This is a genomic window from Myxococcales bacterium (genome assembly GCA_022184915.1).
Lineage (GTDB): Bacteria > Myxococcota_A > Polyangia > Fen-1088 > Fen-1088 > JAGTJU01.
This window is the reverse complement of the sequence record JAGTJU010000009.1, coordinates 1-115,343: the sequence shown is the minus strand read 5'-3', so window position 1 is coordinate 115,343 and position 115,343 is coordinate 1. Positions and strand designations below refer to the sequence as shown.

Here is a 115,343-nt window from a genome sequence, read left to right as displayed (position 1 = left end):
CTGGGCAGGTGTTTCGCCGATGAGACCGTCAGGGACGGGCGGAGTCGGCATCCGGAACGATCACGCGCCGAACGGCGCGTCGATCCAGCTTGAGGTTACGCGTCAGCATGCCGTTATCCATGCTGAACGGCTGGGCGAGGACGACGTGATCCGCGATCCTGGAATCAAGTCTTCTGATGTACTCATCGGAGCCGTAGGGACTGCCGCGGTCGGAGTGATGGATAAGCCCCGGCCGCGGCTTTCGGAGCAGAATGGCGCGGTCGAGGGCTGCCAATGCCAGTGCAGCGTCGCTACTGTCGCTCATCGCCCAGGCGACAATCCGGCGTGAGTTCCGCCTTCCCCGAGGCCACGGGGGCTATCGGACATTCGCCCCGATGGGTTGGGCACAGATACATTGTCTCCTCCGCACCTCAGCCCTCTGGCGGCGCGGGTCCAAACTGGTCGCGGGCGCGGGCAAGGCACCGGTTTCCGATTTCAGATTCTTGGCCTGAAGGGCGAAGTCACGCCAGCAGTGCCAGCAGGGTTTCGACGTCCAGCTTTGCGGGTGCGCCGGCTTCGCTCAGCAGATCCTCCGCCAGCGCACGCTTGCGCGCGTGCAGGGCCAGCACCTTCTCCTCGATGCTGCCTTTGCTCACCAGACGGTAGATGGTAACCGGGCGGGTTTGGCCGATGCGATGGGCGCGATCGCTCGCCTGATCCTCCACCGCCGGATTCGGTGCACGACGTAGTCGGCGGCGGTGAGGTTCAGGCCGAAGCCCCCCGCCTTGAGGCTGATCAGGAACACCTCGCCGTGCCCTGGCCGGCGGCCGCGGCGGTGCAAGCGTGCCACCAGGCTTTCGAGGGGGCCGAGCAGCTTGGCCTTGAGGCGCGACAGGGTCTCCGGCGCGGGGTCACCTGGGCCGAGTAGGGCCGCCACCGGTTGCGCGAGCCAGCGTCGGTCGTAAGCAACCACGACGGCGGCGCACGCAAGCGCAACAAGACGACTTGGCTTGCGGGCTGGTTTGAGGGTAGCTTCGGACTGCAGCGGCACGGCCTTCTTCGAGCGGTTGTGTTGGGCCTGAACAACGCAACATTACCGCCGACGATGCCGTGCCGTCTGCGTTTACCAACGGCGCAGGGGCTAGCGCTTCAACGTGCCGAGCTCGACCCGACCGCCGAATACGCGCAGCTCGACCTTGTCGCCCACCATCACCAGCCGCAGCACCTCGATGGGCGCGTCCGCGGTCTCTTGCACGGGGGCACCGGTCGGTTCATTCGCGGCGGTCGCCTTGGCCCTGTCCCGCGCGCGGGCGGCCAGCTCGGCGCTCACGGCCTCCGCCCGCCCATGGTACCGGTCGGCGGGGCACAGCCCGTCGATGCCCATGTGCGCGCGGCGCTCGTTGTAGTGCGTGACCCACGCGGCAAGCTCCCGGCGTGCGTGTTCCAGCGACTCGAAGTGCCGCACCTGCCACAGCTCGCGTTGCAACGTACCGATGAGCGCCTCGACCTTGCCCCGCCCTTGCGGTTTGGAGGGGCGCGACACCGAGTGGTCGATGAGTTCGCGTTCCAGGTATCGCTGAAATCCCGACTGCTCACGCCAAGCCAGAAACGCCCCGCCCCGGTCTGTGTACACCGCTTCGCACTTTCCATGCTGAGCAATGGCACGCTCGAGCGTGCCTACCGCCACCTCCGAGCTCGGCTCCTCGCCGAGCGCGTGCCCGACGATGAAGCGGCTGTAGTCGTCGACGATCAGCAACACATGCGCGCGTTCGGGGCCCACGCGCAGGTCGGCGAAGTCGATCTGCCAAATGGCGTTGCGCCGCGGAACCTCGAAGCGTTTGAAGTCTTCCTGACCCTCCGGCCGGCTCTTGGTGTGCACCATCCTGTACCCCGCCTTTTCCAGCACCCGCTGGACCGCCTTGATCGAGATCCGCCAGCCGCGAAACCGCTTGAGCTGCGCCCTGATCTGCGCTGGCCCCATCGAGGGGTGCTCCTTCTTGGTTTGCAGGATGGCCTCGACCTCGATGGGCGCGAGGCCACCTGGGCTCAACACCGGCGCCGCGTCTGGCGCTGGCGCTTCTGCTGCGGCCGTCGCCGTCTGTGCCTTGCCCGGACCTGACCGGCGAGCCCCTGTCTTCGCCGATTTCACCGCGGCGCTCTTGCGCCACACCCGCAGCGATTCGATCGTGGTCCCGATCCTCCTGGCCACCTCTGTCCGTTTGAGCCCCGTCCGGATCAGGTCCATGGCCTCCTGCTTCTGCGCCGTGGTGAACCGTCGTCCGCGCAGGCTCTTTCCCGCCCGTGCGCGCGGGCCCTTCGTCCTCTTGCTTCGTGTCATCGTGAGCGTCCTCTCGCGAGGCGCCCACCCCCTGCTACCCGTGGTGCTCTTGACGATTTTCAGGCCCCAAAAGCGGCAAGCTTTGGGGGATCACAACACATAGGTTTCAGCCGAATCCCGAACGCGAGATGCGACGGCAGCCCTTCTGGATTTGCCGTTGTCTTTGGAGACCACGGGCGAGAGTGACCGCCCCGAGGCGATGACCTTCGATTTTGCCAATTTAGGGGAGAGGGGCACCGGCAGACCGCCGGCCCGGCCTAGGTTAGACGAGGAAGCCCTGCGCGCGGCGCTCACCGTACGCGTCCGCCGCCGGCTTCCGGCACGAAGCCGAAGATCAAGCCCCAAAAAGACGCAGAGGCTCGCCCAGGTGTTCTCTTTGGCTGACTGGCACGCGGAGAACGAGAAGCACCCCAAGAACTGATGTTCCCGGCCCGCGGGCCGGTGCGCTACCTTGTCCGCACTCCCATGGGCCCTCCTGCGGCGCTCGACGCCGTCATCGAACGAATGCTCGAGGCGCTGCGGCTCGAGCGCGGCGAGCTGCGGGCGCGGCTCGGCCCGCTGGGGGACAAGCGCCGCGTTCGCGTGGTCGAGGGCGTCCGCCTGCGCGAAGATCCCGGGGCGTACGCCTACCGTTTTGCGTGTACGCTGGACGTGCCCGTTCCGGAGGGAACCTCCGTGCGCCTCTTGGCCGAAGGCGAAAGCGCCAGCGGCGAGGTGCTTCGTCACGAACGCGACGAGGACGCGATCGTGCTGGCCCTGCGTAGCGATCTCGGCCCCTTCGTGCCCGAAGGCTGGCTGGACTTCGACCCCACCCTCTTGCTCGAGCTGTTGGCCAGCCGGCTGCGCACGATCCTCGAGGCCGAGGCGCAGGGGCAGGCGTCGCCCTGGCCACCGTTTTCACCGGCGCTCGCGCTGGGTCTGCTCGCGGGAGAAGGCGCCGCCGCGCGTGCCCCCCTGCACGACTTCGAGGCGGACGGCCCCGTGCAGCGGGCCGCCCTCGAGCGGGTTCTGGCCGAGCGGGTGGCCTACGTCTGGGGGCCCCCCGGCACGGGGAAAACGCGGCTGCTGGCGCGCCTGGCCAACGCCCTTGCGGGCCGTGGTGAGCAGGTGCTGCTGACGGCGCACACCAACGTCGCCACCGACGCGGCGCTGGCGCGGGCGCTGGACCTTTCGCCCCTGCCCCCGGGGGCCGCGCTGCGGCTGGGCCCCTGCGGTGACGCCCTGGCCGGCCGCGCGGTCGATCTGGACGCGGCGGTGGACCGCGCCCTGCGGGACCGCGCCCCCGCCCTGGTGGGCGAGATGGTCCGCGTCTGTGCCGCGGCGGCCGCTCAGACCCCCCGCCGTGCCGGCACGCTTCTCGGCGAAGCGGTGCCCCTGCCTCGCCGGCTGCGGCTCGCGGCCAGCTTGCTCGAGGAAGGCGACGGCGGCGACCCGCACGACCTCGCAGGCGCCGTGGCGGCCCTCACCACGGAGCTGCAGCGGCTCGAGCTGGCGGTGGTGGCCGAGGCCAAGCTGCTGGCCACCACGCTCACCCGCGCCGCCACGAGCACGCTGTCGCGCAGCCTGCGGCCCCACACGGTCATCATCGACGAGGCCAGCATGGCGCCGCTGGCGGCCGCCTTCGCCGCGGCCGCGCTCGCACGGGAAAGGGTGGTCGCCGTGGGGGACTTCCTGCAGCTGGCGCCCATCGCCCACGCGGCCGCACCGCTCGTGCGCCGCTGGCTCGGCACGCACGTGTTTTCGTCCGCCGGCTGCGACCGCATCGACGCCGACCACCCGCTGCGTGTGATGCTGGACGAGCAGTGGCGCATGCACCCGCAGATCGCCGCGGTCGTGAGCCGAACCTTTTACGGAGGCCGCCTGCGCAACGCCCCGGGCGTGGCTTCCCGCAAGGCCACGGGCCCCGTCATCGCGCTGGCCGACACGGCCCGCACGGACGCGGCGTCTTTGCCGTCATCCTCTGGCTCGAAGATCAACCCCTTTCACGCCGAGCTGGTGGCCGAGCTCGCCATCCTGGCCAGCGCCCAGCGCGACGTGGCGGTGATCGCGCCTTACCGGGAGCACGTGCGCCGCATTCGCAACCTGGTGCGGGCGCGGGCCCCCGAGCGGCTCGCGCAGGGGCGCATCGAGGTGTTCTCCGTGCACCGTTTCCAGGGCCGGGAACGCAGCCTGGTGATCTTCGATACCGTGGAGGCACCGGGCACGCCCCCCCGCTTTCTCGACGAGCTCCGCAACGCCGAGGCGCCGCTTTTGCTCAATGTGGCCCTGAGCCGCGCCATCGATCACCTGCTGCTGGTCTTCCACAGCGCGCACCTGCGCAGCCTGGGCCCCACGGCGGCGCTGGCACGGGTGCTGGCGGCCGCACGTGGCGAGGGCGCGGCCGAGTGGCTGGTGGACCTGCCGCAAGACCTCGCGGCGCTGCAGGGCTTTGCCGCGCAAGGGAGCGCGGCGTGAAGATCGTGGCGCCCCGGCGCCTGCTGCAAAACGCCCGGCGCACGCCCGACCTCATCTCCCGCGCCCTGGCCCGTCTCGAAGGCCGTGCGCCCGCGCGGCCCGGCGAGGGCGTGGCCGAGGTGCTGGAAGATCAGCGCGTGCTGGGGGTGCGGGCGCAGCCAGACGCGCTCGAGCTGTGTTTTCTCGCGGCCATCCCGCACACCGCCGCGCTAGGCACCTTGCCCCCGCTGGCCTCCGTCTCGCGGCTCGAGCTCGAGGAGCTGGGCGTGCCCGCCGATCTGCACGCCGCCACCCGCGCCGTGGAACGGCTCGAGGCGCTCGATCGGCTTCCGCTGGTGGCCGAGGTGGCCAGCCGCGTCCGTTTCCGGCTGCTCCAGCTCGCGCCCCACCTGCTGCCGAGCCCGGCGCGCGCAGACCGCCAGGCCACGAGCCGCACGCACCTCGACCGCTACCTGCGTGGCGAGCTCGAAGAGCTGATGCTGCACCTGGATCCCGCGCAAGAGCGCATCGTGGAGCTCGATGGCTCGGGCGCGATCGTGGTCCGCGGGGTGGCCGGCTCGGGCAAAACTGCGGTGGCGCTGCACCGGGTGTTCCGCCTGCTGGCACAACGCTCGCTGCTCGGTGGTCCCAGGCTGCTCTTTGTGACCTTCAACCGCGCGCTGGCCAGCGCGGCCAGGCAGCTCACCCGCGCGCTCGGGCTTGCCACCGACGACCTGGAGATCGCCACGCTGCATGGGTTTTGCCGCGCGCTCGTGCCCGGAGGCCGGCTGCTCGAAGCCGGGGTGCGACGGCTGCGGCTGCGGCAAGCGCGCGCCGAGGTGGAAGCTCAGACGAAAGAAGGCGCCCGCTTGTGGACGCTGCCCGACGCGTTTTGGGAGGACGAGATCGCGCTCATCAAGTCGCGGGTGACGGGCGGGCTCGAGGCCTACCTGGCGTTGCGCCGTCACGGTGCCGCCCGCGCGCTGGAAGGCCGGCACCGCACGTTGGTGTTCCAGGTGATGCAAGCCTACGATCGCCTCTGCGCCGCGCAGGGAGAGCTCGACTTCGACGAAGTGGTCCGGCGCGCGTACGAGCACCTGCTGGCGCAGGGTGAAGCCGGACCTCGCTACGACCACGTGCTGGTGGACGAAGCGCAAGACTTTCCCCCGCTGGGCCTGCGCATCGCCGCGCACCTGGCGCGCGCGCCGGGGCACGTCTTCGTGGCCTACGATCCCGCGCAGAGCCTTTACCGCAAGGGCTTTCGCTGGAAAGACAGTGGCCTTTTGGTGCACGGCGCGCGCAGCATCGATCTGCACCGCAACTTCCGCAACACGCGTGAAATCCTGGAGACGGCCTACCGCGTGTTTCCGGGCAGCGGCGCCTCGCGCGCGGCCGACGAGGGCGACGCCCCCCTTCGGCCCGAGCCGCCCGAGCGCACGGGCCCCCCCGTGGTGCACGTGGTGGGGCCCTCGGGACAGGAGGTCGACGCCTTGCTCGCCGACCTGAAGCGCCGGATCTTGGCGGGGCTCGCACCGGGCCGGGTGGCGATCCTGTCGCGGCGCAACCACGACCTCATCAAGGTCGAACGTGCGCTTGCGGCCATGGGCCTTTCGTCCTGCCGCCACGGGCGCACCTCCGAGCTGCGCCTCGCCGACCCCGGCGTGAAGCTGCTCACCTTCCACTCGGCCAAGGGGCTCGAGTTTCCCGTGGTGTACGTGCTGGCCGATGCCCGATCCCTCACCCTGGCGGCGCCCCACGCGGCGGAGGGCCAGCCCACCGACCCCTCGGACCTTCAGCGCCTGCTCTACGTGGCCATGACCCGCGCCACGAGCGCCCTGGTGGTGGTCACCACGGAGGGCGCGCTGCCGGCGTTCCTGGCGCAGAGCCTGGCACCGAGCAGCGGGCACGCCTGAACGCCCAGGGAGGGCTCCGTCGTCCCCCGCGTAAAGAAGCAAAGCGGAACATCGGTGTTCTCAAAACGGGCCTACTTCGCTTTGCGGTGTACGTAAGCGCAGCACCGGGCCTCGCACCTGCCCGGCAGACGACGCATTTCGCCGCGTTTCGTATAGCGAACCCGTTCGCCACCGAGTCCGCCTTGCAGGTCTGCCTGCGTGAGAAGCTCGGCTTCGTCCCGAGTGGCTACCGGCGAAACGACGGTCCCGGGTCTGCTTGCCGCGTCGCTCATCACAATGGTATGAACTGGGTCATGTCGTTGGCGCCGGAGCCCATACTTCTGGTCACTGTGGGCGATGGCTCGCCTCGAGCAGGAGTTCCCAAGGACCAGGAACGGGTCTTGCTCCCCGGGCGCGCCGAGAGCGGCAGCCAATATGAGGCGACTTCGAGGGCACGCGTGACGTCGTGAGTGCTCGAAGCTTGACACTTCAGCTGCTGGCGGGCGACTTCGAGCTACGTAGGCCGCACTCGCCCGACGAGTCAAGCGCCGTGTCCGTCGACGTTCATGAGTTTGACGTCAGATGGGCCCTACGTGAGGCGGTCAGGTGGAGACACATGGAAGCGTTGGATCTCCTCGAGGGGCTAGGGTTGATTAGCCCTGCTCTCTTCACCGCGCCGGAGATGATGGAAGCCCCCTTGCTTGAAGCTTTGCGATGGGGCAGGCTCGTGCTGGCGCGACCAGGCAGCATGTCACCCAGCGAACCCGGGTGGGACGCTTTCAACGCATTCCAAGCTCGGTTCGGGCGCGAGTTCGTAGTTGGCATGCAGGTGCACCGCTTGGTAAGCCGCTACGCGGTAGCAGAGGTTCGTCGCGAGCGAGAGTACGATGTGGTGCCGGCCGCAGAAGCGGCCCAGATCGTGGTACGCCAGGGCAGGTCTGCAGGCCGGGGCCCTGTGGAGGCCTTCGCGAAAACACTGGCCGAACACATTGTCGACCTTCGCACCCCGTCGGGGCAGATGGGCTTTGTGCTGTTGCGGACGCCGGCCGCGAGACCGACGAGGCTCCTGGTGGCCGAAGAGGTGATGACACCCTCAAAGCTCAAAGAGATCGTAGAGCGCAAGGAGAAGGGATTCATCGAGGTGAAGCTTATCAATCGGGAAGGCGATCCCGTGCCAGGTTGCCAGATCAAGGTGGAAGATGCGGACGGCGCTTCCTATACAGGAACTCTGGATAAAGATGGTTTTGTGCGCTTCGAGGGCCTTTCGCGCAAAGGCCAGGCTACGTTGCAATTCAGTAAACTGCCTACGCAGAAAGAAGGTATGAAGGGCCAAACCAAAGATGCGGCGGAGCCGAGTCAGAAGCGCGATACACAGCAACGTTTGGTTGTGGTGCCGGGCGCCACACACGTCGGCGGTGTGGTCGACCAGATGAACCTTTGCTGTCTGTACCTGCCTATCATGACGGTTGCATTCGTCATGCCTGAAGACTTGAGGGACGCAGATCACCCAGTCTACACGCTGAAGAGCGTCGACGGGCGCTATGAAAAGAGGCTTTCGCCGCGCAACGACCTGGTTCCCGGGGACGCTCTACTGCAGCTCGAGTTTGACGGACTACTGCCCGATGCGATTTACGACCTCGAGCGCGAGGACGCCGACGGCTTGCCGCAGCGACTATTCGAGGGTGAGAACTTTCTAGACATCATCGATCAAGTTCGCGGCGAGCCCTTTGACCGTATTCATCAGGCGGAAGAGAGCCTTGTTGTGCCTCCCGCGGATGTGGACGTTGGCTGGGACGACGATGACGACGGGGAACAGGGAACTCTCGCATGACCAGCCAAAAGGAGGAGAGGACGCCTGTCAAACCCGAATTACCGCCCGTAAAAGCCAACGTGATCGAGGTGCCTGTATCATTCCGGCAGATCGATCGGTTCTACGACCTCGTCTGGACGAACGTATCGAAGCAATACCTGTTTGAGGGCGGAATGGTGGGGACTGTGTTCTCTTGGTTGGGAAGAAACGAAAGCGCGGACGAACGGGGGCAGCCGATCAGTCAATCCCGCCAACTGGCGGGCGGGGTTTATCGAGGCATGCGACTTCAAACGGTGCCAGGCGGAATGGAGCCCTTCTTCATGCGATCGTTCGATCGGCGAGCCAGTACGCCTATCGACAAGAAGCGCGTGTATGTCTTCTTGGCCAAGGATGCGGAGGGTAACGGCCTTGTCCTTCAGCAAGAGCTAGACTTCGACAAGGGGAAGTTCCGTTTATGCAATGCGGAGGGGGAACCGACGGGTCCTGCCAAGGAGGTCCTGCTGCTGCCCGCACTTGCAGCGATGGCATCGAACGTCGTTCTGCTCGACCGCTACTTTGTCATGTTGTCCGCGGAGCCCCTGAATCGGGTTGTCGCGAATGATTTGCGCGCGGGAGGCTCCCCCAAGGATCGAGCGGCAGTAACGAAGCAGGTCGCTGGGAGGGTCGTAAAACTTTGGGATCCCTTCTTCACCGATAGCTCCGACGACAACAACCCTGACTCCTTTGCTCCGCTAAATACTGATTCTCCAATCGCATCACGACGCGTTCTGCGCTTGCACCTCATCGACCCCGTAGATGAGACCGTAATCCGCGCCGCAAAGTACCAGGAGCTATACGCCCAGTGGGTCGCAGAATGCGAGAGGTTGGGTGCGATTCCCATGTACCGCCTTGCTTGCCAGGTGCGTGCTTTGGTCGCTGGCAAGGAGAAGCTCGAAGAGATTGTCGGAAACGGTCGGACCTCTGGCCCACAAAGCTTGTGGGACTACCTCGGAAGAACGGAGGCTAAGTCTCGAAGGCTACGTGTGGCTCTCGAAAACGCAGGCCAAGCGTTGCTGCGTTGGCTGACTATCGAAGAAGGCCCCACCAGGGTGTCGTTCGTCGTACCTGCCGCAAAGGATGGAAAGTTCGTGGGCCTTCGGTCTCCAGAAGCGACCACCTTCATCTTCCACCGGTGCAGCTTTATTGATTTGGCAATGACCCCGGACAAGTACATTTCAGTGCCAAGCGCCCGGCCGCAGACGCGGCCTACGAATCTCTACGTGCGCACGCTCGAAGCGCTGCAAAGCGGCAAGAACAAAGACGAACTCGAACGGTTCAAGAAACTCACGATGCAATGCTTGACCAGCACGAACACGCTGCCGCGGTCTGACGAACTCTTGGCCGCGATCTTGGCCCGCCTCGAGGAAAGAGAAGCGGACAGCCTGCCGGAGATTCTGGGCGAGAAGTTGGGTTCGCTGGGAGATCATGTTGGGAGGCCGGAAGACCTTGCGCTTTGGCTGCAAGTGGCGGCACCAGTCGTTCGCTCGCTTTGGAAGCACGAGTTCGATGATCTGAAGAGGTTATTGTTCAAACGGTACAAAGAGCCAGACTTCGGAGACTTCTACTCGAAGAACAAAGCCATGCTCGGCATCGCGGCCAACATCTTCAACACAGTCGCCAGCATCTCGACTTTCTGGGACGAGCGAGAAGTCAATGAAGGATGGGCTGCGCTCAAGAGTACGATCGACACGTACGATGACTTGACCGGGCTCCTAAAAAGATATGAGCTGCCCGAAATCCCATGGAGCCGTGGCATGTTCAAAGGGATGAAGCTTGCGCCCGTGTCACTTCTTGTGCAAAGCGTCGATTGTGTTCTCAAAGCTCAGGAGATGTTTGCGAAGAGAAACAAGGGCGCTGCTCTTGCGTCAGGAGTAGGAACAGTCGGCGCAATGCTCGGCATTGCTGGGGGCGCCGTGGTCTCCGGTACGCCTCTTGGGCTCGCCCTCCTGTTGGGTAGTTATCTCGTTGAAAAGGCCGCCGGCGAGATCGCAGAGCACTTCGAAGATCTGAAGGTCTTTCTTCGCAACTCCTCGTGGGGAGACGACCCATCGAGCGAAGTCACGCCTTGGTCGTCAGGTAAACCTCTTTCGACGCTCAGAGCTGACGCGAACGCGCAGGAAAAGGCTCTGCTCGAGGTAATGTTCGGAAACTTCAGCCTCGACTTTTCTTTCGAGTCCATCAACGGTGTCCAGCACAACGTGGACCTTTCTGTTCAGTTCCAGGGCGACTACCGCCCTCCTACAGCTATGAAGTGGGATGTCGACCTTTGGCTGAAGCCGCGAACTGGAGGTGGGGGAAGGATGAAACTCGGCCACGACGGATGTGTGCAGTTGGCGACTGAACGAAAAGCGCGGCTCGAAGGACCTTACGCGAGCCCTGGGAAAAACTATTTGTTCGGAACCGTTTCGCTCGATGTATACGGCGACGGGAAGTGCGTAATCGAACGTCGCGTCAAGGAGGAGACTTACGTTGTGTAGACACTTTCCTGTTTGGGTCGCCATCTGTGCCGCGGCGTCCATTGCTTTGTCTTGCAACTTGGAGAAGCACCCTCCGAAGTCGCACGTCGTTTCCAGCTCGGGAAGGGGGGTGAGGGAGGGGTTGCCTGTGGCGGCGGTGAACTTCGGGCGCAAGCTGCAATCGCTTGGAGCGGGCCAGCACATAAGTTGCGGTAGCACTGGTGAGGGCGCGGCCATCCTTTGGGGTGCGGGAGACTTCGTGGAAGGGCCCGCCTACCCCGTTACCTCTATTGCATGTGTGGATGAAGGGCTTGCGGTTGTGGATACCGATGGATCTGTGCGAGTCGCTCATGAGATGTCTCGCAGACAACTAGTGAACGGCGACACCCTTAGTGGGGCTAGCGAGGTGAGCCTTATTCCGGGCAAGGGGTTTGCTGCGCATTGGTTTGTTGGCAAGGACGGCAGAGTAACCAGCAGCCTTACAGACGCCCCCGAGATCGGACGCAAGTTCACTCAGATCGCCGGCGGAGCAGCTGGCGCTTGCGGTATCGAAGTCAATGGCCAGATGTATTGCGAGAACGTTGCACCTCTTGAGGGAAGCTTTTCGCAGGTGAGCGTGGGTGGTGCGCACGTCTGCGCGCTGAGTGAAGAAGGTCAGGCGAAGTGCGGGGGAGCGAACAGCCACGGTCAAAGCCAAAGTCCCACTGGGGAGTTCATGCAGATCAGCGCTGGCGGCTTGCACACGTGTGCGCTGACAATGTCAGGAAAGATCGCGTGCTGGGGAGCGGGCCGACGAAGCGATGGCTGTCATGAGCCGGAGTGGGACTGTGGTCAAAGCAAAGCCCCAGAAGGGCTGTTCACAGCGGTGCGGGCCGGTGGCTATCACACGTGTGCATTGGCACGCGATGGAAGGGTGGCTTGTTGGGGGCGAAACGAGCGGGGACAAGCGCAGGCTCCCCAGGAGGACGAGTACGCGGAGAGCCCGCTGCGCTGTGGTTTGGCGCCCACAAAGACCGAAGGCTTGTTCGGCCTCGTCTGTTGGGAGCAAAAGGGTGATGCGGTCGCAGGTAAGCCGTTTTCACCGAACGTGTCCACAATGGCTGGCCACACAAGACACCTGTGCGTGCTGTTGGACGATGGAAGAGCCGCATGTATGCGCGCGCCAGAGCAGAACACTCTCGTGCCAGCTTTTCGCGTTCCAGACGTTCGCTTTGCGACATTGAGCGTGGCCGACACCTCCGCATGCGGATCGACCAAAGAAGGAAAACCCGTCTGCTTTACGGCTGCCCACTGGGCCTTGCCGCCAGTGATCGACGGCGCGAAGTCTGCGTATCCGGCCCCACTTGCAACATTGTCGCTGATGCCGGACGGTCATGTCGAAGTGCGCGGCCATGCATGGGCGCACGAAGGCCTACCTGCAGGCCGCTATCGGAAACTTTGCGGCGGCGGCCGGATGGGACCAGTCCCCCGCAAAGAGACACCCGGGTTTGAGCGGCGCGTCCACTCCTGCGCGCTGAGCGACAGCGGGCAGATTGCTTGTTGGGGTCACGCACCTGTGGCGCCGAGAGGCACCTTCATCGACATGGTCTGCGGGAACGACTTTGTTTGTGGCTTGTCCCAGGAGCGCCGCACGATTTGCTCCAACCGTGAGGGCAAGAGCGAGGAATCGTGGGAGGGGGAGACCTGGAGCAACCTCGCCACAGACGGAGCCGTCGTCGTCGGCGCCACCCAGCAGGTGGACGAGGCGAAGGACGGCGTAGGGTACGTTTTCAAGGACATTTTTCGAAGCGAACACCGGCCGAAGGGAATCCTCGAGGCTGTCTGGGCGGGAGCAGGCGCCGAATGCGCGAAGCTCCCTGAAGGCCAGACCGTCGTCTGCTGGGGCCTTATCGATGCGGCGCTGCAAGCCCCACCAGACGTTCTGCAGAATTGGAACCCGCCGCAAAAGCCCAAAGGAAATAGTCCCAGGAGGTAGTTCCAGTCGGTTGGACGACCGTCCCTCTTACCTGCTGCTCGACACCACCATCTCAGCAAGCTTACCCCTGGTGTCGATGCAAGCCACCGGTTGCTTTGCAGGCAAGACAGACGCGACCTGTCTCACCCTGCCTTGCCCACATCGTGCGCGGCCCACAAAGTGAAGCTCTGGCAGCGAAAACACCTTCTGTGTTGAAAGATCAATGACTTGATCGTCTGGGAGGCACGCCAAGTCGCCCATGGCGACTGCGGAATCTTTCAAAACGGTTCCGTCGTCGAACGACCGGATCCTTCGAGGCGCGCCATTTTGCGGGCGGCCCTTGCGCCCGCCCGGCCAAGCTTCAACGGGCTCGATAACGAAGGAGCCACAAAGAAGCGGCTTATAGCGAAACCAACTTCCTTCGAAGGACCATTTCGCGGGAAGGCGGCAACGAGCGGCGCGGCTTTCGTTGGGCGGCACAGATTTCTCTACGGCCAAGGAGCTGTACAGGATCCCTCCCGCGAGAACATGCCATTCGCGCGGCTCCCTATTCGCTATGAACGCAAGGTTTCCCCGCGCGTCCAGTTTGGAAAGAGACCTCTCGCCCAGGATCCACAGCTCAGCGCCGTTCCCTGCTGTGGCTACGACGGCTTCCTGCAGGCGCCTCTCAGGGTTGGGTTCAGCATCCTTTGCGCGAAGCCCCTGAAGGAAGCTTGCCGGCTCGCTTTGGTCTGTCCGCGCGATCACCGCGAGGGGCTGTCCTTCAGCACGCGGCCAGATAGCTTCGACATCTCCAACGATTCGCTGCTCTGTGACGCCGTTACAGCCAAGCATATGCCGCGTCTCCACCGCGCCTGCTTTCCAAAGGTGGATGCTGCCGTCAGAGCTTTGCGCTAGCCCAGCGGGATTCTTCAAGGGCTCTTGGGGCCTCGCCTTCGCTGGCAAACACACCGCCACCAGGGCAACGAGACCACGAACACTCAGGGCCGTCCCAGATGCTGGTTGCCTAAAACGCAAGCTGCCCTCCCAGGCAGAGCTGGGCGAGCACCGGACCGAAGCGTGCCACGGTGCGATCCACGAACGCGATGTCGGCTGCGGGCCCTGGCGAGGCCACAGTGCCTGTCGCCACCAGTGACGCCTGGTGGGTCAGGCGCAGCGCCAGGCCCAGCTGGACGGCGCCCCACAGGCGGGTGAGCGGGTCGTGCACGGCGACGAACGGCGGGTTTGCGCGCCCCTCGAGATCCAGCCGGGCCAGACCGACGCCGGCGGCCGCAAAGGGGCGCACGCGGGCGGTGGCGGCGCCGAAGCGGCGCGTGGCGAGAGCGAGGATCCCGAAGAGGCGCGACGTTGCCCGGCCCTCGCTGGCCTCGATGCGGCCTGCGGCCAGGGGGAGGGTTAGCTGAACCCCCAGGGACCAGCGCTCCGTCACGAGGTGCTCGAGCCCAAGCCACGCCCCCGGCTGCAGGGGCAAGTCTGGCGCTCCCCACAGGCTGGCGCCGCCCGTGGCGTTCCAGGCGTTGCCCCGGGGCGCGGGCGCGGGGGGCTTCGGTGGGGGAGCCCGGGGGGCCGCCGCCAGCTCGCGAAAGCTCGCGCGCAAAAGCTCCACCAGACGCTGCGAGGCGATACGCGCCTCCTCCAGCGTCTGGGTGTCACGCCAGGGAAAATCCCACGCGGCGCTCTTGCCGTGCAGGTTGTCTTCGATGCGGAGCCTCTCGCGCCCCTCGTTGGTCACGAAGAAAGTGAGCCGGGCTGCCACGGAAGGCCCCTCGCTCGCCTCGGGGGGCGCCTCGGGCCCCCACGCGACCGCGAAACCCAGCATCGAAAGATCGAGCGCCAGCTGTCCCGCCAGGGGCGCCGCCGTATCGAGGCCGCTCACCAGGGCCAGGGGCCTGGTGGCCCGGCTGGCGTGATCGTCCGCCCTGGCCACGGCCGCCCCCCCAAGGAACAGCACCAGCGTCAGCAGCAGACCTGCCGCCCCCCGCCTAGGGCGTGGCCAGAAGCGACTTCGCGAGGTCCGTATGCGGTCCTCCCGTGAACTCACGCAGGTACCGCGAGGCGTCTTTGCGGGCTGCGGGCAGGTCGCCCAGCAGGTGCCGGCTTTCCATGAGGCGTCCCAGGGCGGCGGCCGCCAGCGGCCCGCGAGGCGCTTCGTCCAGATAGGTGCGGAACCAGGAGGTGGCACGGCCGTTGTCATGATCGAGCTCGAAGGCGATGCGGCCGAGCATGTAGGCTGCGAGTGCGGATTCGTGCCCCCCCGTAAACCGGCGCCGGAGGCAATTGTAGGTGGAGACGGCCGCGGCGTCTCGGGTTGCCGCGCGGGCGGTGTCGGCCAGCCGCAAGAGGGCCCGGGCGTCCAGGTCCTTGCACAGCGTTTCGAGCCCCACGCGATCCACCATCGCCATGGCGCCGCCAAAATCTCCCCGCGCGGCCAAGGCATCCCAAGTCGGCGAAGGCGAAGGCGAAGGCGAAGCTGTTTCCTCGGCCCGCAGCGGGACGGTGGGCTCGGGGCCGGTGCGGCGGCTTTCCCGCCGAAGCGCCGGACGTGGCGGCCGTGGGGCGGTGGCGGGCTCCGTATCGATGGCGATCTCTCCCAGATCGATGGGCGCCAGGGGGTGGTCTTGGAAGGTTGCTAGCCCTCGACCGAGGTCCACGGCCAAGCTTTGCCCCCGGGCCACCCGCCGGGCACCCTCGAGCAGCGGCCCTTCCACCGTGACCCCGCCTTCTTCCAGGCGGATCTGGAACGTGCGCTCACGCGGCGCCCACGACAGTGAAAACGCCGTACCGGTCACCGTGACCTCGAAAGGCCCTGCCTCGAACGTCCACCGGACGCCCCGGCCCGGCGTGATGCGCATTTCGGCACGTCCGCGGTGAAGCCGCGCCCGGACCCGCCGCCCCTGCACCTCGCCGAGCTCGAAGCTGGCTTTCGGCTGGAGCAGCACCATCGAACCTTCGGAGAACCCCAGCGGCAGAGCCTCGAGCGCGGGTGCGCGCACCGGCTGCCCCACCGCCACCCGGTTGCCGTTCGGGAAGCTGGCCTCGAGCGCGGGCCCTTGTCCGTGCAGCCACAGCCCCAGAAGGCCCGCCGCAGCGGCTGCGCCACAAAGCGCCATCAGCCGCGGCAGGCGGCGACGCGCCGGTCGCTCCGTCACAAAGCGCTGCATGAAGCGCTGCGTGGCGCGTTCGGCGCGCTGCGGGCGCCCTTCGGCGAGCAGCTTGTCCTGGACGGCCCCGAGGTCGAGCAGACGCCGTTCGAGCGCTTCGGTGGGGGCGGCGAGCAGGTCACCCTTCGTGGAGTTCGGCCCGTTCATTCGCGCTCCTCCTCGTCCTCGCCCCCGGGCGCGGTGTCGAGCGTGTCAGACCGCGACGCCAGCCAGTCGCGCAGCACCGGGTCGCGGTTGGCGATCCGAAAGAAACGCTCCTGCGCACTTTTGCTTTTTCGCTTCACGGTGGCCGGCGAGATCTCGCAGAGCGAGCAGACCTCCGCCACATCCATGCCCTCGATGGCGCGCAGGCTGAACACCAGGCGCTCGTCGGTGGGCAGCTTGTCGAGTGCCAGGTAGGCCCTGGCGAGGGCCTGGCGCTCTTCGGGCTGGGGCGTGAAGCCAGGAACATCGTCGAGGTTGAAGCCGGGGCGAAAATCGAGCCACTTGAGCGCCTTGCGGCGCCGGATGCAGCCCCGCGCCGTGCGGATGGCGATCTGCCCCAGCCAGCTCGACAGCGCGCCGTGGTCGCCTCGAAAGCTGTCGATGCCCTTGAGCGCGGCGAAGAAAACTTCCTGCACCAGGTCGGGCACCTCGGCGTCGAAGCCCAACACGCGGGTGACGAGGCGCTCGACGTAAGCGTGGTAGCGGCGGAAAAACGCCGCTTGGGCCTGGGGCTTACCGCCGCGCAGCCCCTCGAGCAGGGCCGCTTCGTCGAGCCCGGCGGAGAGCGCCACCACGCGGCCGCCGGAGGCAGCGTCTGTAGGTACGGCGTGAGGGGTTCGTCTTTGGCTCATGCGAAGGGGCGTTACCCGCGGGAGGGGACTCCCGATGGACACGCAACCCACCCTGTTCGGCATCGGCAGGGCCGAGACGGGATTGAACCAAGCGACGCCGGACATGTACGCGCCTTAGTGGCAGCGGCGCGGGCACTGGGCTCAACTATGTGCGCGCCCAGGCGTCATTCGACGCGCACGGAATCGATGAACACATCGCCCTGCCAGGGGCCGGCGACGTCCAGGCGCAGGCCCAGCTCGAGCGGGTTCTGGCCCGCGTAACTTGGGGGAATCGGAATGGAAAGCTGGGTCCAGGCGCCGGCGCCGATCTCGGTGCCGACCCGCCGGTCTTGCTGCCAGGAGTTGGGGGTCACGGTTTGAATGAAGGCCTGCAGAGTTCCAATCTTGTGCCCCTCGGGAACCCAGACCTGGAAGACCACGGTTTGCCCGGGCGGCAAGGGGCCGATTTTGCCGGAGACGACGCCAACGATGCGCTCGGTGAGCCCTGGCCCCACGTCGATGGGGTAGCGCAAGGACCACAGGCCCCCGTAGGAACGGACCATCGAGCGTTCGGGGGGCAAACCAGGCTTTCCGCGGCTTTGCCCGAGATCCTTCCAGTCTTGTGCGGTGGTCTCGAAGTTGAACCGCGCGGTGTCAGGCGGCGGAGGGGGCTCTTCGATGCCGCCTCGGCCGCCGGCGCCACCTGCGCCTGGGGTGCCACCTGTGCCTGGGGTGCCACCTGTGCCTGGGGTGCCGCCTGTGCCTGGGGTGCCGCCTGTGCCTGGGGTGCCGCCCATGCCTTCCACCGGAACGACGGGGCTGCCGCCCATGCCCGGGGTGCCGCCCGCTGCGCCGCCCTGCCCCGAGCCCATGGACCCGCCTGAGGCGCTGTTGACGGGTGGACCCGCGTCAGGCTCCCCCCCTTCGGAGGTCCCACCGTCGGGTACCCCCACGAGCCCGCCGCCTGCCCCGGGGCTGCCGCCTAGCACCGCTGCGTCGCCGCCGTCGAGGGGCGCGTCGGGCTCTGCAGGCACGGTGCACGCCCACACGACCAACCCAATGCCAGCCCAGAATACACGCTTAAGCATAGTCCGCCTGGTGTAGCACGGAGCGTGACCGGGTCCAACAAAGAACATCGTGGGCGTGGCCGGGCAAACGGAACCGGCTACGGTGCCAGAGCCTGTAACGCGCGTCCCACGAGCGCCTCTGCGCTCGCCTCGGCCGGATCGCACTCACTCATGCCGCTCGAAAGACGCAAGGGAGGGGCCCCCTCGACTTTCAGTGCGGCAATGGACTTGAGCAAGCGGCCCATCACCAGTTGCGCCTGCGCACGGGCCGCGTTGTGCAGAACCACGATGAAGGCGTTGCTCGACCAGCGCACCACTTCATCGGTGGCGCGGGTGAGGCGCAGCAGGGTTTGGGCCGCGGTGCGAAGCAGGGCGTCTGCCAACGCGAGGCCCTGAGGCTCGTCCAGGGACGGCAGGTTGTCGATACGAAGGGCACCCACGGAGAGCCCCTCGCCGTGCCGTCGCGCCCGGTCCATCGCCTTGCGAAGGGCTGTCTCGCCCCCCCGGCGGTTGAGCACGCCCGTCACCGCGTCGAGCATCGACGACTTCTCCATGAACTCGTCGTAGAGCACTTCTTTCGAGACGTCCTGACACAGCTCGAGGCGGACGCCTCCCCAGGGCAGGGAGACGCGGGCGCGGGTCACACGCAGCACACGGCGCTGACGCCCGGGCAGGTCCACGTCTTCCTGGCCTGGCTCGCAGTCACAAGGCGGCACCCCGCGAGCATCCCACTGCATGCGCACGCGGTTGCGTTCGCGTCCCAAAAGGTGTTCGGGCGCGGCGCCTCCCACCCGTGCGAGCGCTTCGTTGGCCTGCGCGACGCGGCCGTCAGGCGCCGTGATCAAAACGCCCACGTCCAGGTGGTCCATCAAGGCGCCGAGGTACGCGCGCGTCGACCACAGCGCTTCTTCGGCCTCGGCCAGCCGGAGCCCGAGCGCCAGGCGGGTGGTGAGCTCGTCCACGTTGACGGGTTTGTTGATGACTTCGTTGGCGCCGCTGTCGAGCGCGCCGCGCACGTCGCCCCCGTCTTCGCGCTTGAGCATCATCACCACGAACAGGGGCCGCTCGCCCGCGCGGTGCCGAAGGCGGGCACACAGCGGGGCCCCAAAGCCTGCGGAGGCTTTGCCATCCAGCACGACGGCGGCAAGCTGCGCGTCGGCCACCAGCTGCAGCTCGGCTTCCTCGGCCGAGGCGGCCAGGGTGACCTCGTAGCCTGCCTGCTGAAGCGCTTTGTCCAGCAGGGTTCTCGTGATGAGGTCGGCGTCTGCGATCAGGATCTTCATGAGCCCGCGCGAAAGCCGCGCCCTACGCCTCCTTCGGCGGCTCTCTTCGTGGGCTTGAGCTTCGATGCCGGGAGACCGCCTCAGCCCCGGGGCGCGGGGCGCGCCGTTGTGCCTTTGCGCCGGGGTTTGGCGAGGCTCTGGCGGGGCGTGGCAGCGTTCAAGAAGGCGGCGGTGCGGGACGCCGGGTGGGCGGCGACCTCCTCGGGCGTGCCCCAGGCGACGACCTGGCCGCCGGCGTCACCGCCTTCGGGCCCCATGTCGATGAGGCAGTCCGCCGCCCGAATCACGTCGAGGTTGTGCTCGATCACCACCACGGTGTCGCCCCGATCCACCAGCTTCTGGAGGGCGGCGATCATCTTGGCCACATCAGCCATGTGCAGGCCCGTCGTGGGCTCGTCGAGCACGAAGAGGGAACGGCCCGCGCCGCTCGAGGCCAGCTCGGCCGCCAGCTTGATGCGCTGGGCTTCACCCCCCGACAGCGTGGGACTCGGTTGCCCCAGGCGCAGGTATCCAAGGCCGATGTCCTGCATGAAGCGCAGTGGCTCGGCGATCGGACGAAACGCCGAAAACACGTTTGCGGCGTCTTCGATCGCCATCTCCAACACATCGGCGATGGTCTGGCCTTTCCACGTCACGGCCAGCGTGTCCGTGTTGTAGCGGCGGCCATTGCAGGTGGCGCAAGGGATGTAGACGTCGGGCAGCAAGGCCATGCTGATCTTCAATCGGCCCTGGCCTTCGCAGGTCTCGCAGCGCCCGCCCTTGACGTTGAAGGAAAAGCGGTTGCTCTTCCAGCCCCGGGCGCGAGCGTCGGGTGTCTCCGCGAACAGGTTGCGAATCGGCGTGAGGATGTCGACGTAGGTGGCGGGGACCGAACGCGGTGTGCGCCCAATGGGCGTTTCATCGACTTGCAGCGCGCGGTCGAGAGGGCCGGTGCCCTCGAGCGTCTTGACGAACGAGGGCAGGGGCTTTTTACCCAACTTCGCCTTCACCGCCTGGTAGAGGACTCTTCGTACCAAAGTGGATTTGCCCGAGCCGGACACACCGGTCACGCAGACGAGGCGTCCGAGGGGAAGCTCAACCCTCAGGTTGCGCAGGTTGTGCAAGCGGGCGCCCGTGAGCACCAGTCGAGCGGTTCCTTCGAGCGGGCGACGCGGAGGCGGGGGGGGCGAAGCGTGGCCCCGTAACCACTGCGCCGTGAGTGAGCCCTCTGTTTTCTCCACCTGCGCGGGTGTGCCCTGGGCCACGACGTGGCCTCCGTGCGTGCCGGCCCCGGGGCCAAGGTCGATCATGTGATCGGCACGGCGGATCACGGCTTCGTCGTGCTCCACCACCACCACCGTGTTGCCGCGATCGCGCAGCCCGATGAGCGCGTCGGTGAGCGCGGACGCGTCGCGCGGGTGCAGGCCCACGGTGGGCTCGTCGAGCACGTAGCAAACGCCCCGCAGGTTCGAGGCCAGCTGTGCCACGATGCGGACCCGCTGCGCTTCGCCCGTCGAGAGGGTATGGGCCCCCCGGTCGAGCGTGAGGTAACCCAGGCCCAAGTCGTCGAGGACCGCAAGGCGCCGTTCGATCTCGGGCAACACGGACTCTTCGAGCTCGAGCGGGATCGCGCCCCCGCTCGTGCGCAGCGCCGCGGTGAAGGCCCGTGCGTCACGCACCGTGCGGCTCGCCACCTGGCCGATGTGTTCGCCCCCGAGCTTCACCGCACGTGCCGCCGCCGAGAGCCGCGAGCCGTTGCAGGCTTTGCAGGGTGTGGCGGGAGCCTCGAGCGCCACGCCTTCATCGTCGTCGTCATCGATCGCAGCGAGCGGCTCGGTCCCCAAGCCCTGGCAGGCCGGGCATCCCCCGAATGTCTGGCTGAAGGTGAAGAGACGTGGGTCGGGAACGGGCAGCCCCGTACCGCACGAGGGGCAGGCGCGTAGAGTCGAGTAGTAGCGATCGCCCTCGGCGCTTTGCACCAGCACCTGGCCCCCACCGAGCTCGAGAGCGCGCGCGATCGCCTCGGCGACCGGGGCGGGCGCGGGCGTGCGGCCAAACCGCGCCACCACCGCCTCGACGTCGTGCACCTGGTAGCGATCGAGTTTGGGGGGCTTGGCAGCGGGGTGGTAGGCCCCGTCGATGCGCACCTCGTCGACCCCTCGCTTGGCAGCCGCGGTGATGAGCTCGGTGTGAAGGCCCTTGCGCTTGCGGACGAGGGGCGCCAACACCGTGAAGATTTTCTTTGCGTGGTGAGCGGCCACCCGCGCGGCCAGCGCCTTGGCGTCGGCGCTTTCGCCGGCCAAACCGCACTTGGGACAGTGGGGCGTGCCGAGCCACGCGAACACCAGGCGCAGGTAGTGATAGACCTCGGACGCGGTGCCCACCGTGGACAGCGCCGAGCCATGCGAGAGCTTCTGTTCCAGCGCCACCGTGGGCGGAACACCCTCGACGCGATCCACGTCCGGGCGGGCCAAAGGCCGCACGAACTGTCGCACGTAGGTTGAAAGACAATCGAGGTAGCGACGCTGGCCCTCGGCGTAAAGCACGTCGAAGGCCAGCGTGGATTTGCCCGAGCCCGACGCCCCTGTGACCGCGACGAAGGCGTTGCGGGGGCACCTTGACCGTGACGTCTTTCAGGTTGTGTTCGCGTGCCCCCTGGATGTCGATCGTGGCGCGGGGGGTGTAGGGCGCCTGCGCTTCGGCGGCGCGTGAGGCCTTCGCGGGGCGCTGCGCGCGCGCCAGGGTGTCTCGCAGCGACTGGCCCGTGGGCGTGTCCAGCTTCGCGATCGCGGCGGGCGGGCCTTGTCCCACCACGCGGCCGCCCCGGTCGCCGCCTTCGGGTCCGAGATCGATGATCCAGTCGGCCGCCAGCGCCACTTGCTGGTTGTGCTCGACCACCACCACGCTGTGTCCCGCCGCCGTGAGGGTGTCGATGGCGCCCAGCAGGGATTCCACGTCCGCCGGGTGAAGCCCCGTGGTGGGTTCGTCGAGAATGAAGAGCTGCGGTGCGGCCTCGGCGGCTCCCGCAAGGTGTGCCGCCAACTTCAGGCGCTGCGATTCGCCTCCCGACAACGTGGGCGCGGGCTGTGACAACGTGAGGTAGCCGAGCCCCAGGGAGACGAGCGGCTGTAGCGCGCGCACCACGGGCTTGCTGTGCGCAAAGCGCGCGATGACTTGGGAGGCGGGTAGATCCAGAAGCTCCGCAATGGTGAGCCCTTCGTACGTCACCGCGAGCGACTCGGGGCAGAAGCGCTTGCCGTCACAGGCGGGGCAGCGCACGTGCGCATCGGGCAAAAACTGCAGCTCAATTTTCTCGTAGCCCGCCCCCTGGCACAGCGGGCACGCGCCGACCGAGGAATTGAACGAGAAGGCCGAGGTGGTGAGCTTGGCCGCCTTGGCTTGCGCGGTGCCCGCAAAGGCCTTGCGCAAGGGATCCAGCACGCCGAGGTACGTGGCCGCGTTCACGCGCCCGCTGGCCCCGAGCGGGGTTTGGTCGACGAACACCACATCCGAGAGCTCTTGACCCTTCGGCAGCGTGACCCGCGTGCAAGCGCCTGGCTCGGACTCGGGCTGGCCCAAAAGCCGCCGTAGATTGCGGTAGAGCACCTGATCCACCAACGTGGATTTTCCCGACCCCGACACCCCCGTGACGCAGACGAAGCCGCCGAGCGGCACGGTCACCGTCACGTCGTGCAGGTTGTTCTCCCGTGCGCCCTCGATGCGGATGCCGTGCGCGGGATCGAGCGTGCGCGGCGTTCGGGTGGCGGCCAGCGTCGTTCCGCCCAGAAAGGCGGCCGTCTTCGACGCCTTCACGTCCAGCAAACCGGCCACGGGGCCCGCGTACACCACGTGCCCGCCCGCGGGGCCCGGGCCGGGGCCGAGATCGATCACGTGATCGGCGGCGCGAATCAAGGTGGGATCGTGCTCCACCACGACCACGGCGTTGTCCTTGCGGGCCAGGCGCACGAGCACCTCGGCCAAACGGGCGGCGTCGCGGGCGTGAAGCCCCACCGAGGGCTCGTCGAGGACATAAAGCGTGCTCGACAGGGCACTGCCGAGCGCGGTGGCCAGCCCCACCCGCTGGGCTTCGCCCCCCGACAAGGTGCGGGACTGACGGGCGAGCGTGAGATACCCAAGCCCCACGTCGACCAAGAACCGCAGCCGGCTTTGCAGCTCACCGAGGAGCAACGTGCTGGCGGCATCCGTGGGGCGGCGCTGCCACGCGGAAAAGAACGCATCGACGTGCGTGAGGGTCTCTGCCTCGAGCGCAGGCAAGGTACGCCCCTCCACCGTGTAAAGCAGCGCCTCGGGCTTGAGCCGCGTGCCTCCGCAGGCGGTGCACGGCAGAGTAGTGGCGGTACCGCGAGAGCAGCACCCGCACGTGCATCTTGTAGCTGCGGCCCTCGAGCCACTCGAAAAAGCCGGCCACGCCGTACCACTTGCGCTTCCAGTCCTTACGGCCGTCGGGCTCCCCGTCCCAGATCTGCGCGCGCGTTTTGTCGTCGAGCTCTGCCCAGGGCGTGCCGAGCGGAATGCCCGCGCGCCGGCAGAAGCGCTCGAGGTCGTCCTGGCATTCCTTGTACGAGGGGCTCTGCAAGGGCTTGAGGCAGCCTTGCTTGATCGACAAGCGGGGATCGGGCACCACCAGGTTGGGGTCGATGCCCATCGTGCGGCCAAAGCCACGACAGCTCTCGCACGCGCCCACGGGGTTATTGAACGAGAACATCGCCGCGGAAGGGTCGGGGTAGGTGACGCCGCAGCAGGTGAGGCTTTCGCTCCAGGTGAGGGCTTTTCCTTCGACCTGCACCGTGAGGGAGCCGTGTCCCCAACGCAGAGCGGCCTCGAAGGAATCGATGAGGCGCTGGCGGCTGTGCGCGTCGATGCGCACGCGGTCGAGCACGACACACACGGGGTCCGCGGTGAGCGCGGCGGCGTCGAGCTTGACGGCCTCGCCGTTCTCGAGAACGCGCTGAAAGCCGTTGCGCGCCAAAGACTCACGCAAGAGCGTGGGCGAGAGCTTGCCGCTCGTGAGGGCGAAGGTGACCAGGGCCTGCTGTCCCGGCGCCTCGGACACGAGCCGCTCGAAGATCGCCGAAGGCGTGGCACGCACCACGGGCTTGCCGCATCGTGCGCACGTGAGCTGACTGGCCCGCGCGAACAGGGCCCGGAGGTAATCGGCGATCGAGGTCATCGTGCCCACCGTCGATCGCGACGATCGTACGGGCGCCGTGCGATCGATCGCCACGGCCGGCAGCACGCCCTCGATGCGCTCGGCTTTGGGGCGATCGAGCCGCTCGAGGAACTGCCGCGCATAGGCGCTGAAGGTCTCGACGTAACGGCGGTGACCTTCGGCGTAAAGAATGTCGAAGGCCAACGACGATTTCCCGGCCCCGGCCACCCCGGTGATCGCGGTGACGGCGCCCACGGGTATCTGCACCGAAACGTTCTTCAGGTTGTTGTGGCGGGCGCCTTCGACGGTGATGCTGCGGGACGGGAGGGGAGGCTTCATGAGCGGGGGGAGGCTGAAGGTGGCATGGGCGCGAGGGCCTTGCACGCGCTTGGATGCCGCTCACGGCCGGGCGATGGCCGGGGCGTCGTTTTTCCTTCGCCCCGCCAGGGCCAGGGCGGGTTCTTGGGCCGGGGGGCCGCGCGCGGTTGCACCGTGTGGCATCCTGCGGCTTTGAAAGGCGGATACGACATGGCTGACAAGATTGGTGTGCTGGGTTCCGGGCAAGTGGGTCAGGTGCTTGCCGCAGGGTTCAAAAAACACGGACACGAGGTGATGATCGGGAGCCGCTCGCCCGAGAAGCTGAGCGATTGGCAGGCGGGTGCCGGTCAGGGCGTGTCGCTTGGGACGTTCGCCGAGACCGCCGCGTTCGGGGACGTGATCGTGCTGGCGGTCAAGGGCGGTATCGCGGCCGAGGCGCTCGCAGCCGCCGGCGTGGCCCACCTGCGCGGCAAGGTGATCATGGACGCCACGAACCCGATCGCGGAAGCGCCGCCCGAAGGCGGCGTGCTGAAGTTCTTCACAAACCTCGACGAGTCTCTCATGGAGCGCCTGCAAAAACAGGTGCCTGAAGCGCACTTCGTGAAGGCGTTTTCCTGCGTGGGCAACGCGCTCATGGTCAACCCCGCGTTGCCCGGCGGAAAGCCCACCATGTTCATCGCCGGCAACGATGCGGCCGCCAAGCGAAAGGTGGAGGCCCTGCTCGACGTCTTCGGCTGGGAAAGCGAAGACATGGGGGGCGCCGCGGCAGCGCGAGCCATCGAGCCCCTGTGCATGCTGTGGTGCATTCCAGGCTTCCTGCGCAACCAGTGGGGGCACGCCTTCAAGCTCCTCAAGCCTTGAGGGTTCGCCCTCCCGATGTTTCTCTTCAAAAAGCTCCTCTCGGCGTGCCTTGCGCCCTTGCCGCTGGTGCTGGGATTGTGGGTCGTGGCCGCGGGGCTGTTTTGGTGGCGGCGGCAGAGGCTGGGGCGTGGCTTGGCGTTCGTGGGGCTCGGTGTGCTCGGGCTTTCAACCTGTGACCCGGTGGGCAGCGCGCTCATCGCGCCTCTCGAGCGCCGCTACGCTCCGATGCCGCGGGACGTGAAGCTCACCGATGCGTCACTACGCTACGTGGTGGTGCTGGGCGGGGCTGCCCGCCGGATTGCAGGGGCGGCCCCCGCCGTGCAGCTCAACCCCGCGGCCCTGGGACGGCTCGCGGAGGGCCTTCGCATCTGGCGCGCGCTCCCCGGCGCCCAGCTGGTTGTTTCGGGCGCGGCGACCGGGACCGAAGTGTCCCAGGCCGAGCTTGCCGGCGCAGCGGCCGCAGCGCTGGGCGTTCCGCGCACCGCGATCATCGAAGAGGCGCGTCCCCGCGACACCGAAAGCGAAGCCCGCTTTCTGCGCGAACGGCTCGGGCCTCGGTCGATCGTCCTCGTCACGTCGGCCTGGCACATGCCCCGCGCGGTGGCCCTGTTCCGGGCGCAGGGATTCGACGTGCACCCCGCGCCTTGCGACTACACGACCGGCAACGGGTTCGGGTGGCAGGATCTGCTCCCGGGAAGCCGGGGTCTGGGTAAGGTCGAACGTGCTTGGCACGAATACCTGGGCCTGGCGTGGGCCTGGCTGACGGGTGCGCTCGGTCGCTGAGGGCCTCCGAAAGCGCGGCTCATTGGTTCTGCGCGCGCGCGGCGGCCCCTGCGCTGTCGGCCTCGGCCAGGATCGCACTGGCCGTGGTGGCGTCTGCGTCTCGAGAACGTAGGCGCCGCCGCTGTCCGTGGCCTTCGTGGCCAGGCCGCGTTCGAAGAGCATGGCTTGGGCTTGGGGCCAAACAGCCTGAATGGGCTGGTTGTAGACGAGGGTCTCCGTGCGCATGCGAATGTGCTGGGTACGGGCGCGCTGCCCGCGTAGGGCGGCACAGCCGGAGGTCCCGGCCACGAGGATGGTGAAGGCCAGCAGCGCAAAGGTGGGAAGGCCGAAGCGGCGCGGCTTTGGGAGCATCGAGGGGGTGTGAAGGGAAGTTGTCATCATGCTCCCCCCTGTGACGGTGCCTGCGAGAGTGGGTCAGACGTTTTTGCGAAAGAGGCGTTCAAAAAGGCCCTTCGAAACGGCAAAGGCCGGCGACAGGGCCGGCCTTTGCACGGAAGCGCGTGATTTACAGCCGGTAGGTGCCGAAGACGCCCAGGAAGAGCGTGTCGCCGACGTCCTGACCTTCACCCGTCGTGAGGTTCGCCAAACCCAGGTTGGCGCCCACGTCGAGGTGGCCTTCGAGGGTCGTGAACTGGCCCGTCAGGAACAAAGGCAGCTGGGCGCCGTCATCCCCGCTGAACTTGAACTCGTGGGCCGAAAGGATGCCGGTGTTCACAGCCACCGCTACGTTGGAGGTGGCCTGATACCACAGAGCCAAGGGCACCCAGAGCGCCTGGAACGTCTCCGCGCCCGAGTCACCGAAGGCTCCGTCGAGCTGAAACACGAGGCCGGGATCGGCCGTCACGGCGAGCTGCTCGTTGAAGCGGTGCTTGAAGGCGGCGCCCAGGCGGAAGCCCAACGTCATGCCTTCGAGGTCGAAGAATGTGGGAGCAACCGACGTCACGAGGCCCGCAGGGAGGCCGGCATGGCCGTAACCCACGTCGAGGCGCAACGAGACCATCTCGTGTAGAGCGTAGAGCCCGTTGACCCAGACGCCGCCGAGGGACTCGAGATTCCCGGGCGTGGCCAACGCCAGGGGCAGACGCAGCCCCACCTGGAGCTTGTCGGTGGCCCCGTAGTCGGCGCGCAGGGTGAAGCCAACGAGGTCGCCGAGATCGGGGGCCTTGAACACGTTCAGGTCGCCCCCCACCTCGAGCATGCCGGGTTGCAGGTTGATGGGGCGGGCCACCTCCTCGGCGGGGTAGGCGCCGCCGCCCATCGCGATGTCTGCCGCGGACGGCTGGGTGTTCGCCTGGCCGCCGAAGTCGTCCTGCGCCTCCGCGGTGCCAACCGCAAGAAAGAGCGCCGAGGCGCCCAGCCACATTCCCTTGCTCGATTTCGTCATACTGAATCTCCTTGCGTTGCTGAACCGGGGGCCTGCCTGGCCCTGCGAAAGGTTTCGTTCACGTTTCCGATCCGTGAGCAACCTAGCGAAGGTTTCCGGTAAGTAAAGAAACCGAGCACATCGCCTCGGCCAGGCGGCGGAGGCGATGACGCAGTGAGACTCTCTCGCTCAGCGGCGAGGCGACTACACGTTGAAGAGGAAGTGCAAAATGTCGCCGTCGGCAACCACGTACTCTTTGCCTTCCATGCGCATGCGGCCGGCCTGTTTGATGGCGGCTTCGCTCTTGTACTGCTCGAGATCGGCCAGCGTGTACACCTGCGCGCGAATGAAACCCTTCTCGAAGTCGGTGTGGATCACGCCTGCCGCCTGGGGGGCCGTGGCGCCTTTTTTGATCGTCCACGCACGAACCTCTTTTTCGCCTGCCGTGAAATACGATTGCAGGCCCAGCAAGCGGTAACACTCACGCGCCAAGGTGGCCAACGCTGGCTCCTCGAGACCGTACGCGGAAAGCAGCTCCGCCCGCTCGGATTCTTCGACCTCGGCCAATTCCGATTCGATCTTGCCGCACAACACCACGACGCCGGCGCCCTCCGCCGCTGCCCGTGCGCGCACCTGATCGCTGAACGCATTGCCCTTGGGCAGGTCGTTTTCGCCGACGTTGCAGCAGTAAAGTACGGGCTTCGTGGTCAGAAGGCCGAACGTCTCCACGATCTTGCTTTCGTCCTCCGTCAGCGTGAGCGTGCGGGCCGGTTTGCCGTCTGAAAGATGTGCAAAGATCTTTTCGGCAACGGCCGCCTCGACGAGCGCTTCTTTGTTGCCCGTCTTCGCCGCAGATTGCGCCTTCTTCAGGCGCTTTTCAGCCGATGAGACATCGGCCAAGGCCAACTCGAGCTCGATGATCTCGATGTCGCGAATCGGATCCACGCTGCCGGAGACGTGCACCACGTTTTCGTCTTCGAAGCACCGGACCATCATCAAGATGGCGCTGGTCTCGCGGATGTTCGCCAGGAACTTGTTGCCCAGGCCTTCGCCCTGAGACGCTCCTTTGACCAACCCCGCGATGTCAACGATCTCGACGATGGTGGGAATCACCTTCTGCGGGGGGATGTACTTCGTGATGCGCGCCAGGCGTGGATCGGGCACGGGCACCACGCCCACGTTGGGGTCGATCGTGCAGAAGGGGTAGTTGGCGGCCGCCGCCTTCCCCGAGGTCAGTGCGTTGAATACGGTGCTCTTGCCGACGTTGGGCAAGCCTACGATGCCAACAGAAAGTGCCATGGCCACGCTCGTAGCACGAAGCTGGGGGGGGTGTTTGTCATGACGCGACGCATTTTTTCAGAGCCGAGGCCCACGGCAGCTACGACGCCGTGGGTAGGCTCACGACGACGCTGCCCCTCTTTCTTCCGGAGTCGACCACGCGGTATGCGTCGACCAGGTTCTCGAAGGCGAAGCGCTGGTCGATGACCGGCCGCAGCGCCCCTTGAGCCGCAAGCTCACACACCTCCCGGAGCAGCGCGGGCGTCTCCGCGCAGGGGCCCGCGATCACCCGGTGCCGCAGGGGCCCGCGGACGAACGGCGCCCTCAGCATGGCCGGCAGATCGGCGAGCACGGCCAAGAGGCGCCCCCCCTTTGCGAGAATGGGCTTCACACGGGCGTACCCCGCGTTCCCGACGGTGTCCACGATGATGTCGTACTCCCCGCGGTGCGCGAAGTCCGCGCTTGCGTAATCGATCACGTGATCGGCACCGAGTGCGCTCACGAGGTCAGCGTTGCGCGCGCTGGTGACGGCCGTGACGTGAGCCCCTGCGTGCTTTGCCAGCTGGAGGGCCGCGGTACCGACGTTACCGGAGGCGCCGTTGACGAGCACGCGTTCGCCCGCTTTCAGCTGGCCCCGGCGCAGGAAATCGAGCGCGGTCATCGCGCCGAAAGGCAAGGCGGCCGCTTCCTCGAAGGTGAGCTGGGGAGGCTTGGGGGCCAGGCGCCCCGCGGCCGGCATCACGAGACACTCGGCGTGGGCGCCGAGCGCGCTGCCCGGAAAAGCCACCACGGGCTCACCCACGCGAAAGGCCGTGACCTTGTCGCCCACGGCCGCGATGATCCCCGCGGCGTCGGTGCCGAGGACAGGGTGGCGAGGGCCTTGAAAGCCAAGGGCCACCCCGCGGAGGGCTCCGAACCCCCGTGGCATGATGCCGCTGCGCACCCGCCAGTCACCCGAAGTCACCGCCGTGGCCATCACCCGCACCAGCACCTCACCGCGCCCGGGTGAGGGGGTAGGGACCTCGCGAAACGTGACCACCTCGGGAGGGCCATAACGGGATACGTATGCAACTTTCATCGAGCGCCTTTTCGTCGGTGGAGCTTACAGTGTAAGAGTTTTGCGTGGGTCTCGATCTGGTGCTCGACGCGCTCGAGCGCTTGCGGCAAGGCACATGAGACCGTTGTGGGCGCAGCTCGCCCTGCAAGGATTGCTGCCCAACCCGCCTTGTGCCACCATGCGGCCTTCTTGCGCCCGCCCGGGCGCCCCTTTGTGACCAGGAGCCCTCATGCTGAAAAAAGTCGTCGTCGTTTTCGTGTTGATCGTCGGTGGTTTCCTGGCGTTCGCGGCGACCCAGCCCGGGACCTATCACGTCGAGCGCTCCGCCGACATTGAAGCGCCTGCGGCGATCGTCTTTGCCGAGCTGGACGACTTTCACAACTGGCAAGCCTGGTCCCCTTGGGAAAAGATGGACCCCGCAATGAAGAAGACCTTCGAAGGACCGGCGGGGCAGGTGGGCTCGTCTTACGCCTGGGAAGGCAACAAAGACGTGGGCAAGGGCAGGATGAGCGTGACGGCGGTCGAGGCGCCTCGCAGGATCGAGTACAAGCTCGAGTTCATCGAACCGTTTGCGGCCGTCGCAAGCAACCGCTTTTCACTGGCTGGTGAAACGACCCAGAAGGTGACGTGGTCGATGGACGGGGACAAGTCGTTCCCCGCCAAGGTCATGGGCATCTTCATGGACATGGACGCCGCCATCGGGAAGGATTTCGAGGCGGGGCTTTTGGCCCTGAAGTCCGTGTCAGAGACGAAGGCGAAAGCTGCGGCGGAAGAGGCCGCACGCACGCAGGCCGAAGCGGAAGCCGCCGCACAGGCGGAAGCCGCCGCAGCAGCCGAAGCGGAAGCGGCAGCAAAGATCGCAGCGGAGGCGGAAGCCGCCAAGGGCAAGGGCAAGGGCAAACGCAAGGCGAAGTAGGGCAAGGGGGCCTAAATTTAGGGCCCGCGCCGTTCAGAATGTCCGGTCCCGCGTCAGGCCGACCTCTGCGGCCGCGGAGCCCTGGACGCGCGGTCAGGCCGCGCCTCGCCGCCGGGGGACGGCCGCAGAGGCTCCTCACGATAGGCCCGCCGCCCCTTCGCCGTGCGCCCCGACACGAGGTGTTCGGCAGACCGTGACACGGTTGATTCTTTGTAAGTACGTTCGTCGCCCCGGCGTCATGAGTTGATCACGGCGGTGAACAGTGCCGAAACTTCGGGCGCTTCGTTCGCGCTTTTGTTGCGGTCTTCATGCGCGGGACGAAGGAGGAGCCGGCGTACCCTGCGGTGAGGGACGGAGCGCAGGTTCACCATGGAGCGGCGCAGGCGCCTTTCATCCCACACCGAGGAAAGATCCATGAACACGTTCACCCGTATCAGCACGAGAACGACCTGCCTGATGTCGCTCTTCGCCTTGGCGGCCAACGCCTGTGATGACCCGCATTGGGCGCAGTTGGCCGAAGAGCTCGCGGAAGAGCACCGCAAGGATCCCCACGAAGACGAGGTTCGTCCTGAGAAGCCGCGGAAGCTTCAAAACATTCAGGTCGGGCCCAGGCCCTACTACCTCGTCGAGGATATGGACGATGGCCCTTTGAAGCGAAAGCTCGAGCAATGCTCGGAAGGCCCCTTCAAAAAAACTGACTTCTCAATTGGACATCGCGGTGCCCCCCTTCAGTTCCCGGAGCACACGAAGGAATCCTACGAGGCGGCGGCGCGCATGGGCGCGGGCATTGTCGAATGCGACGTGACCTTCACCAAGGATCGAGAGCTCGTGTGTCGGCACTCGCAATGTGACCTTCACACCACCACCAACATCTTGGCGATCCCGGCGTTGGCTGCAAAGTGCACGAAGCCGTTTTCGCCCTACGATCCCGCCACGGGCAGCCCCGCCACGGCCACCTGCTGTACGAGCGACATCACCCTGGCCGAGTTCAAGCAACTCTGTGGCAAGATGGACGCCAGCAACCCGAAGGCTGCTACCGTGCAGGAGTACCTGGGTGGCACGGCCAACTTCCGGACCGATCTGTACTCGACCTGCGGGACCGTCGTGACCCACAAGGAGAGCATTCGGCTCATCAAGGGACTGGGTGCGAAGTTCACGCCGGAGCTGAAGGAACCTTCGGTGCCCATGCCTTTCGAGGGCTCGTACTCGCAAGAGATGTACGCCCAGCAGATGCTCGACGAGTACAAGCAGGCCGGGATCAATCCGAAGCAGGTGTGGCCCCAGTCGTTCCGCTTGGACGACGTGCTCTACTGGATCGCGCGCGAGCCGGCCTTCGGAAAGCAGGCCGTGTACCTGGATGCGCGGGTTGATACCGCGGCCGGGTACGCCACGGCCGTTGCAGGTATGCAAGACCTCGCGAACAAGGGCGTCCGCATCGTGGCACCCCCGATGTTCGCTCTGTTGAAGTTGGACCGCCGCAACAACCTGGTGGCGTCCGAGTATGCGGTGGCCGCCAAAGCGGCAGGCCTCGACATCATCACGTGGACTCTGGAGCGCTCGGGGCTCCTCAAGACCGGCGGCGGTTACTACTACCAGTACGTGACTCCCGTCATCAACAACGACGGTGACATGCTGACGGTGCTCGACGCGTTGGCTCAGAAGGTCGGGATCCTCGGGATCTTCTCCGATTGGCCCGCGACTGTGACGTACTACGCGAACTGCATGGGCCTCGAGTGAGCGGGGCACTTTCCTGAGCCGCGGCGGAGCGTGGCGCGTCTCCCGTTCTCATGGGAGGTATCGCCATGCTGTCATTCCCGCATCGTCCCGAGCTCGTCTCGGAGGAACGAGCGTCCGCGCCCGGTCACCGTCACGAGCGGCGCTTGTCCGTTCCTTTTGTGTCCGTCGCCGGGGCCATGGGCCTATGTCTTTGGGCCTGCGGCCCCGTCGGCGGCGAATTGGCGGGGGGAATCAACGGTGGGGCCCCTGGTGTCGATGCGGGCGCGGGCGGAGCGGAAGGATTTACGTTTGGCGGCCAAGCTGGTCTGGCGCCGCCTCCCGTTCCTGAACCTCCGCCCACCGAGACCAACAATTGCGGCGTGAAGGCCGTGGTTCCCACCAAGCGGGGCGCCTCCGTGGTCATCGTGGCTGACTCCTCGAAGAACTCCTCCCAAGGTGTGCGGCTTGCGTACGACACCCTCGACGACCTCGTCGAGCAGCAAGACTTGAGCCGGTGGGCCCTGCTGACGACGCCGGAGGGCACAGAGCGTCTCAGTGAGTGCGGTGTGCGTGCCTCTGTCGACTTCGGGTCCACGGTGGCCCGTTGGCAGGAAGCGTTGGGCGAAGAAACAGGTCTCATGCGCAACGGCACGTCCGCCGTCGCCGCCGCCATCGAGAAAGCTGTTGCCCTTCTGAAGGCTCGTAACGACGGGACCGACCGGTTCATCGTCTTGCTGACGTCGGGTGAAGTGGCGCTTCCCTCGGCGAATTTCTGTGGAAACGACCTTCCCCAGGAAGCCCTCGCGTCGGCGTTGAGCCAGGGTATCAGAACGTACGTCCTTGGCGGATGGTACCAGCCCATGCAGCTGGCACCCAGTCTCACCGAGCTTGCCGAGGCGGGGGGCACGGCCCGTCCCGGGAACACGAAGTACTACTCCTCGGAGAGTTCAGACGTGCGTACGGTCTTCGTCGGTGTGAGCGAGCGTCTCAACAACTGCCGCTTGGCGCTGGGAGAGGTGCCACCCGTACCGGACAACATCCTGGTCAAGGTGGGAGACACCAAGATTGCGTTCGGCTCCGAAGACGGTTGGGTCTACGAGGGCGCGGAAACGATCGTCTTGCAGGGCCAGGCCTGCTCGCAGGTGAGCGCGTCCTCCCAGCCCCTCTCCGTGCTGTTCGGCTGTCCCGGGATCCCGGTGTTGTAGAGACACAGGAGGCCGGCGGGGGCGTTGGAACCCTGGGTCGGTCCTGGGCGCTTCTCAAGTGACACCCCTCAACTCATTCTGAGGTCGAAACATCATCAGCTCGAAATTGGTCATCCATGAACCCAAGACGTCTTCCGCAGCCCTCTCTTCAGCTTGCCCTGGCGAGCTCCTTTTTGGCATTTCTCCTCGCCTGTGGCGGCGGAGGGAGCACCGGGGAGGCTGACGGGGACGAGGGCGGCGCCGGCGGCACCGGTGAAGGCCAGGGCGGCGCAAACCAAGGCGGTCAGCCCGGGCTGGGCGGAGCGGGCGGCGACGCCGAAAACGCCGCGGGCGAGGGGGGAACGTCCGCGGGCGGGCAAGGCGGTGGGGGCCACGGGCGGCATGCCCGAAGGCACGGGTGGCATGCCCGAGGGCACGGGCGGCATGCCCGAGGGCACGGGCGGCATGCCCGAGGGCACGGGCGGCATGCCCGAGGGCACGGGTGGCATGCCTGGCGCTGGAGGCGGCGGTGGCACCCCGGTACGGGTGGCGTTGGGAGGGGAAGACCCGGCCATCGGGCCGCCTGGTACGGTGGACAACCCAGACAGGGTGTTGTTCGCGAGTGACTTCAGCGGGGCCGCGCCCGCACAACAGCCGGTTTTCGACCGTGTGTGGCTTCTGCATCCGGAGATCAAGCTGACGGGGTGGAGCCTGGCCGAGGGTGTGGCTGCGGTGGCGGGCCAGAACAACCGCTACGCGTTCGCGGCCAAGGCCGCCAGTACGGAAGCCTCCGCCAACGAAGCCGTCGCGGCGGGCCGCTACGCCTCCGTGAAATTCGAGGTGGGCATGGCGTCGAGGGCTCGGCTCGAGAGCATCGAGTTCACGCTGAGCCGGGAGGTGCTGGCGGGCACCAGCACCGTGGCGGTTTTCACGAGCGTGGGTGGATTCGCTGCCAATGCGGCGGTGTACACCAGCCCGGCGTTGTCGCCCACGGGAGGCTCGCTGCGCTTTCAAGGCCCCGCTGCCCGCGCAAGGCTACGACCAGCGCACGGGCGCCATGGAGATCCGGGTGTACGTGATCGGCGCCGCTGGGCAGGTGGCCAACGTGGCCCTGACCGGCTTCGTGCTCCGCGGGGACATCACGCCTGCCCCGGCGGCCCCTGCCGCCAAACGCAAGGATCTCGGCACCAATTTGGGACACGTCAGGGATTTCGAAACGGATTCCCCCTTCCTCGATAAATTCAAGCACGCGCGCCCCTGGCTGACGCGTGCCGTGGGCACGGTTGATGTCTTCGACCGCCAGTTCTCCGAACAGGTCCCCGTGGACGCGGACGGTTGGCCCACGCAGGTGCCTTTTTCGCCCGCGGGCCATCCGCCGCAGATCGTCCACACGGTGCTCAGCACGCCTCGCAACGGCCCGCATGCGCTCTTGTTCGAGGGCAAAGGCAAAATGGTGGTCAAGGGGCCGGGGGTGAACGCCCCCGTCACCGCTGCGGGCGGGCCGGGCCGCTGGGACGTGGTGATCAACAAACGGGGCAACAGCTACCGAGACGCGGCGACGATCTACGTCGAAATCCACGAGACCGATCCCGCCGATCCCATCCGCAAGCTGCGCTTCATGCACGCCGGGCATGTGGCCGTCTACGAGACCGCGCCCTTCGAGCCTCTCATGATCGCGCGGCTGGCCGGCATGACGCCCATTCGGTTCATGGATTGGGGCAACACCAACCGGCAACCGCTTGCCGTGTGGGCGGATCGCCCGAAGCCTTCCACCTACTCGCAGGCCACCAACAAAGGCGTGGCCCTGGAGCACATGATCGCCCTGGTCAATGCCACCAAGGCCGACGCCTGGATCAACGTGCCGCATTTGGCGAACGACGCCTTCGTGCGCGAGATGGCCAAGATGTTGTTGGCCCAGCTGCATCCGGCGGGCAAGGTCTACGTCGAGTATTCGAACGAAACCTGGAACACCGAGTTCGACCAGGGCAAGTACGTGAGCACGGAAAGCAAGGTGAAGTATCCAGGGCTCCGCGCGGACCTGGCTCACCAGAAGTTCGCCACCTACAAGCAGGTCCACGTCTGGGAGCTGTTCAAGGAGGTCTTCGGCGCTCAGTTCGAGGCGCGCATCCGTCGCCCCCTCGGGGGGCAGGCGGCGTCCGGGTCCGTCAACAAAGCCCGGCTCGAGTACGCAGAGGCGTCGGATGTCAACCCGCAGGGGATCAAGGTGCAGGGGCTGGCGCTTGCGCCGTATTTCGGAAAGGTGTACCGCAACAGCGACGTGGCGGGCGGCATTCCTACCACCGCGCAGCTGCTGCAAGACGCAAAGAGCGACATCACGCAGAGGCGCAAGTGGTGTGTGGGCTTCAGCGAAGCAACTGGCCAATCAGATGGGTGTGAAGCTGTGGGCGGTCGAGGCAGGCCAGACCATCCGTGCGGTCGAGTCCGTGCCGCGAGAGAGCCAGGTGTTCGTGGATAACGCGTTCGCCGCCAACCGCTCACCGCAAATGCTCGCGCTCTACCGCGAATACCTGCAAGCCCTCGTGGACAGTGGTTTCGAGCTGACGATCCACTTCGTGTTCTGCGGCGGCTGGTCGAAGTTCGGCACCTGGGGCGCGATCGAGTCCCTCGATCAACCGAACGCAGAGGCGCCCAAGCACCAGGCGCTGCTCGAGTCTCTGTTCGGGAACTGACCGAGGTCGGAATCCTTGACCAGGCTGGCGCGGCGTCTCGGCACCTTCGACGCCGTGGTCGTGGGGCTAGGCGCGATGATCGGCGCGGGGGTGTTTGCGGCCATCGGCCCGGCCGTCCGCGCTGCGGGGTCCGGGCTTCCGTGGGCGCTTGGGCTCGCAGGGTTGGTTGCCTATTGCAACGCAACCTCTTCGGCACAACTCGCTGCGCTCTACCCCGAATCGGGAGGTGCCTATGTTTACGGCGGGCGCCGGCTCGGGCCGCTCTGGGGGTTTTTGGCCGGCTGGGGCTTCGTCATCGGGAAAACGGCAAGCTGTGCCGCGATGGCTTTGACCTTTGGCCAGTACGCCGCGCCTGCGGGGGGGGCCGAAACGTCGAACGGTTCGCCTGGCGAAGCATCCGCGTTTGCCAACAAGGCCGCCCGTTCCTCCATGACCATGTCGTGTTCGAAGGCTCGTTCATCGAGCGCCTTTGCACTTTGGCGCACACGAATCCTTCGAAGGTTTTCTTCGAGCGGCAAAGTCAGAAGAAAGCAGCGAAGCTCCATGTCGGCATCCACAGCACGGAGCGCGTGTTGGAGCTCGACGAGCTCGTGCGCCGTACGCCAAAGGTGATTGATGATGAAGTGGCGGTAACCGTGGTCCTTGTGATGCCGGACAAGGAGGGACAGCGTGGCATGTAGGTACGGCTAACTCGTCCAGAGCGGGCGGGTTCACCGCAACGATGTGATCGCCGTCCAGCATGACGCTGCCTTTCAAACCCTCCATCAGGGCTTCTGCCAGAGTCGGCTTTCCGATGCCCAAAGGCCCATTGAGGACGATGATCATGTCGAGAATCGTTTTCTGATTTTTCGATAATCTGATATTCAGATTTGACCTATACTAAGGGTCATGCGGGTGCAAAAGATCAGTGCCACAGAGGCTTCGCGGTCCTTCTCTGACTTGCTGAATCGCGTCAAATACGCCGGCGAAGAGTTCGTGGTCGAAAGGGGGGGAATACCCTTTTGTCGGATCGTGCCGGTGGCAGCGCCGGAACTGCTTACGCTCGAAGCGTTGGCGCAGATCATCGAGGACCGTGGCACTGATCCTGGTTTCGCAGACGCCATCGAAGAGGCGAGCAAGCTCGGAAACGCACCGGGCGTTCCTGTGGACCCATGGACACGTTGACGGACTCTAGCGTCATCATCGCCTTGGAGCGTGGCCAGCTTTCAGCGAAAGACTTCGGTAATCTTGGTAAGTCTTTGCTGGTGCTGTCAGCCATCACGGTTTCGGAGCTCCTGCATGGAGTTCACCGAGCGGACGAAAGCCGACGTTTGAAGAGAGAAGCTTTTGTTGAGTCAATCTTGACCCGAGCACGCACGCTCGATTTCGACATGGCCGCAGCTCGCGTTCACGCGCAACTTTCAGCTGCTTTGGCTGCGAGCGGAACGTCGATTGGAGCGCACGACCTGCTGATAGGCAGCACCGCGGTGGCGTACGGGCTGCGTCTTCTAACGAGAAAACCGAAAGATTTCGGGCGGATTCCGGGCCTCAAGGTCGCAACCGTATAACAGCACGCGAAGGCTCGGCCAGCGTGGTTTGCAGGTACGCCAACTCGTCCAGTCGCCCGTCAAACAACGTAGACGGGCGCGCCCACGTGCAGGGCATGGGTGTCACCCGTCGTTGCGTAGATGCCCAGGTTTTGATCGCCGTGTTTGACGATGGTTCGCAACATGGATGCGTCCTTGGGCAGTTCTTCCAGCGGGCGGGTCACGGCTCCGCATCGCGGCGCTGTTTCGGTGCACTGGAAGTGGGCCTCACCGATCACCAAAGTACGTCCGATCCAGGCTTGTTCAACCAGGCCTGTTTCGCCGTCGAGCGGCTGAATGACGATGTTGGGTCGAAACCGGCGGATGTCCCAATCGGCCTTTGGCCGAAGCGCGGCGAAATGCTCCATCGTCGCGGTCGTGACGATGTGCAACGGGGCAACCAGAAAAAACGTTCCCGGAATCGTGACGAACTGAACCGCCCGCGCAGGCAGGTTGTCGAGGTCGGGTAGCGGTTCACCGGGCTCACGCGTGAATGTTGCGGCCAGCTCGGCCCGCCAGTCATGCCCCTTCGCTTTGTACCTCTTGAAGAAACCTTCCTGTTGAGGGGCGCGCAGGGCCTCGACACGCGAGGCGTGACCCACGAGCGCGGAGACCTTGTCATGCACGGAGGGATGGTCGCTTCCCATCGAGGTTCCATCCGGAAACGTGATGTCCGCCGGGGCTGCCGTTGAACCGTTGGCATCGGGGCCGCGTAAAGGTGTCGTTTCGAAGTCGACGGCGGGCCCCTGTCGGAGGCGCGCGCTGCACAGTAGAAGCTGCGGGCGATACTTGCAGCTTTGAACCTCTTGTCGGGCCGTGTCCCAGACCGCCCAGATACGGTCGCCCTCGATGCCCTGTGCACCAACGGTGCAGGTTGACAGGCTCTCTCCTGCCATGCCTTTGACGGGATAGCGCCAAAGCTGAACGACTTTCCCCACGGGCTTCATGCTTGCCAGGATACGAACGGATGCCCCTATCCGTCGTCAAAAAAAAGAGCCCCGGAAGCACGAGGCTCCCAGGGCTCTTTTTCGAGTGCTCAATCTTTACTTGACGGGCGGTGGCGGAACGTCAACGTCGGGGCACTTGACGGAGATCGTGCCGTAGAGTGAGTCCAGCGATTCCAGGGCCTTCTCGTCACCCTTGCCTGCGGCCTTGAGCGCCTGGGCGTAGGAGGCAACGAGACGGTCACACAGGGTGTCCTCTGGCTCCTCCTCTGCAGGGGCCTCACAGCGGGCGACGGGCAGGCTCTCGAAGCCGCAGACGTCGACGAGATGTGGCTTCATGCAGACCATGCGCTCACGCAGGCCTTCGGCGGTAGTCGCGTCGGGCGAACCCGAGCGCAGCTTTTCGCCGTAGGATTGGTAAAGCTCGGCCAACTTACAGCAGTCGGAGGTGCTGAAGTCAGGGCAGCTGGTCTCCTTTTCGGGGGCTGCACAGCGGGCCGCCGGCAGGGAGTCGAACCGGCAAGAGTTGACGAGGTAAGGCTTCATGCAAGCCATGCGATGGTTGGCCGCCGCTCGGTCGGGTTCCGACAGTCCGGGGAGCTTTTCGGAATACTGGGCGTAAAGCTCAGACAACTTACAGCAGTCGGAGGTGCTGAAATCGGGGCATTCGTCGTCCTTGCCCGGCTTCTTGGGTTCGACGATTTCTCCGGGGCGGGGCTTCTTGGGCTCCTGGGCGCCCTCCACCACGTCTTCCACCCCAGGGCCGACGAGCTCACAGCCCGTGAGGCCCATGAGGCTGAGGACTCCTGCGAGCAGGGCGCCATGACCACCTAACTTTACCATCTGCATTTCGTTCTCCTTCGGTACTGCGACACCAGAGGGTGCCAGCTCATCGCTGCCGGGGGCGCCGTCTGCCCCACGGTGCGCCTTTAGGAGTGGCCGCTCTTCTCCCGTCCTTACAGACGTTCGTCAGAAAAAAGTTCTTGTCCCGTGGCGGGGCCGGCGCGGGCACACCGCCCCTTACCGGGGCGCCTTGGATGAATCGGGGCTTTGGGGGGGCATGGGGTACCCGAAGGCCTCGGCGCGCGCGAAGCGGGGCCGGGTGTGGGGGTCGGCGTACCGGGGCACGGGCCCCGGTTGGGCTTTTCGCAGGGAGGCGTCGAAAAAGCGCCTTGCGAAGGCCTCGATTCGGAGGTCCCGGGGCGAGGGCCCGGGCTCGGTGCGGACACCGTCCGCTTCGAGCTCGGCGGCTTGAAGCTGGCGCCGGGCGGGGTTGGCGGCACTCGGGACGAGGTCTCTCTCCTCGTCGGTGAGGGTGGCCAGCAGATGGGAGACCTGCCTGGCGGAGATGCCAAGCGGCGCTCCCACCGCAGTGTAGGTCGTGACGCGGCCTTTCGGAACCCAGGACGTGGCCGCGAGAACCTCGGCCCTGATACGGGCGAAGGCGAGGGATCGTTGTGGCGGCATCAAGGGGTGAGATGCCGCCGAGGCAAACGCGTGTGCTGGGGCTTGATGTGTCTAGCGCAGTGCGCTGTTCGGATCGGACGATGCCGACGGGATCCGACGTGCATCCGCTGTGTCTGGCGCCTGGCTCGGAAGTAAGGTACGAGGCTGTGGTGACCCGTCCCGGGGATGAAATAGCCGCGGAGCCGCGGCAACCGTGGGGCTTGACCGTCACCCTGTACGACCATCTCACTGAAGACGAGTACGAGTACCGCTTCCTTACGTCCCCCATCGTGCTTGGCCAGGACGAAGGTGCGTGCGACCTCGTCGTTCGGCGCCCCGGCGTCTCGGCCGTACATGGGCAACTCACCTTCGACGCAGACTCCGTCCACTACATCGATCTCGGCTCACGAGACGGATCACTCCTGGGTAACAGAAAGCCCGTGAACGTACGCGAGTTCGTCAGTCTGCGTCCTGGGCAGGTCGTCGTGCTCGGGAGCCGCGTGAGCGTCTCGGTCAAGCGCGGGCCCCCGAAAAACAAGAACGCGTTTGATCCCTTCGCGAAAGCCCCAATAGGAAGCCTCCTACCGGACGAGGAGCCCACGTCTGCTCCGCAGGCCGTGCCTGGGAGGGACTGGGGCCCGGCGGCTCCGGTACCGCGGGGCCCGCTGAGCGACCAGACCGAGGTGATGCCGACCTCGCTCGCTTGGGCCATGGCAGAACTCAACGCGCCCGCCGTTGCCCCCGAAGAGGCAGCTCCTGCTGTGCAGGATGTTGTGCACTCTGAGGAGCCTTCGGGTCCAGCGCCCGAAGCTGCGCTCGCCCACGACACCGAGGTCGTGCCTTCTGTCCTGCCGCGTACCCAGGTCTTGCCACCAGAGCCGCGTCCGTCAACGCCGCTGGTTGCGCAGGAAAAACGACCCCACCCCCTCGTCGACGTGGGCGACACTCTCGCACACTACCGGCTCGAAGCTCCTCTGGGACAGGGCGCGATGGGAACCGTGTTCAAAGCCTCACATGTCCGCATCGCCGCCAAGATGTTCGCGATCAAGGTCTTGGCGCCGGAAGTGACCGCGGAGCCCTCGGCCGAGGAGCGGTTCCTGAGAGAAGCGCAAGCGGCGTCGCAGCTCGAGCATCCACACATCGTGAGCGTGGTCGATTACGGCCGTGACGTCGGCGTCTCCTACCTGGTGATGGAGCACTTGACTGGCGAGACACTGGGGAGCCGCCTTGCGCGCGGTCCCCTCAGCTGTTCGCGCGCAGCGGAGGTGCTGTTGGCTGTGAGCTCCGGCGTAACGGAAGCTCACAAGAAGGGCATCATCCACCGGGACCTGAAGCCGGACAACATTTTCCTGGCGCGGGTCGGGGGGCGCCAGACTGTGCCCAAAGTCTTGGATTTCGGCATCGCGAAGCAGCTGAACGACGCCGCGCCGGGACTGTCGCACGCCAAGATGCTGATCGGCACGCCCTCGTACATGGCGCCCGAGCAGGCTTCCGCGGGGGCTCCCGCGAGCCCTGCAACCGATCAATACGCACTGGGTGCCGTGCTCTACGAATGCGTGACGGGCCGGCGGGCCCACGACGGCTCGACCCTGTTCGCCATCTTGCGCAGCATCGCCGAGGGGCGCATCGTACGCCCCACCTCCTTGCGTTCCGACATTCCGCATGAGCTCGAGGTCGTGATCCTGCGCGCGATGCATTCCGATCCAAGGATGCGCTTCGGATCCGTTTTCGACTTCGGCAAGGCCCTGTTGCCCTTCGTGGCGCACAAGCGCCAGGGCTATTGGCAGGATCACTACGTGGACCCAAGCGATGCAGACATGAGCACTTTCGATGGCTTCAGAATGAGTGTGTCTTTCAAGGAAAGCTTTGCGCCTTCCAAGCAGGCTGTCGCCATTGGCAACACCAAGGTTCTGCCGCTTCCCAATCTGGGGCAGAACGAGAGGCCCTCGCCGCTGAGATCGGCAGTGCCTGGGAACGGCGCTTCTGCAGAGAAGGGTCACCCGCGCTGGGCTTTGCCTGCCGTGATCGTGGCAACGACGCTGGCCCTGACCCTTGCGGGCCTTGCGCTCATCAAAGGGAGCTCAGACGAGCCCCCTGAAAGGCCGCCCGTACAGCCAACCGGGCATGCGCGATGAGCGGAATGAATCCATCGGAACCCCCGCTGCCCCGCCGCTTTGGCCAAAGGCACGTGCTGCTCAAGCCGCTTGCTGAAGGCGGCATGGGGCGCATCTTCCTCGCGGCCTCGGGCGGTCGGCTTTGCGCTGTGAAGGTGATGCGGCCCGATCGCGCCAACCCCGAGCTGCTCGCGCGCTTCCGTGGCGAAGCTCAACTGATGACCAGGCTGGCTCATCGGAACGTCGTGTTTGCCACGGAGGCTGGCGACGTCGAGGGTACGCCCTACTTCGCGATGGAGTACATCCGGGGCCGTTCCCTGGCCCAGGTGATGACGAGGGCCTCGCAGATGCGGCGTCGGATTCCCATCGGCCTCGCCCTATTCATTACGAACGAGATCCTTCAGGGGCTGGGACACTTGCACGAAGCGGTCGGACGAGGTTTCGTTCACAGAGACATCTCGCCCACCAACGTGATGCTGAGCTTCGATGGCGCAGTGAAGATCATCGACCTGGGCCTGGGCGCGTGGCGGGATCACGCGCCGGAGGCCATGAATGGCCAGTGGGGGCAGGAGAACTACCAAGCGCCCGAGCACGTCGCCGGGCGCCCGCTGGATGCCCGCAGCGACATCTTCAGCGTGGGGATCATGCTGTGGGAAATGCTGGCCTCACGGCGGCTGTTCGGCGGCATCGAGGGCCGGCCTGCGGAGGCGCCGCGGCCGTCGCAGTTCAACAAGCGGGTGCCCGAGGACCTCGAAGGGATCGTGATGACGGCTTTGGCGTCGGAGCCCGAGGATCGCTATAGCGGCGCGGGCGCGTTCTTGAAGGCGCTGCGGCCGCATCTGCTGGCTCACGATGACGCGGCCTCTCTCTCCGCTTTCCTTTGCGAGGTTTTCGCCGAGGACGTGGCAAGGGAGAGAGCGGAGGAAGACCGTTTGCGGCTTGCGGCGGAGGAGATGCCCGCCGTTCCCGCGAGGAACGAAAACGTTTCGGCGACGGAGCGTGTTCCGGCCCTGGCAAGGTCGCGAGCCCAGCACTGGCGTTGGGGTATGCTCGCGGGGTTGGTGATTGCGCTGCTCTTTGGCGGGGTATCGGCGTGGCGTGAGCGAGGTAGCCGCAGCCCCGGAAGACAGCTCGCCACCCCGCCCCCAGCTGCACGCGAAGTGGTGCCCTCACCGCAGGCCCCGGAGGTGCCGCAACCGTTGCCGGTACCGCCAGCGCCGGCCGTGCCCCCGACCGCCGTACGACCTGCTCCGCAGCCTCGCTCTGTGCCCAAGCCGGCATCGGCGATGCCCGCGCCGGCGGCCGCACCGGAAGCCGACACACCCCAGGAATTGCCATCGGTCGTGGAGACTCCCGCCAATAGCCCCAGCGCAGCGGCGCGCAAGCTGGTCTTGGCGGCAGAGCGACTGATGGGCGGAGGGGACTTTGTGGCGGCCTTGAATGCTGCGAACGACAGCCTAAAGGAAGAGGAGACCGTGGAGGCGCACCTTCTGGTGGCGCGCGTCCACTGGGCCAGGGGGCTGCTCCTCAGTGCCGAACGCGCGGCCACGCGAGGCCTGTCCACTTTTCCGGATGAGCCGCGGCTACTCAAGCTTCGTGCAGAGATCGCGGAACGTCGGTCGGCAGCGCAGCCGGCGCGCCCGTAGGGCGGGTGGGGGTTGGTGGAGGTTTCGACGGTTCCGTTCTATAAGTGGGCCAAGCAGGAGATCTCGTGAGACTTTTCACAGCAGCAGTCATCTTGGCGGCCACGCCTTCGTGGGCGATGGCGACGCCGGCCCCGCGCTTCGTGGTGGAGAGCCCCGCCCCCTTCACAGCCTACGGCGAAACGATCGACTTACAGGCTCTGTCCACGGCGGCCCTTTCAGCTGCGGGCTGCACTGTCATAGCTCCGGGTGGCCGTGCCGAGTTCAGCGCGACTGTTGACGCTGCGTTGTCGGAGGGAGAGCGGGCACATTGTGAATACGCGCTCAGCGTCTCCTTGGCCGACGGCAAGGTTCTTGTGTCGGAGCCTTCAGTGGTCGAAGACAAGATCTGCAGTACGGTGTGGCTCGAGCAAGAGATCTCGAGGGCCATGATCAGAGCGTGCGAAGCGGCTCGAGCCCATCAGGCCGGCACGGTGACTGTGCCGGCTGTCAGCGACAAGGCGCAGGCGCCACCGCCGAGTCGCTCGTGGCAACGGCCTGTGGGAGTGGGGCTGGCGGTCGCGGGTTTGGCCACTCTCGTGGCTTTGGCGGTGCAGCACGGAAGCTGCGACGAGGAAGCGGCGGACGGAGCGTGCAAGAGCCGGAACGAGGGCTTCGGTTTCACGACCGGCGCGGTGGGTGCGTTGGGTCTCATCGGTGGGGGGCTGGGCCTGTATCTCGCTTTGGGAGGAACGTTTTGAAGCTCGCGGCGCTCTTGACGACAGTGTGCCTGTTCTCTGCCTGCAACCTGTGGGAGCCGGTTCTGCAGCCAGGGTTCTGCAACACGGCCAACGACTGCCCTACCGGATCGATGTGCGTCGCGGATAGATGCCTCTTTCCAGAAGCAGATGCCGGGTTAGACGCCGGACCAGACGCGACGCTGTTCGTTGACGGCGATGGCATGGGCGGCACGGGCGGCGGCGATGCTGGGGAGCCGGGGTGCTCGACGGAGGCGCCGTGCTCCGAGGGCGCTCCCATCTGCGACCTTGCCACCGGGCTTTGCGGTGGCTGCGCCGATGACGGAGCCTGCGCAGCCCTTGATGGCGCCCAGCCGTTTTGCGACACGAGCAGTGGAAGGTGCGTGGCATGTCTGTCACACGACGCCTGCCCCTCGAGCGCGCCGGCGTGCGTAGCGGGAGCGTGCGCGGCCTGTGACGCTCCTGGGGCGGCAACGGATGCGTGCAAGGTGAGGAGTGCCGGGACACCCGCGTGCGCGGGCGGCCTTTGTGTCGAGTGTGCGGGTAGCGCCGACTGTCTGCTATCGGCCAAACCCATCTGTGCCGCCAACGCATGCCGTGCGTGCGAGGGGGACCCTGAATGCGTTGCGAAGCTGGGCGCCGACCCGGGCGTTTGCATGCGCCACGAAGACGGCCGATGCGCCACCGCCGCCGACACCGTCTTCGTCGAGAACCTGCCCTCGAAGTGCGCCGCAGGCCCGGGCGCAGGCTCGGCAGCCATGCCGTTGTGTGGGCTACAGCAAGGCGTGGACGCGGCCAAGGCGCAGGGCAAGCCGCTCGTGGTGCTCAAGGGGCCCGGAGCGGTCGATCGGGCCACGTGGAGCGGGCCAGGGAAGGTGAGCGTGGTGGGCAAGGCGGGGGCGTTGGTGCAGCGGCGGCGCTGGGTCCTGGGCTGGCAAGCCACCGGGCGGGGACTGCGTTTACTTGCGGGATGTGGAGGTGGAGGCGGGCCGGCCCGGGCCTCAAGGTGACGACCGGTGGCACCTTACGGGTCGACAACGCGAGGGTCGTCAACAACCCGGGAGGGGGGGTGCTTGTGGAGGGTGGGAAGCTGGTGCTCGAAAGGACGCTCGTGTCAGGCAATGGGCCGGGGCTTTTCACCGGCTTTCCCTGGGGCGGCATTGCCATCCAATCCCCCGCCCCTGGTACACGGCTCGAAAGGGTCAGCGTGACGGACAACAGGGCTTCCGGAGTGTCCTGTTCCTCTGCCGTGCAGGCCGCGGGCGTTCGAGCAACCGGCAATGGTGATGGCACTACGGATGTCGGAAGCACTTGCGGCTTCACTTCCTGCGGCGCCCCCAGCGCCACCTGCGGGGCTCCCTGAGGCTAGATGCAGATTGGAGAGAAGATAGCCGTGCTCGTTTCCTCGCCGGACAGCGACGAGCCGTGCTGGGCCTGTGAGGAGCCCCCCGCCGGCAGCCATAAGAACGACCTGGACGAACAACCAAGTTCCATGGGCGATGCCGAAAACGACCTATACAACGACTCCAGCAAGCTCGGCAAGAATCTCGGATTTCGGCCAAGTTGGCAGGTAAAGGTCCCCCACGTCGTCAACGGAGACGCGGTCACCGTCACCGCCCCCGTCACCCCGGCAGCCCACCACGTGATCCCGGGCAATGCGTCCTTGGCCAAGACGCCCAAGCTCCTCGATCTCATGGAGAAAAAGCGCGGCAAGGTGCGCGACGACATCGGCTATGACGTCAACTCAGCCCAAAATGGTGTGTGGTTGCCAGGAAACTACGGCGTCAGCAAAGACTCGATGTTTTCACGGAAGTGGTCCGATTACGTCTTCAAGCTCGAGTACGCGATGGCCGCGATGAACGTTTCCCAGACCCAGTTTCACGATTCGCATTTCGTTTACAGCGCTCAAGTGAAGCAAAGTCTTCGCGCCCTCGCAGACAAGATCACTTTGCATGCCCCGGAAAGGTGCGGGATCTGCGGCAAGGAGCTTTCGGATAAGTCTCGGCCACCGTATGGCCTGGTCGGCCGGCTCAACCGCCTTGCCGCCGTCCACAAGATGTTTCTGCGAGGCCCCGTCCGAAAGTGGCCCGTCAGCAACGGCTACTTCACGTCGAGGTGGTCCGTCATGAAAGCATCAACAGGATCTTGAAAGGCAACACGCATGTACTACCGTCTCATGTACGACTACCCCATGTCCGAGGACGACGCCGGGTACGACATCAACGACGGCATCGATTTCGATGGTGTGCGCAGCTGGGCGTTGGGTCAACGCTTCGATAAGTCGCCTCCGAACCCCATCGTCGTCCCCATCACGCTGACAGGTCCCTGGGACGACCCCCAGCCACCTCCGATGGTTGACGAGTACATGTGCCTGATGAACCCACAAATGATCGAAGCGCTCCACTCGAGCGGCGTCGACAACATCGACATCTACCCTGCCGTCATGCGCGACACTGACACCGGAAAGGAATTCCCCTACTTCGGTGTCAATATCCTTGGCCTCTTCAAGGTCGCGGACCTCAACCGCTCCGAATGGGTCAACCTCGACGGCGAAGCCAAGCTCGACACCATCTTCACTGATCTCGTGATCGACGACTCGCAGACCTACGGCTTTCATCTCTTCCGTCTCTACGAGAGCACAGGCACCATCCTCATCAGCGAGCGCATCAAGGCCGCCCTCGCGCACATCCCCTTCCTCAGGTTCAACCCCGTTTCCCGATAGGTGGGCCATGGGCGCCCTGACCGGCACGCGCCGTAAAGCGGCCTCGCTTCTGCTCACCTGGGTGGCACTCATCACGCTTCAGGCAGCGTGCGAGTCTGAAACCCGCATCAGCGGCGACGCCGGGGTAGACGCCGGACCAGACGCGACGCTGCTCGTTGACGGCGATGGCATGGGCGGCACGGGTGGTGGCGATGCCAGGGAGCCGGGGTGCTCGACGGAGGCGCCGTGCTCCGAGGGCGCTCCCATCTGCGACCTTGCCACCGGGCTTTGCGGTGGCTGCGCCGATGACGGAGCCTGCGCAGCCCTTGATGGCGCCCAGCCGTTTTGCGACACGAGCAGTGGAAGGTGCGTGGCATGTCTGTCACACGACGCCTGCCCCTCGAGCGCGCCGGCGTGCGTAGCGGGAGCGTGCGCGGCCTGTGACGCTCCTGGGGCGGCAACGGATGCGTGCAAGGTGAGGAGTGCCGGGACACCCGCGTGCGCGGGCGGCCTTTGTGTCGAGTGTGCGGGTAGCGCCGACTGTCTGCTATCGGCCAAACCCATCTGTGCCGCCAACGCATGCCGCGCGTGCGAGGGTGACCCTGAATGCGTTGCGAAGCTGGGCGCCGACCCGGGCGTTTGCATGCGCCACGAAGACGGCCGATGCGCCACCGCCGCCGACACCGTCTTCGTCGAGAACCTGCCCTCGAAGTGCGCCGCAGGCCCGGGCGCAGGCTCGGCAGCCATGCCGTTGTGTGGGCTACAGCAAGGCGTGGACGCGGCCAAGGCGCAGGGCAAGCCGCTCGTGGTGCTCAAGGGGCCCGGAGCGGTCGATCGGGCCACGTGGAGCGGGCCAGGGAAGGTGAGCGTGGTGGGCAAGGCGGGGGCGTTGGTGCGAGGTGGCGCTGGGCCTGGCTTTCAAGCCACCGGCGGGGAGGTTTACTTGCGCGATCTCAAGCTGGAGGCGGGCGACCCAGGCCTCAAGGTGACGACCGGTGGCACCTTACGGGTCGACAACGCGAGGGTCGTCAACAACCCGGGAGGGGGGGTGCTTGTGGAGGGTGGGAAGCTGGTGCTCGAAAGGACGCTCGTGTCAGGCAATGGGCCGGGGCTTTTCACCGGCTTTCCCTGGGGCGGCATTGCCATCCAATCCCCCGCCCCTGGTACACGGCTCGAAAGGGTCAGCGTGACGGACAACGAGATAAGCGGCATTTCGTGCTCTAGCGCCGTTGCAGCAAGTGGCGTGCTTTCCACGGGTCACGGCAACAGCGCTGCTGCGAACATCACACCCACTTGCGGCTTCACTTCCTGCGGCGCCCCCAGCGCCAACTGCGGGGCTCCCTAAAGAGGCCGTGCCATGCAAATCGGTGAAAAAATAGCGGCACTGGTCGCCACGCCGGACAGCGACGAGCCGTGCTGGGCCTGTGAGGAGCCCCCCGCCGGCAGCCAGAAAAACGACCTGGACGAACAACCAAGTTCCATGGGGGATGCCGAAAACGACCTACACAACGACTCCAGCAAGCTCGGCAAGAACCTCGGATTTCGGCCAAGTTGGCAGGTAAAGGTCCCCCACGTCGTCAATGGAGACGCGGTCACCGTCACCGCCCCGGTCACCCCGGCAGCTCACCACGTGATCCCGGGCAATGCCTCCTTGGCCAAGACGCCCAAGCTCCTCGATCTCATGGAGAAAAAGCGCGGCAAGGTGCGCGACGACATCGGCTATGACGTCAACTCAGCCCAGAATGGTGTGTGGTTGCCAGGGAACTACGGGGTCAGCAAAGACTCGATGTTTTCACGGAAGTGGTCTGACTACGTCTTCAAGCTCGAGTACGCCATGGCCGCGATGAACGCGGCACGAGCCCAGTTTCACGATTCGCACCCCATCTACAGTGCTCAGGTGAAGCAAAGCCTTCGCGCCCTCGCAGACAAGATCACTTTGCATGCCCCGGAAAGGTGCGGGATCTGCGGCAAGGAGCTTTCGGATAAGTCCCGGCCGCCGTATGGCCTGGTCGGTCGCCTCAACCGCCTTGCCGCCGTCCACAAGATGTTTCTGCGAGGCCCCGTGCGAAAGTGGCCGGTGAGCAACGGCTATTTCACCTCGGCCTGGTCCACCACCAAGGCAGCGACTGGAACCTGAAAGGTACCCCGTATGTACTATCGCCTCATGTACGACTATCCAATGTCGGAAGACAATGTCTACTACGACGTCAACGACGGCATCGATTTCGATGGTGTGCGCAGCTGGGCGTTGGGTCAACGCTTCGATAAATCGCCTCCGAACCCCATCGTCGTCCCCATAAGCGTCACAGGTCCCTGGGACGACCCCCAGCCACCGCCGATGGTTGACGAGTACATGTGCCTGATGAACCCCCAAATGATCGAAGCGCTCCGCTCGAGCGGCGTCGACAACATCGACATCTACCCGGCCGTCATGCGCGACACTGACACCGGAAAGGAATTCCCCTACTTCGGTGTCAACATCCTTGGCCTCTTCAAGGTCGCGGACCTCAATCGATCCGAATGGGTCAACCTCGACGGCGAAGCCAAGCTCGACACCATCTTCACTGATCTCGTGATCGACGACTCGCAGACCTACGGCTTTCATCTCTTCCGTCTCTACGAGAGCACAGGCACCATCCTCATCAGCGAGCGCATCAAGACCGCCCTCGCGCACATCCCCTTCCTCAGGTTCAACCCCGTTTCCCGATAGGTGGGCCATGAACCCGTGGCGATGCAGCGAGGTGTCACCGCAACCCTGTTTGGTTGATATTGTCGGCCAATGAGGTCTAGTGTTTACTTCGCGGCTTCCCAAGAGGCTTGGTTTTGGGATCTCGCCTGAGCGCCGCCTTCGTGTTCGTGGCCGCGGCCGCCTGCAAGCAGCCGAACAGCCACCTTTCAACAAACCGAAGTTCCCCGGCGGATGCGCTCCTGCCTGGCACCTCGTCGGAGACGGCTAAGCCGGCTTACGCTCCTGTCGAAACCGCCACGATGGGCGGGACCCGGATTGCCATCGTGGAGAAAGATCGGGGGTGCTTCATCGCAAAAGCCGAAGCGGCAAGCCCGCCCCTTCCCATCTCTTTGAGCATGAGGGCCCCCTGTCACTTCGTAAAATGGGTCGCCGCGCCTCAAGAGCGAAGGCACCATCCTCATCAGCGAGTGCATCAAGGCCGCCCTCGCGCACATCCCCTTCCTCAGGTTCAACCCCGTTTCCCGGTAGGCGGGTCATGGAGGCGCGGACGTTGGCGTGACCCGTCCTCAGAAACCTGTCACCATTCCACAGCCAATGCGCGTGGCTTTCTGGCTTGCATCATTGGCAAGCCTCTCGACAACGATGGCACGGCCCCGAATGATGTGCGGGCTGCCGCTGGTGAGCGGATGGCGGAAGATCTTTCTTTCGTTGAGAGTTCCCTGTTCACCAGCCGTGAATGTTCCTAGGTCACCTTGTTTCAAAGGCCAGCCATAATTCGGCTCGGTAACTAGTTCTGCCTTTTCTGGTTGGTAAGGCTCGCCAACTCCGGTGGCTGTGACGTTGTCGCAATCGGCGAACTCGTGCACGACCAAACGGTGTTTCCCCACTGTCAGTTCCGATAGCTCCAATTCAAGCAGGGCGCGGTTATCTTCACCTTGCTCAAAGTAAGCCGTGCCATTGATGCGTTGGCCGGGGAACGGCTTGAACGTGGCTTCGCCGAAAGTGCGGTCGCTGTGAACTATTGCGCATGAGATGGGTGGGCCAAGTTCAGGCTGCGCATCGGCAGCCCACTTGTGAAGGGTGAGCTTTCTTCCTGAGAGACTAAACTGTTTTTGCTTGATGGTCACGAAGGCGCCTTTCTTGCTGTAAACGGGCAGCGCAGGGACGCTGTACGGGCCGCCGTCATTGCCAATTCCTTCGTACAGCCTATCCAGACGAGCTACGCCATCCTTTCCCGCTTCAAGAGGGCCAAAAAGCCAGACTACAGGTTGACCATTCACGTCGGTCTTTTGCGATTCAGCGCAACTATCTCCCTCGAGAGGCCCGTAGAAGAACTCATCGGCACGAAGAGCGTAAGTCCCGGGCGCAAGCCCCTGGACCGCGACGGTGACACGCATGCCGGTGACTGTGTCCTGAAAATGGGCCATCCCCATGACGTGCGTATCTCCTGCAGGCTCTAAAAATGCGGAAGCTCCCATCGGCTGAAGCGAATCGCGCACCGTGGAACGCCGCTGGTCCTGCCCTTCATTCGGCAAGGATGAAAGGTCTGGTCCCTTTGACCATTCCGTGGGCTTGGGGGCTATGACAGGCAACGCCGTGGGAGAAACGACTGAGGCTTGGTGATCGGGTGACCGCTTACATGCTTGAGTAGCCCCCAGGCAGCAACATGCCACAGCGGCGACGGCGGCTTTCTGAATGAATACCGAGGTGCGTTCACTCATCACTTTAGCCACCAGTGCCAAGATTCGTAGGGGTGCTTCAGCGGCCCTGCTAGCTTCGTGCCAGCACAGGCCGCGATGAGCTTGTCCTCCCACCCCTCTTTTTTCCAGATTGACTGAACAGCGGATGAGCGAATGGGAGCGACGACAATGCGGCTATGCGCTCGAGCGCATCCAACACTTCCGGCTGGCCACCACGAAGCGTGCACCGCCGCCATCATGTAAGCGCGGACCTTTTCGTTGAGGTCAAGCTCCTCTTTCGTGGGGGGTGCTTTTGCTGCTTTTTTCAAAGCGCCACGTTAGCGCAAACAAGAACACTTTAGGGCTAACTTTGGAGATCTGGGAATGCGCCCCCAAGGCGGCTGGATTCGTCGCATCTGCGACGGCGCTGGGAATAGCGGCCGGCGTGATGCCCGCGTGGTTCTGGTCGTCGGTGCCCCACCCGAGGACCTCCCCCCTGCGGATGCCGAAAAGGCGTCCGCCGTGCAATGCGGTTCCCAAGCCAGAGGCATTCGAGGGGTGACCGGTCTAATCGGGTTGGTGCTCACGTGGCCCGCGCTCGGAATTTCGCAGGCACTGTCTGCGGGACTTCACCCTATGACGCCCGACATGATTTCGCAGACACTGTCTGCCGAATTGAGCCGACTCCTGCCAGCAGAGTCCGTACTGCCTTGCGGCCGCAAGACCTGAGCCGGCCCATCCTCAGCCCGTCAGCCTGGGGCGTTGCGATGCTGCACGATCGGAACGTGGTGCTGTTCGCCCTCGCGGATGCTCACGAGATCACGGATAAGACCGTCAATTCGAGGTGCCGTAGTGCTGCGCGAACTTCGTGGCGAACGCAGCCGCAGCGGCGTCCGACGTGAAGCGATCGAGGCCGTCGATATCTTTGCAATCCGAGACCTCGATGCGGATCCCAGGCTCCACCACGTCAGAGCGCAAGAGCGCTCCGGCGTCCAAGATGGTCTGCAGATCCGCGCTGCCGTATCCCGAGCATCCCGGTTTCGCGGCCACCGGCTGCAGGTTGATGCGGCGAAGGGAGGGGTACTCTTTCCGGGCGGTGGCCACCACCTCGGCCAACACGTCACGCCACTCGCTCGCCGCATCGAAGTCTGAATGCCCCCACACGATCAAGATGAGACGATCGGGCTTGTCCCAAGCACGCGTGCACCGTGAAGACGGCATCGACTGCCACCCGCGCCGATCGGACGCGCGGTAGTGGTTCACGCCTCCGTTCATGGTGTGCTGCCACCCGGCATCGTCGAGAAGATTCGAAAAGGGATCGGATTCGATCCACTTGCCCTGGTCGTGACCCATGACGATCGTGCACTCGTAGGCGCCTACGGGCTTGGGAGGGCTCCCCGCTTGGCCTCCTCCGCCCCTCATTCCACCCACCAAACTTCCGCCCGCACCTCCGCCGGCCGCGGGCGTGCCGCCGGTCCCGCCAGAGGACCCGGCCCCGCCTTGTGCCTGGCCCCCGGCCCCGCCTCGCGCCTGGCCCCCGGTGCCGCCCCGGGGAGAGCCCGTGGGGGGCGCGTTCGGGGTCCCACCGGTGCCCGCGGAAGGGGAGCCCCCCGTGCCCCCGGCGCCCCCGGGCGCTTCGCTGGCGGTGTCTCCGCCATTGGCTCCCCCGCTCACGAGGGAATCATCATCGGTCACCACGCCGGAACACGCGGCGCAAACAACGACAAAAAAAGTGGCGGCCCTGAACATCTTGGCTCCCTGTCACTCTCGTGTGGGCCGCACGAAGCGCGCGCGGCCCTCTTTTTTCCGTATCGCCCCGCCCCCTGCCCCAGGCGCTTCAGTGTAGGAGCATCGCCGTCAACGGGGTACGCGCCCCGTGCGTAGTCCTGAGGAAGCTCAGTTATTCGTGTGGCCCGCGCCGTAGCCCGTTCCCGCTGCGGCAGACACGTTTCGTGTAAGGCGCTGCCCCCGTAAGGCAAGAGGGAGCAGGAGGTTCCTTTGCACATGCTTCACGCTCGACGATTCACATTCATCATCGCACTGCTTCCTACGCTCGTGGCGGCCTGCGGGCCGGTCGACCTTCAAGACCTGTTGGAAGGTGGCGGAGGGTACGGCGGGGCCGCAGGCGCAGGCGGCGGGGACCCGTGGGGTGAGGGAGGCGCAGGCGGCGGGGACCCGTGGGGTGAGGGAGGCGCAGGCGGTGCGGACCCGTGGGGTGAGGGAGGCGCAGGCGGTGCGGACCCGGGGGGGGAGGGAGGCGCAGCCGGCGGGGACCCGCGGGGTGAGGGAGGCGCAGGCGGCGGGGACCCGTGGGGTGAGGGAGGCGCAGGCGGCTGTGGACCCACGCAGCTTCCGCCGCCCCCAGTGGGAGTGAACCCCAACGTGAGATGCCCCCAGGAGGGACGGGCTTGCCGGAGTTCGTATCTGTGGTGCAGGCTCGACGGCCAACAGGCACTTTTCATGTGTGGCGCCGAAGGGTGGCGTCTCGAGGCGATCGACGGCGCCATCGAGTGCGGGGAGCCAGAGCCACCGCCTGCCCGTCGTTGAGGCTTCAGCGCAGGGCCACGTCGTCGTTCTTTGGCTTGTGTCCGAAGAACACGAGCCTCGGCGTCCGGTCTTCATCAGTCCGCTCGGTGACGACCTCGACGCCGAAGCCCCGCTCCGAAAGCAGGCGCTCCCACGTGGCGCGGGGGAAGAGCCCCGTGACGTGCCGTTCGTAGTAGGAGCGCACCGTGCCGTCTTGGTTCCGAATCAAGAAGGCATAGTGAACGTTCACGGTGGAGCCTTCCCCACGGACAGGCTCCACCCACTCGAACAGGCGCGCCCCCCGCCCGTCAGGGGCGTCGCCGCCGGAGACGTCGGTGCCCGGCTCGAAGGTCTCGGCCACGTCGTCCGGGATGAAGCAAGCGAGCCCGCCCGGCACAAGGTGGCGCCACGCCGTATCGAAAGCAGAACGCAGATCGTCTTCGGTGGTCATGTAATCGATCGCATCGTGCGCAAGGACGATGTCGAACGTGCGGCCGAGATCCAGCGTGCGCATGTCCCCCACCGTATGCGCGCAGTGCGGGTTCAGCCGCCGCGAGCTTGCAAGCATAGCTTCACTGAGGTCGGAAAGATGAGCCTCGAAGTGGCGCGAAAGGTGGTGTGCCACGTGGCCTCCACCGCTCCCCAGCTCAAGCAAGGACCGCGCGGAAGGCCGGCGTTCGCGGAGCAGGCGAAGGAGTTCGTCGGCCTCGCTTGCGTACTCGTCCACCGGCGAGATGAGCGACCAGTACGGCGCGAGTTCTTCGTAGAATATACTCATCGTGACCCTCCGTTGTCGTTCACGACCGGCTCGACCTCGCAGGCCGAGAACGCCGGACCTATGAGGCGTCACACTGACACGAGGGGCGTAGCGTCACAACGGAGGGGCCTGCCGCCCTTGTCCCGGGCTCAGGTCGAAATTCATGTTGCGACGTGCCTTGTGTCCGCGTTGGTTGCGCGGCGTGTCGAGGGCGTGAAGATTTTTGCTCCCGAACGGAGGGGGCTCGCCACTTATGCCTCATGTCGGCAGGTCCCTCTCATTCGTGCGCGGGGGCGCATCCGCCTGCAGGGTGCACGCGCCGTTCGCTCCTGAGGCGCGAACCCGCAAGGTTGCCGCCGACAAGTGGTTCGTCGAGGTGTTTGCCGATCTGGTCAAGCGCTTCAAGGACACGAAGAGCGCCTCGGGCGCGCGGTTGTTCGATGCGAGTCTTCTGTTGTTTGCCAATCACATGGGAGAAGGCCCACAGCACTCCCTCGTGCGGGTGCCCTTCATCCTTGCTGGCAGTGCGGGTGTCTACAAAACGGGACGTTGGTTGGACCTCAAGGGCACACCCCACAACGGCCTGCTGGGCTCGATGGCAAGAGCGATGGACGTCCCCACCGACAGCTTCGGGACGCCCAAGTACGACACCACGGCCATGATCGACCAGCGCCTGAGAGGCTGAGCCTCCCTCGCGACGGCGAGTCCCTGGCGGTTCGGGCTCGTCCCGGGCGTTCGTCGTCATGACGCCCGAAGGGGGGTAGGCGGCCGAGTGTCCACGGAGCCGTGCCGTCTCGGGCTTGGAAAACGTCAGGTAAACAATCGGCTCGAGGCTCTTTTTTTTTCGCGGCCTCTGTAAGGTTTCGCCCCTTGGCCGCCACGAAGGCACGCTGACAGGAATTCCTGACGAAAGGCTAAGTTTATGAAATTCGGCGAAAAGAATAGAGCATTGTCCTTGTGTTCTCATGTGCTCTGTGCAGCGCTGCTCGTGGGTACGGTCCTCGTGGGCTGTGGGACGGACGACAGCGGCTTGTCTGGCGCGACCGACGCCTCGAGCGGTGGCTCCGCAGGGGGGGGCTTCATGCCGCCCGGTAGCGGAGGGGCAAGTGGCGGCCCGGGGCAGGGTGGGCAAGCGCAGCCCGGCACCGGGGGGGACGGCCTCCCGGGCGATGCGGGCTCTTCCGAGCTCGGTGACGGGGGGACGGCGGGCGCAGGCGGAGAAGCGGAGACCGGCGGCACGGGCGGAACCTCGGACAGTGGCGGAAGCGCCGGGACGGCGGGCACGGGCGGCAGCGCGGGCACGGGGGGGACGGCGGGCACGGGCGGCAGCGCGGGCACGGGCGGCACCCTCGGTATGGGGGGGATACCCGGTACGGGCGGCACGGCGGGTGCCGGCGGTAAGGCCGGCGGGGGAGCGGGTGGGACCGGTGGCACAGGGGGACAGGCGCCGGCTCCTTGTGGGGACGTGGGTCAAGCGTGCTGTGAAGAAGGCTTGTGTACCGCAGCCGGGAGCTTCTGCAGCAACGGGAAGCTCTGCAGCGCGTGTGGGGCGACGGGGCAGCCCTGCTGCGACGATCGGGTATGCAGCGCGGCCAACACGTGTGCGGGAAGCGGGCAAGGTACCTGCAAACCGTGTGGTGCTCCTGGACAGGCCTGCTGCCCCGCGAACGACTGTGCAAACGGAGGCTGCTGTGCAGGCGAAACCTGCGTCGCGGCCAATGCCACATGTCCCGTGACAGGTGGGCTCTGTGCCAACGGCAGCTGTGGTCTTTGTGGAGGGGAAAACCAGCCCTGCTGCGCCTCGCGCGCGTGCACGGCTTCCGGCTTGCAGTGCACGGGTGAAGCCTCGCCGACGTGCACACCTTGCGGGGGAGCCGGACAAACCTGTTGCGATGGGAAGTGCACGGCCGCAGGCACCGTGTGCCAAGCCGGGACAGAGTCCGGCAGAAGCTGTGTGGCCTGTGGCGGAGTGGGACAGCCTTGTTGCCAGGGCGATGCCGTATCTGCCTGTACGACCAATGCGGTGTGCAAAAAGTCGGGCTCCGTCGCCCAATGTGTGGCGTGTGGAGGTCCCGGGCAAGCTTGCTGTGCGAACAAGGTGCGCTGCACGGGCGCTTTGTCGTGCGTGGCCGTTGGGGCGGAAACTCGATGCGAAAGCTGCGGCGGTATCGGGGAAGCGTGCTGCCCCAATCGAAGCTGCAAGGCGCCCGGCGCTTGCGTGGTGACGGGGGGCCAAGCCTCCGGCACGTGTTTGGCCCCAGGCAATCCCTGAAGCGAGGCCAAAGCGCGATGGGGTGGCCGCCGACATGAACGAGCGTCGGCTGCCCCACCCGCGGAGGCCGTAGCACCCCCGTTGACCGCAACCTGCGGGGGGCTGCTCACGGCGGAGGGCAGGGAGGTTCCAGTCGGTCCCATGTCAGCTGGGGGCCCTCCAGGAGGGCCAAGCGGTGAACGCCGACGCCCGACCGGGCGAAGCCCAAAAACACCTTGCCCGCTACGACCACGACGAGCAGCTGTTCGATCTCGGCGCCCGTCACCGCACAGCCTGATTCCACCAGTGACTTGGCAATCGCATCTCCATCTGGCAGCAACGCGAGCCGTTCGTCCGTCAGGACGTTTTGCGGCGCGGGGAGCAGCTCGGTACGCACGCCCGTGTACTGGCTGTAGATGAGGGGTTTGCCCGTCAGGGCATACACCGATGAATAATTCACGGAGATCGTGCGATTTCCGGCCCACGACGTCAGCAGACTTTCGGCTCCGCGAAGGACGTCCTCGAGCGGATCGAAACGGATGATGCCGTTTGCATCCATGCCTCTTACGCTGATCCTGGTCATGAGCGCATCCGGGCGCACCGCTCGCGCTTCCATGAGGGTGGTTTGTATGATCGTGCGCAGGGTTACAGCAGGAGGAAGCAGGGCCGCTGGTGTCCCCGAGGGCTCGATCATCTGGAGGTCGAACACGCTGTCGCGCTCGCAAGGCGTCGCCCCTGTCATCGTGCCCACGTCCGAGGAAAACACGACCTTGGTGGTCGCTTCGTCCACGATCTCGAAGGCGAACGCAGCGGGGTCGCCGGGGCTGCAGCGCACACGGGCCAGGTGATAAGGCCCGCGGATCGCTTCGGGATTGGTGATGCCCACGGCGCAGGCGGGGGTATCGAGGGCGTCGCGGAGTCCCGGTGCCGCCGCCAGCATGACCAGCTCGCCCGCCGTGGCCAAGAGGTTTTGGTAGTAGCGAGACGCTCCCCCTGGCAACTGCGGAATGGGCAGCTGTCGCTGGTTCGGCAAAGAGTCCCCTTCGAGCAGGATATCGGCCACGTCGAAACACACGGGCCAGGTCCCCTTCGCCTTCGGCTCTCCTACCGAAACCATGTCCAGGTAGCAGCTCAGCAAGGCTGCGAACGAATCCTCGTCATGAGGAAGAGGCAGTATCGTTGGCAGAACGGCCAGCTTGGACCAGCTTGCGGCCAAGCGCGTAAGCTGCGCCCCGGGCTCGAAGAACGCGTGCATGGCCGCAAAGCGCAGGTCGCGCCTCAGGGGGGCTCTGGCGTCCGTCCCCAGCGCAGCCAGCCGGGTGGAGACGACGGTGGGGCAGCGACGACGGTCGGGCACGAGCTCGTCTTGCACGACGGAGAACGAAAACGCGGCCGGGAAGTCCGTGCCCACGATGGACAGCGGTTGGCGCAGCGGCCGCACCAAGGGTGGCGACGAGCCCGCTGCGGCCGGACCGCGATGCGCCCACGCCAGCGAAAGGGTCAGCGGCTCACCCTCCCTCACGGGGCGGGCCAAGGAGGACATCACCCCCGCCCCCAGGAACTTCGGTGTGCCCAGGAAGCCTTTTTCGGCGAGAGGATCTCCGCAGGCGCAAAGCGCACACAGGCCCAGGAGCGCCCGGCGCAGACGGTGGGGCTTACCAATGACAGCCAAGTCCAGCTCCCGGCAGGGGGCGCACGTCCACGTGTGATCCCCGCGTGTTCGCCGAATCGATCGTGGGCGTGGACGACACCAACAACTCACCTTCAATCGAAACGAAGCAGTGTTGCGTGGCCATGACGTCGGCGCGCAGGACCATGCCGGCCACGGGGACCCAGCGCTGCCGGGCCTGTTCGTTGTCGGCCGCAAAGCTCTGCTTCACCCAGCCCACGCCCGCCCGGAGCCCCCCAGACAAGGCCACAGGCCCAAAGTCGAAGACCTTCCTGGCGCCGATGCGAAGCCCCGTCTCCCCGAGCGTGGTGTCTCCCCCAGCGGGCTCCACCGCTTGGCCCTGCGTGTAGCTGCCCACCAGATCCATGGTGACGCTTCGCAAGTCCAAAGAGAAGAACGCTCTTGCATGCGGTCCCCATTCGTAGTCGAGGAGTGGTCGGCCCCAGCCCCCATGCACGCCCATGCCGTACACGCGAGACACCTCGCTTCCTTTGCGCAGCAGCTGCGCGTGCCGGATGCGCGCAAACCCTTGCCCCGTCACGACCACGGTGGCACCCGCCGCGGCTTGCACGGGCCCTTCACGAATCTCGCGGGCCTCTCTGATCTGCACGAAATAGGGACCCGCAGCGAGCCACAGATGACGAGGGGGCTTCGTGACGTGGGCTTCCGCCACCACCGTACCTTCTTTGCCTTTCGTGAAAACCACGAAGCGGCCGGTTCGGTCCAGGAGAAGATGGCTCGCCTGGGCCCGATCGATGGGCGCGGCCAGCGCCAGGTCGGCGCGTCCCTTGAGTCCGTAGCTATACGTCGGGTGCTGCACCCCCGCTCCCACGCCCGCCGTGCTCGCGACGGTGCGCTCGGAGGTGTAGGCATAGGCTTCGGAGAGCGCGACCCGTCCGTCGCCATTCGTGTCGGCAGCCCCCTGCAGGGCTGAGATCAGGTGGTGTGTGAAAAACGAGGCTTCGAGCGTGTCCGATTCTTGCGCGTCCTCCCCCTCTGCAGCGGACGAGAAGATGACGAAGCCTTCGGGAAAGCCTTCCTCTTCCGCAGGCATGGCGAAGGGCGTGATCGGCTTGATGCCCTTGACGCGCGTGGTGACGCCCGAACGGCAGGCGTCGACGAAGAGCATGCGCACGTCTGCAGGCGAGCTGACCGTGCTTTCGCGCAGTTCATCCCAGGGCAAGCGCTCGCGGCCGAGGTGCAACGCCTCTTTGTCCCCGTGCCCCGAAAAGAACACCAGAACGAGGCTGCGCCGGGGCGCTTGCACCTCGAGGCGAATGCGGTGGTTGAGCCGGCGCAAAGAGTCTCTGACCCGTGCGGCAGAGGGTTGCTCCAACACCACCACGTTTTCCGGGAGAAAACCGGCCACCGCTTGGAGGGTCTGACCCATGCGCACAGCGTCTCGTGCGGCGTAGCGCAGAGGCACATCGTTGGGCGCTCCCTGGTTGGCACCGATGATGAGGGCGTAGCGCGCCTCGTGGAGGTCTTGCGCATGAGCGCTCGGTGAGTGGCCCATGGCCAGGGCCATAGCGCAAGCTGCAAGCACGAAGCCGCGGTTCACTTCGGGGCCTCGACGGAAATGTCGGCAGAGCCTGAAGCGCAGCGCTGCGGGGGACCCGTGCCGGCCACGCACAAGCGCCAACGCAGACGAATCGGCGCGGCGTCGGTCACCTCGAAGCCAAGAGGCAACCACCCGCCCGGTTTCACGGGACCCTTGAACGCTTCTTGCCATCCAGCGGTACCGCGGGTCTCGAGCTCGAGCCAGTCGTGACCCCCGGTCACTTGCAAGCGAAGCTGCTCGCCGGGGTGAAGCACGTCGACATCCCGCACGTCCATCACCACCACCTCGCCATTCATTCGTCGCACGCCGAGCCGCAAGCTGGCTTCGCCCTTGGAGCGAACGCTCTCACCTTCGTCCGCCGTGTTGGGCAAAGGGCCACGCGGCCCGCCAAGGACGAAAAGCAAAACCGCGCACGCGGGCGCAGCCACCAGACTGACCCAGGCCCAGGGCGTAACTCTTCGTCGCTTCGGTGCCTCCAGCTGGTCGCGTAGCCTGGCCGGGAGCGTTTCTCTCTCTGACGACTGCCGCGCCCGCTCGGCGTCCGCCAGAATGCGCCGGCCACTCACCGAGGCAGCTGCTTTTGCCTCCAGGGTCGCCCGTTCGTGCGGTTCGAGATCTCCCACGGCAAAGCGATACGCCTGCCACTCCGAGATCTCGGTCTCCGGATCGCGCTCGAGGGGGAAGGGCAGTACCTTTCGCGAGTCCATCAGGGAAGCTCCAAGAGGCGTCGCGCTTGCTTTGCAAAACGCTCGAGCCGCCGCCCCACGGTGCGGCGGGGTACCCCGACGAGCGCAGCGATTTCGTCCTGATCCATGCCGTCGATGTAGTGATGGATGGCCACGAGCGCGTTATCCGGATCGACCTGCCCCAGCACCCAGCGGATGTCCGCGCGCAATTCTGGTTGGTTCGGTTCCGCGGCCCCTTCGGGCTGGTGCACTTTTTCACGCAAGATGCGCTCGCGCGTTTTTCGGTCTCTCAAGGCATTGAGCGCCAGATTCGTGACGGTACGAAAGAGCAAGGCCGGGGCGCTCTCTGCTTTTGCGCCTTTTTTCTGCTGAAGCACGAAGCTCACGAAGGCTTCTTGCGCCAGATCCTTCGCGAGCTCCTCGTTGCGCACCAGCCGCGCGGCCCGCCGACGCAGCAACCCAATGTGCGTGGCGTAAAGCTCGTTGACGTCGTCGACGGCGGGGGCTACTTCGGCTTTGGCCATGGTTGCGCGGGGTGCCCGGGGCGCTTTCGCGAAGTAGGCTCCCAGGGGGGCGAGGATGCTCAGACGCGAACCCATCGCACAGTTTAGCCGATGCGGTGAAAAGTCGAAACACGTTGAACGCTGCATGGGGGGCACGGGGTCTGTCTACTCGACACGCGACCCGCGTTTGGTGGTCAGGCGCCCGTGCTGGTCGCCGAGAGAGATTGCTTAAATGGCCATCACCTTGACGTGGCCTGTGGTGCCATGATCAAGGCAAGCGCGTGGATTCGAGGCACACCATGGTCACGTTTGCAGATCGAGCGACGGTGCGACGCGTAACGTAGCTGCAAGGCGCTGCGACCGAATGGCACACCCGAGCGCAGTTCTCGACATATTGCGCCTATTGCCCTAGGGTCTTGCGTACCGTGAAGCGCATCAGAATCACCATTGGCCTCTTGGCTGCGACTTGTCTCGCAGCCTGCACCTCGAGGCGCTCGATCATGCTCCCGCGGGTGCGCCTGGCCTGCACGTGGCTGTGGTCACGAGTGACATGGGCGCGGGGCTTACCGCCTTGCCGGAGGCGCTGGGATGTGGTCGCGTCGGAGGCGATCGCGGCGTCATGAAGCCCATCACCGGCTGCGGAGCCAACATGGCGCCCCGTTTCCTCGTCCGCGACGGCACGAGTCGAAACTTTACCGGCAACCTTGCGGAGGTCGTGGGGTGCATGCTCGACGTGGGCACGAGCGGCTGCGCCTACACCCATCCTCTGCAGGCCGCGCGTGTGGCCTTGACCGCCTCTGCCGCCCCTGAGAATGTCGGCTTCTTGCGTCCCGATGCGGACCTGCTGGTGGTGTTCGTTGGGGCCGAAGACGACTGTAGCGCTGCCCCGAACACGTCGCTGTTCGCGGATCGACGTACGCGGGACAGACCCCGTCTTTGCGTTGTGCCTTGAGCGGCCACGATTGTGACGGTCAGCCCGTCGACGCCAAAGCCAGCCCAAGGAGCCTCGGTGTCTGCGCAGCCTCGAGCCCGCCACGAGGGAACCTCCTTCCGATCGAGGACGTAGGAAAGACGCTGCGCGACCTCAAGGGCAGTCGCTCCGTCTTCCTGGCCGCGGTGACACCGATGGGAGGCACGGGCCAGTACGAAATTCGCGACACCGGTGGCGGGCTGGGGCTTTCCCCTCTCTGTCGCCTTTTGCGGGGAGAGGGTTACCCGTCCCTCAGAACACAGGCCTTCGTCGCATCCCAGGGCACGCGCCACCGCCTGGCTTCGCTGTGCGACGAGCAGCTTGGGACGGCCTTCGCGAGCATTGGAGAGATGGTCGCCAGCAGCCTACCCGGCCCGGGATGTGTCGACAGTGAAGTGACTGATGCTGGCGCGCAGAGCACGTCTCGCTGACGCCAGGTCGAGGCGTGGGCCCCTGAGACTCGAGATATGGATGAATGGGTCGCTCGCTTGCAGCGCAATCGCCCCTTCGTCGTGGAGAATGACGGCGTCATCGTGGGGTTCGCGGATCTCCAGAACGACGGATACATCGACCAGTTTTATGTCAGTGCCACGCACGCCAAGCAGGGTGTTGGCAGGCATTTGATGAAACACATCATGCTCAGAGCCTCCATGATGGACCTGCCTTCGCTCTACTCTCATGTAAGTCTCACCGCGCAGCCCTTCTTCTTGCGTTTCGGTTTCGAGCTGGTCAATCAGCGGACGGTCGTCGTGAGGGGCGTCAGCATGCAAAACGCCCTCATGACGAAGACGCTAACAAACCCTTCGTAAACCGATTCGAACACGAGCCAGGCTGCTGGCGTTCCCCGGAGCTCCTGCCGCTCCCGTCACCGGCTGAGCCTCAGGGAGAGGGGTCCGGGAGAGCGGCGCTCTCGGGGGAAAGTTTATCGGAATCGCGCAGGCACACGTGCAGCCAACCCTCGACGGGGTCGCCACAGTTCGGACCTGATCTCAGATTCGAGAGCGCCGCAAACACCACCTTGAACTGAGTCTCCGTGGTGGGTTTCACAAAGTCTGTGAAGACACGGGTCTCGGCACAAAGCCGCGTGTCGGGTCCGCCAACGCGAATTCCCTTCTCCGGCAAGTCGAAGAAGAAGGACGTGTTTCCGAGCGCTGCCTCCGAAAACGCCTCTGGCTCCTCGCCTTCCTCGAAGTCTACCCAGTAGCGCGTGGGCATCTTGAAGCTATCGAAGACTGTAAAGTCGTCTCCAAAGCTTCTATATCCGACGAAGGCGTTGTCTGCCTCGGTTTCCGTGAAGATCACCAGCTGCCCTGCAGCCAGCCCGGAGACCTTCAAGGATGTTTTTCCCGCTGGGGTCCCCGACACGCAAGCATCGAACGCCTGTTGTTCCTCTTCGGTTATGGGATTCAGCGGACGAGGGGAACAAAAAAGGGACTCGAAGGCGGCGTCTGACATCGACGCGGCTGGCTCGAACATCAGTATCTTCGTGTCGTCAGCGGAGGAGCGAAAGAGACTGCCGTCGCTTGCATCCCCCATGGCCTCCAGAAATTCGCAGGGTGCGTAGACGAAATACTTGCCTTCGAGGGAACGAAGACGCGCTTTAAAGGCCTCGGAGAGTGGATCGGCTGTGGCAACCACGCCAGCGATTGTCGCTTCGGCATCGACCACGTATCCGATCCAAAGCCCCTGGGCGGCGCCGAAAATCTTGTCGGGTGCAGCGATGTCATCGGACTCTGAGAAGGTTTGTGCGAACTTTCCGTCGCCGTCGACGTCATCGAACGCCCATATCTGGCCAAGGGCAATGCCAGGCGTAGGCTCTCCGCCAAAGAAGCCGACGGCGTTTGCGGGCGGAGGTGCCATGATCGCAAGGTCGAAAGCCGCCGGGAAGGCATCAGTGCGAATGCCCACGGTCTGCCCCGCGATCGACTCTGAGCCCGAATCTGATGTGGCCCACGCGATGCCCACTTTGGGACTGACGAGCGGCGTCTTGGGCAGCTCACCAGTCAGCTGACCCCTGACTCGAAAGAGTGGCGTGCCCACGTAGGACACATCCGTCGTGGCGTCGCCACATCCTCCCGCCGCCAGGCTGCCAAGCGCGAGCAGGCCGAGCGCCAGCTTCATTCGCGCTCGCGTTAGAATGCTCGATGAGGGTATCGATGGCTCCGGAATCATGACTGGGTCTGTTCGAGAATACGGCACTTATGTTTGTCTCCCTGTAGAGAACCCCCAAGTGCCGCGGCTCAGACATTTGTTCGTTCGGCATCGCGCCGTTTGCGAGACTCCAGCCCGCGTAATAAAGCATGGCAAGGAAACAAATGGCTGAGCCCAATGCGACGCGACAAGACGTGCTCATGGAGCGATGGGGCCTGATCGCCCTGGTTGTCATGGGAGGAGGGCTTAGGCTTTGGGCTCTCGACCGCATGCCCTTGTCCCTCAACCAGGACGAGGCCGTGGGCGGGTACGACGCTTACTGCCTTTGGCACACCCTTAGTGACCACCACGGAACGTTCCTTCCCGTTCTGTTCGAGAGCTTCGAGGATTGGGTCTCTCCTCTACTGACATACCTTACAGTGCCCTTCGTGGGTCTCTTCGGGCTATCCGAAACAGTGGTGAGGCTACCGACGGCACTTGCCGGTACAGCGTCGATCCCGCTCATGTACGCGTTGATTCAGCGCTTCGAGGTGCCTTCTCGGGTAGCACTTGCGGGAGCTGGTCTGCTGGCGGTCTCTCCCTGGCACGTACCGCTCTCGAGATGGGCCATTCCACCGTCTCTGGTCACGTTCACCATGCTGTTGGCTTTGCTGGCATTTCACCGCGCCATCGAGGCCAAGGGCAGGGCGGTGTGGGGGCGCTGGTTGGGGTTCGTACTCTCAGCTGCCCTGTGGACATATTCATACCCAACACAGAAGTTGTTCGCCCCTTTGGTCGTATTGGGTCTTCTCGTGACGTACGTTAGGCCCCGGCTTCGTGTGGGCGTGCCGGTGTGGCTTGGCTACGTAGCGCTCATTTCGCCGATGTACATCCTCGTCTTCAAGGATCCCCAACGATACAACGCTCGCTTCAATATGATGAGGCTGCCGCTCGAGGATGCACTTGATAAGCCCCAGCTCATCTGGGAAGTCTTGATCCGATACGGGGAGTATCTGTCGCCAGACTTCTTCTTTGGCAGAGGTGATACGAACCTGACTCACCACGTTTCGGGATACGGCGCAATCAGTCCGATCGTGGCGGCCTTCTTCTACTTGGGAATCGCGATTGCCGTGGCCGTAAGCCTGAAGCGTTGGCCCGAGACGAGTCTCATTCGCAATCGGGCTATTGAGCTCCTGATCCTCCTCGTTCTCTACCCAATACCGTCAGTGGTCGTCTACGATCGGCTGCAGTTGAATCGAACCGTTCACGGCTTTCCGATCGCGATTCTGTTCGTGAGCATCGGACTGTCTCATGCCTTGTCTTGGTTGCGGGAAGTCCGACATGTCAGACTGGTGTGCTTGACGCTCTTGACTGTCCTTGCCATCGAGACTCCTGCCTGGGTTTCAGTGTACTGGTCCGGTCACCGCCGGGACTGGCGGTTTGAGTTCCAGTATGGGCTGAAACAAGTCTTCGAGAAGTCGATTGCCTTGGAGTCCCAGTACGACGAGGTTCACGTCAATAACTGGATCAACCAGCCGTACATTTATTACTTGTTCTATTCGAAGAAGGATCCAGATCAGCTCGACTACAGAGAGATCAACGAAAATGCCACTCCGGGGAGTTGGCTCTCGGTAAGCCGGATCGGAAAATGGCGGTTTCGCGAGTTCAAACCCGGAGAGCTCGATGGTGCGACGGAACTGCACGTGGTTCGCACCGGAAAGCGGATCTGGCATCGCTTGCTCGCAAAAGGCAAGCGTCTCTATATCGAATAGAGATCGTTAAGTCCGGGGACGAGAGCGTAGGGAAGATGCCGGTGAATCGCAGCCCGGGCCGCTCAGTCGTGAGGGTGAGGCCTGGGCGCGTGGAGCAAAGCGTGGATGAGCTTTTCGGGATGGCCACTCGGGGAGGTCAGCTGGGCACGGAGGGACTTCCATCGGTTCTGACGAAGGTCAAGCTTCGCTCCGGAGGACGTCTCACGAGCCAGGGGAGCTTCAAAAGGGCCTTCTTCGACAGTCAGCGCCTGGGATTGCCCGTTGCTCGGGCCCACGTTCAGATTGGCTGAGAGCGTGGCCAGCTGGTCGGGAGCGAGTCGACTTTCGCAGCGTGCGTTGGTGGGTGTCGTCTCGGCCGTCATGAGATTGCTCGTGTCCTCGTGGTGGGTGAGGCCTCCTGTATGTCCGAACTCGTGTGCCACGGTCAAGTCGATGACCACGGGCACCTTGTCACCGATCCGCTCGAGGAGCTGCGCATCGAGGAACATCATGGCGTTGAACCCTGGCGGCAGGGCCAGTTGCGTCCACAGTTGCGCTTCCGGAGACTCGGGATCTCCGGCACGAAAGGCGTCGATGAGAGCGGGAGACAACGCCAGGCCCGCGATGTCTTCGTTCTCCTCCTCGAGCTCGTCGGTGCTGCCGATTTTGTCGACGAGCACGATGTTCGTGACGCTGGCGGGTTGCTTCCCGTGCCGCTTTGCGAAATCGACCAGGGGCGCCGTCATCAGACCGATCGTATAGCCATAGATCTCGAGGAGTTCCTCGTCCGTTCCCATGAACGTCTCCGCGTCGAAGTCGACCTTGGGAAACTTCTTCCTCGCGGCGGCTTCCAGGCGCTTCTGGTCTGTCTCGAGCACGTAGGGGAGCTCGAGCTCCGTGGCCTCGAACCGGGTGAAAAACTGCAGCCCGTGACGCCTGTAGTACCGAGCCAGCCCTTTCGTGAAGCGCTCCATCTGGAAAGGCCCGTTCGTGAAAAGCCTCAGTTCGCGCTCGCCGGCGAGTTCCGAACCTTCTTGGTCACACACAGGGTCCCCGTAGGGGGCAGGCTCGAAGAGAGAGGCGAAGACGGACCTGTCTTGGGGCGTTGCGGTGTAGAAGGGGTCGTTCCCTTCCTCCCCCTCATCGCCCTCAAAAAGGCACCCTGACTGGGTCCCCAGGGTAAAGCTCAGGACCGAAAGCGTGGCGAAGCGACCTAGGCTGTTCATCATGACTCCTTTGTTCGACATAGCGTCCTGGAGAGCCGTCTCGTTGAGCCGGGTCGCGAAGAAAGTGCAACGAGCTTGACGATTGTCCTGATGTGACGCGGCGTAGGGCCCCCCGCCGCCGGACGGCTCGTGCCGTTGTTCCTCTGCCTTTGCCCCCCCTACTGTGTCCAGCGCACGCCCAGCATCGGCAGGGGAGCCGTCAGGGCTTCCTCCGTCTCGCCAGCCAGAAACCCCACGTACTGTGGTTGTCCCAGAACGTTGGCCACCTCGAGGTAAACGATGAGGTTGCTTTTTTCCAGCTTGAAGCCCCGCTCAGCGCGAAGATCCAGGCGCACTTGGGTGGGCAGGCGGGTCAGCCTCGTGTCTCCCAGGCCCAGGCTGACCACAGCCGGCCGCCCCGTGACCACCTGTGCGTGCGAGCCCATCGACCACTCGCCAAATCGCATGTTGATGGCGGCGTTCAAGTTGTGGCGTTGGTCCCACATCGAAGGCAGCACGAGGCCGAGTGGCTCCTTCCGTTCGGCGCGAGAGAAGGTATGCGATACGAAGCCGCTGATCTTGTAATGGCTGGGACGACGCAGGAGCGATTCGATGCCGTAGGCCAACCCGTCTCGAACCGTAAGGTAATCGGAGCCCGTGATGTTGCTGTTGACGGGGTTGCGGATGTCAGTGACGGTTCCGCGGTTTGCGAACACGGAAAGATCGACCTCGAGCCCATCCTTCGACAAACGGGCGCCCACGGCACCCTGCCAGGCCCTTTGCAGCCCGTACCGGCTCAAGCCGAACTGATTGAAGCCAGGTACGAGAATGGGCATGCTCGCCATCTGCGCAAGCCGTCCCGCGGAGGTGTACAAGTCGACGCTGGGCGTGACATGCAGCGCGAGCGCCAGTCGGGGAGAGAGGAAAGCCTGCGTCTCGCCAGATTCGGAATAACCTTCTACCCGGAGCCCCGTTTCCAGGTCCACGATGCGCCCCGGGCGCCAGGCGGCCTTGACGAAGCCGGCCAGGTAAAGCACGTCTCGTTCTTTGAGGGCCTCGTTGAGCACCGCGTCTTCGAAGGGCGGCTGGCCTGGAACGCCCGTGTCGATGGGCCTGAAGAGAGCCACTTTGGCGTCGGTGCCTGCCGAGAGCGTCAGTTCAGGAACGCCCGACCAAGTCAGGGTCACGTTCGGATCGAACTTGAAGGCCCGAATGCCCGTGTTGAAGATGCTTTTCGACGTCAACGTCGAGCGCTCGTAGGCGGTGGCAAGTCGAGAGCGCAGCTCGAAATTTCCGAAATAAAGTTCATGTCGAACGAGCTGTCGATGAAAGCCCGTGCGCAGGAACAGCGCCTCGCTGGCGTCTCCGAAGTCCATGGCGTCGTCGCTTCCAAGGAGCAGTAGGGACAGATGCGCGTTTTCGAAGACGTGGTCGGTCCGGAGCTGGTAGTCCCAGTAGTTCAGGGTGAGTGATGAAGACAACGCCGAAAGGAGCGCCCCCGCGTACGAATACCGCCCGGCCGCTTGGAGGCCGTGGCGTCTGCCAAGTGGCGTCGTGACGATAGCCCCCACGTCCACGACCCGCGCATCGAGTTCGACGTGCGGCCGATCCATCGGCGTTTGGCGTGTTTTGAACTCGGAGATACCTCCGATGAATCCGCCCTTTTCGGCCCCATACGAGCCCGGGTGAAATTCGAGGGACTCAATCATGTAGGGATGGACCACGCCAGGCCCAAACAGGAAGTGGTAGGCCATCGGGATCTCGATGTCGTCGATGAAGATCCCGTTCGTTCCTGGATTGCTGCCTCGGACCACCATGTAGTTGACGGGCCAGGTGGGCACCGAGACGCCGGGCAAAGCCTGCATGGCGCGAAGAGGATCTCCGAAGCTCCCCGGAAGTTCACGGAGTTCGGATGCCTTCATCTTCCGCCCTTCGGCGGCTTTGCGGGGCGTCTTCTCTTCGACCACGTACACGTCGAGGTCGGGATCTTCGTAGGCTGTTTCGAGGGCCTGCTCATCCAACGAACCCGCAGAGGCCTGTGCGTCGGCTTCGGCCGCGCGCGCCATCGGTGTGAGCCAGGCCGTGGCGGAAAGCCAGGCCCACAGCAAGACCCCACGCTTCATGTGCCACAAAGCTCGTCGTCTCGAGGCCTGCGACTTCATCGAGAGAGCTCCGTGTGCCAAAGGCCGTCGATCTCCGACCGTAAAGGGGCTTGGATGGCATAAAAGACGTCCAGGGGTGCCGCCGGATCGGGGGGCGCTACCACGGAGACGCTGCGCACGTAGCTGGCAAGCCGCTGGGTGGTCGCGGCCGAAACGACCGTGAGAAGGGCAGGCGAAAAGGCCGAGTCGGCTTGGTCGACGAAGAGCGCTTTGTTCTTCGTCAAGAAGACTGAGCCGCTCGTGTCCGTAAGCCGCTCACTGGCGCCGGTCGCAAGGTCGACACGCGCCAGGGACAGCCGCTCCGACGCGTCCACTTGGTCGAGACTGCCCCACACGATCACGGTGTTGGCCCCAAGGTAAGCGAGCCCCGCGCCGTACGTGCCCGGCCCGAAGGCCTGCCTGCGCATGGCCGTGCCTGCCGTGTCGGCGTCGACCACAAAAACTCCCTGCGCGCCGGTCGAGAGCGTCAGTTTGCCGTCAGACGTAAAGCGGGTCTCCGCTTCCTCTGCGAACTTTCCTGGCACCGCGACGGTTCCGAACGAGTCCCGCCAGTAGGCCTCGAGCGGCACGGGTTCAAAGGACAACGGCGCCCCTGCCCCGGGCCGATGACCGCGCCACAGACGGCGGGCCTCGAAGAGGTTCGGATCGGGATCCTCCGGCGTGGATGCCCCCGGGGCAGCGTTCATTACGATCCAAAGTTCATCGGTGCCCGGGCGCGCAATGACCTCACGGATGATGTCCCCCCCTGCGAGCGCAGGCGCGAGCCTGGTGCCGTCCGACAGATCGACCAGCTCGAGCGCGGCTTGCGTTTCATACCCGGAGGTAAAGGAGGCCAGAAGTCCTCCCAAGGCGGAGGTCACCACCGACTGAGCCGAAGGGAGCGCGATCGTGCGCGCCGGGGCCGTCTCCGTGGCGAAGAAGTACACCAGGGACTCGGTTCGTGCACCGCCCTCGGTGACGAGGGTTCGGAGTTCCACCACCAACCCATCCTTCAAGCTGTCGGCTTGGTAGGTGGCGATGCGCTGGACCGCGAGGCCCGTTGTCTCGAGCTGGCAGTCTGGCTTCACCAAGATGAGCTCGCGGGCTCGCGCCGTGCCTCCGGTTGTTTCGCGCGAGGGATCCGTTGCGGCTGCCTCACGACGTGAAACGGTGGCCACCCCGCGCGCGAGGGGACGGAGCGACGGCTCGGGGTCGGTCGTTACCGTGAGTTCACACGGCTTGAGCGGATCGATGTTTTGGAACCGCAGCTTTGATTCTGTTGGCATCGACTCCACGAACACGCGCAGTCCCAGGGCATCGAAGCGCTGCTCGCGCCCTCCTTCCACGGGGCTCCCGGAGCGAGGATCGAGCAGCGTTGTCTTCGTGGAGGCGGTTGCCGAGCTATCCAGACGGTACTCTCTGAGGGCCACGTTTGTGCCTTCGATCGACAACATCGCCGACCCGGGGGAAAACACTCTGCCGTCCACCAAGGGAAGTGTGGTGGCGACAGTCGATGCCGAGGCACTGGCCTTCGACCACCGCTTGACGATGCCGGTGCTACCGTTCCCCGGCACACCGTAAAAGGCCACCGCGGCCCCGTCCGAGGCCAGGGACACGAGGGCAGAGATCCGGCCCGCCTCGAGGCGCTGTCCCTCCGTGAGGGGCGCGTCGAGAAGACACGAGGCAATTGAGAGAGCGGTCAGGCGGGCCAGCATGCCCATCAGGCACTGGCCCAGGTGCCGTGCCCAAAATCCGACGCTCCGGCGTGTGGCCGCCGACCAAACGGGGGGGGACGTTGTGGAGATGAACGCGAATCAACGATGTCGGCGGGAGCTCGAAAGGGCATCTCCTACTATACACGTGGGCGCGACAAAACCGGGCAGGGGTGCCCGAAGAGGCCCGACAGGGCCGTGCTCACGGAGCGGGGGCGCAACGCGAGGCAGCGTGGCCAAACGCGTACGCATGTCGAGGCGAGACAGCGCGTGCAGCTGTTTCCTCGCAAGGAGCTCCTGCACGGCTGACTCGTGTGGGATCACGCTGCTGTCGTGCGAAGCCGATGTTCGCGCAGTGAGGCTTGGGCCTTTAAAGATCGCAGTTGAACATCCACTGTATGCCGAAGGCGTCGGTGAGCATGCCAAACTTGGCGCCCCAAAAGGTATCGCCAAGAGGCATGGTCACCGTGCCTCCCGAGGCGAGCGCCTCGAATTTCTGCGCCATGTCGACGGGGTCGTCGAAGTGCAGTGTCACCTGCACCTGTCCCCCGGGGGGCATCGGGCCGCCCCTCATCGTGTCAGACACCATGATGACGCCGCCACCGACCTTGAGCTGGGAATGCATCACGTGGTTTTTCTGCTCAGGAGCGCAGGTGGGGGTGTCGGGGACCGCGGGCATGTCTCCGAAGCGCATCAGGGGTCCCTGGAGCTCCGCGCCAAGCGCGCTTTGGTAGAGTCTGATCGCGGCTTCGGCGCTTCCGTTGAAGTTGAGGTAAGGGTTCAAAGCTTTGATTGCCATCGGGTTGTCTCCTTGTGGGGGCCGCTCGCCCTGAGCGGTTCTCCGTGTGTGGGGAGATGGACCGGCGCTCTCGCCTAAACTCATCGGTCAGAGCGCAAAAAGAACCCCTGTGGCTCGGGAAAACGAAACACCCCGCGTTATTGCGCGACGCATTTCCTTTGCGTTCCTTCGAAAGGCATTGACCCGATCCCCTCATGGGAGGCGTCATAGGCGGCATGGCCATCGCCACGACGTTCAGGGGACGCCACGTCGCCCTCGGTTTCATTTTCGTGCTGAGCGCTGCTGCGTGTGGAAGCACCGACTCAGGAGGTGACGACGTGCCCACGGGCGACGACGACGAGGCAACCGTGACGGGGGGCAGCGGGGGCAAAGCCGGTTCCGGGGGCAGTGGCGGAAAAGGCGGCACTCAAGGCGGCGCTGCGGGGGGGGCTGCGGGCAGTTCCTCCGTTGGCGGGTCCAGTCCCGGAATGGCGGGGACGAATGGCTCCAGCATGGGGGGCCAAGCGGGCGGTATGGGGGGCCAAACGGGAGGGACGGGCGGACAAAGCAATGGCACGGGTGGTCAGGCCGGAGGGGGGCCTGTGAACCCTTCGCCTACCGGCTGTGGCATTGCGGCCGACCAGGATACCGTCGCTCTTTGGACCTTTGAATCGGGCAGTGCGTCCGCCCCGGACCATACCGGCATGTTCCCCGTCACGTGGCGTGGCGGTTCGCCGAGCGGGGCACCTGGACCCGATAAGTGCTCCCTGTCCGTTCAGCTGAACGGGTCGCTTTTTGGAGAGGTGAACTTCACGTCAGGCTTCGCGGGCCTGACCGAGGGCGCCCTCGAGATGTTCGTGTGGTTGCCGCCGAAGTCCGACAAAATTCACGCGATCCTCGCGGCCGACGCGAAGAATCAAAAGACGAACGGACACTTCGTGCTCGGGTACGAAACCCAGGGCAAAATCGTTTTGCGCATGCAGAACGCAGAGAGTGCTCCTGGAGGGGGCAAGACCTTCTACATGTGCTCAGGCCCCAACATGCCCACCAATCAGTGGATTCATCTGGGCATCAACTTTGGTCCACCCAGCGTGCAGATGTTCGTCAACGGTGTGATCGCGGAGAACGAAGGGGTGCACTTCAAACACGGCAATCAGCAAAACTGCGGCGACAATCCGGTCTGGTCGCCTGCGGACAACGGCAACCCCCTCGTCGTAGGCGGCGCAACCAACGAAGCCACCGAGGGCATCGCCGATACGGTCATCAAGCGGTTCGGAGGGCGGATCGATCAACTGCGCATCAGCCGCAAGCGCCGTGACTTCGCCGTGTGGGCGAGCAAGCCTTAAAGCGCGTGGACGCCGCACTCCGAATCCATCATGAGGGAGCGGCGTCGCATCGTGCGAGCTTGCGGGCAATGTACCTACGCTCCACGGCATTGACAGCCAGCGCGTAGGCCCGGCGCAGGTGGTGCGCGGCGTCTTCGTGGCGCCCGAGCCGCAGGAGCGCTTCGGCCCGTGCAAGGTGCCAGGGGTGATAGTCTTCGAGCTCGGCCCCAAGGGCGGTCAGGCTTGGCAAAGCCGCCGCTGGCCCCTTTGCCATCATCAACGCCACAGCGGCGTTCACGTCCACGATGGCAGACGTGTGCTGGCGTTGCAAGCGCGCGTAAAGAGCAGAGATTTGCGCCCAATCCGTCTGTTCCGCCGAGGTCGATTCCGCATGAACGGCCGCAATGGCGGCTTCCACGAGAAATGCACCCGGTGGGCCCAGCCGTCGCGCGCCCTTGACCAAGGCGATCCCTTCCTCGATCTGCTCCCGCTTCCAGAGCCGCCGGTCCTGATCCTGGAGGAGAATCAGGTCACCGTGTGAATCCAGGCGTGCCTCGCTGCGAGAATCCTGCAGAAGCATGAGTGCCAGTAGGCCATCAAGCTCTGAAACCGAACCAGGTAGCAGGCTTCTCAGGAGACGAGCAAGTCGAATGGCCTCCTGGCATAGCTCCTTTCGAATGAGTACAGCGCCCGACGCGGCCGCATAGCCTTCGTTGAACACCAAGTAGATCACGGTCAAAACTTCGGTCAAACGTTCGGGAAGATCGGCAGCCTCGGGCACGCGATAAGGAATGCCCGCACTTTGAATCTTCGCCTTTGCGCGCACGAGCCGCTGGGCCATCGTTGAGGTTGCCACGAGGAACGCGCGCGCGATCTCTTCAGTGGTGAGACCACAAAGAGTACGCAGGGTGAGGGCCACTTGCGACTCCGGCGCCAAGGCCGGATGGCAGCAGGTGAAGATCAGACGGAGTCGCTCATCGTGCACGTCCCCCTCCTCGTTCATGCCTTCGGCCACGTCCCCATCGGATAAAAGCGCAAGCTCAGCATGCTTTCGCTGCGCCAGCGCTTCGTGCCGACGGCGGTCGATGATGTCGTTGCGGGCAGCCTTGTATATCCACCCCGCGGGGTGGGGCGGCCACCCCGCGGTCCACGCGCGTGCAGCTGCAGCGAAGGCATCCTGCAATGCCTCTTCTGCCATGTCGAAATGGCCGCAGTCCCGAATGAGGGCGGCCAACAGCCGTCCCCATTCGGTGCGGTAAAGGTTCTCGATCGTCGGGACGTTCACGTCACGTTCATGATGGGGCGCACTTCGGCGCAGCCATAACGCGTAGCGGGGATTTTCGCTGCGAACGCGAGGGCTTCGTCCAAGTTGGCAGCCTCAATCAAGTAGTAGCCGCCCAGCTGCTCGCGCGTTTCGGCGAAGGGTCCGTCGGTCACCAGACGCTTGCCCTCGCGCACCCGCACGGTCGTGGCCGTGCTGGTCGGCTGAAGGGCGTTGCCACCCTGGATCAACTTGCCATCGCTTTCACTCAGCGCTCCGTACTCGGCTATCTCTGCCTGCACCTCCTCCTCATTCAACTGGGCCCAGCGTTTCTCATCGTCGTAAAGCAACACGAGGTACTGCATCGGTAAATTCCTTCCTTTCCCTTCTGTAGCGAACGACGGCGACGGGGATCGACACCCAACGGGCAATTTTCTGAAATTTTCGCCCACGCAGGTTTGGCCCTCGAAGGGGTAGCCGCGAGGGGCCGGGGGGGTGGGCCGAAATGCCCTCAGGAAGCGCCCCTCCGAATGGCCCTCGCCTCGATGAAGACCAAACACAGGATGACCGCGATCTCGCCCCCGAAGTAAAGCTTGCCCAAGGCCGTCAGCTGCTCGCGAAACATCACGAGGAGGCCCAAGGTGAACATGCAGTAAGCCGCGTTGGCGATCGCGATCCCACGCAGCAGTGGGGCCCGTCCGCTCTTCGCGTACCGATGACACCAGAGCGAGTAGAGGGCGAAGCACGCGGCCGTGGCCGAAAGCAGGTACAAAAAGCGTTTCGGCATACCGAAAGCCGACGCGAAGGTGGGCAAGACCAAACCCAAGGCGAGCGCGGAGGCGAGCGCCCCGATGCCATCGATCAAGAAGAGCGTGCGAAGCGACAAGGGTCTATGCATTGTTAGACATGACAATTATGTCTAATAATGGCTTGATGTGCCATCATAGGTCGTCCTCGTTTCAAGCTGAACGACGATCCGCTCGAGGACCGTTTCGTCGGGAATCCGTTTCACATGGAGAGGTACACATGGCGCGTCGCTGCATCTTCTTGTTTTGTGCGTCGATAGGGCTTTCTGCAACGACCTGCGGGTCACCTTCCACCCGGGTATCCAACGACGACGACGAGAGGGAAAACACGGCGGGTGCTGGTGCCGAAGCGGGCGATGGCGGAAAGGGCACCGGAGGTGAGCCTTCTTCTGCTGGGGGCGCGGGCGGACGAAACGGCGGTACGGGCGGGGGGCGCGCGGGCGGTACGGCGGGTTCTCCGGGTAAAGGCGGCGCGGCAGGGTCCTCGGCCGCTGGAGGGGCGACGAGTTCCACGGGTGGTGCGGCGGGCTCGGGCGCCGGCGGAGCCGCCATGGGTGGCATGATCGGCTCGGGGACGGGTGGCATGCCAAGCACGGGCATGGGAGGCACGGGCATGGGAGGCATGACCACGGGGGGCTCGGGCGCGGGAGGCATGCCGAGCTCTTCCCTTGGTGGCTCGGGAGGGCTGGCCGTGGGAGGCATGGGAGGCGCTGTCAGCACGATCCCCACGCAGGGATTGGTGGTGTACTACCCGTTCGACGAAACGGGGGGCAACACCGTTTTCGATGCGTCGGGGAACGCGAACAACGGCACGCTCAAGGGACAGTATCACCCCAGCGCAGCACCCACGTGGCAGCCCGGCCATCGAGGCAATGGCTTGCAGTTTGGGGTCCAAGGTCCGGGCTATGTGGAGACTCCGGCGTCCGCGTCTCTCGATGCCATCAGCACGGGCATCACCGTGGCGGCCTGGGTGAAATTGGACGAGTCCAAGTGGCAGGCGTTCGTGTCACGTTGGTCCGCGAGCGCAACGTACAGCAGCTACCAGTTGGGCACCACCGGGGGGGACGAACCTCCCTATCGTTCGGAGTTCCTCACCTGGTCGAGCCCCAGCGGCCTAGCTGCCTGTGCCGACAACATCACCCTCCCTCCAGGGGTTTGGATCCACCTGGCGGGGACCCATGACGGCACCACGGCTAAACTCTACAAAGACGGACAGTTGCTTTGCTCGAGCGCGAAGAGTTTCACCTTCGCTCTTACGACCCGTCCGCTCCTCTTGGGCATGATCGAACGCGACATCGGCGCAGGCCCTTCCCTCAGCAAGGACCTCAAGGGCACACTCGACGAAGTGCGCATCTACAATCGAGCCTTGTCCGACGCCGACGTGATGTCGCTTCTTCAGTGACGATCAAAGTACCGGAATGCCAGGGCAGCCGAAAAGAACTGAGACCTGTGCTTCGCCCTCGGTGAGTCTCGTGCACGCACTACCCTGCAACAGCACGACGTGGTTTCCGTCGTAGACCCAACCATTTTCGGAACCGAACTCGAGCTTTGTTTGCCCAACCTTCACGAGCACGTTGTCTGCAACGGGAGGCGCCTCGCCGAGGTCCAGCCGACAAGAGGCGATCTGCTGGCTGAGCGACACGAGGATGTTGCGAACGTCTTCCTCGTCGAACGATTCGTAGAACTTGATCTCACCGTCGCGTGCCACGCCTCCTGCCAAGGCCATCTCGTTCAGCTTTTCCTGTTCCTTGATGACGCGAGACGTGCCTAGTATATACGTCCTTATCCCTTGCATGAGGGCTGCCGTGATGGACTCTTGGGGGTGGTAGTCTTCGGGGCTGCAGTGGCCAAGGCCTCCACCGGAGGTCATGAGAATGATGAACTTGTCTCGGCCCATCCCAGGTTGAGCCATGAGACGTGAGGTCGCGCTATCGATGGCTGCGCGCAGCGACGCGCTGCCCTGCCCAGTCCACCTCGACTCGTCGTCCATCATCTCTTTCCACCGGACGGCATTGGAGCCAAACTCCACTGCGTGCTGGATTCCGCAGTTGGATGTCGTTGCCGATGGCGTGGTCGTCAAAGACCAGCCGCTGAGGTCTTGCTGGTCGACGAGATCACGGAGCGTGGTGAATGCGTAGCGGAGGCTCTGTGCGCCGTTCTTCGAGGCATCAGCCACCATGACGACTGAGGACCCTCGTTTGGTCGGCATGACAGTTTTGACGCCACAGTTGTTCGCTTCGGTGGGCTCGGGTTCGGGCGGCGGGGGGGAGAGCTGACCAGCCTCGGGAAAGTCGCCTAACCCCGAGAAGGGGGCACCGGCGTCAGGGGCCATCCCGGAGCCTCCGGACCCAGTCACGTCGCCACCTTGGGGGCCACACGCCAAGAGACCACATGCCAAAAGCGCAGCCAGCGCCGTCCTCCCGAGTTGAGGCTCGAGCCGAGAGCGGCCGAGCCGCGCAGAGGGGCGCTCGGCGCAGAGCCCAAAGGTGGGGTTCGAGGGACTGGGTGTTGGGTTCAAGCTGTTACCTCCCGCAGAGGGAGACGCAGCGGCTCTGTTCGCGGCTCAACTTTCGGCGGGAGCGACGAGAGGCGCGATGCGCCATGCCATCTCGGAGCGCTTTCGTTTTGATCCCTCCGCCCGCTGGTACCCGACAAAGCATCGATGTACCACCTGGCTAGACGAAAGTTCATCTCTTCCCTGGGGCTCGGCGCAGGCGGTTGGCTCTTGGCCCCCATGTTAGGGCAAATCTTGCGCCCTGCGTTTGGGGCCGTCACAACCAAAAACCGGGTGATCTTCTTCCTCGATCGCATCGGTATCCATACGCCGATGCGGCCGACCGGAACCGGGGGCCTCAGCATGGGCGGGTACACGGCGCTCGAGGCGGTCAAGGCTCACGTGTCCGTCGTGCAGCACATGTACAACCCTTTCTCTCACTACCTCCATGGGAACAAATGGTACTTGACGGCTGCAGACTCCGCGAACGGAGGCGAGGAGGAAGGGGCTCCACCTGGGCCTACCATCGACCGTGCCATCGCTGCCAAAATCGGCGCGGACACGCCCATAAGCTCGATCAACCAAGACGTGTGGTACGACAAGAAGGCGGGTACTTCGAGCGCGGACGGGGTCAATGCGCCTTACGCGTCGGAGAAGGATCCCCTTGCGACCTTTGCAAAGATCTTCGGCAACAGCACCGTGGGGAATGATGCCGCTGCACAAGCCGCTTTCGCCGAAGGACTCCGCAGGAAAAAAAGCGTTCTCGATTTCGTCGTAAGTGACCTCAACAAGGCATCGGGCCGCTTGGCCGGACCCGAAAAGGCTCAGCTGGAGCAATACCTCACGTCGCTTCGGGAAATCGAGAGCAACCTGTCGGGATTGGGGAAAGCCAAGGCCAGCTGCCAAAACCCTGTGAGCCCCTCGGCGGCCGAGATGGACGGGAACTACGGCAACCCCGCGCGCGCCAAAGCCGTGGCCGACATGTTGGTGCAGGCCCTGTCGTGTGGATTCACTCGCGTGGTGACGATGGCAAACAACAGCAACAAGCTGCCCTTTTTGGGGTCATGGACCAAAGACAACGGTGAGGTCATGTACCCCGGCGCGCATCAAATGTGGCACGGCGAAGGTACGGAGGCGCATCACCGTGCGTACTACAACCATTCGGCCGAAACCATGGCGCACCTGCGCAAGCGGCTCGAGGCGCTTCCCGATGGCGCAGGAAGTTTGGCTGATAGCACCTTGATTGTATTCATCAATTCGAGCGGAGGCAATCACCACGGCGGACAGTTCGACTATGTGGTGATGACGATTGGCAGCTTGGGGGGCAAACTCAAAACCGGAGCCCTCATCCAACTGCCCAACACACCCGTCGTTAGCAACGACCCACGCATTACGATGGTGACTCCTGCTGATGCGGGCTCGAAGCCCAAGCCCGGGAAGGACGCCCCTGCGCGGTCGATCGCAGATTTCTACGTGTCCGTGGCTCATGCCGTGGGCGCCGAGCTGAATACATTCGGTGATCCCAGGATCAACAAGGGCGTCTTGACGGAGATGTTCACATGATCAAGACATGGTTGAGCTGCGGGGCCCGTTTGGCCCTCGGCCTCGGGGTGACCGCTCTCGTTGCAGGTTGTTCGGGCTCGATAGAAACGCAAATTGACCCGGAAGATCCGCCTGTCGACTCGGAGGGTGCGCAAGGTGGCAACGCTGGCATGCCTGGTGGGAAAGACGGGGTCGTGTCGTCTGACTGCGAAACGTTGCCAAGGCGCTTTTGGAAGCTGACGCCCGAGCAAGTGCAAAACACCCTACGGGCCATCGATGGCAGCGTGCCTGCGGTGGCCAGTGCCCTCGAGAAGTCGCTGGCGAGCACTGTTGGATTCCGTAGCGTGGCTTCGCGCCTGGAGATGACGTTCCCCCACGTGCAGGACGTGGTTGGACAGATGGATGTGGTGGCGCGGCACCTCGTCAAACAGCCTGGGCGCGTCGATCCCTGCTTGAGCGCGGGCTACGACGACGCGTGCGTAAACAGTGCCATTGCGGCAGTGGGAGAAAAGGCGTTTCGTCGGCCTTTGACCAGTGAAGAAGTCTCTGCGTACCTGGACTTCTTCAAACAGGAAAAGGCGCTTGCGGGCAACGAAGGGGCTTGGGAAGAGGTCATCAACGCCATTCTTCTCTCGCACAACACGCAGTTTCGTTCGGAACTGGGTGACGCTGATGCGGCAAAGGCAGGCGTGGTCGTGCTGACGGACTATGAAAAGGCTTCAGCGCTCGCGTACACCCTGACCGACGCGCCTCCCGATGCGGAGTTGTTGGCGGCTGCCAAGGACGGGGAGCTGAACGAACAAACGTTGCGCGCGCACGCCGAGCGCCTGTTGGCCACTGGAACAACGGCGGCGGGTGTTCGGCGATACTTCGAGGAGTATTTGCACGCCGATCTGGTGCTCGAAGTCACGAAGAGCGAAAAAGTTCATCCTGACTTTACGGCGGAGATCCGCCTCGATATGGCGGAAGAATTCGGTCGCTTCGTGGACGAAGTTTTGTGGTCTGATGACGCCAGCCTGGCTGCTGTGTTGGCAGCACCCTATACGGTGACGAATGAGCGCCTGGCAAAGTACTATGGGTTGTCCAGGGGCAGTGCGAAGGATCAATGGGTCAGAACTGAAGCACCCGGGGAGATTCGTTCCGGGTTCCTGACGCTGGGGGCTTTCGCGGCTAGCCACGGGCGCGATGTAGACACCGACATCGTCAAGAGGGGACGCTTCATTCGGGAAAGGCTTCTGTGCGATGAGCTGCCCGCGCCACCCGCCAATGTGAACGCGTTCAGTCCTGAGCCGGATGGGCAATTGACGAATCGCGAGCGCATGAGCGCGCACTTCGAGAAACCAAAATGTGCGTTCTGCCATGAACTTATGGATCCGCTGGCCTTTGGCCTCGAGCACTACGATTCGGTCGGGCGCTTTCGGACCGTTGATCCCCTGTCGAAGAAGACCTTGGATACTTCGGGATACCTTTTAAGTACCGTTGACGGCACCAAGAAGACCTTTGCGAACGCCCGAGAGCTGGCACAGGTGTTGTTGAGCACGAAGGAGGCCCATGCCTGTTTCGCCGAGACGCTCTATGCCTTTGCGGCAGGAAACGATAAACCCAACGTGAAACTTTGCGGAACGGAGACCTTTGCCAAGACGCTCGAGAAAGAAGGCGTGCTTGCCGCCTTGTCGAACTTGGCTTCCAATCCCGCATTCTGGCAGCGCAGATAGCGCTCGCGAAAGCGCAAAGGGCCGTTGACCAAGTGTGAGCGTTGACTGCGCCTCTCGTACCCATGCGAGAGGCGGGTGTCGCGCTCTACGGGTGCTGCAGGTGAATCGATCCAGGGAACTCGGTCCGTAAGCGGTCTCGATAGTGGGCCGCCAGCTGAGAATCACCCTGTTTCGCCGCCGCCAGCGCAGCGCCCGCCAACGCCTCCTCGGCAAGCACACCTTTGCCGTGCCGGCGCAGGTACACTTGGTAGTGAGTGAGGGCGCGTCCCGGCTGCGCCGCTCGATCCATCAACAGGCGGGCCAAGCTCACGTGTGAAACGGCGGCTTCTTCCGAATCTGGGAAGCGTCGTTGAAGGGTCTCGTAAAGGGCGATGCCCTGGCGAATGTTGCCTGCGTTGCGTGCGGTGATGGCGCGCGCCAAGAGCCGGCTAGGTTCGTCGTTGGGTTTGGCGGCAGAGGACGTGTGCGCTTTCGTGGGCGGTAGCGCCTCTTGTGGTGCGGGCACGTCGGCTGGCTGCGGAAGCATTTCAAGGTGGGGGAGCGGCGCCGCGGGTGCCTCCCTCGGTGAGGATTTTTCGCCCGGCGCCCCGGTGGACCCGGAGGGTGGTGGTGCGTGGAGGGCCCCAATGATGCTGCGCACCCAGTGTGCGGGCTTCCCCGTTGCAGCCTGAAGGACCCCCGTTGATATGACGAAGAAGGCCACGCCAAACACCACGACCAAACCCCGGCCACGCGAAGCGGGAGGGGTTTGTGGGACGGGGGCGACACTCTGAGCGACCACCCGGTGCATGGCCTTTTGCATGGCGCGGTCAAGCAGCAGGCGATCCGAAGTGGTGGAAACAGACGCGCGAATGGCATGCTGCTCCGTTGCCGCCGCTTGCGCCCGTGCCAGCAGGGACTCGTCACCCTGCTGCGGCAGAGAGCCATCCACGAGAATGTTTGCCATCGCGAGAAGATCATCCTCGCCTTGCCAATCTCGTCGCCAGCCTTCTTGGCCAGGAGACATCATCGGGGGGCGCCGCCCCCTGCCTTGTTTCTTCATTGCATCTCACCTCGCAAAAACGCCCTCAACTCTCGTGAGCCTTCGATGCGGCTACGCAGAGCTTTTTTAGCAAGCAACAAGCGGCTGCGGACCGTGTTGATCGGCACCTGCGTTGCTCGTGCGATTTCTTCTATCGAATAGTCGAACACGACCCGCATCAGCAAGGTTTCGACTTGCACATCCGAAAGCTCGTCGAGGATGGCGCGGAGCGTGTGTCGGTGGCGCAGCTGTCGAGCCGTGTCTTGCCCGTGCTCCGCATGTCCCGTGCTGGCGATGTCGGCCAGATTGCCAACCAGTCTGCCCCGCGAGTGACCTTGCCTCAGATAGTCCGTGGCCCGGCGCATGGCAATGCGTGAAGCAAAGTGAGCAAGGCTGCTTTCGCTGCGAAAGGATTCCAAGCCACGCAAAAAGGCAACCATGCTGTCTTGCACCGCATCCTCGAGCTCCGAATTCGAGGGCCCCAAAACGGCCCGCGCCGCTCGCAGCAGTACGGGCCCCACCGCGCGCAGCAACGCCGCCGTTGCCTCAGGATCGCCGGCCACGCAAGGCGCAATGTAGCACGCGAGGGGATCAGGTGGGTTCGGGGGGGCTGGCGGGGACGCGTCCACCGATGGGGCGTCGCTTTCGTCGGGCCGGAGTTTGAGAATTTTCCCCAAAGATCGCACCTGAGTTCTAGACGGACGAGCGCCCCCTGTGGGATCGACGGTATCGAAAAAAACCAAAATCCTCAGAGTTCCCCCACGACCGACAAGCCGCCCCAAGGCTTCACGCGCCCTAGCCGCAACGTTTCTTCGGGGGAGTCGACGGACTGAATCACGAAGCGTCGTTGTGAGCCATCCACGCTGATGCCCACCTCGGCGCGCACGCGGACGCGTCGCAATAAATTTACGTCCACGCCCAGCGAGGCGGCCAGGCTGGGGGTGTAGAGCGTGGTCGAAGCCGCAGGTGTGACTTGTGGATCCGAGGACGAAGGGTTGACCGTCGTGGGTTCGATTCCCCCCAACAAAGCAGCGTGAAACAAAGTGCGCGACGCGAATCGTCGGCCGACGTCGACCCCGATCCAGACCGGCCCTTGCGAAAGGCTGATGGCAACGGGGGCTCCCGCACGTTCGGCACCCCTGAGGTAAAACGCGCGCAGCAGGGGCCCGAGCTGCCAAGCCTCGCGGTGCCATTGCACGGCTACGGCGAGGGAGGGCCCATGCTGGAGGCTCAATGCTGTGCCCGCGCTGCGCACGCCGTAACCCAACGCCAGTGTTCGTGACCACGAAGTCGCAGGGGCCCGAGGGGGGGCGGGAGAAGGAGAAGGCGCAGGCAAGGCAGGCGCTGCCACCGGGGGGGCAGGCGGCTCTGGTTTCGCTTCGGGAGTCGGGGGTCGCTGCAGATCGGCCAGCTTCTGCTCTGCCTGCTAACGATCCTCCCCCACGCGCTGGCCGGCAAGCAAGCTGCCCACCGCGGCCACGACGATTTGCACCACCTGCTCCCGGATCAAGGGGCTGGTGCTGGGGCTGCTGTGCGGCAAGCTCCGCATGAACAGGCGCCCGTGCCGCCAATCCACCACGAACACCGTGGCTGCGGCCTCCCTCACCGAGCCGGCAGAATCAATGTAAACCTGCGCAAGCCAGGTCGTATCGCCCGCAGGGGCCGCCAAGGCGCTGCGAACGCTGGTCACATCAACCGCAGCCACAAGCTCGGGTTTGACGGCTACGGCCATCGGCCCCAGTGCCGAAACGAGGGCCCGTTGGGTCTCTGCCGCGGCAACGGCGGGGCCTCCGACCTGCACGAAGACCGACGCGCCCCGATCCTCATCAGCACCCGAGGCGAACGTAGGGCTGTTGGCCACGAAGGTAAGGAAGAAAGCCGCAGTCATCTGGAGTGCGCCGCTGCTAGACTCACAGCGCGGGATCCTACACCAGATGCCAAGAACCGTTGTTGCCGTGCTTTACGTTTTTGCACTTGCCGGTGTCGCGGCCTGCGGAACCCGTGACACCACGGTGGGATTTCGCACCTCGGGCGGACAGCCCTGTGGTTCCGCGTTCACCGTGCTGACCGGAGCGAAGGTATCCCTGTCGGCTGCACGAAAGCTGGACAACGCGCGCATCGCCCTCATCGCAGGTCTCGATGACGACCGTGTGTACCTCGCACTGGATGAGGCCGGGAGCATTCTTGCGGGGCCGCATCGACTGGGCGGAGCGGTTGGCTTGAACGCACCCAGCCTCGCCTTGTCGAGCGGACGCATGGTCACGAGCTTCAGCAACCATGCTTTGCGCGGACGTTGGACGATCTTTGCATACGAGTTCGACCCCGCCAACCCCAGCATGAATTGGGCCTCTACGGCGGTCGAGATCTCCACACCCGAGCCGGGCGAAAACCTGGGTCCGCGGCTTGCGGCCAGCGACACGGGCTACGGCATCGCCTACCGGCACGTGCAGAACTTGGAGTTCTCCGCCACCGGCCCCGACCTGAAACCCTTGGGCCATGGAAGCTTGTCTCGATGTAGTGGATTGCCCAAAGTCCACGGAGTGGTCTCCTTCCCACCTGACTCGTTCGGCGTATTGAATCAATGTAGCGGCCTACAAGCTTTGGACGTCTTTTCGGCCGTTGATGGCCATCACGTGGAACGTCGGTTCGAGCGGCGGGGTGTGACCGCAGCGCTGTCATCGAATGCCCAAGGCTTCGTCGTGACCTGGGTCAGCAACACCACGCCACAGGCGACGATGGAGACTCTGGATGCCCGGGGCGCTCCCATCGCGGGAACCGAGAAGACCTTCGACCTTGCTGCGTCCGCAAGCGAGGTCGCTGTGGCTCACAGTGCCGCTGGTGATGCCGCTTTGTATGTGGGTTCCGATGCGAGCTTGCATGTCGCTTGGCTGCCCGCGTCCGCATCGACCGCCCGTACTAACCTCATTCTGGGCACGGCGGACGTTGAGAATCCCCCCGCGCTGTTCACGACGTCTCCGGGCTTCTTGGCACTTTGGACCCCACCGGATGAACGAACCGTGCGGGCACAGGTTTTGTGTCCGTAGTGAGGTCGGTTCGCGGCGCCTGTCAGGGACTGTTTCTTCGTGGACCGCCACGCGCGTAGAAGGGCGGAAGCTCAACTCGACATGAACATCCGCGCCGCCCGCCGGGACGAGATCCCTGTGTTTCGCACGCTGGAGCTCGCTGCTGCACGGGCATTCGACGACATCGGGCACGGTTGGATCGCCGCCCTCGAGCCTTTGCCCTCCAATGAGGTCGCGGCCGTCCTGAACAGCGGCGGCGCCTTTTTGGCGTTGGACGATGCCGAGCGCCCCATCGGCTTCGCCGTGGCTCACTGGCTGGGCGACGACGTCGTCGCGGCGCCGCTACGGAGATTCAGTGCTTTGCACGTTTGCCCAGAGGGCACCCAAGTCAAACACGATGGCGTCGAACGGTTCCGCCCGAATTTGGGCATCATCGTGATGAACAGCCTGAACGATCCAACGATCGTCTGCTCCCAGGTGCAAGATTTCTAGGGTTCGTTGCTGAGGGTTGACGAGCCACACCCAGGGCACCTTCTCACGAGCGTAGACCGTGAGTTTGTCCGTGCGATCAAACTTTTCGGTTCGCGGGCTCAACACTTCGGCCACCCAGTCAGGTGCCATCGTCAGGTACGCCGTGGCGGGAATGACATCGAGGCGGGTACGCCGCCACGCGGCCAGGTCAGGAACGACGATGTCGGCCTGAAGGTGAAGCTCGGGCTCGTCCAAGATGATCCAGCCACCGGGGCCGCCTTTGCCGCGCTTGAATGGCGGCCCCAACTCTTCACCGAGAGCCGAGCCCGCTGCCGCGTGGGCCAACCCGGGACGAGGCTGAAGATGCAGCTGTCCCCCCACCACCTCTGCGATCATCTGCGGAGGTGCGTCAAGAACGTCCAGATACGTGGCCGCGCGCCGAGCGGGGTCTGCCATGGCTCGTGCGATGGTAGCACAGGGCTCGTGCGCCATGGCTTCAGGCAGACGCTCAGCCGCGCCGGATGATGCCGCGCTCGATTGCCACTGACACGGCCTCGGCACGGTTGCCCACGCCCAGTTTCGCGAAAAGATCGGAGGTGTAAACCCTCACGGTGTTGGTTTTGAGCGAAATCATGTCGGCGATCTGGGCGTTGCTCAGCCCCTTCGCCATCAGCTCCAGAATGCGCCGCTCACGCGCGTTCAAGGCGGTGGAGGTCCTTGCCTCGTGCAGGCGGCGGGCGACGGAGTCGGACAGGTACTCGCCCCCCTCGGCCACCTGACGGATCGCCCTCAGCACCTCATCGCCCTGGGCCTCTTTCATCACGTACCCCTTCGCGCCTGCGTGCATGATGCGGGCAACGTCCTGTTCGGAGTCGTAGCTGGACAGAACCAGGATGCGCACGGCGCTGTCTTGTTGGCACAAGGCCGCGGTGGTCTGGATGCCATCGAAGCGAGGCATGCGCAGATCCATGACGACCACGTCCGGCCGCGCGGTCGTATACACGGCCAGCGCCTCCACGCCGTCTGCCGCTTCGGCGACCAGCGCGAAGCCGGGATCGTCCTCGAGAAGACCCCGCAAGCCCAACCTCGCGATCGGATGGTCCTCGACCAACATGACACGGATGGGTTGCGACGCGGTCACCATTTCATTGCGCTCCCTGTCTCGAGATCCACGCGAATCACCGTGCCACGTCCCGGTTGACTGTCGACCGTCAATGTGGCGCCGATGTGTTCTGTCCGCTCTTTCATGCCCTGCAAACCAAAGTGGGGCCGCAGGTCCTGGCCCACTTCCCCCGGATCGAACCCCAGGCCATCGTCGGTGATGACCAGCGAGAGCCGGGGCTCGTGGGCAAGCACCTCGAGCTGCACCCGATGCGCCTGTCCGTGCGCCAATGCGTTCGTGATGGCTTCCTGGGCGATGTGCAGCAAGGCCTGCAGGAGCGGGCCCTGCAGAGCCGGTTCGTCTCCTTGCACGTTCACTTCGATGTGGGCATCGCTCACGGTGGCCACTGTGGCCACCATGTCTTCGAGGGAAGAAGACAGGGATCGCTCGGCACCCGATTGCGCACGGAGGTTCCAGATCACCTGTCGGGCTTCGTACCGGCCATGGTTGACCATGGTGCGCAGCTGATCGAGGAGCCCCTTGACTTGGGGGGGACCCGCAACCAAATGGCGGCTCAGACGATCGATCTGAAAGCCAATCCCCGTGAAGGCCTGAGCCAATGAATCGTGAAGATCTCGGGCGATGCGGTTGCGCTCATCGAGGATGAGCTCGAAGCGCGTGCGTTGTTGGCGCAGCCTGAGCCGCTGAAACGCAAGCGCTAGCACGAGACTAGCCACCGCGCCTCCCACGTAGAGCTCGATACGTTGGTGCCAGGCGCGCAGTGTGAGCAAGAGCGAAAGCTCTCGTGCCGGCGCAGGCGACTCTGCCATTTCGTAGGTGACCCGGAACGCGTAAGTGCCCGGGGATAAGCCCGCGTACCGGGCGGTGCGTTCGGGCCCCGCCAGGACCCAGTCGTGATCGTGTCCCTCCAAGCGATAGCGGAAGCGCGCGCGATGAGGAAACGCAAGCACCGGCGCGGTGAACCGCACCGTCAGGTTACCGGCCCCGGAGGGCCGCTCGAGCGTGCGCCCCGCGGGGATCACGGCCACGGTGTCGTTGACCTCGACATGCTCGAAACGCAGCGCAGGTCTTTCTACTTTGAAGGGTGAGGGGGCCATCGGTGGAACGCGAATCAAGCCGTCGGCCGACGGCACCAACAGGGCGCCCTCTTGGTCGAAGATCAGCCTTGGCTGATGGCCGAACGAGGTGCGCGGCGTGAGCATGCCGTCGCGCTCGTCAAAGGTGAGCGCCTGGACATACGACGTACGCCCAGAAAAGAGCGCGTCGAGCGCGGCGTGCTCGAGGCGTGCGACGCCCCGCTCGGAGGTGAACCACAGGCGCGCCGTGCCCTCTTCGCCGAGCGTGTGCACCCGCTCGCTTCCCAAGCCGGCGCTGGCCGCGACGCCCTGCAGGTGTCCGTTGCGCCAGCGCAACAGGCCATGGCCCCACGTGCCCATCCACAGGCCGCCCTCGCGGTCGGGCAAAAGGCTGAGCACCTCGACGGGACGGCCGAGGGGGACGGGCAAAAGCCGCGTTCCTTCCACGCGGAACAAGCCCCGGCGCGAGCCTGCGAACACGCCCGCAGGCAGCTCCGCCAACGCGTGGAAGGTGGACAGACAGGCCGAGCGACTTTCCTCGGGGCAGGGTGGGGCATCTCCGGAGATCCTGCGCACGTTCTTCCCCTCGACGTGCAAGAGCCCGCCTCGGCGGAGGGTCACCCACAGGCCCCCTTCATGCGCGGGCATGATGAGATGCAGGTGCGACTCGCCGACATCTTCGTTTTGCCAGCTGTGGCCGTTCCACGAAAACAGCCCCTCGTCACAGGTCCCGAGCCACAGGCGACCGTCCTGCGTACGCGCCAGCGAACGCGGACAGTGACTGCGCAAGGGAACGGGGGTCAAGGCGCCGCCGGGCCTCTGCAAGAGCAGCCCTTGTGCACTGGCCACCCACAACCCATCCTCCGTTTCGAGGGCGGAAAAGACCACGTTGGGCTCACCCGCACGGCCCGCAGCCAAGGTCTCCACGAGGGCGGGCCCGAGCAAGCGCACCTCACCACCATCCGATGCCACCACCACCGCGCCATCTTGCGCGGTCAGCAGCGCACGGGCCGAGTCCGCCGCGCGCGCAGGCGATGCCAGCGGCTCGAGCGCGCCGTCGATGAACACGGACAGGGTGCGGTTTCCACCGACGATCACATGTCCTAGAGGATCCAGCCCCAAGACCGCGGCTTGCCGCAGCGGCGTCGTGAAGAGCGGCGAGGGGGGCAGGGCGAGGTCGTTCCCTTCCAAGCGGTATACGTCGTCCCCTACGGAGGCCCAGATGCTACGCCCTTGCGCGACCAGCGCGCGCACGTCGCGGCCATGCGCCACCTCCGTGGCGCCCGCTTCGGTCACGCGCCAGAGGCCATCGATGACGCCGGCCCACGCGTGGCCAGCGGCGTCGACGGCCAGGGACAAGATCTGCCCCTTCGGGCCCTGGGAAGGCACCTCCACGCGCGGGCCGCGCAGGCGGCGCAAGCCCTCGTTGGTGCCGAGCCATAGGCCCCCCTGGCCATCGGCCGCCAACCGGTCGACGGACAGGCCCCCGAGGCGCTCGGGCCCGGCCCACACGTCCACGGAATCCCCCTGCAGCCGCAGCACCCCGGCACCGCCCGCGAGCCCCACGAGGAGCGCGCCGTCCGGTGTGGCCAGAAGCGCACGCGCCCGTTGTCCGGCCAGCGCGGCGTTGCCGTTGCGGCTGAGGTTCACGAAGCGCACGCCGTCGAAGCGCGCGAGCCCCGACTCCGACGCGAGGTACACGAAGCCGTCGGTTGTTTGCGCGAGCGCCGTCACGTCGTACCAGTCGTTCCAGGTCCCACGCACCGACCTTGGCGCCGCCCACGCGCGCTCCTGCGAGAGTGCCCCCCCAAAAGTCAGGGCCACGACGAAAACGGCAAGGCGAGAACGTGGCTGCGCGCGTCGCAAGGAAGTCATTATACAGAGACGAACTCGTGTGTTGGCGCCTACGTGTGGGTATATCGCCTTCGATTGCGCACTCTTGTAGCCGGGGGGGCGCCGCCTTAAAGTGGGACAGTCGAATGATGATCGTTCGTCAGGTGCCCCGAGGTCTTTGACCCTCATTCTTGCGCTTACGATGTCGATTGTCACCTGGGCTCGGCACTCATGGATCGCGGGCCTCGTGACCGCACTCGCCGTCTGTGCGCACCCGTCCCGGCCCCCCCCGCCCGTCGACGGCGTCGCGGGGCAGGCCCGTGGCCCCGGCCGCCTGAACATCATCTTCATCCTCGCAGACGATCAGGGCTGTGGTGACTTCGGATTTTCGGGCAACCCCCGCGTCAAGACGCCTCACATCGACAAGCTGGTGCGCGAGGGCACGCTGTTCACCAGCTTTCACGTGTCGCCCGTGTGTTCACCCACGCGCGCCAGCCTGTTGACCGGGCGCCATCACCAACGGACGGGTGTGTTCGGGGTCGTCACCGGCAATGAATACATGGCCGCCGACGAGGTCACGGTGGCCGAGTTGCTGCAAGCGGAGGGCTACCGCACGGCGCTCGTCGGCAAGTGGCACCTGGGCGAAAACTACCCGCTGGTCCCGCACGCGCAGGGCTTCGACGAATTCTTCGGATTCCGCGACGGATCCAGCGGGTACTTCAATCCCGTGATGGAGCGCAACGGCAAGGAGGAGACGACCAAGGGCTACTTGACGGACATCCTGACGGATGAAGCGATCGCCTTCGTGGAGCGCAATGCCCATACGCCCTTCTTTCTTTACCTGCCGTACAACGCCCCCCACTCGCCGCTCGAGGTGCCCGAGTCCTTCCTTGCGGGCCGAGACAGTGAGCCCGCGCAAACGGCGAAGCTGTACGGAATGGTCGAGTCGATGGACGAGAACATCGGCCGCCTGCTTGCCCGTGTCGCGGAGCTGGGCCTCGACGAAAAGACCCTGGTGATCTTCACCAGCGACAACGGTGGCCTGCCGGTCAAGTCCGAACCCCAGCGTCCGAACTGCGGGCTTGCCGGGTGGAAGTACGACGTGCTCGAAGGGGGCGTTCGCGTTCCGCTGGTGATGCGCCTGCCCGGGCACGTGCCTGCGAAAGCCGAGGTCCACGTGAACACGGCTCACATCGACATGCTCCCCACCATCGCCGATTTTGCGGGGGCAAAGCTTCCTCGCGCGCTCCCGATCGATGGGCGCAGCTTGCGCCCGCTTTTGCAAGGCGCCGAGAGCACGGCCTTTGCGTCCCGTAAGTTGTTCATGCACTACCCGGGTGAGACCCCGGTGGACCCCATGGCCGCGTTCCCCGGGGGCTCGATCCTCTCGGGCTCCACCAAGCTTGTGCAGAACAAGGACAAGCTTCAGCTCTTCGATCTCGCGGGCGATCCCGGGGAAAAAGCGGACCTGGCAAAAGGCAATGCCGTCACGGTGGCGCAGCTCGAGGGCGAGTTCGTGGCCTGGTGGTCTGCGGTGCGCGGTGTACGCCCCGCCAAGCCTCCGATCCCCGTCGGATATGTCGAAGAAAACCCCACCTATCTGCGTGCTCACCCTGCGAAGCTCACCAACCTGGCCTTCCAGTACCGAGAAGATCCGCCCCTCTACCGCTCCCTCGGCGTGCACCGGGATTGGATTGCGCGCTGGACGACGGTGGATGGAAAAGCCACCTGGCGCGTCGACGTCAAGGACGACACCCGCTTGCGTCTCGGACTCGAGCTCCGCTGTACGAGCCGTAGCAACGGGTCGAAGGTGCGCATCCGTCTGGGCGGGGCAAGTACGGAAGCGGTCCTATCGGGCTGCACGTCCGCGGGCAAGGAGTGGCACGTCGAGCCCTTCGGCGAGCTCGAAGCCAAGCAGGGAATTTCCGAGCTGACCGTCGAGGCGGTAAGCCTCACAGGGGAAAGCCTGATGGAGCTACGGCGCGTGCAAGTGGAACGCGTTCCCTGAAGAACGACAAGCGTCCCCCTGGGGCCCTGAGGAGCGAGGCTGCTCGCACGCGGGTCTTTCTCGACCACGTGAAGCACTGAAGCTCGAATACGTCACGGAGCTTCGTCACGCTCATGAGGCTGCTTGAGCCCCTTAGAAAGCGATCCCGATTCCGAGATGTATGCCCCAGAACATTCTGTTCGACGTCAGGACTGACGTGCCTGCCCTACGCGCGTCGATTGCCTTGTGGGTACGCGCGAGGGCTGTCCTTGCGGACAAACACAAGCCGCGAACCTTCGTGAGGCAGTATCGTGCCCCCCCTTCGAGCTGGGTCTCGATCACGAGCGCAGAGGCGTCCTCTTCGTCCCCTACGTTGGCGCCTTGGTTCCGCCGATGGCCCTCGAGGTGAATCCACGTCACTCGAGGTGCCACGCCCAGGTCGAGCCGCCAGGCGGGCCTCGGGGAGGTTCCCAGGCCCAAGTAGGGGGCAAGCCGAACCCCGTCGAGGGAGAGCTCGCCGGTGCTCGTACGACGGAAGGCGTGCACATAGGCTGTGCTCAACGCCGATTCCCACGATCCGAAATTCCACGTCGTGCGCAAGTGAGTCGACCAGGCCCAGGTGTCTCGCAACGCGTTTTCGAGACCTCCGCCCAGCGACAAGGTACGCCGCGGGGGTTTCGTGGGCAGGATCGTCGAGGCGCGTGCGGCGGGGGCCTTCACTGCAGGCGTGGACGACGGGCGCGGCGCGATCGGGATGAGCGCGGGGGCGGTGGACAGCGGTGCGCGGGCTCCCGTGGAGGTGTCCGGCGGGGGACGAAGAGGGGGAGGCGACGTTTCGGCCTCCGGTCCCCGTGCCATCGGCTGGTCATCGCGGAGGGGCTCTACGACCGGAGCCAAGGGCGCGCGCGGCTCGTTCCCGACATCTTGAGTGATGGCCGTGCTCTGGTTTTGAGGTCGTGCTTTGCGACGGAGGCGTTCGAGCGTGGGCTCCACGACGACGGCCAGCCAGCTCGCGTCGGCCGGCTGCTTGACAGGATGAGTCTTGGTGTTCACGCACGCGCCCTGCGCGCACACCCTGATGAGTGTGTCTCCGGTCCCGCAGGATAGTTCGATGAAGGGCGCAGAAGGAGCGTTCTTCAGATCGAGCGCTCTGCGAAGCGCCGCACTGAGACCCATGGGACATCCTTGCTCTGAAAGTATGCCGCTGACTTCATCCGCCACCGCCGCTCGCGATACACTGACGATCAGAAGCCATCCAAGCCCGTACGTTAGTTTCGCGCGCAGACCTCTCACGGGGTGCGTTCCAGGTGATTCAAGAGCTCCAAGGCACGGGGAGCTACGGGGCCATCAGGATCGTCGACGAGCGCTGCGCGCAAGGCCGCGCGCGCTTTGTTCGGCTCTCCTGACCTCAGCCACGTTTGAGCTTCCTCGAAGTTGATGGCCGCGCGTGTGTGATCGTTGGGGGCCACCTGTCTGGCCTCGTCGAGGCGAGAGCGGGCCTTCTCCCACAATCCTGCGCTTGCGAAGCGCTTGGCTTCCAGCCAGAGATCGAGGAAGCCTGGTTTCGGCAGCACGAAGGGGGCTTCGGCAAAGGCAATCACCGTCCAGGGTCCATGGGATCCCTTGGCCGTGTACTTCGCGACGCCCTTGAGCACCTCGACGGTCACACCTTTGGCATTTGCCGTCACGTACGCGGCCCCCAGCACGATCACTTCCCAGTGATGAACTGTGATCCGCAGCCCCGACGGCGCGCGATCGGCCTGCACCAAGAGCCTTCCGGACGACAGTTCGAGCCCGTCGTTGCCCTTGCCCACGGCGAACCGGGCGTCGGCAGCGGCGGAGACCGTGCTTGCCCCAAGCCTCAACTCCCGAAGCTCGTTGCGGGACGCTTCACGTGCTTCGCTGGCCTCGGGTGCACGTGGAGGGCGAGGCGCTTCGAGGGGTGCCGCTTTGTGCGAAGGTTCGGAAAAGTTGTGTTCGTGGGGTGGGGGGGCAAGCTCAACCGAGGAGAGCCACACGGAGAAGGCCACGCAGGCCGCCGCCAGGCTCCCGAGCGTGATGCGCCGCAGGCGCACCGATGCCAACCACAGGCGTGCGGGTGGGGCCGACGTAGCGTGCGGGGCACGCAGCTCTGCTGCGAGACTTTGTCGCAAACGAAACCGCGTGCGCTCCGCGCGCACGTTGTCCCAATAGGGAGGTTTTGTGCCTTCGTGATCGGTGTCGCGCAGGTCTTCGGGTTTAAACATCGAACAAATCCCCCAGCGCCGCGTTGGCGGCCAGGACGCGACGCTTGACGGTGGCGAGTGAACATCCGCAGAGCCGGGCGGCGTCGAGAAGCTCGACACCGTCAATCACGGCCAGGGCCCAGGCCGCACGGACGTCTGGCGACAGAGCGCGCAGCCTTCGCCAGAGGTCCACGAGCTTGTCTTGTTGTCCGCCGAGCGAGGGAAGGTGAAAGGGTAACATCGTTTCGTCCAGAGGGTGCGGTGCGCGGCGCCGTCGCTTGGCCTCGGCAAGCGCCAGGCGGACCGTGATCGTGCGTATCCACGCCTTCTCATTTTCGGGCTCCCCGCTGCGGTTCAGAGCCCGAAACGATTCGACGAACACGTCGTGGACCGCATCCTCGAGATCGCGCTGGGTTCCCCAGATGCGATAAATGACCGTGGCCACGTAGCCGGAATATCGTGCATACAGAGCCTCGGTCCGGGCGGCGAATGCCGCGGGCCCGGACGCACGAAGGCCTGCCTCGAGGGTGCCTCCGACGCCCGCGTCCTCGGAATCGCGAGACCGACCGCGTGACAAGCGTTTCATGGTCCTTAGCGAAGCGTGGGCCCGGTCCCTTGGCGGCGCTTTCGGCGCGCAACCCAGCCAAGCGCACCCAGGAGCGCGAGCCACAGCGGTCCCTCCGTGTCGCGAGACCCGGCGATACGACACGACCATCCGCCTTCGTCCATCTCGATGAAGTCATCGGCCGAGGAAGCATCCGGCGCGGTGGGTATGCCGGCGTCGGGCGAGGGCGGCGAAGTGTCGGTGGGCGTGCCGGGATCGTTGGGCGTGCCGGCGTCCGGGGGCACGATGGGCGGGTCCACCCCCGCGTCTGCTTCTGGGCTGCCCGGCGCTTGCCACACCAGCTGGCCGTCGAAGAGGATCGAGCTGGGACGCCCGTCCGCGCAGGTCGTCACGAGCTCGAGGGTCGTGTCACGCGGTTGCGCGTCTTCGGCCACGCCGTAGATGTGATGTGACCATCGCAGCGTCACCTTGCCTTCGGGGAAGGATTGCACACCAAGACACGAATCAGCGGCTTCCTCTTTGCAGAGGGTGATCCCGGAGAGGTCGATCTCCCTGAGCACGAACGGCGCGAGGGCGCCGTTGGACTTTGTCAACGTGCCCTGGAAGGTGGATTTGCCGAGGGGCAGCATCCAAGGCGCGTCAGACATGCGGGAAAAAGCGAGACGAAAACCGAGCTCGGCGTGCTCGGTGATGCCTCCGAAGGCCAGGTGACCCACCACAGTTGGGATGCTTGCTGCCGGTGTCACCTGGATGTTCACCTTCGCGTCGTTGGTCGCACACCCCAGCTTTGTGGTGACCGAGAGCCTCGTGCCGGGTGCGATCGGGCTCGCGGGCCCGAGCACGTCCCGCTCGACGCCGTTCCACATCTCGGAGCGCAGGCGGACGAGCGGCAAGGGTTCGGGGGAAGCGTCCGAGACCACCGCCAACGACGAGCTCGCCTTGACACTGAAGCGGATCTGATCGGATGGCATCTCGAGCTCTGGGGCTGAAAGCAGCGCGCCCTCGCAGGCCGCGATGGAACATGCCCGTGCGTCCTTGGCAAGGAGCGGGAGGACACCGCTGGTCGTCGCAACCGCCAGGGCAGTGAAGGGGATGGTTCTTGTTATGGTTCGCATGAAAGCCTCAAGTGATTTTGCGACCGCAAAGAGCTCACGGGGGATCGAAAAAACACCATTCTCTGACACGGGGCGCAAGTCCGCCCGGTCCTTCCGCAAGGAAGTCGGGCCCTGGACCCGGGCCGTCAAGGGCTGCCGGCATTCCGCCGAAGACTGACGGGGGCCCGCGCGAGGCGGGCGTCAGGCGAAGGCAAAGCTGGAAGCGGAATGAAGTTCTGTCCTCTCTGCGGCCAAGAAGGCCAGGGCCCCACGTGCCCCACCGACGGCGTGACCCTCATCGAGCGGACCCAGCCGGTGAGCCTGGAGGGCACGACCCTCAAGGGCATGTACCGGGTGGACCGGAAGATCGGCGAAGGGGGCTTCGGTGTGGTCTACCAGGGCACGCAGCTGGCCTTGGGACGGCGCGTGGCGATTAAAACGCTTTTGCCAGGCCTGGAACGCGATCCGAGCTTGGTCACCCGCTTTTTCCGGGAGGCCCGGGTGTTGAGTCAGCTCAACCATCCGAACGTCGTGCTGGTCTACGACGCCGGGAACACGGAGGGCGGCGTGTTCTTTCTCGTGATGGAGCTGCTCGAGGGGGCGCCGCTCAACGAGTTGGTCAGTGCAGGTCGGGGCCTACCACAGGCCACGGCGCTGCAAGTCTTCAAGCACATCTGTGCCGGCGTGGGGGAGGCCCACCGCGCCGGGCTCATTCACCGGGATCTCAAGCCGGCAAACGTCTTCCTCGAGAAGCGTGCTGGTCGGGGCATGAACGTGAAGGTGCTGGACTTCGGTCTTGCCCGCCATGTCACCATGGACACGCACATCACGCGGGATGGCTTCATGTTGGGCACACCCGGCTATGCCGCGCCGGAGCAGATTACGGCCAGCTCCGAACCCGACGCGCGCTCCGACATTTACGGCCTTGCCGCGATCTTTTACTTCATGCTGGCCGGGCGCGATCCTTTCGGAGGCACGACGGCCCAGTCCATCATGGCGCGGCAGCTCAGCGCAGGTCCCGAGCCCCTGCCCGCCGGACCCGAGAGTGCGCCGGGACCCTTGCAAGACGTGATCTTCCGCGCCTTGGCCACCGACCCACGGCAGAGGTTCCAATCGGTGGCGGAGCTTTGGCAAGCGCTGACCCAAGCTGCGGCCAGCGCGCCACCTCCGGGGCGCACGGCGGTTTTGCCCACGGGCCTGCCTTCCACGGGCCCCGGGCTCCCGCCAAGGGGCGCCGGCGTTCCCGCGACCACCGTTTTGCCCACAGGGACGGGGGCGCCTGCCCGCACCGCCACGGGCACGACCGTCCTGCCGACGGGGTCAGCGCCTTCCCAGCCCCTGCCGGCGCTACCTCCCACGTCGCTGCTTCCAACGCCGTCGTTCGCCGCGGATGGGAACGGAACGAGTGGCGTTGCGCCCCCAGGGCTCGAGATTCAGCCCCGCTCGGGGATCTTGCTGACGGGCGTCGAGGTGCCCCTCTCGATCGCGGGGCCAGGCCCAAGCCGGCGCCCCGTGTGGTCCGCCCGCCGGAAGTTGCTGCTCGGCGGAGGTGCGGGGGCCTTGGCCGCCGTGGGCTTTGGCATCGGCGTGAAGCTGGGGATCGCGCGCCGCAAGCCCGTGCGCTTGGGAATGAGCGCTGCCTTTTCGGGGCCCTCACAATACCTCGGGCGGGCCATGCACACCGGTTTGCAAGCGCGGCTCTTCGCTGCAGAGGCGGCGGCAGAACTACCTTTTCCCCTTCAGCTCCTGGCGCTCGACGACGGCTATGAGCCCACGCGGACCCAGCAGAACATGGGCAAGCTCCTCGATGGCGCAAAGGTCCTCGCCGTCGTGGGCAACGTGGGGACACCCACGGCCGCGGCCGCCTTGCCGCTGTGTCTCGAACGGCGAACGCCCCTGGTGGGCGCTTTGTCGGGCGCGCCCGTGCTCCGCAAAACGCCCCCGGACCGCTATGTGTTCAACTACCGCGCGAGCTACGCACAGGAAACTGCGGCGATGATCGATCACTTCGTGGGGGTTCGGCGCATCGCCCCCGAAAAGATCGCGGTGTTTGCGCAAGCCGATAGCTTTGGTGACGCCGGCATGGCGGGGGTCGTGCATCAGCTGCGTAAGCACGAGTTCGCTGACTCCGATCGCTTGCTGCGGGTTGGGTACGAACGCAACAGCCTGGATGTGAGTCAGGCTATCGAGGTCATCGCCGCGCGGGGGCGTGAGATCGAGGCGGTGGTCATGATTGCGACATATCAGGCCGCCGCACGCTTCATCGATGGTCTTCGGCACAAGCAGCAGGAGAAACTCTACGGCAACGTCTCCTTCGTTGGCAGTGAGGCGCTTGCCGAGGAGCTACGAGGCCTGGGCCCGGCGCCGAAGGAGGCGATCGTAACGCAGGTGGTGCCCCATCCGCTCGCCGAAGCCACGGGCGTGATCAAGTATCGCGAAACGCTCGCACGCTTTTTTCCTGAAGAAACGCCTTCCTTCGTGAGCCTCGAGGGCTACATCGTTGGCTGTTTGATGGTGGAGGCGCTCGCGCGCTGCCAGGCGTTCGAGCGCGAAGAGTTGGTGGATGTTCTCGAAGGCATCAAGCAACTCGATCTGGGGATAGGGACCTCCATCGACTTTGGTCCTTCGGATCACGAAGGAGGAGACAAGGTCTGGGGGACCACGATCGCTTCGGACTTCTCCTACCAAAGCCTCGATCTGGTGGGCTGAGTAGGGCGCGCAGGGAGCCTTTACCGGTTCTTCTTTAGAGGGGCGGGGTCAGGACGAAGTCTCGACCGGCGCCGTGGCAGCCCGTGCAAAGCCCTGCGCCTGTGCTCGCGGCGAACTCGGTGCCATCGATGCCTTCGTACCAGTACCAGCTGCCGCCGCCGGAGCCCTCCGCGACCTTGACCATCACCGCCCAGCCGCGCACGGTGCTGCCTTGCCTGAAGAGCTCCTTGACCGCTGCCGCACCGACCGGATGAACGCTGTTGCCTTGGGCCAGGGAGTCGGCGAGGGCCTGGTTGAAGAAGGTGCGGACCAGACCAAAGTGGGGCCCTGTGGAGGGGTGCGCCGCAGGTTCAGCCGGTAGCGTCTCGTAGGCGCCTGATTGCAGGTAAGCGATGAGCGCGGCTTTTTCGGAGGGAACGGTCTGGGCGCCCGGGGTGGGGGGCTTGGCTCCATCCGGAGCAGGGCTTGCGTCGATGGGCGCCTGGGGCAGCCCGCCCTCCGGGGGCTCCGTGCCGGTCATGGCGGGAGCCGCGTCCACACCCGGGCCCCCCATCTCAGTGGGCCTCTCCGCGGGGCGGGCGTCCGCGTTGTCGGTCAAATCCTCGTCGCTGGACGCGCACGAGGCGACGATCGCACAAAAAAGCAAGGGGTTCACACGTATCATGTCGGGCCGCCTGACTCCCGGATACGCACGAACCCGCAAAGGGTTACCGTTCGTCTTCGATGCCGTGGCCCGTGGTTCAAAGGAGAACGCGTGCGCTGTCACCGAACGTTCACAGTGCTGTAGCGAGAGGTGTGCCAGGGTGAGCCGGACGTGCGTGGTGCGCCATGAACGCCTCTTCCTCACAGATGCCTGCCCAGGCGCCGCGCCTGGCCCACAAGTACGAGCTGCTCGCGCCGATCGGGCGTGGGGGCATGGCGGAGCTGTTTTTGGCGAAGACCACGGGGCCTGCCGACTGCGTGAAGCTGGTGGCCTTGAAGCGGGTATGGAAGGACCTGCTCCGGGAGCCCGACTTCGTCAGTATGTTCCTTGACGAAGCCCGCCTGGCTCTTCGTCTCAACCACCCTAACGTGGTGCACACCTTCGAGGTCGGCACCATGGACGACCAGCTCTTCATCGCGATGGAGTTCCTGGAAGGGCAGCCGTTCAACGCGGTGCTGAACCGCTGCTTCGTGCTGGGCACGCTGCCGCTCGATCTGAGGCTGCGCGTTCTGCTTCAAGTGCTGGACGCGCTCGAATACGCGCACACCCTGAGGAGCTACGATGGAAAGCCTTTGGGGGTGGTCCACAGGGATGTGAGCCCGCACAACGTCTTCGTGACCTACGAAGGCGCCGTGAAGCTTCTCGATTTCGGGATCGCCAAATCCTTGGCTGCGGGCCACGCCACGCGCCCGGGCGTGCTCAAGGGGCGCCTGGGGTACATGGCCCCCGAGCAGGTGACCGGGCGGGCGATCGACCGGCGCGCCGATATCTTCTCCGTGGGCGTGATGTTGTGGGAGGCGATCAGCGGCCGGCGTCTGTGGCACGGCAGGTCCGAGGCCGAGATCGTGCGTACACTGGCATCCGGCGTTCCGCTGCCGCCCCCAAGCGGCGCGGAGGCTTCACCCGAGCTCCTGCGCGTCTGCGCGCGCGCGCTGTCCCTGGCCCCGGAAGGGCGGTACGAAAGCGCTGCGGCCTTCGCGAACGCGCTTGAGTCGGTGCTCCTCAACGCAGAGATGTCGCACACGCGGCGCCTTGCCAACGTCGTGGCCGACGCCTTCGTCAAGGAGCGCGACGAGATGCGCGCGCTCATCGAGAGCGGTTTGCGCCCGAGCGCCGCGCTGGTCGCCGCCGCCGAGCAAGACTTTCGCGCCACGGTGTCGTCGCTGCTGCCGATTCCTCTGGAACCCGCGCCCGCCGCGAGGACACGCCGCGCGAGCCGTGCGCGCTTGGGTGCGGCGGTGCTGGCGTTCTCGGTGTGCGGCGTCGGTGCGGGGCTGGGCGCCACGTACCTCGCGAGGGCCCCGGAGCCGGGCGCGGGGGGGCCAAGCGAGCAGGTGCTGCCGAAGCCCGAGACCGTCACGCCTCCCTCTGCCCCCGAGCGCGAGTTTGCGGCGGCCTCCGACGATCCGGCTTCGCCGCAGACCCCCGTGGCCGCAGATCCTCCGCGCGAAGAGACGGCCCCCGTGGCCGCTGTCCCGCCGGAGCCCGATCCGCGCCCGAAGCCCCCGCGCCGGCACGAACCGCGGCAGGTGCGGGAGCCCGGTGAATCCTCCCGCGGCGGAGCCCTGCCGCAAGACTCCAACCGCACCGGGGCACCACCCACCGAAGCACCTCCCTCGAAGGCCGTGGCTTCGGACCCCTTCGAGGTTGAACTTCGACCGCGCGTTCGCGTCGCCAAACAACGCGCGATCGACGTCACCAATCCCTACGACAGCCCATGACCAACCGATCCTTGCGTACCCTGGCCCTGGCCCTCGCGGTGGCCACCGCCACGAGCTTTCCATGCCTCCCCGCGCGCGCCGCCGCGGCCGACGAGGACCGCACCGGGCAAGCGCAGCGGCACTTTCGTCGCGGCGTGGAACTCTACGAGGAGGGCAATCCGAACGCGGCCTACGTCGAGTTCTCCCGAGCTTACGAGCTGGCCCCGCGTCCCCAACTGCTCTTCAATCTCGGCCAAGTGGCTTTCGAGACGCAGGACTACGCAACGGCTCTTGGACACTTTCGCGCCTACGCAAGCGCAGGAGATGACAACGTCACGCCCGAGCGGCGCGCTCAGGTGCAGGCCGAGATCGCCAAGCTCGAAAAGCGCGTGGCCCTACTCGAGGTGACGGGGGCGGCGCCGGGTGCGGAGGTGCTCGTCAACGACGTACTCGTGGGCACGTTGCCGCTGGCCGCCCCCGTAACGGTGAACGTGGGGCGGGTCAAGGTGACGTTGAACGCCCGCAACGGGCGGAGCTCGACGCGTGTGTTCGATGCCACGGGAGGCGCACGCCTCGTGGCCCGCTTCGCTTCCGAGTCCCCCCGCCCGGGTGCCGCCTCAGCCGCGGAAGCGGTGCCCACCGCCGGTGCTACGCCTTCCCCGGGCACCCAGGGCTTGTCGACGGGCGCGTGGGTCGCCTGGGGACTCAGTGGCGTGCTGCTTGCGGGCGCCGCCACCACGGGGGCGCTGGCCTATCGCTCGAGTGAAGACTTGGCCGATCTGCGCGCGCGTTACCCTGCCTCGCCAAGCGCGCTCGACGACAAGGAGAGCCAAACGAAGACGCTGTCTTTGGTGGCCGATGGGCTGCTCGTGGGAGCGGTTGTCTCCGCGTTGGTGGCCATCGTGGCCTCTACGGGAGACACGCCCGAAAGAGCCCGGCGCGCAGAGTCCCGTCATCGGCCCACCTTGTCCTTTCACCAACGTGGCTTCTCGCTGCAGGGAGGCTTCTGATGAGCCGCCTCTTCGGTTTGGCAGCCCTCGTCTTTTGTGTGGGCGCTTGCACGCTGCTCCTCGACACCTCCCGCTCACAGTGCCGCACGGACGCGGACTGCGCCGCCTTCGCCGGTACCGTGTGTGACACGCGCGAGCAGCTCTGTGTCGCGCGTAGCATGCCACCAGGCCCGGGTCCGGGAACGATCCCGGTCAGCGGAGGTGAGATGGGCGCCCCGGATGCCGGTATGTCCGATGCGGCGGCGCCACCCGCGAGCGCGAACTGCCTCGCGGCCAACAAACCTCTCGTAACGATCGAGGGCGAGATCACCACGAGCGCCACGCTTTCCTGCGACCGCGACTACCTGCTCGTGGGCACCGTGTTCGTGACCCCGGGTGTGGTGTTGACCATCCAGAAAGGCACGACCGTGCGGGGCGACAAGGCCTCGACGGGAACGTTGGTGGTGCAGCCCGGCGGCAAGCTCTTGGCCGTGGGCACGGCCGACGAGCCGATCGTGTTCACGAGCGCGGTGCCCGAGTCGGCCCGGCAGCCGGGTGACTGGGGTGGCGTCATCTTGCTCGGCCGCGCACCCGTCAATGGTGCCGCGGGGGCGCCGCGGCCTCAGATCGAGGGGCTGCTCAAGGGCGGCGAGTTTGGAGGGGCCGATCCCAGCGACGGCAGCGGCGCGCTCAAGTACGTGCGCATCGAATACAGCGGCAGCAAGCTTGGGCCCAACAACGAGATCAACGGGCTCACGCTGGGGGGGGTGGGCAGCGGCACAGTGCTCGATTTCATCCAGGTGCGGGCCACCACGGATGATTGCTTCGAGTTTTTCGGCGGAACGGTTTCGGCGAAACACCTGGTGTGCCAGAACAATGGCGACGACGGCTTCGACTGGGACAACGGCTATCAGGGGCGGCTTCAGTTCCTGTTCCTGCAGCAAGATCCCGAGGTGGCAGACGAGACGAACGGCTTCGAGGGTGACAATGATCCCACGGGCAGCCTGAACGAGCCCCGCTCGAACCCCACCGTCTTCAACGCCACGCTGTGTGGGAAGAACCTCGAGCTCGATAAACAGCAATACGGCATGTTGCTGCGGCGCTCGACGCTCGGGACGTTCCGCAACCTGATCGTGTCGGGCTTCGAGGCCGGCCTGGATCTGCGGGACGCCACGACCGAGGTGGAGATCACCCATTCGATCTTTCATGGAAACCTCCTCGAGAATCTTGCCTACGCGGAGGTCACCGGCGGCAGCGGGGTCCTTGCCGACGACGACGGAGGCCTCGACGAACAGGCGTACGTGCTCGCAGCCTCGCGCAGGAATCTGATGATGGACCCCGCGCTGGTGGACTGCTTCGATGGCAATGCGCCCCGTCCTTATCCCGGCGCCGCGCTCGTGCAGAACGCCGCAACACCCCCGGACGATGGTTTCTTCGATCCCCAGGCGGCCTTCGTGGGCGCCTTTCGAGATGCGAACGACGGCTGGGCGCGCGGCAATTGGATTCGCTGGGGGCGTTGACGCCGCAGGACGGTGTGCCTGCCCTGGCGTGGCGTCTAGCGTAGGGCGGGAAGCACGCAGGTCGCAGGATCGCCGGTGTTCTTGCCAACGTCCCAGTCTCGGCGCACGTAGGTCGGCTGCGTGAGGCCATCCCAGCAATCAGTGGCCGAGAGCCCCAAGGCGCCGCCGCGGCTGACCAGCACATCGGCCCGGCCCGCGCCGTCGGCGCGCCAGGCGCTCACCACATCGAAGGCTTCCACGGCGGCGGCCCCGGTGCCGGTGACCGTGAAGTGGGTCGTGGCCGCACCGTCCGCGGTTTCACGGTACGCAAGATCCGCGGAGCGGGAGCTGGCACTGGCCAGGTTCTCCTGATGAACGATGAGCGTGCGCGCGTCCGCTTCGATGTCGTAGTCGAGCGTGATCACCCGCAGCGTCTCGACGTCGGCGCCCAGCCTGTAGCGCCGCGTGCGCAGCGAGTCGACGTCGAAGATCACCTGGCCTCGTCCTTGGCTCACGCCCCGGGCAGGATCGAACCACCCGGTGACCACTTGGGCCCAGGCGTCGCTCACGGCAGGTGTGCCCCCCGGCGCCGTCTCGATGCTGTAAGTGAAGCGCTCGTCAGGCGCCGTCGTGGCGTCCGTGCCCGCAGGCAGTTTGCGCATGACCACCCGGTGCACGAAGCGGGGATCCTCCTCGTCGGCGAAAGGGCCCCAGATCCGCTGCCCCGGTGCCCGCGTGGTGGCCGGTACACGGCGGACCTCGCCGAGGATGACAGCGACGAAACCCAGGATCTTGCGATAACTCGTGACCACGCCGTGGGTCAGGCGGTAGTACTCCGCGCTTCCTTCCACGAGTTGCGCGCCCACGTTGGGTTGAAGACTCTCCGACGCGGGTACGGCCGATTGAAAGGCGATGTCCTCGTTCGAGTAGGTACCCCCGCACGCGATCACGCACGAGCCCAGGAGAGCGGCGTAAAGCGGCCCCCGCCCCGGAAAAAGATTCGAGATGAACGGCTTCATGTGTCGCCTCGTGAGTCGAGTCCGTCAAAAAGAGAGGATCAAAAATCGTAGCCCAGTGCCAAGGTGAGTTCCGCGAAGCCCAGCGAGCGGTTTTGGTCGACGTTGTAGAGAAGATAGTGCACGCGCCCGCGGCCGAGCAGGGCCATGTGGCGGCTCAGGCGGTAGCGCAGGCCGCCCACGAGCCCGGGTGAAAAGGTCGAGAAGAACTGAGCCGGCAGGCCCTCGTCCTCGAAGCGGCGGTCGAGGAAGACAAATGCCATGCGCGCGCCGAAAAACGGCGTGAGATCGCCATCGCGCCACGGCCACTCGGCCCACAGGCTGGCCCCGAGATTCACCTGGCGTGTCTCGAAGGAAAGCCCCCCCGCAACGTCCTCGACGCTTCCTTGCCCGCCGCCCAAGGCAAGGTCGAAGCCCAGCACCCAATCGTGGCGAAGAAAGTTCGACATCGTCAGCTCGGCGGCCAAAAGGCCGCTCGGTGGGAACAGGCTTTCGCGCGTGGGCTTCTCGAAGAAGGCCTGGCTCGTGGCCCCCACGCTGAGCGCAAAGTGTCCGGGAAGGTCTCGTGCGACACCCTTGACGGGGTCGTCCGCAAAGGGCGTGTCGTGAAGCCGCCCTTCGTCCAGCACCGCCAGCTCACCGGGCACGACACGCACCTGCCCCACGCGCAGGCGATCGGCCAGGCGTCGCTTGACCTTGTAAACGCCTGGAGCCACCGACACGCGACGCTCCTGGTTCGCGGCTTTGTCGAGCTCGGCGGCAACCACCCCGCGGTCATCCACCAAAAAGTAGGTGCCTGCGGGAGCGGCTGCGGGTAAACGCAGGCCCTCCCGCCGTTGCGTGTAATCGGACAGCACGAAGTCGCCGTTGCCTTCGAGCTCGTAGCGGAAGGTGGGGTGCTGGGGACCTGCCGCGCTCTCGGCGGTGCTGGCCACGGTGCGGGCGTACGCGTGCGCATAGGCTTCGGCCAAGGTCACCTTGCCATCACCCGAGCGATCGGCGGCGCCCTGCAAGCCGCTCACGAAGTGATGAGAAAAGTAGCTGCCGCCGATGTGATCCGATTCCTGGGCGTCTTCGTCGAAGCTGCTGGAGGTGAGCAGCACCGTGCCGCTGGCCTGGGCCGCCGACGTGGCTTCCACCTCGAAGGCGGGGGCTTTCCGGGCGCCCTTGGTCCGCGTGAAGCCGCCCGCGTGGCAGGCGTCGACGACGGCCAGCTTCAAAGTGGCGTGACTGCGGCTCACCCGGCTGCGCAGCTCATCCATGGGCAAGCGTGAGGCGCCAAGCCGCAGCTCACCGTCCTTGGCGTGGCCAGAGTAGTACACGATGAGCGTGGTGCGCTCTTGGCGGGCCTCGGCGGCGCGGAGGCGCAGCTCCAGGGCGTCCACGGCCTGGCGAAACGCCGCGGCGTCTTGGCCAAGCAGCAGGATGGTGTTTTCGTCGCGCAGATTCCCGAGCCGCAACAACACGTCGCGCATGCGCCGGGCGTCTTCGCGGGCGTAAAGCAGCGGACTTGTCCCGGGGCCCCCGAGGTCATTGCCCACGAAGAGGCCAAAGCGCACGTCTGTTTGGGCCTGCGCGGACCCCACGCGCCCGGCAAGGGCCACCCCCACGAAGAGGGCGGTCCACAGCCAGGGCCAAAGGGGAGGGCGCGACGAAGACACGGCTCAAGGCTTATCGAAAGGGAACTGGGAGATCGCGAAGCCGGGCAGGCGGGCAAGCCGCTCTGCGACCGTGAGGGGCTGGCCCTGCTCCCTGCGAGCCAGCGTGGTGAGGATCTCCTCGAGCGTGAACGCACGATGCGAGAAGAGAACGTAGAGAACCTCGCGGCCCGACCCGTCGAAGCTGAGGCTGTCGGGCAGGAACACCGGTTGGGATGAGGAGGCCACCGCGAGCGCGTCTCCGGCCTCCGGATAAAGCGGTGTCACGACGGCTCGTTCGTCGACGCTCAGCACGGCCACATGCCCGTCCACCCGGGGACGCAGGCCAATGCGTACGCGATCTCCCGCGCGGAGCGAAAACAGCTGTCCGCTGGCCGCGTGCGCCTGGGGGCCTCCGTTGGCGTGGGCCACGCGCACCTCGGCCCGCGCATCGTCGTCGGCGCCCTTGAGGCGGTTTGCATCCCCCGCGCGCGGGGGCGACGAGGAGGGGGAGGGCGAGGGGCGGGCCCACAGCGCCAGGACCGCAGCTGCGGCCATGCCCAGCCCCGCCGTGGCCAGCCAGGGCGCGCGGGCGGGGCGTCGGGTCGCAAGGCGCATATCGCGGGCTGCGCGCCGTACGCCGCCGGCAAAGCGTTCGAACGGCACCTCGGCCTCGAACGCGGCCTGCTCGGCATCGAGCGCTTCCAGCTTGACCCGCAGCTCCGGGCGCTCCGTGAGCGCTTTTTCGATCGCGGCGCGGGTGGGGCCATCGAGCTCACCGGCGCGAAAGCGGCGTAGCATCAAGCTTCCGATCGCCGCGGTCTTTGTAGATGTCGGGGTGGTCATGGCAACCTCCGGGGCGTCACGCCGCCAGCTCCTTGCGGAGGGCTTCCGCAAAAACATCGAGACGCTTGCGCACGGTGGGGATCGAGCGGCCGAGCGCCGTGGCCACTTCCTCGAGCGTCATTTCGTCCACGTGGTAGTGAATGGCCGCCGCCTGGGTCTCGGCGTCGAAGCGGCCGAGCAGGCGCCGCACGAGATCACGCGCCTCGAAGACCTGCGGGCCTCCATGCTCTTCACCGCGTGCCACCTGCTCGCGTCGGAACCGGGCCCTCCACCCCGCCCGTTCGCTGCGCAGCACGTTCAGGCAGTGATGGGTCGCGATCTGCATGAGCCACGTGAGCGGTGAGGCCTCGGCGCGAAAGCCGCCAAAGTTCTCGAGCGCCTTGGCAAACACATCCTGCATGGCGTCCTCTGCCTTCGCATTGTCCCTCAGGATATACACGCAGCGCCCGAAGACGGCGCCCCCGTACTTGGCGTAGAGGGTGCTGAGCGGCTCCCGTGGGTCGGCCTCGGTTTTTCCTCCGGCAATCGCGCGCAGCATGGTGAAAGCGTCTCCAGGGTTGCGCCTTACGGGGCCAAGGTCAAACCCTGGCCCCGACGCGAGCGCTTCAGGGCATCGCGGGCAGCGCGCAGAGATCGGGCGTGCCGTAGTTGATCGCGGGCGCCCAGCTGGTGGCGAGGTAAACGCTGGCAAAGCTCGTGTCCCAGCACTCACTGGCCGTGGCCTGCGTGCCTGCGGGGAGCGTGCCTTTGGTGCCCACCACATCGGAGCGGCCTGCACCCGCGGCGGTCCACAGGCTGGTCACAGAGAGATCAGCCGGGCCGTCGGTGATCGCGGCCGGATCGGGGCGCCAGGCAAACACGAGCTTGCCGCTGCCACCCACCTCGCGGGTGTAGGCGTAGTCCACGTCCACGAGGCGCCCTGGCCGTTCCTCGTCCCGCACCTTCACGAACGTAGCGGTGATCTGCACGGGGCTCGCAAGGCCTGGCCGCGCGTAGGTGACGGCGGCCGAGCCCACGTCACGCTCGGGCAGGGGCAGCCGGTTGCGGGCCTCGAAATCGAGCAAAAAGTTCCCCTCACCGAAGCCCTCCACGATCTCGCCGTTCGCGTCCAGGCGCGGACGGTGCGTGCCCGAGAGCACCGTTTCGAACGGGGCGGCGGGGTTTGCCTTGGGCTGTCCCTCGAAGGTGTACGCGTACGCCTCGGGCGAGGTGCGGGTGACGGTCACTTTCCAGGCGATGGGGTCGAGCGCGTCCGAAAAGGGCCCCCACGTGGCGGTGTTGTCGGCGAGGGAGGTTGGCCTGTGAGCCACCACGGCGCGCACCAACGCGAGGACCAGGTACACACCGCCGTTGACGTCGCGGCTGATGTGGCGGGTCAGCTTGTAAAAGCGCGACGTTTTGCCTTCACCCTCCACTTGCAGGGCCTGGCCCTCGGTGCCGGGCACCTGCAGCTTCACGGTGTCCTCGGTGGGGATGGCTTTGCGGAAATCGCTGGCTTCGTCACCGGCTCCGGGGCAGGCGGTGGTGCCAAGGGCCGCGACGAGGCCCAAAAGAGGGCCAGCTACGCTCGAGGGGGTTCGCATGGTTCGTGTGTCTCCTTGTTGAAGGGGTAGACACAGCCATCGGCAGAAACAGAAAGCCCGGGCGGCAGAAAAACGCACGCACCGCGGAGGCGTGTGCGCACACGGCTACATCAGGTTCCGGGTGTGCAGCGCCGACAGGGCGGCGGCCTCCCTGGGTGAAAACCCGAGGCGCCGCAGGCGCAGGCGCCGGCCCCGATCCATCTCTGCGATGAGGCTCACGACGGCGTCGTAGCCGTGGGCGATGGCCTGCGGCGACACCGAGCCCGCCGCGATCACCACCAGCGCATCGAACAGCCCTTCATCGAGCGGGGTGGTTTCTGCGAGCGCCTCGTGCCGCCGCTCGACCGCGTGGGCAAGCCGTTCCTGCAGGCCTGGATCGTGGGCGAGCTGCCGTCCCAGGTGCGAGAGCCCGAAGGCCACATGGCGCGCTTCGTCTTGGGCCGCCAGATGCGCCACACGCTGACAGACGGCGTCGGGACCATGAAGTGCCAGGAAGCGCAGCAGGGCCAGCAGGTTGCCCTCGCCCAGCACCGCGAGCAAAAACGAGGCAAGCGCAAAATCCGGCTCTTCCACCAAGGTTTTGAGCGAGAGCTGTGCGCTCACGGTCGAAGTGCCGAGCGGCCACCCGTAAAGCCGGGCCCGGCGGGCGAACACCTCCATGTGTCGGGCCTCGTCCGCGGCCTGCAGGGCCAGCACCTGCATGACCTCGCGAAAGTAGGGGTGCACCTGGCTCGCGAAGCGGGCGGGCACCACGAGCGCGGCGGTCTCGCTCTCCACCAAGTACGTCATGATCGCCACCACCGCGTCTTCCACCTCGTCGGGGTGGGTGCGCGGGGTCAGCCAGGGGATGGCGCTTTCGGGATCCCACTGTGCCGACGCGCCCTGACGGTAAAGGCAGGCCGCCTCGTCGCTCCACACCTCCTGTTTGGTCGCCAGAGGAAAATCGAAGGAGGGACCTCCCCCCTCGACCCGCGCGCCGCGGGCCGCCAGGCCCCAGGTGCTTGGTGGTGTCTCCAACACGGCGTCGTCGGTGAGGGCATCACCGGAAGCACCGCCGCCGCTCGTGGGCTGCCCTGCCAGCTCGGCGTGTCCGTCAGCGTCGAGCTGCACCGCGAGCCCACGGGCGCGGCCCCAAGCCTGCAGTGCGTCGCCGAAGCCGGCAGACCCTCCCCGCACCCGCAAAGGCCGTCCCGGCGGAAGCTGGGACAAGGCGCGCCGCAAGAGCACCGACGCGCCCTGGTCGAAGCCGATGCCTTCGAGGTCGAGGTGGAAAGAGGCCAAAGGGGATGACACGGGGATCAATAGCGCTTCGATGCTTCTCGCGCTTCAAACGTGCCGTGGCTTGGCGTCTGTGACGCGTGTTCAGAAGTACCACGGGTAGGAATAGGGGTACCCGTGAAACGAGAACGCCCCGGGGCCCACGAAGCGGTTATGGAAAAACGGGTCGTAAAACGGCGAATAGTAGTAGCGCGGCCCCCGCGGCTCCGGTTTCTCCACGAAGGGCGTACTTTGGCTGAAGTACTTCGTGCCGTTGGCCAACGTCCAGCGCACCCGAAACGCGTTGATGTCGTTCGGCGCGACCTTTTGCGGCAGCACGAAGTAAAGCGCCACCTGACGCTCCTGGCCGGGGCTCACTTCAACGTCTCCCTCGACCTGGGCGGCATGCAGGTTCGTCACCGAGCCGCCCTCGTTTTTCAAACCCACGTCCGCTCTGGTTCGATCGAGCTGCAGCTTCAAGGGGGTGTCCCCGTTGTTCTCGAAGGTGAAGCCCACGTGCACGACGGTGCGATCGTCACCTCTCACCTCGACCTGTTTGGCACCATTGGACCATACCTTGGCCTCTCCCAGATCGCCCCCTTGGCGCGCCTTCAGATCGTACTCGGCGGCCGTATAACCTTGCGGCGAAATGGCCGTGGCCTTTTCGGCCGGGCGGAACTCTTCCTTCTGCGCCGCACACGCACCTGCCGCAAACCCCAGCGCCACCGCAAGCACCAACTGTGGTCGCGCGCTGATTCCCATGAGTCTCGATAGCATCGACGCCCCTCCCTTTTGGGGAGAGGGACGTGCACATGGGGTGCCACCGTCGGCGAGAACGGCCGCGCCCGACGTGACGTTCCGTTCGAGGGCGTCTCTTCGCTAAAGCGCGCCTTGCAGCATCAGCAGCTTCACCCGCAGGGCTGCGGCCACGGTCAGGCTATCGCGATGTGCACCCGCCAAGACCTCTTCGAAGAAGGTTTCGAAGGGCACCTTGCGCAGGCACAGTTTCTCCGTCTCCTCCGGCGCGGCCTGGGTCTCGAACAAGTCCTGGGCCAAAAAAATCACCGCGCGTTCATCCGTGACCGAGTTGGAAAGATCCATCTCCAAGATCTTGCGCCATCTTCGTGCACCCAGGCCTACCTCTTCCTGCAGCTCGCGCGCGGCCGCCTGCTCGAGCGTCTCCCCCGCGGGCGCACCGCCTTCCGGAATCTCCCAGCTATAGCGGCCGAGGGGATAACGAAACTGACCCACCAGCCAGGTGTTTCCCTCACCATCGAGCGGCACCACCCCCACGGCGACATTCTTGAAGCGCACGGTCCCGTAGATCCCAGAGGTGCCTGCCGGTGTGAGCACATCGTGGTGCTCTACGCGGATCCAGGGATTTTCGTAGCGCGTCTCGACTTTGCGGGTCGTCCACGGGTTTTCCTGCGTCTCGGGCGCGGGGGGCTCTGGGGGGCGGCTCATGGCGAGCGGTTTTCCTGCGCCGGGCCGCCGTAATCAAGAGGCATCCGCCCCTCACGGTCAAAGAGGCGCCCTGCTAGGCTTTTAAGCATGGTCAGACGAAGGCGTGTGGGCGGGGCGGTGGTGGTCGGGCTCGGGGCGCTGGCCGTGTGGCGCATGTCTACGGACGAAGAGCGCGGACGTGAGCGCCCGGTGCGGTCCGTGCTGAACCAGGTCTGGATCGAACGCATGCCACGGGACACGCGCGATATGGTGCGCCAGTTCGTGGTGTTCGAGACCGAACGGCGACGGTTGGGGCTGGCACAAGCGATGTCCCATTGGCGGGTGGTGGCCGACCGGTTCACATGGACCCTGGAGGGCGACCTCATGACGGCGGATTTCCCGCAAGCGCGCCGCCGTGTACAGCTCGCGCTTCGCACCTGGTCCTGCCAGGGTGAGGCGCCGGCTCCTTTCGAGCTGTGCCTCGAGGTCACCCTGGGCCGGCAGAAGCTTGCCTTCTTCAGCCGAAGCGATTGGCGAATCGAGCCGAAGGGCAGCGTGGGGCTGCCGGGCGCTTTCGGCGTGCTGACACCCGAGGCCCCAAGCGAAGCCGATCCAGCAGACGATGCGGCCGCGGGGGAACAGGTTATTTCTGGTCGTGGCGAGGCGGCACTGCCGCACGCCTGGGAGCTTTCGCAGGATTGATCGCATGCACGGCCGGGGCCCCGGCTGCAAAGCGCCGCTCTCACACAGTCGACGACCTACTCCGCGAATTCCGATCCCTGTGAGCCGCAGAGCCGAAGCGACGGTCTTTGGCAGCGCAGGTCCGAAACGCACAACGAACACGTCTACCGGCGCGATAAGCCCGGGTGGTCGACAGAGCCGCAGGGAAGGTCTCCGGGTATCGACGCCGCGAGCCTGAAACAACGCAGCTCTACCGCCTGGTGCAGGACACCTGGCTCACGTTCCGCGACAACCTACAAGGCGAGGGTGGTTTTCTGCCCGCCTTCGTGGCGGCGGAGTTCGAGGCGTATCTGGGTTGCGGGATTCTGGGCAAGGGTTTCGTCAACGTTCGTTGCGAAGCCTGCGCCGAGACGCGGGTGGTGGCATTTTCGTGCAAACGAAGAGGCTTTTGCCCCAGCTGCCTTGGGCGACGCATGGGCGAGACGGCCGCGCACGTGGTGGACAACGTGTTTCCGGCGGTCCCAGCGCGCCAGTGGGTGCTGACGGTGCCGCACGCGCTTCGCTACCGCATGGCGCGCGAGCCACACCTGGCCAGCGTGGTGCTGAGGGTCTTTCTGCGCGAGGTGAGCCGGTGGTACCGAAAGCGTGCGCGCAAGGCCGGGGTGCGGGGGGGGACTCGCATTGGGCGCCGTGACGGTGATCCAGCGCTTCGGCTCCGGCCTTGCGCTGAACGTTCACTTTCATTCCGTAGTGACCGACGGCGTGTTCCGTGTCGACACGCCCGGTCGGCCCGCGTTCTTCGCCACGCCACCTCCGCGCGATGAGGAGGTGGCCGAGGTGACCGCGCGGATCTGGGAGGGTGTGACACGGGCGCTTGCCTCGTCAGAGGGACGAGACGCTGACGACGCCGAGGCGCTCTCCGTGATCGCAGGCGCTTCGGTCAAAGCCCTCATCGCCACGGGAAGGCGCCGAGGACAAGCGGTCATGCGGCTCGGCAACGATCCGATCGCGTCGTGGGAACCCTACGTGTTGGGGAAGCAGTGCGCGTTCGTCGAGGGCTTCAACCTGCACGCCAGCACGCGCATCGCAGCCAACGACAGGGATGGCCTGGAGCGGCTGATTCGCTACATCGCCAGGCCACCGCTGAGCGAAGATAGGCTTTCGGAGTTACCCGACGGGCGTGTGGCCGTCAGGCTCAAACGGCCGTGGCGCGACGGCACCACGCACGTTGCGTTTACGGCCGAGGAGTTCATTGAGAAGCTGGTGGCGTTGGTGCCACGTCCGCGCGCCCACCTGGTTCGCTACCACGGTGTGTTCGCGCCTGCGGCGGCGGATCGGGCCCGCATCGTGCCGGGAGGGGCAGGGCGCAAGGCGCGACGAGGGTGTGGCAAGCGCGAGGGCGAAGGTGATGGGGGCGAGGACCACGTTACGGAGCCGCAAAGGCGAGACGACGCAGCGGCGATGAGTTGGGCCGAGCTCATGCGGCGCGTGTTCGCTCACGAGGTGCTGGTGTGCCCGCGCTGCGCGGGGCCGATGAAGGTGCTGGGCCCTGTGCAAGAGCGAGGGGCTATCGAGAAGATCCTGGCCTACAAGGGCCTGTCAGCGGAGGTGCCCAGGTGGTCACCGGCGAGGGGACCGCCCGGAGGCACGGGCGAAACGGGATGTGATTCGGATCTGTGGCCGGCTTGAGGTTCTTCAACGAGCGGAGGGGGGCTGGAGGGGAGGAGATCTGACTGCGCCATGCAAATGTATTGTGAAATACTGATTCAATATGGCTTGATTCTCGCGGGGTCCTTGTTTTCGCCCGGCAGTAAGGCTAAGGACGCAAGGCGGCTTACGTTAGGGGCTGCCGCGAAAAAAGTCGATCGTCTCGTCATGTCGGTACGGTCGGGTGGATGGTGTAGTTCCACTCGCCGTGGAAGACGTTGGGATCGAGATTCACGAGTGCGAGGTCCTTGTCCGAGACGCGGCGACCCTTGGCGTAAGTGCGACTGTCGACTCGGCTCTTCACGAGCAGTCCGGTCGTCGTCGTCGTCGCTGCGATTAGATTGACGATGACTTGATGGGTGACCAGAGGCTTTCCGCGCCAGTTCTGGGTGATGAAGGAAAACAAGCGGTGCTCGATCTTGTTCCACTTGCTCGTTCCCGGAGGCAGATGACAGACGGTGATGGGGAAGCGCAGGTCGTCGACGAGCTTTTGTAGCTCGAGCTTCCATAGGCGCAGCCTATAGCCGTTGCTTCCACCTCCGTCCGCCGTGATCACGAGCGAGGTCGCGTTTGGATACCTCGAGGCGCCCATCTCGCTCCACCAGGTGCGGATGCTCTGCACCGCGAATTCCCCCGTGTCGTGGCTCACGCCAACGCTGACCCACGCCTCGTTCTTCTGGAGGTCGTAGATGCCGTACGGTGTGGCGCGTCCCTTTTCGTCGTCGACGAAGTCGTGCACGTTCACATCGACCGGATCTTCCTTCCCGCTGAGCTCGCGGCCGCCGTTCTTGTACGGTCCGACAAGCTCTCGTTTCTTCGTGTCCACAGAGATCGCCGGCTCGTTCGTTTCGAGCTGTCGACGGAGTGTCTCGTTGATGTGCTCAAACTGAGCGTTTCGATCTGGATGCTGCGCGCCCTCAAGCCGCTTGCGATTCGCCTGGAGACTGTAGCCGAGCTCCTTGAGCAGTCTTGAGACCATCTTCATGCTCGTTTGGTGCCCCTGCTTCTTGAGCGCCTCCACGAGATTGCGCTGGCTACGAGCTGTCCACAGAAGCGGCGACTCGGGATCTCCGCGTGTCGTCGATTCTACAAGCTTCTTCAGATCCGGAATCAATCTCGGATCCTTCTCGGTTGCCTTCTTGCGCCCGGCGCCTGGTCGACGGCTTCGCGTTGGCGGTAAATGGCTCGCCGTCCCGTTTTCGATCGCCCGTACTTCGGCGATCCCGCGCCCCACCACGCTCGGTGCCATACCCGTCGCACGAGATGCAGCGACAATGCCGCCGTAGCCAAAAGCGATCGCCTCGTTCGCCAC

Annotated in this window: 95 protein-coding genes and 3 pseudogenes; 43 read left to right on the top strand and 55 right to left on the bottom strand. The window is 65.3% G+C overall.

The genetic code is table 11. The features are described 5' to 3' along the window. Window positions 1-28: 28 nt before the first annotated feature. From KA712_24675 to KA712_24665, 3 genes and pseudogenes are all read right to left on the bottom strand, one after another. Window positions 29-304, bottom strand: a complete 276-nt coding sequence (locus tag KA712_24675) for a hypothetical protein (GenBank protein ID MCG5056158.1) — start codon at window positions 302-304, stop codon at window positions 29-31. Window positions 305-500: 196 nt separating this feature from the next. Further along, window positions 501-802 (bottom strand): annotated as a pseudogene (locus tag KA712_24670) (SWF/SNF helicase family protein). 318 nt (window positions 803-1,120) lie between these two features. Further along, window positions 1,121-2,317, bottom strand: a complete 1,197-nt coding sequence (locus tag KA712_24665) for a DDE-type integrase/transposase/recombinase (GenBank protein ID MCG5056157.1) — start codon at window positions 2,315-2,317, stop codon at window positions 1,121-1,123. Between the two features lie 420 nt (window positions 2,318-2,737). Between KA712_24665 and KA712_24660 the strand changes: the two genes are divergently transcribed. The 5 genes from KA712_24660 (at window position 2,738) to KA712_24640 (ending at window position 12,922) form a co-directional block, all read left to right on the top strand. Continuing rightward, window positions 2,738-4,771, top strand: a complete 2,034-nt coding sequence (locus tag KA712_24660) for an AAA family ATPase (GenBank protein MCG5056156.1) — start codon at window positions 2,738-2,740, stop codon at window positions 4,769-4,771. After that, window positions 4,768-6,663, top strand: coding sequence for a UvrD-helicase domain-containing protein (locus KA712_24655; GenBank protein ID MCG5056155.1), 1,896 nt, complete (start codon window positions 4,768-4,770; stop codon window positions 6,661-6,663). The genes KA712_24660 and KA712_24655 overlap by 4 nt, the downstream gene beginning before the upstream one ends. A gap of 595 nt (window positions 6,664-7,258) precedes the next feature. Then, window positions 7,259-8,473, top strand: a complete 1,215-nt coding sequence (locus KA712_24650; GenBank protein ID MCG5056154.1) for a hypothetical protein — start codon at window positions 7,259-7,261, stop codon at window positions 8,471-8,473. After that, a complete protein-coding gene (locus KA712_24645) occupies window positions 8,470-10,968 on the top strand; it encodes a hypothetical protein (GenBank protein MCG5056153.1) in 2,499 nt (832 codons plus the stop codon). Before KA712_24650 ends, KA712_24645 begins: the two co-directional genes overlap by 4 nt. Window positions 10,969-11,353: 385 nt before the next feature. Further along, window positions 11,354-12,922 (top strand): hypothetical protein, encoded by a 1,569-nt coding sequence (locus tag KA712_24640; protein ID MCG5056152.1) that lies wholly within the window; start codon window positions 11,354-11,356, stop codon window positions 12,920-12,922. A 985-nt stretch (window positions 12,923-13,907) separates the two neighbouring features. Here the strand turns inward: KA712_24640 and KA712_24635 are convergent. From KA712_24635 to KA712_24605, 7 genes are all read right to left on the bottom strand, one after another. Next, window positions 13,908-14,852 carry a hypothetical protein gene (locus KA712_24635; protein ID MCG5056151.1) on the bottom strand — a complete coding sequence of 315 codons (945 nt, stop codon included), beginning with the start codon at window positions 14,850-14,852 and terminating at the stop codon, window positions 13,908-13,910. 31 nt (window positions 14,853-14,883) lie between these two features. Next, a complete protein-coding gene (locus KA712_24630; protein ID MCG5056150.1) occupies window positions 14,884-16,209 on the bottom strand; it encodes a FecR family protein in 1,326 nt (441 codons plus the stop codon). Continuing rightward, window positions 16,206-16,898, bottom strand: coding sequence for a sigma-70 family RNA polymerase sigma factor (locus tag KA712_24625; protein MCG5056149.1), 693 nt, complete (start codon window positions 16,896-16,898; stop codon window positions 16,206-16,208). The genes KA712_24630 and KA712_24625 overlap by 4 nt, the downstream gene beginning before the upstream one ends. A gap of 164 nt (window positions 16,899-17,062) precedes the next feature. After that, window positions 17,063-17,965: a hypothetical protein gene (locus KA712_24620; GenBank protein MCG5056148.1), complete on the bottom strand. Its 903-nt coding sequence runs from the start codon at window positions 17,963-17,965 to the stop codon at window positions 17,063-17,065. Between the two features lie 77 nt (window positions 17,966-18,042). Beyond that, on the bottom strand, window positions 18,043-19,227 hold the full coding sequence (locus KA712_24615) for a diguanylate cyclase (GenBank protein ID MCG5056147.1): 1,185 nt from the start codon (window positions 19,225-19,227) through the stop codon (window positions 18,043-18,045). Window positions 19,228-19,307: 80 nt separating this feature from the next. After that, window positions 19,308-21,467 (bottom strand): ATP-binding cassette domain-containing protein, encoded by a 2,160-nt coding sequence (locus KA712_24610; GenBank protein MCG5056146.1) that lies wholly within the window; start codon window positions 21,465-21,467, stop codon window positions 19,308-19,310. Window positions 21,468-23,380: 1,913 nt separating this feature from the next. Next, window positions 23,381-24,715, bottom strand: coding sequence for a hypothetical protein (locus tag KA712_24605; GenBank protein MCG5056145.1), 1,335 nt, complete (start codon window positions 24,713-24,715; stop codon window positions 23,381-23,383). A gap of 189 nt (window positions 24,716-24,904) precedes the next feature. Between KA712_24605 and KA712_24600 the strand changes: the two genes are divergently transcribed. Both KA712_24600 and KA712_24595 read left to right on the top strand, forming a co-directional pair. Continuing rightward, on the top strand, window positions 24,905-25,555 hold the full coding sequence (locus KA712_24600; protein MCG5056144.1) for an NAD(P)-binding domain-containing protein: 651 nt from the start codon (window positions 24,905-24,907) through the stop codon (window positions 25,553-25,555). Between the two features lie 15 nt (window positions 25,556-25,570). Next, window positions 25,571-26,338: a YdcF family protein gene (locus KA712_24595; protein ID MCG5056143.1), complete on the top strand. Its 768-nt coding sequence runs from the start codon at window positions 25,571-25,573 to the stop codon at window positions 26,336-26,338. Between the two features lie 505 nt (window positions 26,339-26,843). Here KA712_24595 and KA712_24590 read toward each other — a convergent pair. The 3 genes from KA712_24590 to KA712_24580 form a co-directional block, all read right to left on the bottom strand. Next, complete coding sequence (locus tag KA712_24590) at window positions 26,844-27,722, bottom strand: hypothetical protein (protein MCG5056142.1); 879 nt, start codon at window positions 27,720-27,722, stop codon at window positions 26,844-26,846. Between the two features lie 183 nt (window positions 27,723-27,905). Next, complete coding sequence (gene ychF, locus KA712_24585) at window positions 27,906-29,000, bottom strand: redox-regulated ATPase YchF (GenBank protein ID MCG5056141.1); 1,095 nt, start codon at window positions 28,998-29,000, stop codon at window positions 27,906-27,908. 79 nt (window positions 29,001-29,079) lie between these two features. After that, window positions 29,080-30,057, bottom strand: a complete 978-nt coding sequence (locus tag KA712_24580; protein MCG5056140.1) for an NAD(P)-dependent alcohol dehydrogenase — start codon at window positions 30,055-30,057, stop codon at window positions 29,080-29,082. Between the two features lie 208 nt (window positions 30,058-30,265). Between KA712_24580 and KA712_24575 the strand changes: the two genes are divergently transcribed. After that, complete coding sequence (locus tag KA712_24575) at window positions 30,266-30,952, top strand: SRPBCC family protein (GenBank protein MCG5056139.1); 687 nt, start codon at window positions 30,266-30,268, stop codon at window positions 30,950-30,952. A gap of 236 nt (window positions 30,953-31,188) precedes the next feature. Here KA712_24575 and KA712_24570 read toward each other — a convergent pair whose 3' ends face one another. Further along, a complete protein-coding gene (locus tag KA712_24570; protein ID MCG5056138.1) occupies window positions 31,189-31,374 on the bottom strand; it encodes a hypothetical protein in 186 nt (61 codons plus the stop codon). A gap of 34 nt (window positions 31,375-31,408) precedes the next feature. Here KA712_24570 and KA712_24565 point away from each other — a divergent pair, with 34 nt between their 5' ends. From KA712_24565 to KA712_24545, 5 genes and pseudogenes are all read left to right on the top strand, one after another. Next, on the top strand, window positions 31,409-32,689 hold the full coding sequence (locus KA712_24565; GenBank protein MCG5056137.1) for a glycerophosphodiester phosphodiesterase: 1,281 nt from the start codon (window positions 31,409-31,411) through the stop codon (window positions 32,687-32,689). Between the two features lie 65 nt (window positions 32,690-32,754). After that, on the top strand, window positions 32,755-33,873 hold the full coding sequence (locus tag KA712_24560; GenBank protein ID MCG5056136.1) for a VWA domain-containing protein: 1,119 nt from the start codon (window positions 32,755-32,757) through the stop codon (window positions 33,871-33,873). Window positions 33,874-34,909: 1,036 nt separating this feature from the next. Next, complete coding sequence (locus tag KA712_24555) at window positions 34,910-36,328, top strand: hypothetical protein (GenBank protein MCG5056135.1); 1,419 nt, start codon at window positions 34,910-34,912, stop codon at window positions 36,326-36,328. Next, window positions 36,315-36,542, top strand: a complete 228-nt coding sequence (locus KA712_24550; GenBank protein ID MCG5056134.1) for a hypothetical protein — start codon at window positions 36,315-36,317, stop codon at window positions 36,540-36,542. The genes KA712_24555 and KA712_24550 overlap by 14 nt, the downstream gene beginning before the upstream one ends. Before the next feature lie 75 nt (window positions 36,543-36,617). After that, window positions 36,618-36,896: pseudogene (locus tag KA712_24545) on the top strand (amino acid permease). Between the two features lie 2 nt (window positions 36,897-36,898). On the opposite strand, the pseudogene KA712_24540 reads toward KA712_24545, so the two are convergent. Continuing rightward, a pseudogene (locus KA712_24540) lies at window positions 36,899-37,367 on the bottom strand (Gar/GrdA family gentamicin resistance ATP-binding protein). Window positions 37,368-37,430: 63 nt separating this feature from the next. On the opposite strand from KA712_24540, the gene KA712_24535 reads away from it, so the two are divergent. Both KA712_24535 and KA712_24530 read left to right on the top strand, forming a co-directional pair. Further along, window positions 37,431-37,706 (top strand): hypothetical protein, encoded by a 276-nt coding sequence (locus tag KA712_24535; GenBank protein MCG5056133.1) that lies wholly within the window; start codon window positions 37,431-37,433, stop codon window positions 37,704-37,706. Continuing rightward, window positions 37,694-38,089, top strand: a complete 396-nt coding sequence (locus KA712_24530) for a PIN domain-containing protein (GenBank protein ID MCG5056132.1) — start codon at window positions 37,694-37,696, stop codon at window positions 38,087-38,089. The genes KA712_24535 and KA712_24530 overlap by 13 nt, the downstream gene beginning before the upstream one ends. A 59-nt stretch (window positions 38,090-38,148) precedes the next feature. Here the strand turns inward: KA712_24530 and KA712_24525 are convergent, their stop codons facing one another. From KA712_24525 to KA712_24515, 3 genes are all read right to left on the bottom strand, one after another. Next, the gene (locus tag KA712_24525; protein MCG5056131.1) at window positions 38,149-39,054 is read right to left on the bottom strand and encodes an MOSC N-terminal beta barrel domain-containing protein; all 906 of its coding nucleotides are present in this window, start codon (window positions 39,052-39,054) and stop codon (window positions 38,149-38,151) included. A gap of 96 nt (window positions 39,055-39,150) precedes the next feature. After that, a complete protein-coding gene (locus tag KA712_24520) occupies window positions 39,151-39,900 on the bottom strand; it encodes a hypothetical protein (GenBank protein ID MCG5056130.1) in 750 nt (249 codons plus the stop codon). Between the two features lie 171 nt (window positions 39,901-40,071). Beyond that, a complete protein-coding gene (locus tag KA712_24515; protein ID MCG5056129.1) occupies window positions 40,072-40,518 on the bottom strand; it encodes a hypothetical protein in 447 nt (148 codons plus the stop codon). 80 nt (window positions 40,519-40,598) lie between these two features. On the opposite strand from KA712_24515, the gene KA712_24510 reads away from it, so the two are divergent. From KA712_24510 to KA712_24470, 9 genes are all read left to right on the top strand, one after another. Beyond that, window positions 40,599-42,632 (top strand): protein kinase, encoded by a 2,034-nt coding sequence (locus KA712_24510; protein MCG5056128.1) that lies wholly within the window; start codon window positions 40,599-40,601, stop codon window positions 42,630-42,632. Window positions 42,633-42,637: 5 nt separating this feature from the next. Further along, on the top strand, window positions 42,638-44,257 hold the full coding sequence (locus tag KA712_24505; protein MCG5056127.1) for a serine/threonine protein kinase: 1,620 nt from the start codon (window positions 42,638-42,640) through the stop codon (window positions 44,255-44,257). A gap of 65 nt (window positions 44,258-44,322) precedes the next feature. Continuing rightward, a complete protein-coding gene (locus KA712_24500) occupies window positions 44,323-44,994 on the top strand; it encodes a hypothetical protein (protein MCG5056126.1) in 672 nt (223 codons plus the stop codon). Window positions 44,995-45,647: 653 nt separating this feature from the next. Continuing rightward, window positions 45,648-46,001 (top strand): hypothetical protein, encoded by a 354-nt coding sequence (locus KA712_24495; GenBank protein MCG5056125.1) that lies wholly within the window; start codon window positions 45,648-45,650, stop codon window positions 45,999-46,001. A 383-nt stretch (window positions 46,002-46,384) separates the two neighbouring features. Then, window positions 46,385-47,140: an AHH domain-containing protein gene (locus KA712_24490; protein MCG5056124.1), complete on the top strand. Its 756-nt coding sequence runs from the start codon at window positions 46,385-46,387 to the stop codon at window positions 47,138-47,140. Between the two features lie 12 nt (window positions 47,141-47,152). Further along, a complete protein-coding gene (locus KA712_24485; GenBank protein MCG5056123.1) occupies window positions 47,153-47,713 on the top strand; it encodes a hypothetical protein in 561 nt (186 codons plus the stop codon). Window positions 47,714-47,720: 7 nt separating this feature from the next. Continuing rightward, entirely contained in the window at window positions 47,721-49,037 is a 1,317-nt protein-coding gene (locus tag KA712_24480) for a hypothetical protein (protein MCG5056122.1), read from the top strand. Window positions 49,038-49,049: 12 nt separating this feature from the next. Then, a complete protein-coding gene (locus KA712_24475; protein ID MCG5056121.1) occupies window positions 49,050-49,829 on the top strand; it encodes an AHH domain-containing protein in 780 nt (259 codons plus the stop codon). A gap of 27 nt (window positions 49,830-49,856) precedes the next feature. Further along, complete coding sequence (locus KA712_24470) at window positions 49,857-50,402, top strand: hypothetical protein (protein MCG5056120.1); 546 nt, start codon at window positions 49,857-49,859, stop codon at window positions 50,400-50,402. A gap of 545 nt (window positions 50,403-50,947) precedes the next feature. On the opposite strand, the gene KA712_24465 is transcribed toward KA712_24470, so the two are convergent. Both KA712_24465 and KA712_24460 read right to left on the bottom strand, forming a co-directional pair. Continuing rightward, the gene (locus tag KA712_24465) at window positions 50,948-52,102 is read right to left on the bottom strand and encodes a superoxide dismutase family protein (protein ID MCG5056119.1); all 1,155 of its coding nucleotides are present in this window, start codon (window positions 52,100-52,102) and stop codon (window positions 50,948-50,950) included. A gap of 792 nt (window positions 52,103-52,894) precedes the next feature. Beyond that, window positions 52,895-53,734: a hypothetical protein gene (locus KA712_24460; GenBank protein ID MCG5056118.1), complete on the bottom strand. Its 840-nt coding sequence runs from the start codon at window positions 53,732-53,734 to the stop codon at window positions 52,895-52,897. Window positions 53,735-54,064: 330 nt separating this feature from the next. Here KA712_24460 and KA712_24455 point away from each other — a divergent pair, with 330 nt between their 5' ends. After that, the gene (locus tag KA712_24455) at window positions 54,065-54,607 is read left to right on the top strand and encodes a hypothetical protein (protein MCG5056117.1); all 543 of its coding nucleotides are present in this window, start codon (window positions 54,065-54,067) and stop codon (window positions 54,605-54,607) included. A 4-nt stretch (window positions 54,608-54,611) separates the two neighbouring features. Here KA712_24455 and KA712_24450 read toward each other — a convergent pair whose 3' ends face one another. Continuing rightward, window positions 54,612-55,364, bottom strand: a complete 753-nt coding sequence (locus KA712_24450; GenBank protein MCG5056116.1) for a class I SAM-dependent methyltransferase — start codon at window positions 55,362-55,364, stop codon at window positions 54,612-54,614. Between the two features lie 289 nt (window positions 55,365-55,653). Here KA712_24450 and KA712_24445 point away from each other — a divergent pair, with 289 nt between their 5' ends. Further along, window positions 55,654-56,028 (top strand): hypothetical protein, encoded by a 375-nt coding sequence (locus tag KA712_24445; protein MCG5056115.1) that lies wholly within the window; start codon window positions 55,654-55,656, stop codon window positions 56,026-56,028. A gap of 1,693 nt (window positions 56,029-57,721) precedes the next feature. Here KA712_24445 and KA712_24440 read toward each other — a convergent pair. From KA712_24440 to KA712_24425, 4 genes are read right to left on the bottom strand one after another with little or no spacing between them, the layout of a single operon-like run. Next, window positions 57,722-59,266: a hypothetical protein gene (locus tag KA712_24440; protein MCG5056114.1), complete on the bottom strand. Its 1,545-nt coding sequence runs from the start codon at window positions 59,264-59,266 to the stop codon at window positions 57,722-57,724. Then, on the bottom strand, window positions 59,250-60,824 hold the full coding sequence (locus KA712_24435; protein MCG5056113.1) for a caspase family protein: 1,575 nt from the start codon (window positions 60,822-60,824) through the stop codon (window positions 59,250-59,252). The genes KA712_24440 and KA712_24435 overlap by 17 nt, the downstream gene beginning before the upstream one ends. Beyond that, window positions 60,821-61,531, bottom strand: a complete 711-nt coding sequence (locus KA712_24430) for a hypothetical protein (GenBank protein MCG5056112.1) — start codon at window positions 61,529-61,531, stop codon at window positions 60,821-60,823. Before KA712_24430 ends, KA712_24435 begins: the two co-directional genes overlap by 4 nt. Next, the gene (locus KA712_24425) at window positions 61,531-62,109 is read right to left on the bottom strand and encodes a sigma-70 family RNA polymerase sigma factor (protein ID MCG5056111.1); all 579 of its coding nucleotides are present in this window, start codon (window positions 62,107-62,109) and stop codon (window positions 61,531-61,533) included. The genes KA712_24430 and KA712_24425 overlap by 1 nt, the downstream gene beginning before the upstream one ends. A gap of 370 nt (window positions 62,110-62,479) precedes the next feature. On the opposite strand from KA712_24425, the gene KA712_24420 reads away from it, so the two are divergent. From KA712_24420 to KA712_24410, 3 genes are read left to right on the top strand one after another with little or no spacing between them, the layout of a single operon-like run. Then, window positions 62,480-62,965, top strand: a complete 486-nt coding sequence (locus tag KA712_24420; protein MCG5056110.1) for a hypothetical protein — start codon at window positions 62,480-62,482, stop codon at window positions 62,963-62,965. Beyond that, window positions 62,962-63,414, top strand: a complete 453-nt coding sequence (locus KA712_24415) for a hypothetical protein (protein MCG5056109.1) — start codon at window positions 62,962-62,964, stop codon at window positions 63,412-63,414. The genes KA712_24420 and KA712_24415 overlap by 4 nt, the downstream gene beginning before the upstream one ends. A 36-nt stretch (window positions 63,415-63,450) precedes the next feature. Beyond that, the gene (locus KA712_24410) at window positions 63,451-63,792 is read left to right on the top strand and encodes a GNAT family N-acetyltransferase (protein MCG5056108.1); all 342 of its coding nucleotides are present in this window, start codon (window positions 63,451-63,453) and stop codon (window positions 63,790-63,792) included. 70 nt (window positions 63,793-63,862) lie between these two features. Here the strand turns inward: KA712_24410 and KA712_24405 are convergent, their stop codons facing one another. Beyond that, window positions 63,863-65,104, bottom strand: a complete 1,242-nt coding sequence (locus KA712_24405) for a hypothetical protein (GenBank protein ID MCG5056107.1) — start codon at window positions 65,102-65,104, stop codon at window positions 63,863-63,865. A gap of 194 nt (window positions 65,105-65,298) precedes the next feature. Between KA712_24405 and KA712_24400 the strand changes: the two genes are divergently transcribed. Then, the gene (locus KA712_24400; GenBank protein ID MCG5056106.1) at window positions 65,299-66,885 is read left to right on the top strand and encodes a glycosyltransferase family 39 protein; all 1,587 of its coding nucleotides are present in this window, start codon (window positions 65,299-65,301) and stop codon (window positions 66,883-66,885) included. 62 nt (window positions 66,886-66,947) lie between these two features. On the opposite strand, the gene KA712_24395 is transcribed toward KA712_24400, so the two are convergent. The 4 genes from KA712_24395 to KA712_24380 all read right to left on the bottom strand — a co-directional run bounded on the left by KA712_24395 (window position 66,948) and on the right by KA712_24380 (window position 72,721). Next, a complete protein-coding gene (locus tag KA712_24395; protein ID MCG5056105.1) occupies window positions 66,948-68,090 on the bottom strand; it encodes a hypothetical protein in 1,143 nt (380 codons plus the stop codon). Between the two features lie 158 nt (window positions 68,091-68,248). Next, on the bottom strand, window positions 68,249-70,192 hold the full coding sequence (locus KA712_24390; GenBank protein ID MCG5056104.1) for a Plug domain-containing protein: 1,944 nt from the start codon (window positions 70,190-70,192) through the stop codon (window positions 68,249-68,251). Between the two features lie 35 nt (window positions 70,193-70,227). Continuing rightward, window positions 70,228-71,925 (bottom strand): hypothetical protein, encoded by a 1,698-nt coding sequence (locus tag KA712_24385; GenBank protein MCG5056103.1) that lies wholly within the window; start codon window positions 71,923-71,925, stop codon window positions 70,228-70,230. Window positions 71,926-72,292: 367 nt separating this feature from the next. Then, entirely contained in the window at window positions 72,293-72,721 is a 429-nt protein-coding gene (locus tag KA712_24380) for a glyoxalase/bleomycin resistance/extradiol dioxygenase family protein (protein ID MCG5056102.1), read from the bottom strand. A 194-nt stretch (window positions 72,722-72,915) separates the two neighbouring features. On the opposite strand from KA712_24380, the gene KA712_24375 reads away from it, so the two are divergent. Continuing rightward, complete coding sequence (locus KA712_24375; GenBank protein MCG5056101.1) at window positions 72,916-74,046, top strand: LamG domain-containing protein; 1,131 nt, start codon at window positions 72,916-72,918, stop codon at window positions 74,044-74,046. A 28-nt stretch (window positions 74,047-74,074) separates the two neighbouring features. Here KA712_24375 and KA712_24370 read toward each other — a convergent pair whose 3' ends face one another. The 3 genes from KA712_24370 to KA712_24360 form a co-directional block, all read right to left on the bottom strand. Further along, the gene (locus tag KA712_24370) at window positions 74,075-75,223 is read right to left on the bottom strand and encodes a sigma-70 family RNA polymerase sigma factor (protein ID MCG5056100.1); all 1,149 of its coding nucleotides are present in this window, start codon (window positions 75,221-75,223) and stop codon (window positions 74,075-74,077) included. A gap of 83 nt (window positions 75,224-75,306) precedes the next feature. Continuing rightward, window positions 75,307-75,651, bottom strand: coding sequence for a YciI family protein (locus KA712_24365; protein MCG5056099.1), 345 nt, complete (start codon window positions 75,649-75,651; stop codon window positions 75,307-75,309). A gap of 146 nt (window positions 75,652-75,797) precedes the next feature. Further along, on the bottom strand, window positions 75,798-76,172 hold the full coding sequence (locus KA712_24360) for a hypothetical protein (protein MCG5056098.1): 375 nt from the start codon (window positions 76,170-76,172) through the stop codon (window positions 75,798-75,800). A 140-nt stretch (window positions 76,173-76,312) separates the two neighbouring features. Here KA712_24360 and KA712_24355 point away from each other — a divergent pair, with 140 nt between their 5' ends. After that, on the top strand, window positions 76,313-77,494 hold the full coding sequence (locus KA712_24355; protein ID MCG5056097.1) for a LamG domain-containing protein: 1,182 nt from the start codon (window positions 76,313-76,315) through the stop codon (window positions 77,492-77,494). Between the two features lie 3 nt (window positions 77,495-77,497). Here KA712_24355 and KA712_24350 read toward each other — a convergent pair whose 3' ends face one another. Then, complete coding sequence (locus KA712_24350; protein MCG5056096.1) at window positions 77,498-78,610, bottom strand: VWA domain-containing protein; 1,113 nt, start codon at window positions 78,608-78,610, stop codon at window positions 77,498-77,500. Window positions 78,611-78,826: 216 nt separating this feature from the next. Here KA712_24350 and KA712_24345 point away from each other — a divergent pair, with 216 nt between their 5' ends. Further along, entirely contained in the window at window positions 78,827-80,149 is a 1,323-nt protein-coding gene (locus tag KA712_24345) for a DUF1552 domain-containing protein (protein ID MCG5056095.1), read from the top strand. Window positions 80,150-80,412: 263 nt separating this feature from the next. After that, the gene (locus KA712_24340) at window positions 80,413-81,843 is read left to right on the top strand and encodes a DUF1592 domain-containing protein (protein ID MCG5056094.1); all 1,431 of its coding nucleotides are present in this window, start codon (window positions 80,413-80,415) and stop codon (window positions 81,841-81,843) included. An 85-nt stretch (window positions 81,844-81,928) separates the two neighbouring features. On the opposite strand, the gene KA712_24335 is transcribed toward KA712_24340, so the two are convergent. From KA712_24335 to KA712_24320, 4 genes are all read right to left on the bottom strand, one after another. Then, a complete protein-coding gene (locus KA712_24335; protein ID MCG5056093.1) occupies window positions 81,929-82,789 on the bottom strand; it encodes a hypothetical protein in 861 nt (286 codons plus the stop codon). A 92-nt stretch (window positions 82,790-82,881) separates the two neighbouring features. Next, the gene (locus KA712_24330; GenBank protein ID MCG5056092.1) at window positions 82,882-83,427 is read right to left on the bottom strand and encodes a sigma-70 family RNA polymerase sigma factor; all 546 of its coding nucleotides are present in this window, start codon (window positions 83,425-83,427) and stop codon (window positions 82,882-82,884) included. 185 nt (window positions 83,428-83,612) lie between these two features. Continuing rightward, window positions 83,613-84,062, bottom strand: a complete 450-nt coding sequence (locus tag KA712_24325) for a hypothetical protein (GenBank protein MCG5056091.1) — start codon at window positions 84,060-84,062, stop codon at window positions 83,613-83,615. 228 nt (window positions 84,063-84,290) lie between these two features. After that, window positions 84,291-84,752 carry a hypothetical protein gene (locus tag KA712_24320; protein MCG5056090.1) on the bottom strand — a complete coding sequence of 154 codons (462 nt, stop codon included), beginning with the start codon at window positions 84,750-84,752 and terminating at the stop codon, window positions 84,291-84,293. A 46-nt stretch (window positions 84,753-84,798) separates the two neighbouring features. Here KA712_24320 and KA712_24315 point away from each other — a divergent pair, with 46 nt between their 5' ends. Beyond that, complete coding sequence (locus tag KA712_24315; protein ID MCG5056089.1) at window positions 84,799-85,908, top strand: hypothetical protein; 1,110 nt, start codon at window positions 84,799-84,801, stop codon at window positions 85,906-85,908. 321 nt (window positions 85,909-86,229) lie between these two features. Here the strand turns inward: KA712_24315 and KA712_24310 are convergent, their stop codons facing one another. From KA712_24310 to KA712_24300, 3 genes are read right to left on the bottom strand one after another with little or no spacing between them, the layout of a single operon-like run. Beyond that, window positions 86,230-86,814, bottom strand: a complete 585-nt coding sequence (locus tag KA712_24310; GenBank protein ID MCG5056088.1) for a Uma2 family endonuclease — start codon at window positions 86,812-86,814, stop codon at window positions 86,230-86,232. A gap of 52 nt (window positions 86,815-86,866) precedes the next feature. After that, complete coding sequence (locus KA712_24305) at window positions 86,867-87,502, bottom strand: response regulator transcription factor (protein ID MCG5056087.1); 636 nt, start codon at window positions 87,500-87,502, stop codon at window positions 86,867-86,869. Further along, a complete protein-coding gene (locus tag KA712_24300; GenBank protein ID MCG5056086.1) occupies window positions 87,496-90,423 on the bottom strand; it encodes a hypothetical protein in 2,928 nt (975 codons plus the stop codon). The genes KA712_24305 and KA712_24300 overlap by 7 nt, the downstream gene beginning before the upstream one ends. A 214-nt stretch (window positions 90,424-90,637) precedes the next feature. Between KA712_24300 and KA712_24295 the strand changes: the two genes are divergently transcribed. Then, on the top strand, window positions 90,638-92,398 hold the full coding sequence (locus KA712_24295) for an arylsulfatase (GenBank protein ID MCG5056085.1): 1,761 nt from the start codon (window positions 90,638-90,640) through the stop codon (window positions 92,396-92,398). A gap of 132 nt (window positions 92,399-92,530) precedes the next feature. Here KA712_24295 and KA712_24290 read toward each other — a convergent pair whose 3' ends face one another. From KA712_24290 to KA712_24275, 4 genes are all read right to left on the bottom strand, one after another. Continuing rightward, window positions 92,531-93,553: a hypothetical protein gene (locus tag KA712_24290; protein ID MCG5056084.1), complete on the bottom strand. Its 1,023-nt coding sequence runs from the start codon at window positions 93,551-93,553 to the stop codon at window positions 92,531-92,533. A gap of 113 nt (window positions 93,554-93,666) precedes the next feature. Further along, complete coding sequence (locus KA712_24285; protein MCG5056083.1) at window positions 93,667-94,623, bottom strand: hypothetical protein; 957 nt, start codon at window positions 94,621-94,623, stop codon at window positions 93,667-93,669. After that, complete coding sequence (locus KA712_24280) at window positions 94,616-95,188, bottom strand: RNA polymerase sigma factor (GenBank protein ID MCG5056082.1); 573 nt, start codon at window positions 95,186-95,188, stop codon at window positions 94,616-94,618. The genes KA712_24285 and KA712_24280 overlap by 8 nt, the downstream gene beginning before the upstream one ends. 5 nt (window positions 95,189-95,193) lie before the next feature. After that, window positions 95,194-96,282 carry a hypothetical protein gene (locus KA712_24275; GenBank protein MCG5056081.1) on the bottom strand — a complete coding sequence of 363 codons (1,089 nt, stop codon included), beginning with the start codon at window positions 96,280-96,282 and terminating at the stop codon, window positions 95,194-95,196. 207 nt (window positions 96,283-96,489) lie between these two features. Here KA712_24275 and KA712_24270 point away from each other — a divergent pair, with 207 nt between their 5' ends. Continuing rightward, window positions 96,490-98,970, top strand: coding sequence for an ABC transporter substrate-binding protein (locus tag KA712_24270; GenBank protein ID MCG5056080.1), 2,481 nt, complete (start codon window positions 96,490-96,492; stop codon window positions 98,968-98,970). A gap of 34 nt (window positions 98,971-99,004) precedes the next feature. Here KA712_24270 and KA712_24265 read toward each other — a convergent pair whose 3' ends face one another. Continuing rightward, the gene (locus KA712_24265; protein MCG5056079.1) at window positions 99,005-99,634 is read right to left on the bottom strand and encodes a hypothetical protein; all 630 of its coding nucleotides are present in this window, start codon (window positions 99,632-99,634) and stop codon (window positions 99,005-99,007) included. A 164-nt stretch (window positions 99,635-99,798) separates the two neighbouring features. On the opposite strand from KA712_24265, the gene KA712_24260 reads away from it, so the two are divergent. Genes KA712_24260 through KA712_24250 form a run of 3 tightly spaced genes read left to right on the top strand, consistent with a single transcriptional unit; the run spans window position 99,799 to window position 103,882 of the window. Beyond that, window positions 99,799-101,394 (top strand): protein kinase, encoded by a 1,596-nt coding sequence (locus KA712_24260; protein ID MCG5056078.1) that lies wholly within the window; start codon window positions 99,799-99,801, stop codon window positions 101,392-101,394. Beyond that, a complete protein-coding gene (locus KA712_24255; protein ID MCG5056077.1) occupies window positions 101,391-102,383 on the top strand; it encodes a hypothetical protein in 993 nt (330 codons plus the stop codon). Before KA712_24260 ends, KA712_24255 begins: the two co-directional genes overlap by 4 nt. Continuing rightward, a complete protein-coding gene (locus tag KA712_24250; GenBank protein MCG5056076.1) occupies window positions 102,383-103,882 on the top strand; it encodes a hypothetical protein in 1,500 nt (499 codons plus the stop codon). The genes KA712_24255 and KA712_24250 overlap by 1 nt, the downstream gene beginning before the upstream one ends. Before the next feature lie 35 nt (window positions 103,883-103,917). Here KA712_24250 and KA712_24245 read toward each other — a convergent pair whose 3' ends face one another. The 8 genes from KA712_24245 to KA712_24210 form a co-directional block, all read right to left on the bottom strand. Then, a complete protein-coding gene (locus KA712_24245) occupies window positions 103,918-104,880 on the bottom strand; it encodes a hypothetical protein (protein MCG5056075.1) in 963 nt (320 codons plus the stop codon). Window positions 104,881-104,918: 38 nt separating this feature from the next. Beyond that, complete coding sequence (locus KA712_24240) at window positions 104,919-106,505, bottom strand: caspase family protein (GenBank protein ID MCG5056074.1); 1,587 nt, start codon at window positions 106,503-106,505, stop codon at window positions 104,919-104,921. 36 nt (window positions 106,506-106,541) lie between these two features. Continuing rightward, window positions 106,542-107,360, bottom strand: a complete 819-nt coding sequence (locus tag KA712_24235; protein ID MCG5056073.1) for a DUF4384 domain-containing protein — start codon at window positions 107,358-107,360, stop codon at window positions 106,542-106,544. 16 nt (window positions 107,361-107,376) lie between these two features. After that, window positions 107,377-107,898 carry a sigma-70 family RNA polymerase sigma factor gene (locus KA712_24230; protein MCG5056072.1) on the bottom strand — a complete coding sequence of 174 codons (522 nt, stop codon included), beginning with the start codon at window positions 107,896-107,898 and terminating at the stop codon, window positions 107,377-107,379. A 67-nt stretch (window positions 107,899-107,965) separates the two neighbouring features. Beyond that, window positions 107,966-108,943: a hypothetical protein gene (locus KA712_24225; GenBank protein MCG5056071.1), complete on the bottom strand. Its 978-nt coding sequence runs from the start codon at window positions 108,941-108,943 to the stop codon at window positions 107,966-107,968. Window positions 108,944-109,048: 105 nt separating this feature from the next. Then, window positions 109,049-110,236 (bottom strand): ferritin-like domain-containing protein, encoded by a 1,188-nt coding sequence (locus tag KA712_24220; GenBank protein ID MCG5056070.1) that lies wholly within the window; start codon window positions 110,234-110,236, stop codon window positions 109,049-109,051. A 69-nt stretch (window positions 110,237-110,305) separates the two neighbouring features. Then, complete coding sequence (locus KA712_24215) at window positions 110,306-110,977, bottom strand: hypothetical protein (GenBank protein MCG5056069.1); 672 nt, start codon at window positions 110,975-110,977, stop codon at window positions 110,306-110,308. Between the two features lie 102 nt (window positions 110,978-111,079). Continuing rightward, the gene (locus tag KA712_24210; GenBank protein ID MCG5056068.1) at window positions 111,080-111,664 is read right to left on the bottom strand and encodes an NUDIX hydrolase; all 585 of its coding nucleotides are present in this window, start codon (window positions 111,662-111,664) and stop codon (window positions 111,080-111,082) included. 87 nt (window positions 111,665-111,751) lie between these two features. Between KA712_24210 and KA712_24205 the strand changes: the two genes are divergently transcribed. From KA712_24205 to KA712_24195, 3 genes are all read left to right on the top strand, one after another. Beyond that, window positions 111,752-112,345, top strand: a complete 594-nt coding sequence (locus KA712_24205) for a hypothetical protein (protein ID MCG5056067.1) — start codon at window positions 111,752-111,754, stop codon at window positions 112,343-112,345. A 164-nt stretch (window positions 112,346-112,509) separates the two neighbouring features. Further along, window positions 112,510-113,148, top strand: coding sequence for a transposase zinc-binding domain-containing protein (locus tag KA712_24200; GenBank protein ID MCG5056066.1), 639 nt, complete (start codon window positions 112,510-112,512; stop codon window positions 113,146-113,148). Continuing rightward, window positions 113,087-114,013, top strand: coding sequence for a transposase (locus KA712_24195; GenBank protein MCG5056065.1), 927 nt, complete (start codon window positions 113,087-113,089; stop codon window positions 114,011-114,013). Before KA712_24200 ends, KA712_24195 begins: the two co-directional genes overlap by 62 nt. A gap of 184 nt (window positions 114,014-114,197) precedes the next feature. On the opposite strand, the gene KA712_24190 is transcribed toward KA712_24195, so the two are convergent. Continuing rightward, window positions 114,198-115,343: ISAzo13 family transposase (locus KA712_24190; protein ID MCG5056064.1), on the bottom strand; the 1,146-nt coding region annotated here is incomplete at its 5' end.

Excerpts from the sequence above, each read along its gene's own strand:
- KA712_24560 (MCG5056136.1), top strand. The coding sequence starts at position 32,755 with ATGCTGTCATTCCCGCATCGTCCCGAGCTCGTCTCGGAGGAACGAGCG.
- KA712_24405 (MCG5056107.1), bottom strand. The coding sequence starts at position 65,104 with ATGAAGCTGGCGCTCGGCCTGCTCGCGCTTGGCAGCCTGGCGGCGGGA.
- KA712_24535 (MCG5056133.1), top strand. The coding sequence starts at position 37,431 with ATGCGGGTGCAAAAGATCAGTGCCACAGAGGCTTCGCGGTCCTTCTCT.
- KA712_24475 (MCG5056121.1), top strand. The coding sequence starts at position 49,050 with ATGCAAATCGGTGAAAAAATAGCGGCACTGGTCGCCACGCCGGACAGC.
- KA712_24555 (MCG5056135.1), top strand. The coding sequence starts at position 34,910 with ATGGAGATCCGGGTGTACGTGATCGGCGCCGCTGGGCAGGTGGCCAAC.
- KA712_24615 (MCG5056147.1), bottom strand. The coding sequence starts at position 19,227 with ATGAAGATCCTGATCGCAGACGCCGACCTCATCACGAGAACCCTGCTG.
- KA712_24395 (MCG5056105.1), bottom strand. The coding sequence starts at position 68,090 with ATGAACAGCCTAGGTCGCTTCGCCACGCTTTCGGTCCTGAGCTTTACC.
- KA712_24430 (MCG5056112.1), bottom strand. The coding sequence starts at position 61,531 with ATGGACTCGCGAAAGGTACTGCCCTTCCCCCTCGAGCGCGATCCGGAG.
- KA712_24650 (MCG5056154.1), top strand. The coding sequence starts at position 7,259 with ATGGAAGCGTTGGATCTCCTCGAGGGGCTAGGGTTGATTAGCCCTGCT.
- KA712_24275 (MCG5056081.1), bottom strand. The coding sequence starts at position 96,282 with ATGCGAACCATAACAAGAACCATCCCCTTCACTGCCCTGGCGGTTGCG.
- KA712_24380 (MCG5056102.1), bottom strand. The coding sequence starts at position 72,721 with ATGGCAATCAAAGCTTTGAACCCTTACCTCAACTTCAACGGAAGCGCC.
- KA712_24375 (MCG5056101.1), top strand. The coding sequence starts at position 72,916 with ATGGGAGGCGTCATAGGCGGCATGGCCATCGCCACGACGTTCAGGGGA.
- KA712_24450 (MCG5056116.1), bottom strand. The coding sequence starts at position 55,364 with ATGAGTATATTCTACGAAGAACTCGCGCCGTACTGGTCGCTCATCTCG.
- KA712_24315 (MCG5056089.1), top strand. The coding sequence starts at position 84,799 with ATGCCAAGAACCGTTGTTGCCGTGCTTTACGTTTTTGCACTTGCCGGT.
- KA712_24605 (MCG5056145.1), bottom strand. The coding sequence starts at position 24,715 with ATGAAGCCTCCCCTCCCGTCCCGCAGCATCACCGTCGAAGGCGCCCGC.
- KA712_24520 (MCG5056130.1), bottom strand. The coding sequence starts at position 39,900 with ATGCAGATGGTAAAGTTAGGTGGTCATGGCGCCCTGCTCGCAGGAGTC.
- KA712_24485 (MCG5056123.1), top strand. The coding sequence starts at position 47,153 with ATGTACTACCGTCTCATGTACGACTACCCCATGTCCGAGGACGACGCC.
- KA712_24630 (MCG5056150.1), bottom strand. The coding sequence starts at position 16,209 with ATGAACGGGCCGAACTCCACGAAGGGTGACCTGCTCGCCGCCCCCACC.
- KA712_24215 (MCG5056069.1), bottom strand. The coding sequence starts at position 110,977 with ATGCTATCGAGACTCATGGGAATCAGCGCGCGACCACAGTTGGTGCTT.
- KA712_24245 (MCG5056075.1), bottom strand. The coding sequence starts at position 104,880 with ATGAAGCCGTTCATCTCGAATCTTTTTCCGGGGCGGGGGCCGCTTTAC.
- KA712_24210 (MCG5056068.1), bottom strand. The coding sequence starts at position 111,664 with ATGAGCCGCCCCCCAGAGCCCCCCGCGCCCGAGACGCAGGAAAACCCG.
- KA712_24310 (MCG5056088.1), bottom strand. The coding sequence starts at position 86,814 with ATGGCAGACCCCGCTCGGCGCGCGGCCACGTATCTGGACGTTCTTGAC.
- KA712_24495 (MCG5056125.1), top strand. The coding sequence starts at position 45,648 with ATGCGCCACGAAGACGGCCGATGCGCCACCGCCGCCGACACCGTCTTC.
- KA712_24335 (MCG5056093.1), bottom strand. The coding sequence starts at position 82,789 with ATGGCAAACATTCTCGTGGATGGCTCTCTGCCGCAGCAGGGTGACGAG.
- KA712_24390 (MCG5056104.1), bottom strand. The coding sequence starts at position 70,192 with ATGAAGCGTGGGGTCTTGCTGTGGGCCTGGCTTTCCGCCACGGCCTGG.
- KA712_24470 (MCG5056120.1), top strand. The coding sequence starts at position 49,857 with ATGTACGACTATCCAATGTCGGAAGACAATGTCTACTACGACGTCAAC.
- KA712_24575 (MCG5056139.1), top strand. The coding sequence starts at position 30,266 with ATGCTGAAAAAAGTCGTCGTCGTTTTCGTGTTGATCGTCGGTGGTTTC.
- KA712_24385 (MCG5056103.1), bottom strand. The coding sequence starts at position 71,925 with ATGCTGGCCCGCCTGACCGCTCTCTCAATTGCCTCGTGTCTTCTCGAC.
- KA712_24455 (MCG5056117.1), top strand. The coding sequence starts at position 54,065 with ATGCTTCACGCTCGACGATTCACATTCATCATCGCACTGCTTCCTACG.
- KA712_24595 (MCG5056143.1), top strand. The coding sequence starts at position 25,571 with ATGTTTCTCTTCAAAAAGCTCCTCTCGGCGTGCCTTGCGCCCTTGCCG.
- KA712_24290 (MCG5056084.1), bottom strand. The coding sequence starts at position 93,553 with ATGGGTCTCAGTGCGGCGCTTCGCAGAGCGCTCGATCTGAAGAACGCT.
- KA712_24355 (MCG5056097.1), top strand. The coding sequence starts at position 76,313 with ATGGCGCGTCGCTGCATCTTCTTGTTTTGTGCGTCGATAGGGCTTTCT.
- KA712_24285 (MCG5056083.1), bottom strand. The coding sequence starts at position 94,623 with ATGTTTAAACCCGAAGACCTGCGCGACACCGATCACGAAGGCACAAAA.
- KA712_24280 (MCG5056082.1), bottom strand. The coding sequence starts at position 95,188 with ATGAAACGCTTGTCACGCGGTCGGTCTCGCGATTCCGAGGACGCGGGC.
- KA712_24645 (MCG5056153.1), top strand. The coding sequence starts at position 8,470 with ATGACCAGCCAAAAGGAGGAGAGGACGCCTGTCAAACCCGAATTACCG.
- KA712_24590 (MCG5056142.1), bottom strand. The coding sequence starts at position 27,722 with ATGACGAAATCGAGCAAGGGAATGTGGCTGGGCGCCTCGGCGCTCTTT.
- KA712_24265 (MCG5056079.1), bottom strand. The coding sequence starts at position 99,634 with ATGATACGTGTGAACCCCTTGCTTTTTTGTGCGATCGTCGCCTCGTGC.
- KA712_24465 (MCG5056119.1), bottom strand. The coding sequence starts at position 52,102 with ATGAGTGAACGCACCTCGGTATTCATTCAGAAAGCCGCCGTCGCCGCT.
- KA712_24665 (MCG5056157.1), bottom strand. The coding sequence starts at position 2,317 with ATGACACGAAGCAAGAGGACGAAGGGCCCGCGCGCACGGGCGGGAAAG.
- KA712_24305 (MCG5056087.1), bottom strand. The coding sequence starts at position 87,502 with ATGGTGACCGCGTCGCAACCCATCCGTGTCATGTTGGTCGAGGACCAT.
- KA712_24510 (MCG5056128.1), top strand. The coding sequence starts at position 40,599 with ATGCCGACGGGATCCGACGTGCATCCGCTGTGTCTGGCGCCTGGCTCG.
- KA712_24320 (MCG5056090.1), bottom strand. The coding sequence starts at position 84,752 with ATGACTGCGGCTTTCTTCCTTACCTTCGTGGCCAACAGCCCTACGTTC.
- KA712_24260 (MCG5056078.1), top strand. The coding sequence starts at position 99,799 with ATGAACGCCTCTTCCTCACAGATGCCTGCCCAGGCGCCGCGCCTGGCC.
- KA712_24620 (MCG5056148.1), bottom strand. The coding sequence starts at position 17,965 with ATGCTTAAGCGTGTATTCTGGGCTGGCATTGGGTTGGTCGTGTGGGCG.
- KA712_24365 (MCG5056099.1), bottom strand. The coding sequence starts at position 75,651 with ATGCAGTACCTCGTGTTGCTTTACGACGATGAGAAACGCTGGGCCCAG.
- KA712_24660 (MCG5056156.1), top strand. The coding sequence starts at position 2,738 with ATGTTCCCGGCCCGCGGGCCGGTGCGCTACCTTGTCCGCACTCCCATG.
- KA712_24345 (MCG5056095.1), top strand. The coding sequence starts at position 78,827 with ATGTTAGGGCAAATCTTGCGCCCTGCGTTTGGGGCCGTCACAACCAAA.
- KA712_24250 (MCG5056076.1), top strand. The coding sequence starts at position 102,383 with ATGAGCCGCCTCTTCGGTTTGGCAGCCCTCGTCTTTTGTGTGGGCGCT.
- KA712_24600 (MCG5056144.1), top strand. The coding sequence starts at position 24,905 with ATGGCTGACAAGATTGGTGTGCTGGGTTCCGGGCAAGTGGGTCAGGTG.
- ychF (MCG5056141.1), bottom strand. The coding sequence starts at position 29,000 with ATGGCACTTTCTGTTGGCATCGTAGGCTTGCCCAACGTCGGCAAGAGC.
- KA712_24580 (MCG5056140.1), bottom strand. The coding sequence starts at position 30,057 with ATGAAAGTTGCATACGTATCCCGTTATGGCCCTCCCGAGGTGGTCACG.
- KA712_24235 (MCG5056073.1), bottom strand. The coding sequence starts at position 107,360 with ATGACCACCCCGACATCTACAAAGACCGCGGCGATCGGAAGCTTGATG.
- KA712_24230 (MCG5056072.1), bottom strand. The coding sequence starts at position 107,898 with ATGCTGCGCGCGATTGCCGGAGGAAAAACCGAGGCCGACCCACGGGAG.
- KA712_24400 (MCG5056106.1), top strand. The coding sequence starts at position 65,299 with ATGGCTGAGCCCAATGCGACGCGACAAGACGTGCTCATGGAGCGATGG.
- KA712_24270 (MCG5056080.1), top strand. The coding sequence starts at position 96,490 with ATGAAGTTCTGTCCTCTCTGCGGCCAAGAAGGCCAGGGCCCCACGTGC.
- KA712_24255 (MCG5056077.1), top strand. The coding sequence starts at position 101,391 with ATGACCAACCGATCCTTGCGTACCCTGGCCCTGGCCCTCGCGGTGGCC.
- KA712_24480 (MCG5056122.1), top strand. The coding sequence starts at position 47,721 with ATGGGCGCCCTGACCGGCACGCGCCGTAAAGCGGCCTCGCTTCTGCTC.
- KA712_24505 (MCG5056127.1), top strand. The coding sequence starts at position 42,638 with ATGAATCCATCGGAACCCCCGCTGCCCCGCCGCTTTGGCCAAAGGCAC.
- KA712_24675 (MCG5056158.1), bottom strand. The coding sequence starts at position 304 with ATGAGCGACAGTAGCGACGCTGCACTGGCATTGGCAGCCCTCGACCGC.
- KA712_24530 (MCG5056132.1), top strand. The coding sequence starts at position 37,694 with ATGGACACGTTGACGGACTCTAGCGTCATCATCGCCTTGGAGCGTGGC.
- KA712_24225 (MCG5056071.1), bottom strand. The coding sequence starts at position 108,943 with ATGCGAACCCCCTCGAGCGTAGCTGGCCCTCTTTTGGGCCTCGTCGCG.
- KA712_24515 (MCG5056129.1), bottom strand. The coding sequence starts at position 40,518 with ATGCCGCCACAACGATCCCTCGCCTTCGCCCGTATCAGGGCCGAGGTT.
- KA712_24525 (MCG5056131.1), bottom strand. The coding sequence starts at position 39,054 with ATGAAGCCCGTGGGGAAAGTCGTTCAGCTTTGGCGCTATCCCGTCAAA.
- KA712_24625 (MCG5056149.1), bottom strand. The coding sequence starts at position 16,898 with ATGAGCCAAAGACGAACCCCTCACGCCGTACCTACAGACGCTGCCTCC.
- KA712_24410 (MCG5056108.1), top strand. The coding sequence starts at position 63,451 with ATGGATGAATGGGTCGCTCGCTTGCAGCGCAATCGCCCCTTCGTCGTG.
- KA712_24205 (MCG5056067.1), top strand. The coding sequence starts at position 111,752 with ATGGTCAGACGAAGGCGTGTGGGCGGGGCGGTGGTGGTCGGGCTCGGG.
- KA712_24425 (MCG5056111.1), bottom strand. The coding sequence starts at position 62,109 with ATGGGTTCGCGTCTGAGCATCCTCGCCCCCCTGGGAGCCTACTTCGCG.
- KA712_24565 (MCG5056137.1), top strand. The coding sequence starts at position 31,409 with ATGTCGCTCTTCGCCTTGGCGGCCAACGCCTGTGATGACCCGCATTGG.
- KA712_24370 (MCG5056100.1), bottom strand. The coding sequence starts at position 75,223 with ATGGCAGAAGAGGCATTGCAGGATGCCTTCGCTGCAGCTGCACGCGCG.